Source organism: Burkholderia sp. CCA53, from assembly GCF_001685525.1.
In the GTDB taxonomy this organism is placed as follows: domain Bacteria; phylum Pseudomonadota; class Gammaproteobacteria; order Burkholderiales; family Burkholderiaceae; genus Burkholderia; species Burkholderia multivorans.
On the sequence record NZ_BDDJ01000001.1, the window covers coordinates 736025 to 851367 of the forward strand.

Genomic DNA, 115343 nt, shown 5'->3' on the forward strand with positions numbered 1-115343 from the left:
AGGCGCTGCTCGACGCGATCCTGCACGGTGTGATCCGCGAGCACGCCACACTCGTCGACGCGCTGACGCCGTCGCTGGACCGCCCGATCGACCAGCTGTCGCCGGTCGAACGCGCGGTGCTGCTGATCGCGACGTTCGAGCTCACGCACCACATCGAAACGCCGTACCGCGTGGTCATCAACGAAGCAGTCGAACTCGCGAAGACGTTCGGCGGCTCGGACGGCTACAAGTACGTGAACGGCGTGCTCGACAAGCTGGCCGCGAAGCTGCGGCCGGCCGAAACGCAAGCGCGCCGCAACGGCTGATTCCGTCGTTCCGGACGGGCGCGCAAGCGCCCGTTTTTTTGCCCATTTCCCGACGTTTTTCCGACGTCTTCCGTTTTACGCGCGTAACCGCCCCGACCGATGAACACCACCGCCGATTCGCTCGTCAAGCTCGCCGCCCGCGTCGACGCGATCCAGCCCTTCTACGTGATGGAACTGATGAAGGAGGCACAGCAGCTCGAGTCTGCCGGGCGCGACGTTATCCACATGGGCATAGGCGAGCCCGATTTCACCGCGCCGGAGCCGGTCGTCGAAGCGGCGGCGGCCGCGTTGCGCCGCGGCGTCACGCAATATACGAGCGCGCTCGGCATCGCGCCGCTGCGCGAGGCGATCGCCGCGCACTATGCGCGCGCCTACGGCCTGACGATCGCGCCGGAGCGGATCGTCGTGACGGCCGGCGCGTCGGCGGCGCTGCTGCTCGCCTGCCTCGCGCTCGTCGGCCGCGACGACGAGGTGCTGATGCCCGACCCGTCGTATCCGTGCAACCGGCACTTCGTCGCGGCCGCCGAAGGCCGGCCGGTGCTCGTGCCGAGCGGCCCGGAAGCGCGTTTCCAGCTGACCGCCGACGACGTGCGCAGGCGCTGGAACGAACGCACGCGCGGCGTGCTGCTCGCGTCGCCATCGAATCCGACCGGCACCTCGCTCGAGCCGGACGAGCTGAAACGGATCGTCGAAGCGGTCCGCGCGCGCGGCGGCTTCACGATCGTCGACGAGATCTATCAGGGGCTCAGCTACGATGCGCCGCCGGTGTCCGCGCTGTCGTTCGGCGACGACGTCGTCACCGTGAACAGCTTCTCGAAGTACTTCAGCATGACCGGCTGGCGGCTCGGCTGGCTCGTCGTGCCGCCGGCGCTCGTCGGCACGTTCGAGAAGCTGTCGCAGAACCTGTTCATCTGCCCGTCCGCGCTCGCGCAGCACGCGGCGCTCGCGTGCTTCGAGCCGGCATCGCTGGACATCTACGAGGCGCGCCGCCTCGAATTCAAGCGTCGCCGCGATTTCATCGCGCCGGCGCTCGAGCGGCTCGGCTTCACCGTGCCCGTGATGCCGGACGGCGCGTTCTATGTCTACGCGCACTGCGGCGGCGTCGCCCATCCGGCCGCCGGCGACAGCGCGGCGCTCACGCACGCGATGCTGCACGACGCGGGCGTCGTGCTGGTGCCGGGGATGGATTTCGGCGTTCATGCGCCGCACGACTATATCCGGCTGTCCTATGCGACCGCTTACTCGCGTCTCGAGGAAGCGGTCGACCGGCTCGCCGCGCTGTTCGGGCGGCGCTGAGTCGCCGCGGCGCGATCGCGCCGCTGCTGCGCCCCTCCAAACGAAAAAAGACACCCGAGGGTGTCTTTTTCCATTTCGGCGCGGAGTAAATCCGACCTTACGCGCCGAGATCCGAGTGATCGTCGCGCGCCTGCTTCGACGTATCGACGCTCGCGTCGGCCTGCTGCGGCGCCTTCGGTGGCGCCGTCTTCGCGGCGAGCGGCTGCGCGCCGTCGAGCGTCACGTGCACGCGCTTCGCTCCGCCGGCCGCTGCGGTCGTGACCGCTGCGGTGACGATCGGCTTGGCGGGCGCCTGCGGCGCATTGATCGGCACGCTGCGGCCGCGGGCGACGTCGCGCAGGCGACCGCGCTCGGCCATCACCTTCTGACCGTAGCCGTTGTCGTCAGGATTCGTCGAGCCGTTGTACAGGCGCAGCCCGTTCGCCAGCGAGCCGCCGCGCGCGATGCAGTCCTTCAGCACCAGCGCGCCGACCTGCAGATTCGCGATCGGCTGCAGCGCGGTGTCGGTGCCGCCGAAATATTCGAACTTGTCGGAATGGACCTTCGACATGACCTGCATCAGGCCCTGCGCGCCGACGCCGCTTTCCGCATACGGATTGAAGCCCGATTCGATCGCCATCACGGCGAGCAGCAGCAGCGGATCGAGGCCGACGTCGCGGCCGGTTTCGAACGCGGCCTTCACGAGCCGGCCGAGCGGTTCCTGCGCGACGTGATAGCGACGCGACAGATACGTCGCGACGAGCGCCTGTTCGCGGTTCGAGGCCAGCGCACGATCGTCGCGCGCATCGGCCGGCACGCGCTGCGTCGGGATCAGCTTCGCGAGCGCCACCGGCGACGGGCCGCTGCGGGCCACGTCCGATGCGTCGTTCTGCGCGGCGGCCGTGGCTTCCGCCGCGACATCGAGATCGGCGGCGAGCGCATCGGTCTCCGGACCGTCGTCTTGCGGTTGCGGCTGTGCGCCGGCCGGCGCGAAATTCGGCAGCGGATGGCCGGACAGCAGACGCGCCGGACCGGCCTCGACGGCCGCCGACACGATCGGCATCAGCTTTGCGGCCAGCGTGCCGCGCACGGTCGGCAGCAGCCAGAGCGCAAGCGCGATGGCGACGGCGAAACAGCCGACGACGCTGAACAGATGGTGGCTGACACGCGTCCCGCGACGCAGCATGTCGCGCACGAATTGCGCATGCCGCTCGTTAGGACGCCACGATAACCAAGCGTTCATTCAGATCATCTCCCATGAACATGACTCGTGCGGCTCGCCCGGCTCGCTGGCGAGACAGAAAACGCGCCGCTGAATCACGACGCCGCACGCCTTGGTTGGGACGTACAGGCATCGGGGAAACGGTATAAGTACCGTTTGAGGCCACGGTGTAGAACTGGGCCGGCGCCTTCGCACAGTGGGCGAGGCGGGCATACGCGGTGGCACCCACGCAAAAAACCAGCGTCAGGAGGCGCTGGTCGAGACTACGACTCAAGACCGTCGAACACGCCGTGCAGGTTTCGGCGGACGGTGACGCGCTGCGTCAAGGATCGGTGATTGGCGGCTCGAAGCCTTTACCCTGCAACCAATGTGAGCGGATTCTAGCAGGGTTTTATAGATCGTCAACACTACAAAACCTTCAAATTATAACAAAAAGTAATTTACCGTGACCCTTCAGAACGGGATCGCCCTGCCGTAGGGGGTTTGCGCGCGATCGACTTTTTTCGAGACCGGACGCGCGGACGGCGGGCCGGGTAAAATCGGCGCTCGATTCGGGGCCGCAGCCGGACGCTGCGCCCGCCCACCGTCGCCCGCGCTGCGAGCGGCCCGGACCTTGTTCATGAAATACAAAGACTTACGCGATTTCATCCAGCGCCTCGAGGCGCTCGGCGAACTGCGGCGCGTCACGCAGCCCGTGTCGCCCGTGCTCGAAATGACCGAACTGTGCGATCGCGTGCTGCGGGCCGGCGGCCCGGCCTTGCTGTTCGAGGCGCCGCCCGGCTATGCGTTCCCGGTGCTCGGCAACCTGTTCGGCACGCCGCGGCGCGTCGCGCTCGGCATGGGCGTCGACGCAGGCGACGACGCCGCGCTCGATTCGCTGCGCGATCTCGGCCGGCTGCTGTCCGCGCTGAAGGAACCCGATCCGCCCAGGAGCCTGAAGGACGCCGGCAAGCTGCTGTCGCTCGCGAAGGCCGTCTGGGACATGGCGCCGAAGACGGTTTCGTCGCCGCCGTGCCAGGAAATCGTGTGGGAAGGCGCCGACGTCGATCTGCACAAGCTGCCGATCCAGACCTGCTGGCCCGGCGACGCGGGGCCGCTCGTCACGTGGGGGCTGACCGTCACGCGCGGGCCGAACAAGCCGCGCCAGAACCTCGGCATCTACCGGCAGCAGCTGATCGGCCGCAACAAGCTGATCATGCGCTGGCTCGCGCATCGCGGCGGCGCGCTCGATTTCCGCGAATTCGCGCTGAAGAACCCGGGCAAGCCGTATCCGGTCGCGGTCGTGCTCGGCGCCGATCCGGCGACGACGCTCGGCGCCGTCACGCCCGTGCCCGATTCGTTGTCCGAATACCAGTTCGCCGGGCTGCTGCGCGGCAGCCGCACCGAGCTCGCGAAATGCCTGACGCCGGGCGTCGATACGCTGCAGGTACCCGCGCGCGCGGAGATCGTGCTCGAAGGCTTCATTTATCCGCAGGACGGCACGCCGGCCCCGGCGCCGGCCGGCGCACCGCCGCGCCCGGCCGGCCAGGCAGCCGCCGCGTACGAGCATGCGCTCGAAGGCCCGTACGGCGATCACACCGGCTATTACAACGAGCAGGAGTGGTTTCCCGTGTTCACGGTCGAGCGGATCACGATGCGTCGCGACGCGATCTACCACTCGACGTACACCGGCAAACCGCCCGACGAGCCCGCGATCCTCGGCGTCGCGCTGAACGAGGTGTTCGTGCCGCTGCTGCAGAAGCAGTTCGCGGAGATCACCGACTTCTATCTGCCGCCCGAGGGCTGCAGCTACCGGATGGCGATCGTCCAGATGAAGAAGAGCTACGCGGGCCACGCGAAACGCGTGATGTTCGGCGTCTGGAGCTTCCTGCGGCAGTTCATGTATACGAAGTTCATCGTCGTCGTCGACGAGGACGTGAATATCCGCGACTGGAAGGAAGTGATCTGGGCGATCACGACGCGCGTCGATCCGGTGCGCGACACCGTGATGGTCGACAACACGCCGATCGATTACCTCGACTTCGCGTCGCCGGTCGCCGGTCTCGGCTCGAAGATGGGGCTCGACGCGACCAACAAGTGGCCCGGCGAGACGAACCGCGAATGGGGCCGCCCGATCGAGATGGACGCCGCGGTGAAGGCGCGCGTCGATCGGCTGTGGCAGGACATCGGGCTGTGAGCGCAGCCGCCGCACTGGAACGACGATGAATTTCGCCCCCGCTTCGATGCTGTCCGACGGATTTTTCCTGTCGCTGTCGCTGTGTCTCGATATCGGCCTCGTCAACGTCGCGATGCTGTCGCTGACGCTCTCGCACGGGTTCCGGCCGGGCTTCTGGCTCGGCCTCGGCTCGTGCGTCGGCGATCTCGTCTATGCGGCGCTCGCGCTCGCCGGGATGGCCGTGCTGCTGCAGTTCGAGCCGGTGCGCTGGGTCGTCTGGATCGGCGGCGGCGCGGTGCTGCTGTTTCTCACCTGGAAGATGGCGCGCGAAGCGCTGTCGCCGGCCGCGGCGCCCGACCGCGATGCCGACGTCGCGCCGCCCCGAGCCAGCGCGCGGCGCAGCTTCGTGCGCGGGATGCTGCTCGCGATGTCGTCGCCGAGCGCGATCCTCTGGTTCGCGGCGGTCGGCGGCGCGCTGATCGCGAAGGCCGGCGCGACCAGCGCGGCGACTGCTTCCGTCTTTCTGTCGGGCTTCTTCCTCGGCGGGCTCGCGTGGACGCTCTTCATGTGCACGCTCGCGAGCCACGGCCGCAAACGTGCCGGCGCGCGGCTGATGCGCGCTTGCCACGTCGCCTCCGCGCTGCTGTTCGCCTACTTCTCTTATAGCGTGATCGTCGGCGGCTACCGCGATCTGATCGTGCACGCGGCCTGAACGCCGGCCAACACCAACGACGCGCGAAGCGCGATCAACCTGTCGGCTGTTGGCCGTTCGGCCTCACGGCAATCCGCGTCCCTGCCGCCGACCCGCGCCGCCCAATGAAAAACGGCGCATCGCCCCTTGCCGGAGCGGTGCGCCGTTTTGCATCGCGCGGCATCGCCGCGCGCGCATCGGTCAGCGACGCCAGTAGCCGTGATGGCCCCAGCCGCGGTGCCAGTACGGACGGCCGTAGTAGCCGCCGACGACCACGGCCGGCGGTGCGTAATACGCGGGCGCCGGCGCATAGACGACCGGCGGAGGCGGCGGTGCGTAGTACACCGGCGGCGGCGGTGCGTACACCGGATAAGCGGGAGCGACCGGGACACCGATGCCGACCCCGATCGACACGTGAGCCTGCGCGGCGCTCGCGACACCCAGGCCAAGCGCGGCGGCGGCAATGAACGGAATGAGCTTTTTCACTTCGATTCTCCTGCTGGAGCGGTAATTTATGCGCTCCGGTCGGCAACGGCGGACATGCGCGTCGCATGGAAGCAATGTAGCGAAAACCCGCGCCGCGCGTATCGCCCATTTGTTGCAAATTGCAATTCGATGCGCCGCGCACGGCCGCGCCGCGCGGCGCCCGGCCGCCGCCGCACGCCTTGCGCACCGCGCAATTCCGCCCGGCAGGCCGACCCGCACAGCGACGATCGGTCAGTCTTACCGCGTCGCGAACGGCGTCATCGCGCGCATTCGTAATGAACGATTACAAATTTGAGACGAAATGCCGACGATTCAAGAGGCGCGTGGCCGAATCGATTTGGGGCCGATTCACTGCGCGCTCGCGTGTCAGCGGTTCGCGAACGTTCAGCGCGTCTTCGTCAGCCGAATCAACCGATCACCGCCGTACGCACACGCTGTCTCGCCCGCGCCTCCCGCACGCCGCGGTCGCCGCCCTATTCCTGCGATACTGGCGGCTGTCCCGTTTTGACGTACCGCTTTCGCCATGCCCCTTCCCGACACGCCCCGCCTCGGCTTCATCGGCGCCGGCCGCCTCGCGCACTGCGTCGCACGGCGCTTCGCGGACGCCGGCTTTCCGGTCGTCGCGATCGCGAGCCGCAGGCCCGAATCGGCCCGCACGCTGGCCGCGCGGATCGACGGATGCCGCGCGCTCGATACGCCGCAAGATGTCGTCGACGCCGCCGACCTGATCTTCCTGACCGTGCCGGACGACCATCTCGCCTCGACCGCCGCCGCACTGCGCTTCGACGCGTCACGCGCCGCGCAGCAGGCGATCGTCCATTGCAGCGGCGCGTCGGCGATCGAGGTGCTCGATCCGGCCAAACGTCAGCACGTCGCGACGGGCGGCTTCCATCCGTTGTACCTGTTCGGCGGCACCGACGCCGATCTCGCGCGCATCGACGGCTGCTCGGTCACGATCGAAGCCGACGGCGCACTGCACGCGACGCTGCTGCGTCTCGTCGCGGCGCTCGGCTGTCATCCGCTGTCGATTCCGGCCGGCGGCCGCATGCTGTACCACGCGGCCGCGCACTACGCGGCCAGCTTCGCGCTGTGCGGGCTCGCGGAAGCCGTCGAGCTGTGGCGCGGCCTCGGCTTCGACGAGGAAGCCGCGCTGCGCGCGCTGCTGCCGATGCTGGCCGGCACGATCGAGACCGCGCGCGACAAGGGGCTCGCGAACGCGCTTGCCGGGCCCGTATCGCGCGGCGACACGGGAATCGTCGAACGTCAGCTCGCGCTGCTCGATGCACGCGGCGGCGACCACGCGACGCTGTATGCGCTGATGACGCGCCGCGCGATCGCGCTGGCCGCGAAGCGCGCCGCGCCGCCTGCGTCGCTGCCGGCGCTCGCCGAGGTCGTCGAGACCGCGCTCGCGCGCGCGGCAGATCGCCCCTCGCCGCCGCAACACGAGGCGTGATAAGGTGTCGGCCGATGCGCCGCCATCCGGCGTTGGCGGCCGCACGCTACTCGACTGTATAAAAAGGATGCCAACGATGTTCGGCGAGATCGCCCGTTTTCTACTCAATACGCTGTTTACGCTGTTCGGCGCCGCGCTGATCCTGCGCGTGTGGATGCAGGCGGTTCGCGTGCCGCCGTACAACCCCGTCACGCAGGCGGTGCTGCAGGCGACCAACTGGCTCGTGCTGCCGCTGCGCCGTGCGATTCCCGGCGTACGCGGGATCGACTGGGCCAGCGTCGTCGCCGCGCTGCTCACCGCGCTCGTCTACGTCGTGCTGATGGTCGCGATGGCCGGCTTCGATCCGGCCGCGGTGATTCCGACCGTCGTCGCCGTCGCGCTGCTCACCGTCGTCAAGTGGGCGCTCAACCTCGTGATCTGGATGACGATCCTGATGGCGCTGCTGTCGTGGCTGAACCCGCGCTCGCCGGCGATGCCGATCCTCTACCAGCTCACCGCGCCGTTTCTGAACCCGCTGCGCCGCGTGATCCCGAACCTCGGCGGTATCGACCTGTCGCCGATCCTGCTGTTCGTGATCGTCCAGGTGCTGATGATGATCGTCACGCGCGCGGCCGTATCGCTGACGATGTTCGGTATCTGAGCGCGCACGCTACGCCGCCTGGCCCGGCGCCGGCGGCGTAGCGAGCGTGTCGATCACGCCGAAGCGCGCCGGAATCACCGCGTAGCACACGCGCAGCTTCTCGCGCGACAGCCGTTCGAGCAGCCGCTGCGCCTCCTCCTCGGTGACGATGAACTCCACCTCGATCGCGAGCGAGCCCTGCAGTTCGAAGAAGCGATCCTCGTGCAGCACGCGATGCCGGCCGAAACCGGCCATCGCGCGAAACGCGGAGCCGCCCGCGACGCCCATCCGGTTCGCCTCCTCGAGCAGCCATTCCCATAGCGGCTTCCAGTGCAGCCGATGCTGCTCGTGCACGTAAAAGCGCAAGAACACCCTGTCCATCGCTCCCTCCGTCGCCGGCGCGCTCACGTCGCCGCAAGCCACGCACGCGCGGTCCACATTCCGAGCGCGGTCAGCACGAACGATCCAGTCAAGTGTAGGGCAGCCACCGCAAACGCCCATCCCGATTCGCCCTGCAACGCGTGCGTCATCACTTCGGCCGAAAACGTCGAGAATGTCGTCAGGCCGCCGAGGAAACCCGTGATCACGAACAGCCGCCATTCCGGCGGCAAGCCGACACGCGCCGTGAACACGACGGCCGCAACGCCGATCGCGTAGCCGCCGATCAGGTTCGCAGCCAGCGTGCCGAGCGGCACCGCGGGAAACAGCGCATTGAGCGCGAGGCTCAGGAACCAGCGCAGCAGCGCGCCGAGCCCGGCACCGACGAAGATCGCGACGATCGAATAAAACACGGACGCTCCCGTTCGATGAAGCGGCCGGCGGGCCGCCGCCCCGCGATGGCGAGGCATGCCGGCACGGATCCGCGCGGCGCGCGCATCCGCGGCATTGCCAGCAATGTAGGCGGATTCGCCGCGTGCCGGCAACCGGCAATCGCGGCTATGCGTGTTGCCAGGCCGCGTCGAGCGCGTTCAGCGTCGCAAGCGCGCCGCCTTTCAGGCCGATCACGTCCGCACGCCGTGCATGCGCTTCGCGCGCGTTGATGCGGATCACGTCGGCGCCGAGCTGCTCGCTCAGCATGCGCACCGTCGGAATCGCGGTGCCCGCGCCGATCTCGACGACCGCGACGCGCCCCGCCTGCGCGATCCATTGCTGCAGCGCACGCTCCTGCTCGGCGTAGCGCGCGCCGAGCCAGCCCGCGTCGCCGAACATCAGGATGTTCGGCCGCGCGAGGCCGCCGCAGTGCGGACAGCGCGGCGGCTCGCCGATGAGCCGGCATGCGGCCTCGTCGACGGTCGGGATGAAAGGCGCGGCATCCCACGTGTCGTCCGAACACGGCCGCAGACACTGCAGCGCATGGATCGACCCGTGAATCTCGACGATGCGCGCCGGATCGAAACCGGCTTTCTGAAACTGTCCGTCGACGTTGCTCGTCAGCACGAAGCCGCCGTTCGGCATCGCGTCGATCCAGCGGCGCAGGATCGCGAAGCCCGCGTGCGGGACCGTCGACCGGTACAGCGCGAGGCGATGGCCATAGAAGCCCCAAGCCAGCTGCGGCCGCGCGCAGAACGCCTGCGGCGACGCGATTTCGTGGAATTCGAAACGCTCGTGGCGCAGCGCCGGATACGCGCGCCAGAAGCCGTCGGTGCCGCGAAAGTCGGGCAGCCCCGAGTCGACGCCGATGCCGGCGCCGGCCGTCACGAGCAATGCGTCGGCGCGCGACAGCGCCGCGACCGCGGACGCGACGAGATCGGCAGACAGCGGCGCGGCGCCGGGCCCGGCGGAATAAAACGAATCGGAAGCGGACATGATGATGAAGCGGCGGACGGATGACGGACGTTGCGCGAGCGCGCGTCGCGATCATACGCCGGTTCGGACGCCGCGACGCACGATGACGCGCATGACGAATCGATGTCAGCATCCCGACAGCCGCCGCTTGCTAACATGACCGCCCCGCGAACCGCCCGATTCCGTCGAACCGATGCCGCCGCCCCCTTCATCTTCTTCCGCCGAGCCTGACGATCGCGCACCGCGTCCCGGCGTCGCCGCGCTGTTTGTCGCGTTCGCCCAGATCGGCCTGACGAGCTTCGGCGGCGGCTTGAGCGGCCGCATCATGCGCGACTTCGTGCACGAACGGCGCTGGCTCGACGAAGAAGCGTTCCTCAACGGTCTTGCACTGTCGCAGGCGCTGCCGGGCGTGAACGTGAAGAACCTCGCGATCTGGATCGGCTACCGGCTTGCCGGATGGCGCGGCGCACTGGCCGGCTTTATCGGAATCATCGTGCCGCCCGCCGTGCTGATCGTGCTGTTCGGCGTCGCGTTCTCGACGCTGACGCGCTTTCCGCTCACGCACGTCGCGCTTGCCGGCGCGGCGGCCGCCGCGATCGGGCTGTCCGTGTCGATGGCGATCACCGCGGTGCGCCGCCTGCCGCGCGGCGTGCTGCCGCTCGCGGTGGCGGCAGCCACCTTCGTGTCGGTCGCCGTGCTGCACTGGCCGCTCGTGTGGACCGTGCTGATCGGCGGTGCGCTCAGCGTCGCATTCGAATACCGCCGCGCAGGCGCGCGCGCGCAAGGAAGCGGCGACCGATGACGGCCGCGTCGCGCTACGCCGCGCTGTTCGGCGTGTTCGCGCCGCTGTCGATCGCGACGATCGGCGGCGGGCAGGCGATCATCGCCGACATTCAGCGGCAGGTCGTCGACGTGCATCACTGGATGACGGCCGCGCAATTCGTCAACGACTTCGCAATCGCGCGAATGGCGCCCGGCCCCGGCTCGCTGCTCGCGACGCTGATCGGCTGGCAGGTCGCCGGCTTCTGGGGCGCGGTGATCGCGACGCTCGCGTTATTCGGGCCGACCGCGTTTCTGATCTACGGCATCGCGCGACTATGGCGGCGACATCAGGGCGCGCGCTGGCAGATCGCACTCGAAGCGGGGCTGCGGCCGGTGGCGGCGGGGATGATCGCCGCTTCGGTGTGGGTGCTGCTGCAGGCGCTCGACGGCGGCTGGCCGGCACGTGCGATTGCGGTCGCGTCGACGCTGTGCGTGATGTATACGCGTGTGCATGCGCTGCTGCTGATTGCGGCGGGAGCGGCGGCGCTGGTCGGGTTGCGGTTGGTCGGCGTGTGACGACGACGGCAATGACGAGCGCATCGTTTCAGTTTCGCAGCAATCGATCGCTTTCGAACACGCGATACGGCGACGGCCCCAGATGCAGATGCTCGGGAACGGGCAGTCCGTTTCCGCAGAAATCGATCTCGACGTAACTCAAATGCCCCGAATCGTCGGCGAACAATACGATTTCGATCGAGCGCGATTCGGCCGGCGAATTCCGATCGATGAAGTCGGCTTCGAACACGCTGCCGTAGCCGTGCCCGGGCTCCGCAATCGCCGGTACTTGCTCGGGCGACGCGCGAGCGACAGCAAGATCGGCGGCCGCAGGTACGTGCTGACGTTCGAAACCGTGTCGCGGTTCGACTACAACCACGACGCGGCGAACGACGGCCTCATTCTTTCCTGCAGCGTGACGATCGCCGACGGAGCGATCGAATTCGCCTGCAATCCGTGGGATCAGCCGCCCGGTCCGTTCGTGCGCGAAGTCGTTCGGATACCGGGTGGTGGATGCGGATCATGCGCGCTTGCCTTCCGGCGGCGGTTCCCTGTAGAATCGCCAGTTCTGCGGGCGTCGTATAATGGCCATTACCTCAGCTTCCCAAGCTGATGACGTGGGTTCGATTCCCATCGCCCGCTCCACTTTCCGGCTGCACTGCAGCCAGCGCGCAAGCCGCCTCGTCGAAGGCGGCTTTTTTGTACCATGTGCCGGTTCCGCCGGTCACCGCGCCCGAGCCCTCGCTCGCAACCGAGCCAATCTCTGTCACCGATGATGCACGACGATCCGAACGAAGCCGGCCTGCCGCCGCACGACGACGCCCTGTCCGACGAAGCCGCCGACGGCACCGAAGTCAATCCGCTGCACCGCCGCCGTATCCGCAGCTTCGTCACGCGCGCCGGCCGCGTGTCCACCGGCCAGCGCCGCGCGCTCGACGAGCTCGGCCCGCGCTTCGTCGTCCCGTACGCACCGGAAACGCCCGACTGGAATGCAATCTTCGGCCGCAGCGCGCCGCGCATTCTCGAAATCGGCTTCGGGATGGGCGCGTCGACGGCCGAAATCGCCGCGAATCGCCCGGGCGACGATTTCCTCGGCGTCGAAGTGCACGAACCGGGCGTCGGCGCGCTGCTGAAGCTGATCGGCGAACAGGATCTGTCGAACATCCGCATCATCCAGCACGACGCGGTCGAAGTGCTCGAACACATGCTCAGGCCCGAAAGCCTCGACGGCGTGCATATCTTCTTCCCCGATCCGTGGCACAAGGCGCGGCACCACAAGCGCCGCCTGATTCAGCCGCCGCTCGTCGCGCAACTGGCATCGCGCCTGAAACCGGGCGCGTACCTGCATTGCGCGACCGACTGGCAGAACTACGCGGAACAGATGCTCGAGGTGCTGAGCGCCGAGCCGACGCTCGAAAACACGGCCGACGGTTACGCGCCGCGCCCCGACTATCGGCCCGTCACGAAGTTCGAACGACGCGGGCTGCGGCTCGGTCACGGCGTGTGGGATCTCGTGTTCCGCAAGCGCGCGGGCTGAGCGATCGGCGCACGCGCTCGCCGACGGCCGACGCATACGTCGCGCCGGTGGCATCGACGGCAATGCGGCCACACCGGCAAACGCCCGTGTGGCCGTTTTCACGTCTTCCGCCGATACGCTTGCCGCGTCGCACGGAGTTCAGGGGCCGGTTGTCATAGCCGACCGGTAGTGCCGACCCGCCGAACCCATTAAGTAAAGCACGTGCCGGCCTTTCACAATCCGCCTAACGGCTGAGCTTGTGCCCCCGAGATACCATGCATATTTGCCTGCACACCGGTTCCCGGGCAGCCGGACACGCATGACGGGCTCGCCACACCCGTGCGCAGCCCCTGCCCCGAAAACATCAACGATTTATTGACGATCGCGGGCACCTTATGAATCAGCAAGGCGCAACGGTCGGAATCAAGACATCTCAATTCGAATAGCTTACCCCAGTCGAATATCTATCAGGAAATTCAGACGGCCTTCCAGTAAAGACATTAGGATTCGAAATACGCAACATATCAATATTGCTTGCCAAGATAGACACGAATGCGCGTATATCGAGCCTCGGCGCTTCTGCTACCACGTTCAACGCGCGCGAATCCCCCATCACTGCTGCCAACGCATATCCTGCATAGACGCCTTCCGGACTACCTCCGTCTCTTCCTGCTTTAGCCGCCAGAATGTATCCGGTGAACGCCGAACCGCTAGCCATCACTGCATTTTGCGCGGCAACGATTCTTCTAGACCATTCACTGCCATCTCCGGACTTATTCATTTTATCGAGAATTTCACCGCTATCCTTGCTGTAAACTTCCCGCATCAAATAAAAATAACTAGCCTTCACGTTACCTTGTTCGACCAATTTCCCGAGCTCATCGATACTCATCTTATATCCAGTAACGACCTCTTCTGGCATCGGATAGCCGCTCTTCATCAGCCACTCGTACTGCTCTCGGCTATTAAACGCGATCGCATTTTGTCGGAAATTCTTGTAGAATTCGTCCATCACAAGCCTATCCGATCCGGGAAATGAACCCCTGAGCTCTTCGTCGTTACCAAAATCTTTCGACACATGCACATTAGGAAATTGGTATTTTTTTGGAGCTTCATCCTCTGACGGCCTGCGCTCAACTGCGACGGAATTGAATGAATCGACCGAGGCGGACTTTGTTTGATGCCCCATAGCGGAGTTCTCGGTATTTTTATTTGGCGAATCAGGGCCGGCGCGAAGCCCGAAATAGAACACGCTCGCGATCACACACAGCACCAGAAAGATCCAAAACTTTTTCATAACTTCCCTCTACTCAATATTGCACAGACTTGCACCAGTGTACTTGCTCACCACACCGCGGAGAAATCCAAATAGCGCGCAATACCACTGATCGACCGCCTCCTGATATGGTTTATCTCCAAATTTACGGACAGCATCTGCGTACTTCTCTGCTATTTCGCCACACAAGCCAGAACCGTTGCAAATTTGCTTCATATCCCGCTCGAATAAATTGTCACATAGCGCCTTGCTGAGCTTGCTTCCATAACAAACGTCATGGTTGTTACATGCGTTGGTAAAATCGTACCCGAGCGGCGCATTAGGTATAACGTACTTCATCCAACCGCTCGCAGGACCACAACCGTTTTGCAAGACACCTGCGTTTGGGACAAAAGAAATGCCGGACGTGAAGGGTTGGTTTCTCGGAATAAAACTGTGAAGGCGGAAAACGCCGATATTAGGTGGATTTGAAAAGTCACAATTTTTCAAATCTCGTCTTAGCATCTGCGTGTATTGACACTGAAGCCTCGGACTATTAGGCACATTGGCCAATGCCCAGCTCGTAGGACCTTTTGATGGCGGCCCGATGTCCCCGGCAAAATCCATCACCGATCCATATGGCCTTGATCCGGTAACGTTAATAGCAGGCAGTACGCCTTGCGCCATTGCAGTCTCTGACAATGCAAGCGGAGATACAAATAGCAAAGTTGCGATTTTCCCCATTTGTGCGTCCATTGAAATTATGTTCACGCAATCCGACTGAAGCGTTCAGTCGTCTCCTCCCCTGCCCCGGACAGCTGTCTGGGGACGTAATCGCTCGTCTAGCCCTATTTACAAAACAACGCGGCAAAGCGAAACAGGAGTGGCTTTGGGATGCTAATGCGAATGAGAATCATTCGCAAGTAGACTGTGAGGCTTCCCCGACCTTGCCGTGGCAAGGGTACGTACGTAGAGCACGGTGCACTACCGGTGCGGGTCATCCTTGTCCGGCGTGCCGACGTACCAGAACCGATGTCGGCCAATCGGCACTGGTTGACGACTGTAGCAACGTAGGTCTCCCAATCTGCAGGCCGTACGCGACCTCAGCTGACTGCCCGGCGCTGCGATCGGCTCCGAAACGAGACCACCAGCCATTACCGCTCCATGCACAACCCGCTTTTGTCCGCATCAAAAACAAAACGGCCCGACCGGCATCTGCCGATCGGGCCGTTTTCACATCCGCGCCCTACTCCCCCGAACGCCGATCACGCCCAGTTCAACCACCCGCTATAACCGACGAGCAGCACGAACAACCCGAACACGATCCGATACCACGCGAACACCGTGAAGTCGTGCGTCGCGACGTAGCGCAGCAGCCAGCGCACGCAGACGAACGCACTGACGAAGGCCGACACGAGCCCGAGCACGAACAACCCGAGCGCGTCGACGGTGAACGCGTGCCAGTCCTTCACGGTTTCATAGAGCGTCGCGCCGAAGATGATCGGAATCGCGAGGAAGAACGAAAACTCGGTCGCGACGCGACGCTCGAGGCCGAACAGCATCCCGCCGATGATCGTCGAGCCCGAGCGCGACATGCCGGGAATCAGCGCAAAGCACTGCGCGACACCGACTTTCAACGCATCCAGCGGCGTCAACTCGTCGATCGACTGCACGCGCGGCGGCTCGCGGCGCTCGCGCTGCCGCGCTTCGGCCCACAGAATGATCGCGCCGCCCACGACGAGCGCGAACGCGACCGGCACCGGCGAGAACAGCACGGCCTTGATCTTCTTCTCGAGCAGCAGCCCGAGCGCAATCGCCGGAATCGTTGCGATGACGACGTTCAGCGCGAAACGCCGCGCGTCGGGCCGGCTCGGCAGCCCGGTCACCACCGACGCGATCCGCTGCCGATACTCCCAGCACACGGCGAGAATCGCGCCGAACTGAATCACGACGTCGAACGTTTTCGCATGCGCGTCGTTGAAATTGAGGAAACTGCCGGCGACGATCAGGTGGCCGGTGCTCGATACCGGCAGGAATTCCGTCAGCCCCTCGACGACGCCGAGGATCAATGCCTTGCAGATCAGGATCCAGTCCATCCGTGGCCCAACTCCGAAGTGATCGAAAGAAAGGGCCACGCAGTCGTCGCGGCCCGCCCGGCCGCGCGATGCGACGTCACTTCTCGACGATCGCCACGCGTATGCCGTTTGTAAGAATCGTAATTGTACCGGGTTCGTAATTTACGCCGCCAAATTGCAGTTGCTCGGGCTTGAACGTGTAGATCGGATAGTTCGTGAGCAGCTGCGTCGCGAGCAGGCCGGCGGCCGCGCCGACCTGTTGCGTGTACATCTGCGCGTCGCCGTCGAGCACGAGGTTGTCGACGGCCGGCGCCCTGAGCACGACCGAGCGGCTCGGCGCATCGTACGCGAGTTGCCCCGACACCGTGAAGCGGCCGCTGACGGGCATGTGCAGGAACGGACTCTCGAAATGCGCGTCGAGCTGCACGGCGATGCGATTCTGATCGGGCAGCAGGCTGACGGCCGGATTCGCGAGCGAGACGTCGACGACCTGCGCGACGGTCTTCTGATACGGAAACTTGCGCGCGACGGCCTTTTGCACGTCGCCGCGCGAGAACGTGTAGTGATCGGGGATGAACGGGAACGTCGACGCGCACGCGACGAGCGACACCGACACGCCTACGGCGGCGGCACACGCAGCAAGAAAACGGCGCCGGCCGGGCGCGCGGGATGCGGTCATGCTGAAGCTCTCCTGTTCCTGTAACGGACGAATCCGGCGCTGCACTCGGCACACTCCGATGCGCACGACGCCGACGCGAATTAGTGCAGCAGCACCGCACGCGGGTTCCACGCGCCGGACCGCCGCAGTCCCACGCCGCCAACGCAGCGCCGACGCCTAACCGCGCACGCTAGCGCCGCACGCTGCCACCGGGACAAGCGGCCACAGGCTGCGTCGCGGCTTCGAGCTGCGTGAGCCATGCGAGCGCCTCATCGCGCGATGCGCCGCACATCTCGGCCGACGGCTGCAGCCCCGAACAGCACGCGGGTCGCTCCGGGCTGCCGAAGATCCGGCAACGCAGATCGGCGCCGAGCTGCACGCAGCGCACGCCGGCCGGCTTGCCGTCCGGCATGCCCGGAATCGAGCTGGAAATCGACGGCGCGATGCAGCAGGCGCCGCATCCCTCGCGACAGGCGTGCGGCGGTAAAACATCGGCGGGCGCCGGGCGAACGGCAGTTTCGGCAGGCACTCGGCTCTCCGGCAAGCAACAAAAAAAATCGGTGCGGCAACCGGACGCGTCGTCCGATCGTGCAGCCCGCATTGTGCCACTGCCGCTGCGACGTTATTACACAATGCAGCCCAATCGCGCATTTATATACTCGAAAGCATCTAAAAAGCGCGAGACCGCCATGACTTCCGGTTCTGCCGACACGCTGTTCCGTCCCGACCTGCTCGCGAAATACGGCGCGAACGGGCCGCGCTACACGTCCTACCCCACCGCGCTGCAGTTCCGCGACGACTTCCCGCATAGCGAGTTTGTGTGCGTCAAGTTGTGCAAAAGGGTTGATCAGGTATTCGGTTGATTCCGGGTTGCCGTGGTCGGCGCGCGGGGCGTAGCCCGGAGCGCCGACCACGGCGGCAGCCATCAGGCGGCCAGTCTCAACTGCTCCTTCTTTTGCTCGGCCAGCAGGGCCATGTTCAGGTAACGGTTGTCTTCGAGCCACGTCTCGTGGGTTTCGACGCACAGCGCCCGAATCAGTCGCAGGCACGACTCAGTGTTCGGAAAGATCCTTACCACGCGCGTGCGCCGCTTGATCTCCTCGTTGAGGCGCTCGAGCATGTTGGTGCTCTTCAAGTGCTTGTGGTGCGCTCGGGGCAGCCGGTAGAAGCTCAAGGTCTCGCCGATGTTGCTCTCGACCCAGTCGACGAGTTTCGGGTACTTGCCCTGCCACTTGGTGATCCATGCCGCCAGGTCACGACTGGCTTCCTGCAAGTCGCGCCGGTCGTAGATCCAGCGCAACTCCTGTAGGCAATCGTCGTCGGCCTTCCTGGGCAGGTAGTCGAGCGCGTTGCGCAGGAAATGCACATAGCAGCGCTGCCAGGCCGCTTCGCACAACACCTCGCTGATCGCCTTCTTCAGGCCCGCGTGGTCGTCTGAAACCACGAACTCCACGCCAGTGAGCCCACGCGCCTTGAGCCGCAGCAGGAAGTCCTTCCAGCTGCTTTGACTCTCCCGGTTGGCCGTCTCGACCGCCAGCACTTGACGCTGACCCTCCCAGTTGATGCCGATGGCGATCTGCACCGCCATTGAGCGGATCACCCCATCCTCACGCACCTTCTCGTAGCGCGCATCGAGAATGACGTACGGATACGCCTCTTCCAGTTGCCGGCTGGCAAAGCGCTCGAGTGCCTCGTCCAGGCTCTTGTTGATTGCCGAGATGGCCGAGGCGGAGAAGCTGTGCCCGCACAGCTCTTCAGTAATCGCCTTGACCTTGCGGGTCGACACGCCCTGCACGTACATCTCGGCCAACGCCGCCACCAGCGCTTTCTCGCTGCGCGCGTAGCGCTCAAAGAGCGCCGTCGAGAATTCGCCGCTGCGCTCGCGCGGAACCCGCAACTCTAGCTTGCCGATCCGGGTCACCAGCCCCCGGTGGTAGTAGCCCGCCCGGTAACCGCTGCGCGTCTGGCTACGCTCGCTCGGCGCCGCGCCAAGAAACTCCGTCATCTCCGCTTCGAGCATTTCCTGCAGCGCTTCCTTCATCAGCGACTTCATCAAGTCACGGTCGCCCAACACCCACTCTTTCGCCGACAACGACACCGTATTACTCTTGCTCGTGGTCATGGTTTGTCCTCTTCAAAGGTCAAGGTCGATATTCACAATCAACCTCTTACCATGACCACCCCTCTCTACAAGCCGCTCCGGGCTTTTGCACACTAATCAGAACACTACCCATAGCGACTACGTGCGCGCGGCGAGCGATCCGGGCGCGTCGTCGAGCGAGCTGTCGCTGTACTTCCACATCCCGTTCTGCAACACGGCCTGCTTCTACTGCGGCTGCAACCGGATCGCGACGAACAACCATCGGCGCGCGCGCCCGTATCTCGATCAACTGAAACGCGAAATCGCGCTACAAGCGACGCTGTTCGATCGGTCGCGCCCGGTCACGCAACTGCATTGGGGCGGCGGCACGCCGACGTTCCTGTCCGACGACGAAACGGCCGAGCTGATGGCCGCGACGCGCGAGCACTTCCTGCTCGCGCCCGACGCGGATGCCGAATACTCGATCGAAATCGACCCGCGCACGGTCACGCCGGCCACGCTCGTCCATCTGCGCACGATCGGCTTCAACCGGCTGAGCCTCGGCGTGCAGGATTTCGATCCGGACGTGCAGCGCGCGATCAACCGGATCCAGCCGCTCGCGATGACGGCCGACGTGATGGCCGCCGCGCGCGCGACGGGCTTCCATTCGATCAGCGTCGACCTGATCTACGGGCTGCCGCACCAGACGGTCGCCGCGTTCGCGCGCACGCTCGAGACGATCATCGAGCTCGCCCCGGACCGGCTGTCGGTGTTCGGCTACGCGCACATGCCGCATCTGTTCAAGATGCAGCGCCGGATCGACGACGCGACGCTGCCGCCGCCCGAAACGCGCATCGCGCTGCTCGGTCTCGCGATCGACATGCTGACGTCGGCCGGCTACGTCTACATCGGGATGGACCACTTCGCACGACCCTCCGACGAACTCGTGCGCGCGCAGCGCAACGGCACGCTGCAGCGCAATTTCCAGGGCTACAGTACGCGCGCCGATACGGACCTGATCGGGATCGGCGTGTCGTCGATCGGCAAGGTCGGCGACGTCTACGCGCAGAACGCCAAGGATCTGCCGGCCTACGGCGCGGCGCTCGAGGCGGGACGCCTGCCGATCGCGCGCGGCGTGCGGCTGACCGCCGACGACCGCCTGCGCCGCGACGTGATCGCTCAGCTGATGTGCAATCTCGAGCTGCCGTTCTCGCCGATCGAAGCCGCGCACGGAATCCGCTTCGCCGATCGTTTCGCGCGCGAGCTCGACGCGCTGCGCCCGTTCGAGCGCGACGGGCTGCTGACAATCGCCGCCGACCGGCTGACGATCCACCCGCCGGGCCGGATGGTCGTGCGCAACATCGCGATGGCGTTCGACGCGTATCTCGGCCGCACGCCGGCGCAGCGCTACTCGCGCACGGTCTGAGCCGCCGCGCGGCGCAGGCGGCCGGCGCGCGGGCGGCGGGTTTGATAAAGTACGGAGCTTACGCCCCGCCACACGCCCACGATGCGCACCACCAAAGCGACCCACGCGGTCGAACGCCTGAAAGCCCGCTCCGGCAATCCGCAGTACGCGGCCGTCGCGATGCCGGGCGGCCTGTTCTATCTCGTCGACCGCTCGGGCGGCACCGCCAAGAAGCGCTGCGACCCGCTGCCGCTCGACGAATTCGTCAAGTTCGTCGATGAACTTGGCCCCAAAAAACCGCGCAAGGTCAGCAAGCTGGACCTCGCGTTCGAGGCGCAGATCAACAAGCGGAAAGGATAAGGTTCGTTGCAGGGCGCCTGAAGGCTTGCCGGGCGCCCTGTTTGGTACAATCACGAAGTTTTTCTATCCTCGCTGATAGCCGCCAGGCTGCATGACCACACCATGAATATCGAAAAAGCGCGTTTCAACATGATCGAACAGCAGATCCGGCCGTGGGACGTGCTGGATCTGGATGTCCTGGGCCTGCTGTCGATCGTCAAGCGTGAGAATTTCGTTCCGGCCGAATACCGCGATCTCGCGTTCGCCGATCTCGAACTGCCGCTGCCCGGCGGCCGCAAGATGCTGTTCCCGCGCGTCGAAGCGCGCGTGCTGCAGGAACTGGCCGTCAAGAAACACGAGAACGTGCTCGTGATCGGCGCGGGCTCCGGCTACCTGACCGCACTGATCGCGCACCGCGCGCTGCACGTGACGGCCGTCGAGATCGACCCGACGATCGCGAAGTTCGCGGCCGACAACCTGCGCGAGAACGCCGTGACGAACGCGGAAGTCGTGCTCGGCGACGGTTCGCTCGGCTGGCCCGACAAAGCGCCGTACGACGTGATCTGCGTCGCGGGCGGCCTGCCGGTCGTGCCGCAGCAGATGCTCGAACAGCTGAAGATCGGCGGCCGCCTGTCGGCGTTCGTCGGCGGCCGTCCGGTGATGAAGGCGCAGGTGATCACGCGCATCGACGAGAAGCAGTATCGCGTCGCGGACGTGTTCGAAACCTACGTCGACCACCTCGTCAACGCGATGGAACCGTCGCGCTTCAAGTTCTGAGCGGCGGAGCCACCATGCAGATCCTGACGCCCGCGATGCTCGCGGAATGGCTTCGCGATCCGGCGCGCCCCGCGCCGGTCGTCCTCGACGTGCGCGAGCCGTGGGAAGTCGCGACCGCGCAGATCGACGGCAGCGTGTCGATTCCGATGCAGCAGATCCCCGCCCGCAGCGAAGAGCTCGACGACGAAGCGGAAATCGTCTGCGTCTGCCATCACGGGATGCGCAGCGCGCAGGTCGCGATGTTCCTCGAATCGCGCGGCTTCACGAAGCTGTACAACCTGCAGGGCGGAATCGACGCGTGGTCGCGCGACGTCGATCCGTCGGTGCCGCGCTACTGATCGCCCGCTACCGATCGCACGCCGGGCACGCGCCTCGCGTGCCCGCGCTTCTCTCCTTCGCTAGTCCGTTTCCTTCAGCGCTTCCGCGACGATCGCGAACAGCTCCGCGATCTGTGCCTCCTCGACGATCAGCGGCGGCGAAAACGCGAGGATGTCGCCCGTATAGCGAATCATCGCGCCCTTCCTGTAACACCTGACGAACACGTCGTACGCGCGCGTGCCGGGCTTGCCGTCGCGCGGTTTCAGCTCGATGCCGCCGACAAGCCCGAGATTGCGCACGTCGATCACGTGCCGCGCGTCGCGCAGCTTGTGGATCTCGCGTTCGAACACGGGCGCCATGCGCGCCGCGCGGTCGAACAGCTGCTCGTGTTCGTAGACGTCGAGCGTCGCGCACGCGGCGGCCGCGGCGAGCGGATGCCCCGAATACGTATAGCCGTGGAACAGCTCGATGCCGGCCGGCGCGCCGTCGACGATCGTGTCGTGGATCATGTCGCTCGCGGCGACCGCGCCCATCGGCACCGCCGCGTTCGTCGTGCCTTTCGCCATCGTCAGCAGATCGGGCGTCACGCCGAAGAACTGCGCGGCGAACGGCGCGCCGAGACGCCCCCAGCCCGTGATCACCTCGTCGAAGATCAGCAGGATTCCGTAGCGGTCGCATAGCGCGCGCAGCCGCTCGAGATAGCCCTGCGGCGGAATCAGCACGCCGGCCGAGCCGGCGACCGGTTCGACGATCACCGCGGCGATCGTCGATGCGTCGTGCAGCGCGACGATTCGCTCGAGTTCGTCGGCGAGATGTGCGCCCCACGCAGGCTGCCCTTTCGAAAACGCGGCTTCGGCGATGTTCAGCGTATGCGGCAGATGGTCGACCGCCGGCAGCAGCGCGCCCGAATACGCCTTGCGGTTCGGCGCGATGCCGCCGACTGAGATGCCGCCGAAGCCGACGCCGTGATAGCCGCGCTCGCGGCCGACGAAGCGCGTACGCTGCGCTTCGCCGCGCGCGCGGTGATACGCGAGCGCGATCTTCAGCGCGGTATCGACCGCTTCGGAGCCGGAGTTCGTGAAGAACACGTGCTTCAGATTGCCCGGCGTATGACGCGCGATGCGCGTCGCGGCCTCGAACGCCTTCGGGTGCCCCATCTGGAACGTCGGCGCGAAATCCATCTCGGCCGCCTGCGCGCCGATCGCCGCGACGATCTCGCCGCGGCAATGACCGGCGTTCACGCACCAGAGCCCGGCGGTGCCGTCGAGAATGCGTCGGCCGTCGTCCGACGTGTAGTACATCCCCTTCGCCGATACCAGCAGGCGCGGCGCGTCCTTGAACTGACGGTTCGCGGTAAACGGCATCCAGAACGCGGACAGATCGGGCGTATTCGAGGGCGATTCGGTCATGACGTCTCCTTGGCGGTATCGGGCGCGGCCGTTCGCTGCGCCGGCGTGGTGCGCCGACGCCCGTTCGATGCGGATCGAACATCGAGTGTAGGCACCGAAACGGTGAAGCACAACCGTGCACCATCTGCGCCCGCGCGCCTGCACCGCGACGGCGCGGCCGATGCCACACGATGCGTCATCGAATCCCGCCGAACAGCCGCTCGGGCCCGCCCCGCGCGGCTTCGCGCGACTGGCACATGCCTTGCGTGAGTGGATCGGCCGGCGCCGCGCGGCGCATGCGCATCCAACACGTCAAGGGGATACCGATGAAACGTCGCAGTCTGTTGAAGTTCGGTTCGATGGCCGGTGCGCTCGCGCTGGCAGGCAGGAGCCCGTTCGCGCACGCAGCCGATGCGGGCACCGGCCCGATCAAGGTCGGCATCCTGCATTCGCTGTCGGGCACGATGGCGATTTCCGAAACGTCGCTGAAGGACACGGCGCTGATGACGATCGCCGACATCAACAAGAACGGCGGCGTGATGGGCCGCAAGATCGAGCCGGTCGTCGTCGATCCGGCGTCGAACTGGCCGCTGTTCGCGGAGAAGGCGCGCCAGCTCCTGACGCAGGACAAGGTCGCATGCGTGTTTGGCTGCTGGACGTCGGTGTCGCGCAAGTCGGTGCTGCCGGTGTTCGAAGAGCTGAACGGGCTGCTCTACTACCCGGTGCAGTACGAAGGCGAGGAAATGTCGCGCAACGTCTTCTATACGGGCGCCGCGCCGAACCAGCAGGCGATTCCGGCCGTCGAGTATCTGATGAGCGCCGAAGGCGGCGGCGCGAAGCGCTTCTTCCTGCTCGGCACCGACTATGTGTATCCGCGCACGACGAACAAGATCCTGCGCGCGTTCCTCAAATCGAAAGGCGTGAAGGAAGCCGACATCCAGGAGGTCTACACGCCGTTCGGCCACAGCGACTATCAGACGATCGTCGCGAACATCAAGACCTTCGCGCAAGGCGGCAAGACCACCGTCATCTCGACGATCAACGGCGATTCGAACGTGCCGTTCTACAAGGAGCTCGGCAACCAGGGCATCAAGGCGACCGACGTGCCGGTCGTCGCGTTCTCGGTCGGCGAGGAAGAGCTGCGCGGGATCGACACGAAGCCGCTCGTCGGCCACCTCGCCGCATGGAACTACTTCATGTCGGTGAAGAACCCGACCAACACGAAGTTCAAGGACCAGTTCGCCGCGTGGGTGAAGGCGAACAATCTGCCGGGCGGCGCGAAGCGCGTGACGAACGATCCGATGGAGGCGACCTACGTCGGCATCCATATGTGGAAGCAGGCGGTCGAGAAAGCGAAGAGCACCGACGTCGACAAGGTGCGTGTCGCGATGATCGGCCAGACCGTTGCCGCGCCGTCGGGCTTCACGCTGTCGATGGACGGCAACCATCATCTGCACAAGCCGGTGATGATCGGCGAGATCCGCGGCGACGGGCAGTTCAACGTCGTATGGAAGACGAAGACCGCGGTACGGGCGCAACCGTGGAGCCCGTTCATCGCCGGCAACCAGGGCAAGCCGGACGTCGTCAGCTCGATTCCGGCATTCCTGCGGCGGCAGCGCGCGGCGCTGGCCTGATGCGATGCGGGACGTTGCTTGCATGCGCAACGTTCCGCACCTGAGCGGTTCAGCGCGATGACGGCGCGGTACGGCGGCTGCGTCGTTGTATGCCGCATCGCGAGGCCGCCGCGGCCGCCGAAACGCGCGGCCCCGCCGCTCCACCGCACGTCACCGCTTCTCTACGCCTGACAGGATTTCCGATGCCACTACGCTTTCGCCGGGCCGTCGCCGTCGCGGCCCTCGTCTGTGCCGCTGTCGCGGGCGCGCTGCCGCACGCGGCATACGCGCTGACGGCCGCCGACACCGCCGCGCTCGCAGGCGACGACTTCGACGCGAAGACGGCCGCGATCGAACGGCTCTCCACCGACACCGATCCGCGCGCGCTCGCGCTGCTCAATGCACTGTCGAGCGGCGACGCGCTCGCGACCGGCGACGCGCACGTGCTGATCCAGACCGGCGACACCACGCACGACGCGCTCACGCAAGCCGCGACGCCGGCGGGCGACGCGCAGCCCGTGATGCTGAACAACCTGCTGCGCACGAAGATCGCCGCTGCGCTGTCGGGCCTCGCGCTGGCATCGCCCGACGTCGCCGCGCGGCGCGACGCGATCGATGCGCTGCTGAAGTCGCCCGATCCTGCACTGAAGCCGATGATCGAGCGCGCCCGCGCGAAGGAGACCGATCCCGCGCTGAAACGCCGCCTCGACGCGCTGTGGGCGATCGCGGCGCTGCACGATGCCGATCCGGCGAAACGCCTCGAAGCCGTGCGCGTGGTGGCCGCGCGCAGCGATGTCGACATGATCGAGCAGTTGCGTCCGCTCGTCGCGAAGAACGCGGACGGCAGCTTTGCCGAACCCGACGCGCACGTGCGCGACGCGGCCCAGCACGGGCTCGACGCGCTGCATGCGCTGCAGCGCCGCGCCGAGATCGTCGGCACCGTGTTCGCGGGCCTGTCGCTCGGCAGTGTGCTGCTGCTCGCGGCGCTCGGCCTCGCGATCACGTACGGGCTGATCGGCGTGATCAACATGGCGCACGGCGAATTCCTGATGATCGGTGCGTACGCAACCTATGTCGTGCAGACGCTGATCCAGCGCCACGCGCCGGCCGCGTTCGACTGGTATCCGCTCGTCGCGGTGCCGGCGTCGTTCGCGGCGGCCGCACTCGTCGGCATCGTGCTCGAACGGCTCGTGCTGCGACATCTGTACGGCCGCCCGCTCGAGACGCTGCTCGCCACGTTCGGCGTGAGCCTGATCCTGATCCAGGCGACGCGGATGCTGTTCGGCGCGCAGAACGTGCAGGTCGTGAATCCGTCGTGGATGAGCGGCGGCGTCACCGTGATGCAGAACCTGATCCTGCCGTACAACCGGCTCGCGATCCTCGCGTTCGCGCTCGCGGTAGTGGGCGTCGCATGGGCCGTGCTGACGAAGACGCGGCTCGGCCTGTTCGTGCGCGCCGTCACGCAGAACCGCCGGATGGCCGCATGCGTCGGCGTGAAGACCGCGCGCGTCGACGCCTATGCATTCGCGTTCGGCGCCGGCATCGCGGGGCTCGGCGGCTGCGCGCTGTCGCAGATCGGCAATGTCGGCCCGGACCTCGGGCAGAACTACATCATCGATTCGTTCATGGCGGTCGTGCTCGGCGGCGTCGGCCAGATTGCCGGCACCGTGCTCGGCAGCTTCGGCCTCGGCCTCGTCGGCAAGGCGATCGAACCGTTCTGGGGCGCGGTGCTGGCGAAGATCGCCGTGCTCGTGATGATCGTGCTGTTCATCCAGAAGCGTCCCCAGGGCATGTTTGCCGCGAAGGGCCGCAGCGCGGAGGCTTGACGTGACTTCCCTCACCGATTCGTTGTCGAACGCGGCCGCCGATGCGCAGCCGCACGCGCCCGCCGCGCGCACGCACGGCGGCTTCGCACTGGGCCTGCCGCCGCGCCCGGCGCTGCTGTCGCGCCGCGCATGGCTCGCGCTCGTCGCGCTGTGCCTCGCGGTCGGCATCGGCGTGCCGCTCGCGGCGCTCGTCGCGCCCGAGTCGAGCGCGTTCCATCTGTCCGCCTATGCGATGACGCTCGCCGGCAAGCTGATGTGCTATGCGATCGCCGCGCTCGCGCTCGATCTCGTCTGGGGCTACTGCGGCATCCTGAGCCTCGGCCACGGGCTGTTCTTCGCGCTCGGCGGCTATGCGATCGGCATGTACCTGATGCGCGAGATCGGCCGCGACGGCCAGTACGGCAGCGACCTGCCCGACTTCATGGTGTTTCTCGACTGGCACCAATTGCCGTGGTACTGGGCCGGCACGCAGCACCTCGCGTGGGCGCTGCTGCTCGTCGTGCTCGTGCCGGCCGTGCTCGCATGGGTATTCGGCTTTTTCGCGTTCCGCTCGCGCGTGAAGGGCGTCTATCTGTCGATCATCACGCAAGCGCTGACGTTCGCCGCGATGCTGCTGTTCTATCGGAACGAGACGGGCTTCGGCGGCAACAACGGCTTCACCGATTTCAAGCGGATCGCCGGCTTCCCGATCACGTCGCCCGGCACGCGTACCGTGCTGCTGCTGCTCACGTTCGCGACGCTCGTGCTCGCGTTCGTCGCCGCGCGCGCGATCGTCACGAGCAAGCTCGGCCGCGTCGTGACCGCGGTGCGCGACGGCGAGACGCGGCTGATGTTCCTCGGCTACAGCCCGCTCGCCTACAAGCTGTTCGTGTGGACCGTCTCGGCCGTGCTGTGCGGCATCGCGGGCGCGCTGTACGTGCCGCAGGTCGGCATCGTGAACCCCGGCGAGATGTCGCCCGGCAATTCGATCGAGATGGCGATCTGGGTCGCGGTCGGCGGACGCGGCACGCTGATCGGCCCGATCGTCGGCGCGTTCGCGGTGAACGGCGCGAAGAGCGTGTTTACCGCCTACTTCGCCGAATACTGGCTGTTCTTTCTCGGCCTGATCTTCGTGCTCGTGCCGCTGCTGCTGCCGCGCGGGATCATGGGCGTCGTCGAACGCGTGCTTGCGAAAGGGGAAAGCCGATGAACGGAACGGCGCTTTATCAGTTCATTCCGCCGCCGGAAGACGACCAGCTTGCGGTGAGCGGCACCGCGTCGATGGGCCGCGTCGCGCCCACGGGCATCGACACGTCGCACGGCACGATCCTCTATCTCGAGGACATCGACGTGAGCTTCGACGGCTTTCGCGCGCTGAACAAGCTGTCGCTCGCGATCGACGTGGGCGAGCTGCGCTGCGTGATCGGACCGAACGGCGCGGGCAAGACGACGATGATGGACGTGATCACCGGCAAGACGCGCCCCGATGCGGGCAAGGTCTTCCTCGGCCAGACGCTCGACCTCGCGCGGATGAACGAGCCCGAGATCGCGCGCGCGGGGATCGGCCGCAAGTTCCAGAAGCCGACCGTGTTCGAACAGCATCCGGTGTGGGAAAACCTCGAGCTCGCGATGCAGACCGACAAGGGCTGGCTCGCGTCGCTGCGCGCGCGGCTCGACCGCGACGCGCAGGCGAAGATCGAGGAAACGCTCGCGCTGATCGGCCTCGAAAGCCACGCGTTTCGCGCGGCGGGCGAGCTGTCGCACGGCCAGAAACAGCGGCTCGAGATCGGCATGCTGCTGATGCAGCGCCCCGCGCTGCTGCTGCTCGACGAACCGGCGGCCGGGATGACCGATCACGAGACGATGGAACTCGCGGAACTGCTGAACACGTTGCGCGGCACGTGCTCGATGATGGTCGTCGAGCACGACATGGAATTCGTCGCGGCGCTCGCCGGCGACGCGGGCCGCGTGACGGTCATGGCAGAAGGCGCGGTGCTCGCGCAAGGCACGCTCGATCAGGTCAAGCGCAACGACGCCGTGATCGAGTCTTACCTCGGACGATGATGCGATGCTGAAGATCGAAGCGCTCAACCAGTACTACGGCGGCAGCCATATCCTGCGCAACGCGACGCTCGATGCTGAAGACGGCAAGCTCACCGTGCTGCTCGGCCGCAACGGCGTCGGCAAGACGACGCTGCTGCGCTGCGTGATGGGCGTCGTCGCCGCGAAAAGCGGCACCGTGTCGTGGCGCGGCGCGTCGCTCGGCACGTTGCGACCGGAGGCACGCGTGGCCGCCGGACTCGCCTACGTGCCGCAGGGCCGCGACATCTTTCCTCGATTGACCGTCGAAGAGAACCTGCTCGTCGGCGCGGCCAGCCGCAGCGCGCGCTCGAAAGTGCCCGAGCGCATCTATGCGCTGTTCCCCGTGCTGAAGGACATGCGCGCGCGGCGCGGCGGCGACCTGTCGGGCGGCCAGCAGCAGCAGCTCGCGATCGGCCGCGCGCTGATGAGCGAGCCGCAGTTGCTGATCCTCGACGAGCCGACCGAAGGCATCCAGCCGTCGATCATCCAGGACATCGGGCGCACGCTGCGTCAGCTCGTCGACGAAACGAAGATGACCGTCCTGCTCGTCGAACAGTATTACGATTTCGCGCGCTCGATCGCGGACCGCTACTGGGTGATGAGCCGCGGCGAGATCGTCGCGGGCGGCGACGCGCGCGACATGGATGCGAACGGCGTGCGCGAACTCATCGCGGTGTAGCGCGCCGCGCGACCTTCATCGTCGGCACTTCCGCGAAAGCGGCATCGGCATTATTGTTCCGGTAGCATCCGCATTCGCGCTGCCGGTTGCGCGCCGATCCGCTCCCTTCGTTTTCCTTTCGCACCGATGTCCGCCTCCGATTCCCACGCGCCGCTGTCGCGCCCCGCCGTCGCCAAGTCGTGGCGCGGCCGCCTCGAACTCGGCTTCGAACGGCAGCACACGCGCACGGCACTCGTGCATCGCTTGCACGACGGCCCGTTGCGCGTGCAGCGCCCGCTGTATCCGGAAGGCGACGCGATCTGCCATGCGGTGATCGTGCATCCGCCGGGCGGCGTCGCGGGCGGCGACCGGCTCGACATCGACATCGCACTCGGCGAGGACACGCACGCCGTCCTCACCACACCGGGCGCGACGAAGTGGTACAAGTCGAACGGGCTCGACGCCACGCAGCGCATCGCGATCGTGCTCGGCGAACGCGCGAAGCTCGACTGGCTGCCGCAGAACAATTTGTTTTTCGATCACGCGCACGCGTCGCTCGATTTCTCGCTGACGCTCGGCGCAGGCGCGAGCGCGATCGGCTGGGACGCGACGCAGCTCGGCCGTCAGGCGGCCGGCGAAACCTGGGCGGCCGGGCGCGTCGCGTCGACGTCGACGCTCGTCGATGCGCACGGCCGGCCGCTCTGGACCGAACGCGCGCTGCTCGATGCGCGCGACCCGCTGCGCGCGGCACCGCAGGGCCTCGCGGGCTTCCCCGCGTACGGCACGCTGTGGGCGGCCGGCGCCGCGTGCGACGCCGCACTCGCCGAATCGCTCGCCGAACGCATGTCGTTCGACGACACGCTGCGCGCGGGCGCGACCTGCGTGACGCCGGGCGTCGTGCTCGTGCGCGCGCTCGCCGCGTCGATGGAAACGCTGCAGCGTCACCTCACCGACTGCTGGCTGCATCTGCGGCCGATCGTGCACGGCGCCGAGGCGCGACCGTTGCGCCTCTGGCAGACCTGAGCACGCGCACCAGTTCGGCGCGCGCCGATGCACGGCGTTCGGGCAGCACGCACGACGAATGTGCATGGAATCGCGCGCGACGTGCATGGCACGCCCCTTGCTGCTTACCGATCCGCTACGTCGCGCACGCCGAACGACGCGGTGCTACGATGAGCCGCGTTCCCGCACGGGTGCCGTGTGCCGTCGAACATTACGCTTTCCTGAACGTCCGCCTTCATGAAACTGACTCCCCGAGAAAAAGACAAGCTGCTGATCTTCACGGCGGCACTGCTGGCCGAACGTCGCCGCGCACGCGGGCTCAAGCTGAACTATCCGGAGGCGGTCGCGTTCATCACGGCCGCGCTGATGGAAGCCGCGCGCGACGGCAAGACCGTCGCCGAAGTCATGCACTACGGCACGACGCTGCTCACGCGCGACGACGTCATGGACGGCGTGCCGGAGATGATTCCCGACATTCAGGTCGAAGCGACCTTCCCCGACGGCACGAAGCTCGTCACCGTCCATCACCCGATTCCGTAAGGCACCACATGATTCCCGGCGAAATCCTCACCGACGACGGCGAACACGAACTGAACGCGGGACGCGCGACGATCGCGCTCGTCGTCGCGAACACCGGCGATCGGCCGGTCCAGGTCGGCTCGCACTATCACTTCTACGAAGTGAACGACGCGCTTGCGTTCGACCGCGAAGCCGCGCGCGGCTTCCGGCTGAACATCGCGGCCGGCACCGCCGTACGCTTCGAGCCGGGCCAGACGCGCACCGTCGAGCTCGTCGCGCTCGCGGGCGACCGCGTCGTCTACGGTTTTCAGGGCAAGGTGATGGGGCCGCTCTGAGCGACGCCCGCGCTTCTCATCAGGAACAGCACGACATGACACTACGCTTGAGCCGCCGCGCGTACGCGGAAATGTTCGGGCCGACGACGGGCGACCGCGTCCGCCTCGCCGACACCGAACTGCTGATCGAGATCGAACGCGACTTCACGATCTACGGCGAGGAAGTGAAGTTCGGCGGCGGCAAGGTGATCCGCGACGGGATGGGCCAGTCGCAGCGCGTCTCGGCCGAGGTGCCGGACACGGTGATCACGAACGCGGTGATCCTCGATCACTGGGGCATCGTGAAGGCCGACATCGCGATCAAGCACGGCCGCATCGCCGCGATCGGCAAGGCCGGCAACCCCGACATCCAGCCCGGCGTGACGATTGCGATCGGTGCGGGTACCGAAGTGATCGCCGGCGAAGGGCTGATCGTGACCGCGGGCGGCATCGATACGCACATCCACTTCATCAGCCCGCAGCAGATCGACGAAGCGCTCGCGTCCGGCGTCACGACGATGCTCGGCGGCGGCACGGGGCCGGCGACCGGCACCAACGCGACGACCTGCACGCCGGGGCCGTGGCACATGGAACGGATGCTGCAGGCGGCCGACGGCTGGCCGATCAATCTCGGCTTTCTCGGCAAGGGCAATGCGAGCCGGCCGGAGCCGCTCGTCGAACAGATCGCGGCCGGCGCGATCGGGTTGAAGCTGCACGAGGACTGGGGCACGACGCCTGCCGCGATCGATACCTGCCTGTCGGTCGCCGACGATACCGACACGCAGGTCGCGATCCATACCGACACGCTGAACGAAGCCGGCTTCGTCGAATCGACGGTCGCCGCGTTCAAGGGCCGCACGATCCACACGTATCACACCGAAGGCGCGGGCGGCGGCCATGCGCCCGACATCCTGAAGGTGTGCGGCGAAGCGAACGTGCTGCCGTCGTCGACGAATCCGACGCGCCCCTACACGATCAACACGCTCGAAGAGCATCTCGACATGCTGATGGTGTGTCATCACCTCGATCCGTCGATCGCGGAGGATCTCGCGTTCGCCGAATCGCGCATCCGCCGCGAGACGATCGCGGCCGAGGACATCCTGCACGATCTCGGCGCGCTGTCGATGCTGTCGTCCGATTCGCAGGCGATGGGCCGCGTCGGCGAAGTGATCATCCGCACCTGGCAGACCGCGCACAAGATGAAGGTGCAGCGCGGCGCGCTGCCGGAAGACAGCGCGCGCAACGACAACTTCCGCGCGAAGCGCTACGTCGCGAAGTACACGATCAATCCGGCGATCACGCACGGTATCGCGCACCACGTCGGCTCGATCGAACCGGGCAAGTGGGCGGATCTCGTGCTGTGGGAACCGGCGTTCTTCGGGATCAAGCCGACGATGATCCTCAAGGGCGGGATGATCGCGCTCGCGCAGATGGGCGACCCCAACGCGTCGATTCCGACGCCGCAGCCCGTTCACTATCGCGAGATGTTCGCGACGCGCGGCGGCGCGCTGGCCCGCACGTCGCTGACCTTCGTGTCGCAGCTGGCGGCCGACGCAGGCATCGCCGAGCGCTACGGGCTCGCGAAGCCGATCGTGCCGGTGCGCAATTGCCGCCAGGTCACGAAGGCCGACATGATCCACAACGCGTGGCGCCCCGCGATCAGCGTCGATCCGGAGACCTACGACGTGATCGCCGACGGCCAGCTGCTGACCTGCGAACCCGCATCCGTGCTGCCGATGGCGCAGCGCTATTTCCTGTTCTGACCGACCGTTCCCGTTTCATGCGCACGCTCGACAAACGCATTGCTCCCAACGTCCGGCTCGCCGCGTCGCTCGTCGCACGCGCACCGTCGCTCACGCTGACCTACGACGCCCGCTGCAAGAGCCGGCTCGCCGCGACGCTCGACACCGGCGAAGACGTCGCCGTGCTGCTGCCGCGCGGCACCGTGCTGCGCGACGGCGACGTGCTCGTCGCCGACGACGGCGCACTCGTGCGCATCGCGGCGGCCGCCGAAACCGTGCTGCTCGTGCGCGCGGCCGATCCGCTGACGTTGATGCGCGCCGCCTATCACCTCGGCAACCGGCACACGCCGGTCGAGATCGGCGACGGCTATCTGAAGCTTGAAGCCGACCCGGTGCTCGCCGACATGCTGCGCCGGCTCGGCACGCAGGTCGAGCAAACGAGCGCGCCGTTCCAGCCGGAAGCCGGCGCATACGGCGGCGGCCACAAGCACGGACACGATGCGACGTTCGCCGAAGACTATGCGCTCGCGCAGCAGGCGTTCGGCGAACACCACGGCCACTCGCACTCGCACTCGCACTCGCACTCGCACGATCACGGTCACGATCACGATCACGATCACGATCATCAGCATGGTCCCGGTTGCACGCACGGCCACGGCCATGAACACCACTGAACTCGTCGCGCTGCTGCATCTCGCGTCGCCGGCATTGCCGATCGGCGCGTTCAGCTATTCGCAGGGGCTCGAAGCGGCGCTCGACGCCAACCTGGTCCACGACGCGGACAGCGCGCGCGACTGGATCGCCAGCGGCCTGACCGACGTGCTCGCGCACGGCGAACTGCCGTTCCTCGCACACCAGCTCGCGCGCTGGCATGCGCACGACGCGCCCGCGCTCGCCGCCGAAAACGCATGGTTCGTCGCGAGCCGCGAATCGTCGGAACTGCGTCGCGAGACCGAGCAGATGGGCTGGTCGCTCGCGCAGCTTTGTGCGTCGCTCGAATGGGGCGATGCCGCGCGGCGCGCGACGCTCGCGTCGCTGCAGCCGATCGCGCTGCCGACCGCGTTCGCCTATGCGGCCGCCGCGCACGATGCCGGCGCCGATGCGGTGCTCGCCGCCTATGCATTCGGCTGGGTCGAGAACCAGACGGCCGCCGCGCTGAAAGCCGTGCCGCTCGGCCAGCTCGCCGGCCAGCGCATCATCGTCGCACTGCGCGATGCGATCGACGCGGCCGTGCGCCGCGCGCTCGCGACGCCGGCCGATGCCGTCAACACGTTCGCGCCGCAGCTCGGCATCCTGTCCGCACGGCACGAAACGCAGTATTCGCGGTTGTTCCGCTCCTGACCTACGACCCACACTACGCCATGAACGCACCCGCTCCCTCCGTCTCCCGCCGCACCAAGAAACTGCCGCCGCTGCGCGTCGGCATCGGCGGCCCGGTCGGCTCAGGCAAGACCACGCTGCTCGAAATGCTGTGCAAGACGATGCGCGACCGGTACGACCTCGTCGCGATCACCAACGACATCTATACGAAGGAAGATCAGCGCCTGCTGACGGTCGCCGGCGCGCTGCCCGAGGAACGCATCATGGGCGTCGAGACGGGCGGCTGCCCGCACACGGCGATCCGCGAGGATGCGTCGATCAATCTCGAGGCCGTCGACCGGATGCTGTCGCGCTTTCCCGATGCCGACATCGTGTTCATCGAATCGGGCGGCGACAATCTCGCGGCAACGTTCAGCCCCGAGCTGTCGGACCTGACGATCTACGTGATCGACGTCGCGGGCGGCGAGAAGATTCCGCGCAAGGGCGGCCCCGGCATCACGAAGTCCGACCTGCTCGTGATCAACAAGACCGATCTCGCGCCGCTGGTCGGCGCGAACCTCGACGTGATGGCGTCCGACACGAAGAAGATGCGCGGCGAGCGGCCTTACGTGATGACGAACCTGAAGGCGCTCGAAGGCGTCGCGGAAGTCGTCGCGTTCATCGAGAAGAAGGGATTGTTGACGGTCTGAGCGAACGGCCGGCCCACGCACGACCGGGAGATGGCCTCGGGGCCGGCGGCGATCTGAAATAGGCGGCGGCAGCGCGGCGCCGGCGCTGCGCAATCGCGTCGCGCCGGCTCGCCGTCAGTCGTCCTGCGTGACGGACGTGTCGCGCTCGACCGGCGGCAGCAGGGCCGCCAGCACGTCCACCGTGCGCGCGGTCGCGCCGCGATGGCGTGCCGCAAACGCCGCGGCGGCGGCGCCCATCGCGATGCGCCGCGGGTTGTCGGCGAACAGCGCGTCGAGCACGTGCGCGAGATCGAGCGGATCCGCGACCTGCAGCGCCGCGCCGGCCGCGACCGCGTCGGCCGTCGCCTGCGTGAAGTTGAACACGTGCGGCCCGATCACGACCGGCACGCCGACCGCGCATGCCTCGATCAGGTTCTGGCCGCCGAGCGGCAGCAGGCTGCCGCCGATGAACGCGACGTCGGCCGCCGCGTAGTACGCGCCAAGCTCGCCCATCGAATCGCCGAGCAGCACCTGCACGTCGTTCGGCAGCGCATCCGCGGCCGGGCGACCTGCCGCGAGCGCGGCCGCATCGGCCGCCCATGCGGAGCGCCGTACGCATTTGAGCCCTTCGCGCGCGACCAGCGACTCGACTTCCGCAAAGCGCTGCGGATGGCGCGGCACGAGCATCAGCAGCGCGCCGGGCGTGCGCATCGCCGCGAACGCCTGCAACACGAGCGCTTCCTCGTTCTCGCGCGTGCTCGCCGCGACCCACACCGGACGCTTGCCGATCGCGTCACGCCATGCATGGCCGCGCGCCGCGAGTTCGGGCGGCGTCGTCATGTCGAACTTCAGGTTGCCGAGCACCGCGACGTTGCGTGCACCGAGCGACGTCAGCCGCTCGGCATCGGCCGGGCTCTGCGCGAGCACGCGCGAGAAGCCGCCGAACACTTCCTGCGTCGCCGCACCGAACTTCGCCGCGCGCCGGCACGAACGCGCCGACATCCGCGCATTCGTCAGCACGAGCGGCACGTCCGCGCGACGGCACTCGTCGATCAGCGTCGGCCACACTTCCGTTTCCATCACGAGGCCGAGCGTCGGCCGCCATGCGCGCAGAAAGCGCCGTACGGCGCCCGGCATGTCGTAGGGCAGATAGCAGCGCAGCACGCGATCGCCGAACAGCTGCTCGCCCGTCGCGCGGCCGCTCGGCGTCATGTGCGTGAGCAGGATCCGCGCGTCGGGCCGCGCGCGCATCAGCGCGTCGATCAGCGGCTGCGCGGCGCGCGTCTCGCCGACCGACACCGCATGCACCCAGATCAGCGGCGCGCGATCGTCGGGCGCGCGGCCCGCGCCGTAGCCGAAGCGCTCGCCGATATGTTCGCGATAGCCGTACTCCTTGCGCGAGCGTACGTACAGCCGCACGACGGCGAGCGGCGCGACGAGCCACCACAGCGCGCGATAGATCGTCCTCAGCATGCGTGTGCCCGGCGGTCGTGTCGAAGAATATGCGCGCTCAAACCAGCGCCCTGCCCGTGAGCCGCTCGAGGATGCCGAGCGGCGCGCACTCGCGGCGCACCATCGCGTCGACCGGCAGGAAGAAGGTCTGCTCGAGCATGAACTGTCCGGACATCACAGCGTGCGAAGTCTGATCGGAGAAGCATATCCACACGCTGCCCGGCGGAAACGGCATCGTCTGCTGCGGGCAAGTCTTCTGATAGTCGAGATCGGCCTTCATCCCGTCGTGCAGATTCAGCATCAGATGGTCGTAGGCGCTGCGCCGCGACTTCGTCACGTGCAGCAGATTCAGCAGCCACGCGGAGCCCGGCAGCTGCGGACGGATCTTCGGCAGAAAGCGCTTCGCGACGTCCTCGAACGGCTCGCCGACGCGCCAGACGCGCGGCACGCCCGCCGGGTTCACGTTCGTGAACACGCGCAGGATCCGCTCGCCGTAGTTCGGCCGCGACGGGAACGCGTCGACGTGCAGCCGGCTGTCGTCCTTGCGCCACGACGTCTGGCGCGTCTCGACCTGCATCAGCCGCAGGCTCGTCGGCGCGACACGCAGCTTGCCGCGGTATTCGGGAAACAGGCCGTCGACGAGCGTGCCGGCCTGCTGCTGAAAGCGCGCGACGAGCGCGCGCACGGCAGACTGCGTGACTTCGTCGCCGAGCACGCCGACGAGCGCGCCGCCGTTCGGCGCAAGACTGATGTTCTTGCGTTTCGGATCGGCGAGCGCCGGATCGAGCAGCGCTTCCTCGCCGCCTTCGATCGCGAAGCGCAGGTGCGGAAAATACAGCACCTTGCCTTCCTCGACTGCCGCCAGCAACTGCTCGCGCGGCACCGACAGCTGATGTCCGCTCCAGTCGGCGGACGAGACTTCGATGATCTGGGATTCGCTCATGATCGGTTCGCCACGAATGCGTGCGTTACAGGAGACCGAAGCCCGCGAGCGCCGACTTCACCTGCGCGATCGACGGGGGCTGCCCCGCCGTGCCGAGATTGACGACGTTCGGCGACCAGTAGCCGCCGGTTCGCCAGGCCGTCGCGAAATTGTACAGTTCGACGGTCGGGCGCTTCAGCGCGGCCGCGATGTGAACCAGACCTGTATCAACCCCGACCGTCGCCGCCGCGCCGTCGATCAGGCCGACCACGGCCGGCAGCGACAGCTTCGGCGGCACGATCGCGGCCTCGCCGAACTCCTTCGCGAGCCGCTCGCTCGTCGCGCGCTCCGCGTCGTTGCCCCACGGCAGCACGAGCGATGCGCCGCGCCGTACCAGCGCCTGGCCGAGCTCGATCCATGCGGCGTCGGGCCATTGTTTGTCCGCGCGCGAAGTCGCGTGGACGAACACCACGTAGGGCACCGGCAGGTTCAGCCCGACCGAGGCGATCGCACGCGACGCATCGCGCGTGTCGAGGCCGAAATCGACGGGATCGGCCGGCGTCGGCGCCGGATCGCCGAGCGCGGCCGCGACGAGCTGCCGCGAACGCTCGACGACGTGCGTGCGCGGCGCAATCGGCACGCGCTTGCGATAGAAGAAGCGCACCGGCCATTCGTAACCGGCGCCGTCGGTCCGGTTGCCGAGGCCGACGAGCGGCCCGCGCGCCCAGCTCGCGACCCACGCCGTCTTGATCAAGCCCTGGCAGTCAATCACGAGATCGTAGTGCTCGGCCGCGAGCTGCTTGCGAAACGCGCGGATCTCGCGCCACGTCGCGCCGGAGAACGGCTGCTTGCGCCAGCGGCGCAGCGAGAACGGCAGCACGTTGCGCACGCCGTCGACGAGCTTCACGAGATCGACGAAGCTTTCTTCGACGAGCCAGTCGATCTGCGCATCGGGATGGCGACGCCGGATATCGGCGATCACCGGCATGTTGTGCACGACGTCGCCCAGCGACGACACGCGCACGATCAGGATCTTTTGCACGCTGAAAAAACGCCGGCAGACGGCCGGCGACAGGCATAAAGACGCGATTTTATCGCGCCCGGCGCCGCAGATTGACAAAAAGCGGCGCACGCGTCACGCGCACGCCGCTTTTCGGGGAGAAGGCGACCGGTCAGGGCCACCGATGCGGCCGCCCGATGCCCAGGTCAGAACGGCAGCTTCACGTCCGGCTTCGCGGCCGTCAGCACACGGCGGAAGTCGTCCTGAATGCGCTTCAGGCCGTCCTGCGTCTCCGCCTCGAAGCGCAGCACGACGACCGGCGTCGTGTTCGACGAACGCGCGAGCCCGAAGCCGTCCGGATACTCGACACGCAGGCCGTCGATCGTCACGACTTCGTCCGCGCCGTCGAACTTCGCTTCCTTCTGCAGCTTCTCGATCAGGCTGAAGTTCTCGCCCTCTTCCAGCTTCAGCTGCAGTTCCGGCGTGCTCATCGCATCCGGCAGCGCGTTCAGCACGGCGCTCGGGTCGGCCGTCTTCGCGAGGATCTCGAGCAGGCGCGCGCCCGTGTAGAGGCCGTCGTCGAAGCCGTACCAGCGATCCTTGAAGAACACGTGGCCGCTCATCTCGCCCGCGAGCGGCGCGCCCGTCTCGCGCAGCTTCGCCTTCACGAGCGAGTGGCCCGTCTTCCACATCAGCGGCTCGCCGCCCTTCGACTTCACCCATTGCGCGAGGTGGCGCGTGCACTTCACGTCGTAGATGATCTGCGCGCCCGGGTTGCGCGACAGCACTTCCTCGGCGAACAGCATCAGCTGGCGATCCGGATAGATGATCTGGCCGTCCTTCGTGACGACGCCGAGACGGTCGCCGTCGCCGTCGAACGCGAAGCCGAGCTCGGCGTCCGTGTCCTTCAGCGCCTGGATCACGTCCTGCAGGTTTTCCGGGTGGGCCGGATCGGGGTGATGGTTCGGGAACGTGCCGTCGATGTCGGTGAAGCGCTCGACCAGCGTGCAGCCGAGCGCCTTGAACAGGCGCGTCGCAAGCGGACCGGCAACGCCGTTGCCCGCGTCGACGACGAGCTTCAGCGGGCGCGCGAGCTTCACGTCGCCGACGATGCGGTCGATGTACGCGTCGGCCACGTCGTGCTCTTCGTACGTGCCGCTGCCGCTCTCGAAGCGCTCGTCGACGATGCGGCGATACAGCGCCTGGATCTGCTCGCCGTAGATCGCCGCGCCGCGCAGCACCATCTTGAAACCGTTGTAGTCGGGCGGGTTGTGGCTGCCGGTGACGACGATGCACGAATCGACGCGGCGCTCGCCGCCCTTCAGCGCGAGCGGTACGCTCGCCGCGAAATAGCCGACCGGCGTCGGGACCATGCCGATGTCGACGACGTCGACGCCTGCCGCACGCAGCCCGTCGGCGAGCGCGCCGACGAGCTCGGGCCCGGACAGGCGGCCGTCGCGCGCGACGACGACCGCGTCGCCGCCCTGCGCGCGCACTTCGCTGCCGAACGCGCGGCCGATGCTGCGCGCCGTGTCGGCGTCGAGCGTCTTGCCGACCACGCCGCGGATGTCATATGCCTTGAAGATGGATTGGGAGATCATCGATTCTCTCTCGGTTGCGTGCATGGAAAATAGTCTGGCCGCCTCTCGCCGGTGCCGGCGCATGCTACACGCAGGCCCCGCGCGGAACAACGGACGGGACGGCTGGAGCGGCCCCGATCCCACTTATAATCGCGGGTTTCGATGACGTGCATACCGCCCATTTTAATGCGTAGTCGCTCCGCCGCCTTCCTGCCGCCAGCCGGCGCCCTGCCGGCCGCCCCGCGCGCGTGCGGCCGCCTAGCCGCCGCATGCTGAAGCGATTCGGCAACCCGGACGTCGCGAAAGCCGTCGCGAACCTCGTCTGGCTGGGGCTCGAACGGCTGACGCAGATCGGCGTCGCGATCGCGATCAGCGGGCTGCTGGCCCGTTATTTCGGGCCGGACGTGTTCGGCAAATGGCAGTATGCGAATACGCTGCTCCTCGTGCTGGCGCCGCTGACCTGGGTGTGCGGCGCGGAAATTCTGGTGCCGACCATCGTGCAGCGCCCGCCGGCCCAGCTCGGCGCCGTGCTCGGCAGCGCGTTCGCGCTGCGCATCGGCGTGTCGATCGCCGCGCTCGTCGCGACCTGGATCGCGATCGCCGCCGGCGCGTTCGATCCGCTCGTCGGCGCGATGCTGGCCGGCCTTGCCGTCACGATGGTGTTCCGCGAGCCGTTCGTCGGCGTCATCAACGCGTGGCTGCAGAGCATGACGTACAGCAAGCCGCAGCTCGTGACTAGCATGTTCACCGCGCTCGCGAAGGCGCTGCTCGTCTGGCTGCTGGTGCGCGCCGCCGCCGCGCCCGCCCGCTTCGCGTGGCTGTGGGCGCTCGAGGCGGCCGCGATCGGTTTCGTGCTGCTGCTGTACTACCGTCATCGTAACGGCGGCTCGCTCGGCTGGACGTTCGACAAACCGCTGTTCCGGCATTTCGCGACGGCCGGCACCGTGTTCTGGCTCGGGCTGATCTGCATGTACCTGTTCCTGAAGCTCGACCGGCTGATGCTCGAACGCCACGTGTCGTTCGCCGACCTCGGCCGGTACGCTGCCGCACAACAGCTCAACGAGAACTGGATCACGCTCGCGCTGATGCTCGCGCAAACCATCGCGCCCGCGTTCGTCTACCGCGTGCAGGACGTCGCGCGATTGCGCCGCAACATCGTCCGGCTCATCGCGATGACCGCCGCGCTGATGACGGCCGGCGCGCTCGTGCTCGATGCCGCCGCGCCGCTGATCGTCGGCAAGGTGTTCGGACGCGGCTACGAGGCGTCAGTCGACATCTTCCGTTGGGCCGTCTGGCTGTCCGTGCCTGCCGGGATCGAGGCGATAGGCAATCTTATCGTGCTCAAATATCAAGCAAAATTCGTGTTGCTCGCGAAATGGGCGCTCGCGCTCGCGATCGCCGCGCTCGCGAACTGGCTCGCGATCCCGCGGCTCGGGCTGTACGGCGCGCTCGTCGGGCTCGCTGCCGGCTATGCGGCCGCCGCGGCCGTCAATTTTTATTACATTCGTTTCAAACTGCCTTCATGACGTCTCCCGCTTCCGCGCCGCCGCTCGACGACGTCGCCGTGCTGATGCCGGCCTACAACGGGCACGACGACGTCGTGCGCACGCTCGCGTCGTTCCGCGAGGACACGCCCGTGCACGTGCTGATCGTCGACGACGGCAGCAAGCCGCCGATCGTCGCGCCCGCGATCGCGGGCCTCGCGATCGAAGTGCTGCGCATGCCGCATAACGTCGGCATCGAGCGCGCGCTCGAAGCCGGCATCGAGGCGCTCGCGCAGCGCGGCTTCCGCTATGCCGCGCGCATCGACGCCGGCGATCTCGCCGCGCCGCAGCGCCTCGCGAAGCAGCGCGCATTTCTCGACGCGCACCCGCAAGTCGCCTGCGTCGGGATGTGGACGCAGGTCGTGTCGCGCGCCGGCGAGCCGCGCTTCATGCTGACGCCGCCCGCCGATCCGCGCACGCTGCGCCGCACGCGCTTCCTGCGCTCGCCGCTCGTGCATCCGTCGGTGATGCTGCGCATCGACGCCGTGCGCGAGGTCGGCAACTACCGCGCGAAGTACCGCGCGGCCGAGGATCTCGATCTTTTTTTACGGTTAATGCAACGCTACGATTGCGCGAACCTGCCCGAGCTCGGCCTCTATTACGAGCTCAACGAGGGCGGAATCAGCGCGACGAAGCGCCGCCGCCAGCTGATGTCGACGCTCGCGCTGCTGCTGCGCCACTTCAACGCGCTGAATCCGTACGACTGGGCCGGCCTCGCGAAGAACCTGCTGCACTTCGTGACGCCGTATCGGACGCTGCAACGCATCAAGCAGACGCTGTTCGCCGCGCGGCCGTCCGCCTAGCGCGCAGGGCATTTTCGACGCTTTATTTTTTCTTTTTTTCATGTCCGCCACTTCCCCGCTGCGCATTGCGCTCGTCTGCAACACGGCTTGGGCGATCTACACGTATCGGCACGGGTTGATCCGTGCGCTCGTCGCGCACGGCGCCGACGTGATCGTGATCGCGCCGCACGACCGGACCGTGCCGCTGCTCGAGCAGATGGGCTGCCGCTACGTGGCGCTCGCGATCGCGTCGAAAGGCACGAGCCCGCGCGAGGATCTCGGCACGCTCGCCGCGCTGGTTCGCCACTACCGTGCGCTGCAGCCCCATCTCGTGTTCCATTACACGATCAAGCCGAACATCTACGGCTCGGTCGCGGCGTGGCTCGCGCGCGTGCCGTCGATCGCGGTGACGACCGGGCTCGGCTACGTGTTCATCCAGAAAAGCCGCGCGGCGAGCATCGCCAAGCGGCTGTATCGGTTCGCGTTCCGCTTTCCGCGTGAAGTGTGGTTCTTGAACCGCGACGATCTCGCGACCTTCACCGACGAACGGTTGCTCGCGCATCCGGAGCGCGCGCGGCTGCTGCACGGCGAAGGCGTCGATCTCGATCAGTTCGCGCCGGTGCCGCTGCCGGGCGGCGACGCACCGGTATTCATCCTGATCGGCCGACTGCTGTGGGATAAAGGCGTGCGTGAGTACGTCGAGGCTGCGCGCATCGTGCGAGCGCGCCATCCGAATGCGCGCTTTCAGCTGCTCGGGCCGCTCGGTGTCGACAACCCGAGTGCGATCGGCCGCGCTGACGTCGATGCGTGGGTCGCCGAAGGCATCGTCGAGTATCTCGGCGAAGCGCACGACGTGCGTCCGCACATCGCGGCCGCCGACTGCGTCGTGCTGCCGTCGTATCGCGAGGGCGTGCCGCGCACGCTGATGGAGGCGTCCGCGATGGGGCGCCCGATCGTCGCGACCGACGTGCCGGGCTGCCGCGACGTCGTCGCCGACGGCGAAACGGGCTTCCTGTGCCGCGTGCGCGATAGCGCGAGCCTCGCCGAGCAATTGATGCGCATGATCGACATCGGAACGGCCGGACGCGAGGCGATGGGCGAGCGCGGCCGGCGCAAGGTCGCAGCCGAGTTCGACGAGCAGCAGGTCGTCGAACGCTATCGGCGTACTATTCACACGTTGACAGGTATTACATTTTGAAGGAGCACATGAGCAATGAGCGCTAAAGGCACCATCCTCGTTACGGGCGGCGCGGGGTATATCGGCTCGCACACGGCTGTCGAGCTGCTCGATAACGGCTACGACGTCGTGATCGTCGACAACCTCGTCAACAGCAAGGCCGAATCGGTGCGGCGCATCGAACGCATCACCGGCAAGCAGCCCGCATTCCATCAGGTCGACGTCTGCGACGAAGCCGCGCTCGCGAAAGTGTTCGACGCGCATCCGATCACCGGCACGATTCACTTCGCGGCGCTGAAGGCCGTCGGCGAATCGGTTGCGAAGCCGCTCGAGTACTACCAGAACAATCTTGGCGGGCTGCTGACCGTGCTGAACGTCATGCGCGCGCGCAACGTGAAGCAGTTCGTGTTCAGCTCGTCGGCGACCGTGTACGGTGTGCCCGAGCGCTCGCCGATCGACGAATCGTTCCCGCTCTCCGCGACGAATCCGTACGGCCAGTCGAAGCTGATCGCCGAGCAGATCCTGCGCGATCTCGAAGTGTCCGATCCGTCGTGGCGGATCGCGACACTGCGCTATTTCAACCCGGTCGGTGCGCATGCGAGCGGGCTGATCGGCGAGGATCCGGCCGGCATTCCGAACAACCTGATGCCTTATGTCGCGCAGGTCGCCGTCGGCAAGCTCGAGAAGCTGCGCGTGTTCGGCTCCGACTATCCGACGCCCGACGGCACCGGCGTGCGCGACTACATCCACGTCGTCGATCTCGCGAAGGGGCACATCGCCGCGCTCGATGCGCTCGTGAAGCGCGACGCGAGCTTCGTCGTGAACCTCGGCACCGGCCAGGGCTACAGCGTGCTTGATGTCGTACGCGCGTTCGAGAAGGCGTCGGGCCGCCCGGTGCCGTACGAGATCGTCGCGCGCCGCCCGGGCGACGTCGCCGAGTGCTATGCGAACCCGCAGGCGGCCGCCGACATCATCGGCTGGCGTGCGACGCTCGGCCTCGACGACATGTGTGCGGACCACTGGCGATGGCAGGAGGCGAACCCGCGCGGTTTTGTATAATCCGCTGTCCATTTTTCGAGCGATCCCATGCTCAGCTTCGCGTCCGGCTTCATCGTTTCCCTGCTCGTTACGCTGTTCATCGTGCGCTATGCGCATCTACACGAGAAATTCTCGATCGACAGCGATCTGGCCGGCGTGCAGAAATTCCACGTGCGGCCCGTGCCGCGCGTGGGGGGCATCGGGATCCTGGCCGGCGTCGTCATTGCCGCGCTGGTGCTGTCGCGGCGCTATCCGACGATTTCCGGCAGCATTCTCGGGATTGTCGCGTGCGGGCTGCCGGCGTTCCTGTCGGGGCTCGTCGAGGATCTGACCAAGCGCGTGTCGCCGCGCGCGCGGCTGCTGTGCACGATGGCCGCGGCGGCACTCGCGTTCTGGCTGCTCGGGATCGCGGTGAAGCGCATCAGCGTGCCGCCGCTCGATTTCCTGCTCAGCTACGTGGCCATCTCGGCGTTCATCACGGTGCTCGCGGTGGCCGCGCTCGCGAATGCGATCAACATCATCGACGGCTTCAACGGGCTCGCGTCGATGGTCAGCTTCATGATGTTCGCGTCGCTCGCGTATGTCGCGTTCCACGTCAACGATCCGGTCGTGATGTCGGCGTCGATCATCATGATGGGCGCAGTGCTCGGGTTCTTTCTGTGGAATTTTCCGGCCGGGCTGATCTTTCTCGGGGACGGCGGCGCGTACTTCATCGGCTTCATGCTCGCGGAACTCGCGATCCTGCTCGTGATGCGCAATCGCGAAGTGTCTGCGTGGTATCCGGTGCTGCTGTTCATGTACCCGATCTTCGAGACGTGCTTCTCGATCTATCGGAAGAAATTCATCCGCGGGATGTCGCCGGGGATTCCGGATGGCGTGCACCTGCATATGCTCGTGTACAAGCGGCTGATGCGGTGGGCCGTGGGGACGAAGCACGCGCATGATCTGACGCGAAGGAATTCGCTGACTTCACCTTATCTGTGGCTGCTGTGTCTCGTGGCCGTGATTCCGGCTACGCTGTTCTGGCGGCATACGGTGCATCTGTTTGTGTTTGTCGTGCTGTTTGCCTGCACGTATGTGTGGCTTTATTTGAGCATCGTGCGGTTCAGGGTGCCTAGGTGGATGGTGGTCAGAAAGGAAAGGCGCGGACATTGAACGCTGAAGTACGGGCCGAAACGAGCGGCTATAAGTTAGCTGGGTAAAAAACTCAACATCATGCGAGTGCCGTACGGCACCCGCTTCCCATAGAAGGTAGATTTTTCATGTGCGGCATTGTCGGCGCAGTTGCGCAGCGTAATATCGTTCCGGTGCTGATCGAAGGATTGCGGCGCCTCGAATACCGTGGCTACGATTCGTGCGGCGTCGCCGTGCTCGAAGCGGATGCGCCCAAGCGCGCGCGCAGCGTCGCGCGCGTCGCCGATCTCGACGCGCAGGTTCGCGACTCGCACCTCGAAGGCACGACCGGTATCGCGCATACGCGCTGGGCGACGCACGGCGCGCCCGTCACGCACAACGCCCATCCGATCTTCTCGTCCGGCGCGCTCGCGCTCGTGCACAACGGCATCATCGAAAACTTCGAGCCGCTGCGCGACGCGCTGCGCGCGAAGGGCTACGAGTTCGTGTCGCAAACCGACACCGAAGTGATCGCGCACCTCGTGCATAGCCTCTATCGCGGCGATCTGTTCGACGCCGTGCGCGAAGCGGTGCAGCAACTGAATGGCGCATATGCGATCGCGGTGATCCACAAGGATCAGCCGCATACGGTCGTCGGCGCGCGTCAGGGCTCGCCGCTCGTGGTCGGCCACGGCGACGGCGAGAACTTCGTCGCGTCGGACGCGCTCGCGCTCGCCGGCAGCACCGACCGCTTCACGTTCCTCGAGGAAGGCGACGTCTGCGAGCTGTCGCTCGACGGCGTGAAGATCGTCGATCGCCACGGCGCGCTCGCGCAGCGCGAGATCCGCGTGGTCAGCGCCTACGGCGGCGCGGTCGAACTCGGCCCGTATCGCCACTTCATGCAGAAGGAAATCTTCGAGCAGCCGCGCGCGATCGGCGACACGGTGCCGCAGACGGACGCGTTCGACGCGACGCTGTTCGGCGACGCCGCGCCCGCCGCGTTCGCGCAGATCGACAGCCTGCTGATCCTCGCGTGCGGCACGAGCTACTACTCGGGGCTGACGGCGAAATACTGGCTCGAGTCGATCGCGAAGATCCCGACGCAGGTCGAGATCGCGAGCGAATACCGCTATCGCGACTCGGTGCCGAACCCGCGTCAGCTCGTGCTGGTGATCTCGCAGTCGGGCGAAACGGCCGACACGCTCGCCGCGCTCAAGCACGCGCAAGCGCTCGGCCACACGCACACGCTCGCGATCTGCAACGTCGCGACGAGCGCGATGGTGCGCCTGACCGGCATGCAGTTCCTCACGCACGCGGGCACCGAGATCGGCGTCGCGTCGACGAAGGCGTTCACGACGCAGCTCGTCGCGCTGTTCGTGCTTGCTGCGACGCTCGGCAAGCTGCGCGGGCACGTCGACGCCGCGCAGGAAACGGAATATCTGAAGCAGCTGCGCCATCTGCCGGCCGCACTGAACAGCGTGCTCGCGCTCGAGCCGCAGATCATCGCGTGGGCCGACGAATTCGCGCGCAAGGAAAACGCGCTGTTCCTCGGCCGCGGGCTGCACTACCCGATCGCGCTCGAAGGCGCGCTGAAGCTGAAGGAAATCTCGTATATCCACGCGGAGGCGTACCCGGCCGGCGAGCTGAAGCACGGCCCGCTCGCGCTCGTCACCGAAGCGATGCCGGTGATTACCGTTGCGCCGAACGACACGCTGCTCGAGAAGCTGAAGTCGAACATGCAGGAAGTGCGCGCGCGCGGCGGCGAGCTCTACGTGTTCGCCGATGCGGACACGCAGATCGTCAACGGCGACGGCCTGCACGTGATCCGGATGCCCGAGCACTACGGGCAGTTGTCCCCGGTTCTGCACGTGGTGCCGCTGCAGCTGCTCGCGTATCACACGGCATGCGCGCGCGGCACCGATGTTGACAAGCCGCGCAATCTTGCGAAATCGGTGACGGTCGAATAATTCTGGTGAATAACGGGACGGTTGCGTCGCACCGTCCCGGTAGGTATAGAGTCGCGCAGCTGGAAACTGGCGGGGTGGCGCGACATCTCGAGACATGCGCTGGCTAAACCGCTAACGGTTTTGCAGGCCCCGGCTACCGCTCGTGCTCGCCGCTAGCCCTCAGCGTATCTGAACCACCGTTAACCGTCTGGCGCCGCACGTACTGCCATCGGGACGCTTTGCAACATAGGCGTCGATGCTGTCTGATATTCCGGCACCCAGCGCCGCAGATCGCGCCGCACCTCGTCGTCGGTCAGCACGCGATGCTGCATCAGCCACGGCAACAGTTCGTCGAGCAGGTTGTCGGGCACTTCGCGGGCGCGTGCGATCCGCAGCTTCGGATGCGGCGTGCGCGTCGTCGTCTCGTCGTCTGCAAGCAGTTCCTCGTAGAGCTTTTCGCCGGGCCGCAAGCCGGTGAATTCGATGCGAATCTGCTCCTCCGAAAATCCGTAAAGACGGATCAGGTCGCGCGCCAGATCGACGATCTTGACCGGCTCGCCCATGTCGAGAATGAAGATCTCGCCGCCGCGTCCCATGCTCGATGCCTGCAGCACGAGCTGCGATGCCTCCGGGATCGTCATGAAGAATCGCGTGATTTCCGGGTGCGTGACCGTCACCGGGCCACCCTTCGCGATCTGCTGCTGGAACTTCGGAATCACGCTGCCTGCGCTACCGAGCACGTTGCCGAAGCGAACGGTCTCGAACTGCGTGCGGCCGCTCGTCTGCTGCAGCGCCTGGCATGCCATTTCGGCGAGCCGCTTGCTCGCGCCCATCACGTTGGTCGGATTGACGGCCTTGTCCGTCGAGATCAGCACGAAGTGGCGCACCTCATGGCGGATCGCCGCACGCGCCACGCGGTACGTGCCAAGCACGTTGTTGCGCAGCGCCTGCCATGCGTTGTGCTCCTCCATCAGCGGCACGTGCTTGTAGGCGGCCGCGTGGAATACGATGTGCGGCGCATAGCGCGACATCACCTGGTCGAGCAGCAGCGAATCCTTCGCGTCGCCGATGATCGGCACGACCGGCTGATCGGGGAAACGCTCGCGCAATTCCTCGGTGAGGCGGTACATCGCGTATTCGGACAGGTCGAATGCGACGAGTTGCGCCGGCGCGAAGCGCAGGATCTGCCGGCACAGCTCGGAGCCGATCGAGCCGCCGGCGCCCGTGACCATCACGACGCGGCCGCGCAGCAGCGCTTCGACGTGCGGCGTGTCGATCGTTACCGCCTCGCGACCGAGCAGGTCTTCAAGATCGATGTTGCGCACCTGGGACAGGAAGCCCTGCCCCGGCATCAGCGCCGTGAGCGACGGCAACACCATCGCTTTCACGCCGGCGCGCACGCAGAGCGTCGCGACACGTCGCTGCGTTTCGACGGAAGCAGACGGAATCGCGATGATCGCGTATTCGACCTTCATCGCGTCGGTCCAGTGCTTCAGGTCGTTGAACGAGCCGAGCACCTTGTAGCCGTAGATTTCGCGGCCCTGCTTCGTGACGTCGTCGTCGAGCAGACCGACGAGCCGCCATTCGCCGGAACGGGACAGCTCGCGCGCGAGATTCGCGCCGGCCGTGCCGGCGCCGAGGACGAGCACGGGCTTGCCCTGGCCGACGAGGCCGCCGTACAGGTAGAACTCCTTCGTCGCGCGATAGAGGGCGCGGGCGCCGCCCATTGCCAGGAACAGCATTAGCGGCGAGACGAGCAGCACCGAGCGCGGGATAATAGGCGTCGGTTGGAACATCACGGCGCCGATCATTACGATCACGGCGCCGCCGACGACTGCCTTCGAAATGCGCATCAGATCCGGGAGGCTCGCGAACACCCATAGGCCGCGATAGAGGCCGAACATATGGAACATCAGGGCGTAGACGGGCAGTGCCCATCCCATTGCGGTCAGCGCGCCGCTCAGGAAGTCAGGCGGGATATTTCCGTTGAAGCGCACCAGATATGCGCAGAGCCATGCGGCGACAACCGCCGTCAGGTCGAAAAGGAAAGCACTCAGCGACAGCCATGATGCTTTGGATCGCAACATCGGCGGGAAACCTCACGAATTGTTTTTGGCGGCCGTCTGAAGCCGGCGCCAACGCATGTCGATCACCACTCCGATACATGCCAGGACGCCGTACCACGCGAAGAACCACAGCCATTGCTGCGGCTCCGGGCGGCCCTTTGCCCACAAGGCGACGATTATGCCTGCGAGCATGATGAGGTACCAATAAAGAGCGGTGCGGCCATGACCGATGCCCGACCGAACCATCCTTTGATAATAATGCTCCCGGTGTGCTTGCCAGAACTGTTCTCCGCGTAACATTCGTCTCAAAAGTGTTACAGACGCGTCGGCAATAAAGGGGGCGAACACGAGTGCCGGAAACCAGATCGGCCAGACGGCGGTACGCCACCCCCAGTAGCCGAGCGCACCGGCAAGGAAGCCCAGCGGAATCGAGCCGGCATCGCCCAGGAACAGCCGCGCCGGGTGGAAATTCAGGAGAAGAAAACCGAACGCGGCGCCGGCTACCGCCGCGCCTGCAACCGCGAGGCCTTGCGATGGATTCACACCGCTCAACGCCGCGACCGCATACGCGCCGAAGCCGAACAACGCCATCCCGCCCGCGAGACCGTCGGCTCCGTCCATGAAGTTGTACAGGTTCGTCAGCCATACCATCATGAACCCGACGCCGGCCAACAGCCACCAAGGCGCCGCAGCGGGATAAACGGCAATCAATGCCACCACCGCCGCGAGGTGCGCCGAGAACCGGACGCGAGCGGGAAGTCCACGGCGGTCGTCGATCTGGGATATCGCGGCGAGCGCCGCTGCGCCGACGGCAATCAACCATAAGCGCGGCGCACATGCCAGCAGCACGACGAGACAAACGGGGACAACGCCCCACCCGCCGACACGCGGCGTCGGCAGTGTGTGAAGCGAACGATCGTTCGGAATATCGGTTGCAAGGCGCCACGCGAGGCCGGTTGCGAGCAGAACGCGCAAGATCGCCGTCGACGCGACGGCAGCAACCAGGGCCACCGCGGTCGCGGCAAGCCAGGCGGGTATCGGGAGATGCATGTCGGCTATTGTCGTGTATCGCGCGAACGATACCATGCGGCGGTGGCTTCGAGGCCCTGGCGCGTCGTGTAAGGCGGGTGCCAGCCGAGGACGCGCTTGATCCGGCCCGTGTCGAGCTGAAGGCTACCGGTGAGGCGGTCGATTGCCGCTTGGCGGCCGGTCAGCGTACCGAGCGCCCGCAGCACAGCGGACGGAACCCGGATCAGGCGGGCTGGCTTCCCGAGTGCGTCGCCGACCAGTCGTAACAGATCAGTGACCGACGGCGCATCGTCGTCGGCAACGTGGAAACATTCGCCTGCGGCACGCGGATCCACCGCGCAGTGCAGCAGTGCGTCGGCGAGGTTGTCGACATAGACGATGCTGCGGCGTGCCGCGATGGAACCGAGCGGTAGCGGCATCCCGCGCGCGACCGCGTCCATCATGCGCAGGAAGTTGGCGCGAACGCCCGGACCGTAGACGAGTGGCGGACGCACGATCACGACATCGAGCCCGTTGGCTGTACCGAACCACGCAAGCTCTCGCTCCGCGCGTAGCTTGGAGCGCCCGTAGGCGTCCTCTGGGTCCGGTGATGCCCGTTCCGACAGCGGCGTTCCACCGTCACCCTCACCTACCGCTTTGATGCTGCTCGCGAACACGATTCGGCGCACGCCATGTTTGCGGGCGGCCTCGGCAAGACGCAGGGTGCCTGCGACGTTGGTCACGTCGAACGCGACGTCAGGATCGGGGGATTCGTCGCGCATCACATGCACACGTGCGGCGAGATGGATCACGCAGTCGGCGCCCAAATCGACCGGCCACGCAGCATCGAGGCCATCAAAATCGACCTCGGCGTGCACCCATTCGCCCACGCCCCCGACGCATTCCCCTGGCCGCCGCACAAGCGCGGTCACGGTGTGCCCCGCCGCCAGCGCGCGGCGACACACCGCGCGGCCGACGAAGCCGTTTGCGCCCGTTACGACGATATGGGTCACGAAAACCTCCAGCCGAAACGGTTGTAAAACTTAAACGCCGATGCGGCAAACATGCGGATGTGCGCGAAGCCCTTGCGGGATGCACCACCGCCGTGGTGGATCACGCGGACAGAGGGTACGTAGGCGACGCGCGCGACATCGTGCGTGCGCAGGCTTAGGTCGTAATCTTCGAAGTACAGGAAGTAGCGCGGGTCGAATCCGCCCAACTTTTTCAGAACGCTGGTACGGAATAGCATGAAGCATCCGCTGACGATGGGGGGATCCCATACGATGTCTAGATCGTTAATGACATCGCGCATTTCGTAGCGTGCAAGGCGGTTCGCGAAAGGCTGCCGAAAACGCAGGGGTAGGAAGCCGCGCACAAGCAGATCGATGATCGACGGGTAGCGGCGGCAAAGGTATTGAAGTCCGCCGGACTCATCGCCGATACGGGGCGCGAGCGCACCTGCGTCGGAATGCGAGTCGAAGAACTTGCGCGCTACAACCAGAGCCTGCGTGTCCAGATCGATATCGGGATTCAAGATCAGGTGGAGCGGACGCGTCGATAGGTCGATCGCGAGATTGTGCCCTCTTCCATAGCCGACATTGCCGTGCCCGGTCAGGACACGGCATGTAATGCCCTGGGCGTTGAGCCGATGTGTCACGGCACTGACATCGCCCAGCCCGCCATTGTCAATCAAATAGAGGTCGATCGGACACTCGGGCGATTCTGTGTGCAGTTGCATGCAGGCCGCGCCCAAGCTGACGAGCGTTTGCTCGAGTTGAGCGGCATCGGGACGATATACGACGATGGAAACCGACAAGCCGTCGGCGTCTAGAGACGGGGCGCTTATTGCATTCATCCGTGGTTTGACAACGCGCTCTCATGATGAAGCGCCGGTTGGACAGGCTAGCAGAGCTCGACCGACCGCAAGTACCGCGCCTATCTGCCGCCCTGCACGAGCATGCCCTCCGTTCCTTACGCGGCGCTGCCCCCTAGGATTTTAGCGCGGACCGGTAGCGGGCACCAAAAAAGTTGCGCCGTAATCGCAAGTAGGATGCCGCCCCAGCCAGACGCTGAATTCGCTAGATCTGCGGTCGCGGAAAGCGTTGAGTCAGTTCCTCAATGGCATGTCCGCCAGCGCATTCCTAACGGCTCGCGCCAGCAGAAGTGCGCCTAACAGGTAAGCCATAGATAGAAACGTGCGCTCCGGCCATGGCATTAGGAGGTCCATAACCGGAATTGCCCAACCGATAGCGCGCCAGCGTGAAAGCCAACCGCTGGCCGATTCCGTCTACTCCACCGTAGTCGCACTTCGCGCGTACGACGCAATGCTATTTCCATCAGACTACGCCCTCAACCCGGGTTCCGCGACGATCCTTTTCTCGCCGGGAACTCGACGGCCACTAGGCACGCAGGCGCCTACGCGCGCGCCACGCCGTTTGCATCGCATACCGCACGAGAGTAATCGCCCACGGCGCCTTAATCCTAAGGTACTCCACAATCTTCAGCGTCGCAAAAATGGCTCTGCTGTTCCGATAGAACGCAAGCTCGCCCTGCAACGCATCAAGCTCGTCCTGCGACGGACCGGGCACCACATGCGCGTCCTGTCCACCCTCCAGCACATACAGTGGGAGTTTCACGTGTCCCGTCTCGACTGCCTTGCCCGTCAACAGCGCATGATATAGCGCACGATGACGCGCGAAACGCTCCGGCGTGTGATACATCGAGTTCGCACGGCGCCGATAGAAGAAATGTATGCCATTCGTTGCAATGAAACGCTTGCCGGCAGCCACTGCCCGGGTATAGAGATCCCAATCCTCATATGCTTCGAGTTCTTCGCGATACTTCAGCTCGCGCAACACGCTAGCACGCGCCATGCAGGTCGCAGTGGAAAAGCGGTTTTCGTACAGGCCGAGCGCCCGCGCCTCGCCATAGAAGACGGCGTAATCCGCAAAGGCGGCCTGTCGACCGATCTGCCCTTCCTCACGATCGAGGAAAAAACCAGTTTGGGGCACAACGAAATCGAATGCAGGATTGCGTCGCAACGCATTGACCGCCAACTCGATAAATTGCGGACCTATGAGATCGTCGGCGTCAAGCGTGAGTACGAACTCACCGCGCACGTGCTGAAGCGCAACATTTCGCGTCGCTGCCAGTCCGAGGTTCATTGGGTTCCGAATGATGCGTATGCGGCCTTCCAATGTCTGAATGCGTTCGATCGTGAGACAGCTCAACGGGTCAGTTGAACAGTCGTCAACCACGACGATTTCGACGTTCTCGTAGGTTGATGCCAAGACCGAATCCAGCGTGCGCGGAAGGTACTCGCCAAGGTTGAAATGCGGCACGACCACTGACACGAGCGGGCGGTTTGCGACCGACGTCGGACCGGGCGATACCCGCAACACATCCCACGGCGACGGATCACAGGGCGTTTTCACGACTTCCGCCACGCCCCGCGTGTACGCAATCGCAAGCGCGGCGGCAAGGCCCTCGGCGGAACCGTCGAATTTGCAACAGTTCGTCCCGTCACGCCACGGTGAAGTATCGCCGAAAGCCGGATTGTTGCCATTCAATACACAAATTGCACCGGCAAGCGAAGCCTCGTACGCCGACAAACAGAATGACTCGAACTGCGAGGCTGTCACGCTAATCGACCGGGACAGCAAATGTGCGCGCTCGACGGGGCTGGCGTTGTCGAGAAAGACAAAGCGCTCTTTCAGATCCGGCGGAACCATCCTCTGCAGCCGCGCCATAGCGTCCGGCGACGAATGTGCGGCGAAAACGACATTTCCCCGATATTCCGAATGGGCGCGCAAAAATCCGCACGCACCACGCAGAAAAAGATCCGGCCGCTTCAGATGCTGGATCTTCGATGGAAATACGATCGGCGTATGCGCAGAGGCCTTGATCGGCTCTCGTGCAACGCCGCCAAAATCCAGCGTCACGGGTGGCGCGTGGACGTGCATCCGCGGCAACCATTCTTCATCCGAAAAGCCGAAGAAAGCCTTGATCGCATGTCCCACTTCCGGAATCTGAGCGATAACATAATCGCAATCAGCCAGCGACTTGCGTTCGAGGTCGTAGGTTGCAAGCGCGTGCTTGCCCACGGGCCGACTGTCGACGTCGGCAAGCAAGCTGTCCACCGTGTGCAAGCGGACCGCGATGACACTATCGCCGAACTCCCGGCCCAGGAGCTTCTCCTGCGTTGTCGCGAAACCGAGCCCTCCCCAGTCGGGAAATTCAATGTAGTCAAGCGTACCGACTTCACTTGCGAGCTTGCGAAGTCCCTGAAGAGCACGCACCGATCGCCAGTGCCACTCCGTATCCGTGAACGCCCATTCCGGTGGATAAGAGACGCCGCTCGCATCGACAAGCTCGTAATTCAGCTTCGATGCAACTATAAGCTTAATATGCGGATATACGGATGCGAATCGATTCGAATCGAGATCGTCACCAACCCAAACGATAGCCGTCCGCGCCGCAAGAGCGGGATCGGCCGAGGACAACATGTTGGCAATAGCACGCCCAATGCCCCCGTGCGTGAAAGGAAACAGCTCGGTGGTTACGAAAACTCTCATTGGTCCCTCGTTCTCAAATTGCCAGGAATTCGGCATAGCGTTGCGCCGACAGCTCATGAAGCTGGCGCTTGTAGTCGTCCATCAGGTCGACGAGTTCCCTCTCCCCCGTGTCTAGCACTTGCGCGATACAACGCGCGACATCTTCGACACTCATCGGATTATCGATGGCAGTGAGACGCACGTACGGGTGATTTTCAAGACCATCAAGAAACAGCGGTCCACGTACACAAGGCGTGCCCACTGACATGGCCTCAAGATCGACCATTGGATGGCAATCGATAGTCGTCACGTTCAATACGATGTCCATCGTCGCCATCAGTTCGAGCATGCTTGCGTGATCGCGATATCCCACCTTTTTCACTTTTGTAGAGATCCACTTCGGCAGCTCAAAGTCCTTTGCAACTACATAGATCGAATCCACCGATTTCACTGTGTGCGCAGCGAGAACATTCGTTGCTAGGTTCTTCCGCAAATCATTCCATGACGGCGCGAGCGCGCTATAACTCCCTGAGCGCGGCGGCCGCCGCCGCACCTGACCATTGTCGACCTTGGGCGGCATGTTGACCAGTTGCGGCGCGAAATTGCGCTCACCGACGATCGGTCCAAGGCCGCGACGAATTGCACTGAAGCGTTTGACTCGGCCCTCCCGCGCCATACGAATCGCCATCTGCGCATAACGCCGCTCATCCTCCCACACCCATTGCGCAGTCGTACCGTGCCAGACGAGGTACTGCTCATCGAATCCGTTGTCTGCAAGTGCACGCGTCAATGCATACATAGAATCGGAAATCCCGTGCAGGACGATCTTCTCGATCGCGTGATCGTGCAGTCGTTGCATGATGACTTCAATCTCATGCACGGGAATCCCCGTTGATGATGGAATCGCAAGCTTGTAGCCGGGCAGCGCACCAACAGCCGAACGGATACCCATCCAGTCGTTATGAAAGATGTGACATACACGATCGAATCTCGTGTCTGAGTTTGCGTACATCGTGTCCCGTGTGGCCTGCCATTCCGCAATTCGCACATCCGGGAACGTGTTTGCAAAATTGATCCGCGAGTCGTCGTTCGTAGCAACCGGCACTACGTGAATCGGAGCGGTTTCGCGGTGCGCGTCGATCATGACGCGATGCAGACGTTTGCGTAGGTCCTGCACCTCTCGCAGATCAGCGCATTCCTTGCGCAACCGTGTGATCTCGATCTGCTTGCTTTCCAGCTCGCGTTCCAGTCTGTCGATGAGTCGCTGCTGGTTTTCCGCCGTTTCGGCAAAGTCGTGAAGCTGTCCTTCAAGCGCAGCAATATCGCCCTGCTCCAATTCACTAGCCAGTCCTTGAAGAGCGACCTTCAGTCTCGGCAGGCTTATTTTAATTCGTTCGCACTCGTCAAGGGGGCGGACCTCACCATCGGACCGCACGATCGAAACGGACCGGCCATGCGCGCCGACAGGCTCGATCTTGTAGACGTCGTGACTTTGGATGACATCGTGGAAAACCTGCACATTGCTGTCGGCGGCCAAATCACCAACATAATCATGTACCCAGCAGCCGCCATGCCAATTGTTCTCTCGAAGATCAAACGGCACGAGTTGATTCTCGATCAGCAACAGATAACCTTCTGGTCGCAGTAGGCTACGCATTTCCATCAATAGACGCGCGGCATCGTCGCGCGCGTTATGAATCAGCACCGACACCGTGAAGACCACGTCGAACGTGGTCCCGGCAAACGCCTCCGTCACACTCGGCGCAACACGAATTCGACTATCTGCATCCGTCAACGTCGCAGGCGGCTCGTCGAGCAACTGCCTGATCATCGTCTCCGAAAAATCGTAGCCGTGGTAGTCCACGAACGGGTACGCCGCGAGAACGCGTGTCATCCGCCCAAAACCACAGCCAAAGTCAAGTACACGCACTGGCCTACCGAGTTGCTCACTGCGATCGCGCAGATGGTCGATTAACCAGGCCTCTTGTGCTCGATACGCCGCACGCCCTTGCTCTGCGCGCCAGTTCTGCTGACGCTCGTAATCCGCCCCTGACTGATGCAGCCAGTAGTTCTGATTTGCCTTTTCCATTGATGACCTCACCTACCTGTCAGCGCGTACGCCAACGATGTGTTCACGTCTTACCTTTCTTGAAGGCAACATCCAGTACGCCATCCGTTTCAAACCTGCTCGCATCCAATGCGGAAGCCGATTCAGACGAACCTGCAATGCCAGCGCTGCGGTAACGACAGCGCTTCCTTCATACGCATCGAGCTTCGCACGCATTGCCTCGACGGACTCTCCATGGACCATGCCGCTAATCCCCTCGAGTACATACATCGGCAGTGCCGTCCTCCCGAACATGATCCGTTTCTTGCGCAGAATGTCGTGGTAGTACATTCCGATCCGGCGCGTCGCCGCGTCGGAATGTATCATCGACTGTGCACGCCGACGGTAATAAAAATGAACAGCATTCGTGACAACAAAACGACTACGGGCCATCACTGCCCGCATGTATAAATCCCAATCCTCGTAGGCGCTCAGTGATTCGTCGTATCCCAGTGACCGCAACACATCCGCCCGGCCCATCATGGTCGCCGTCGAAAACCGGTTCTGGCACAAGCCAGAGGATCTCGCCTCGCCCACGAAGGTGATGCACTGGCTCCATACGTCCGCAGCCGGGTCCGCGTCGTGCCGATCGTCGAAATATGCCGTTTGCGGAACGACGAATGACACATCTGGGTTAAGCGTGAGGGTGTCCACGCCGATCGATACAAACTGGCTGTCAATTAAGTCATCGGCGTCAAGCGTCAACACAAATTCGCCACGTGCGTATGAAAGCGCAAGATTGCGCGTGGCGGCTAGCCCGCGATTCTGCGTCGACCAGATCACCCGGACGCGGTCGTCGTTTCTGGCCTGCAACCGAAGCAGTGCATCACGGCTTGCGGGGTCGGTCGATGCATCATCAACGATAATCACCTCGATATTCGAATACGCGGAGCCCAGTACACTATCGACCGTTTCCTCAACGTAGCCGCCGAGGTTATAGTGCGGAATCAGAACGCTGACGAGCGCAGCGCCGGACGCCCGCTCACGCGAGCGGGCGCGCTTCGGCAATGTCCATGGCCTCGGCCCGGTCTGAATGATAATGGGGTGAAGCGCTCGCGGTGCGGCAAATAGCATCGACAACGCGCGAGCCAAGCCGGCCGGCGATCCGTCGAACTTAGTGCAGTTAATACCGTCCTGCCATGGCGAATCATGCCCGAACGCAGGATTCGACTCCGCCAGGACGCACAAGGCGCCTGAGAGTGATGCTTCGTATGCCGCGAGACAGAATGACTCAAACGTTCCCGGAAACACACATACAGACTCGCTGATGATGCGATGACGTTCAGCACTATCGGCATCGGTAACAAAGTGAAATCGATCGAGCAAATCGTCTGGGATGAGGCGACGCACTTCTGCCAGATAGTCCCCATCCGTCGCCATCGCGATCAGGCCAATGTGTCCGCAATAGCGCGGATTGAGTCGGAGAAAATCACAGCATCCCCGCACAAAAATATCGGGACGTTTGATGCGTTGTATCTTCGACGAAAAGACGATCGGCGTGTCCCACGTGACCGCGATCGACCTCTGCACCGGCATGCTGTAATCCAACACGACGGGCGGTGCGTCGATATGTAATCGCGGCAGCCATTCCGAATCGTCGAAATCGAAAATCTGCTGCATGGCGGCCGCCGATCCCGAGACCTGGCCGATGATCAAATCGCAATCGGCCAGCGCCTTGCGCTCCAGATCGAACAGGGAAAGCGCAGCCCGGTCGACGGGGCGCGCCTCCATCGCGTTCAGCACGCTGTCCGACGTGTGGAGACGTACAGCGATCGTTGCGCTTTGAAAAGCAAGACCCAGGTGCTTTTCCTGCACTGTCGCGAACGCGGCCGCGCCCCAGTCGGGGAACTCGATGTAGTCCAGCGGACCATGTTCGCGTTCGAGCCGCCTGAGCGCTTGCATTGCCCTCACAGATGCGGCGTGCAACGGGTGCGTCGTGTAAAGATCAGGAGGAACGTAGCGAAAACCGGTATCGCTGTCGCGTTGGGCATACGTTCGCGGCGTCGCGTCTACAAACAACACGCCTGGAAAACGTGCGTTGAACCGAACCTCGTCAAACGACTCGCCCGTGAAAACTACCGCGACTGCCGGCTTATCTTGGCGATCGCCCGTACTCGAAAGCTCTGGCAGGCCAAGTAGGTTGGCAATGACGCGACCAATTCCACCATGCGTAAATGGAAACAGCTCACTTGTAACGAAGACCTTTAGTAGCGACATGTGTTCCTCGCGCGCGCGTGCCTCCGTGCAGCTGCCGCAAGTCGCGCGGACCCCGCCACGCTGTCTCGGTCAGCAGTAGAACGTCCGCAAACGCCTGCGCGCGACGCCGCCTCACACACAACGCGTCGCTGAAATGCGATGGCGGCGCGAACCAGATTTACAGGATGCATGCCAGTGAATTCAAACCCGCCGAACTTCCTTGACCGCCCCCGCCTCCATCTCGACGATCACATTGCAAAGATCGTCGATGATGTTCCAGTTGTGCGACGCAAGCACGAGAATGTCGGCCTTGCCGACGAAATCCATCATGTGCTTCTCCGCCTTCTTCACGAAGTCGGCGTCACCTACACTGAGCCACTCGTCCATCAATAGCACATCGGCGTGCACGCTCGTCACGATCGCGAACGCCAATCGCAGCACCATACCGCTCGAGTAGGTCCGCACCGGCATATTGAGGTAATCGCCCAGCTCCGAGAATTCTGCAATCTGCGGCGTGAGGCGCTGCATTTCCGCCTTCGATGACCCAAGAATCAGCCCGCGTAGCACGATGTTCTCGTATCCAGTCGCCTCATAGTCGAGGCCAAGCGTCAGGTCAAGCAGACTGGTCACGCGCCCCTGACTACGGAATACGCCTGAAGTTGGCTCGTAAATGCCGGCAAGCAAACGCAATAGCGTAGTCTTGCCGGCGCCGTTATGACCGATCAGGCCAACGCGATCACCGGCACGAATATCGAGAGACACGCCGCGCAACGCTTCCACTACCGTGAGTTTGTGGCTATCCGACGCGATTCGGCCGCCGGTCACGGACGACAGCATCATTTGCTTCAGCGAGCGGTTGCTTGCGCCATAGACAGGCAAGTTGAGGCTGCAATTGTCGAGATTAAGAAATGCCATGACTCAGATCCAGAACGCGATACGGGAACGAAAGCGGATGAACAGCGGAATCGCAAGCGCGAACAGGACCGCCGTCGTGATCCCGGCGCCCACGTAAACCGAAGCGTCCGGCACCGCGCCGTACAGCGGTCCGCGAACAAGTTCGAGAAACATGTAAAGCGGGTTGTAGTGCGCAACGTATGCGCGATGACCGAGCGCACTGGGCTTCCAGAAGATCGGCGTCAGAAAGAACGCAAGTTGGACAACGCTGCCGACGATGGGCTGCATGTCGCGGAATCGTGCGCAGAAAATGCCGAGCAGGATCGATAGCGGCACGGCAGCGACGACGATAATCAACAGGCCCGGGATGACCATCAACCACTGCAGTGTCGGCACAATTTTCACGTACAGCATCACCGGTACGAACGCGAGAATGTTGTGCGCGAAAAACAGCAGATTTCGATAGACAGACCGGAATATGTGCAGCGAGAGCGGAAGCCGTACCGAACGCACGATGCTGTCCGAGCCGATGAATGCGTTGCATGCATCGAGGATGAGCGTCGAAATCAGCCCCCACGTGATGATGCCGAGCGCGAGATATGGAACGAACTCTTCCGTCTTGATGTTGAGCAATGCGCCGTAGAGCGGCCCCATGCCGGCGATCGTGACGACCATCGTAAGCGTAATCCAGAACGGCCCCAGCACCGAACGCCGATAGCGCTGGCGAATGTCCTGCCAGGCGAGTGTCGTCCAGATCGGGTACGCCTTAATCCCGTCTACCACGTCTCGCATCGCAAGCGTCGCTCTGCTTTCGCCGCCTCGTACTGCAGATAACTGTTGCATGTTTTGTGTGACCCTTTTATCTCAAAAGTAACAACCCACTCGCGCTGGCGTGCGTATATCCGTTCGCATCGTCGACATAACCGCTCCCTCATCGCACGCCATGAAAGCAGACTGCATCGCAGGTTATCGCCCCATGTCGTGGCGACGTCCCTACCCTCCCGGTTTCGAGGCCGTATTGTAATGGCCCCAACCCCTAAGTTCCATCCCGTGCCGCTCAGCACACCGGATATATCCCTGAATTGATTGACTTTTTTCCGTTCCAGGCCGACGCCCTGCTCTCGACCGGCACCACCGCGCGGTCCGGCGTAGGCACATGCCTCCGCTATAATCGATCGCCTCATACAGTGGCCACATGTCTGCATGGTCGCTGTTTGTCCTACAAGTCGAACTTTCACGATCATGCAAACTCCCAGCGATTCGCCCAACGCCGACCGTGAGGCCGCATCCCGAAGCTCAGTCTCTATGGGAGGCTGGCAAGCGGATGCGCGCATCGCCGAACTCGAAACGCGGGTCGCCGAACTGCAGCGAAAGCTTGCCGACGCGGAAACCCGCGTGCAGTCGAGTACGAACGCACAATCGATCATCGAACAGCTCTCGGCTGATCTTGCCGCCGTTCACGCGTCGGCATCGTGGCGCATCACTGCGCCGTTGCGGGCCTGCGTCCACGCAACGCGTCGCGCCGTGCACGCGGCCGAGTCCCTCACGGCCCACCTGCGCGCGCGCGGCGGCGTCATCAACGCACTTCGCCACTACTACGCGATCTGGCACAAAGAGGGCATGCAAGGTGTTCGCCGTCGCGCCACGCGGATTCTCGCGCGCGATACGTTCGAGGACAGTCCCGAAGCGTATGCCCGCTGGATCGCACAGTACGACACCATTGACGACGCTAAACGCGCCACGTTGCGGACCGCTGTCGCGGGATTTGCGCGCCGCCCGCTGATCTCGATCGTTGTGCCCACTTATAACAGCGACATCGCGCTGCTGCACGAGATGATCGAATCGGTGCGGGCGCAGATCTACCCGCAATGGGAGCTGTGCATTGCTGACGATGCGTCCACGATCGAGGCAGTACGAACCACGCTCGCCGATTACGCGTCCCGCGACGCACGAATCAAAGTGGTGCTCCGCGATCGAAACGGCCATATCGCTGAAGCCAGCAATAGCGCGCTCGCGTGCGCATCCGGGGAATACGTCGCGCTGCTCGATCATGACGACATCCTCCCTGAGCACGCGCTCTACATGGTAGTCAAGGCGATCAACGAGCATCCCGGCGCTCGCCTCTTTTACAGTGACGAAGACAAGCTGACGCCGGACGGCCGACGCATTGCCCCATACTTCAAGAGTGACTGGAACCCGGAGCTGTTCCTCACACAAAACCTGTTCTCCCATCTCGGCGTCTATGAAACAGCGCTCGTTCGCGAGGTCGGGGGCTTCCGGAAGGGCTTCGAGGGAAGCCAAGATCACGACCTCGCCTTGCGCTGCATCGAGAAAGCCGGACACAGCGCGGTTCACCACATACCTCATATCCTCTACCATTGGCGCGTCGTTCCCGGTAGCACCGCGGCATCCGGCGCAGAAAAGCCCTACGCGCTAACCGCCGGCATTCGCGCTGTCGAAGAACACTTGCAGCGAATTGGTGTCGAGGCGACTGTCTCGCAAGCCGCCAGCGATATTGGCCTAATTCGCGTGCGCTATGCAATGCCGGCACCCGCGCCGCTCGTCTCGATCGTGATTCCGACACGCGACGGGGTCGAACTGCTTCGGCAATGCGTCGAGAGCATCTTCACCCGCAGCACGTACCCGAACTTCGAGATCATCATCGTCGACAATGGCAGCGTGAAGCCCGAAACGCTCGCGTACTTCGATTCGTTGAATACACGTCCGAACGTCCGCGTGCTGCGCGACGATCGTCCATTCAACTTTTCGGCGCTCAATAACGCCGCCGTCAGCCAGTCGCATGGCGAATACATCTGCCTGCTCAATAACGACATCGAGGTCATCACGCCCGAGTGGCTCGAGGAGATGGTGTCTCTCGCTGCGCGGCCTGGCAATGGTGCCATCGGCGCCTGCCTCTGGTACCCAAACGACACACTTCAGCATGGTGGCGTGATGCTGGGTCTCGGCGGCGTGGCGGGCCACATCCACGCCCGGCTGCCACGCGGCGCATTCGGTTACTTCGGCAGAGCCGTGTCCACCCAGAACCTCTCCGTAGTCACCGCTGCCTGCCTGCTCATTCGCAGGTCAATCTACGATGAAGTGCATGGCCTCGACGAAGAGCTCGCTGTCGCCTTCAATGACGTCGATTTCTGCATCCGTGTCCGCAATGCTGGTTATCGGAATGTCTGGACGCCCTACGCCGAGCTATACCATCACGAATCCGCCACGCGCGGCTCCGATCTCTCGCCCGAGAAGGCACGACGTTTCGCGCGAGAAATCCGCTTCATGGAACAACGCTGGGGCGCGGCACTCTTCAACGACCCTGCCTACAACCCCAACCTCACGCTCGATGCGTCGAAGCACGCCTTCGCACTTGCCGACGAGCCTCGCATTGGCCAATTCGATTGATGCTCATCCCCGTCGTTCGGCATTCTCACAATTCGTTACAGCATTCCCATCCGGCCGGCCCAGCCGTGTCGGATGCCACGCAGCGCCATTGTCAGATGCGCGCGCGCGTCCGGCGCATACAACGCATAGATGACTAGCCGCACGGGAAGCTTGACCAACTCCGTCGACTTCCAAGTCCACGGAACATAGCTACGCTTCAACAACGCCACGGCGTTGCGAAACAGATAGTAGTGACGCACAGGGCTGTGCATCGGATAACTACGCCCCAGCGCACGAATCGGCTCTTCGCCCAGCTCGTGCTGCATTTTGATCCACGGTATGCCGACCACGCGATAACCGCGTGACCGCGCACGTATGCACCACTCGGTGTCGACGAAATCGATGAATAGCGAATCGTCCATGGGTCCGACGTCACTCCAGCATCCGAGATTCACACACGAGCCTGACGTGATCAGGAAGTCCACGTCGATCGGCACATCGCCAAGCGGCGCGATTCTCTTCAGACGGAAATACCCAAATCGCACGAACGGCGCCACTCCCCGCAGCCGCGTATCTTCATAGGCTGGCCCCACCACGGCAACCAGCTCGCCCCGCGCAATACATTCGCTCATCGCGCGCACTAGTTCGGATACCAATGCTTCAGTTGGCTCGCTGTCCTGATCAAACAGCAACGCGTATTTGCGGCCCTCCGCAATTAAGCGCTCTAGCCCCTGATTCAGCGCGGTCGCAATACCGACGTTGCGCGCATTCGCCAGATAACCGATGCGCGCATCAAGCGCGCGTTCGACGTCTGGCGAATGCGCATCCGCCGGCGTATTGTCGACGACGATGCAGCGACACAGATTCGCGATTCGATTGGCGCGCTCGATGCATGCCCGGTCGGGGTTGTAGAAAACGACGACTGCACCGACGTCCTCGGGGAGGATACCGTTCAACATGCGCCACCCAGGCACAGATCCAGTGCATCGCGCCAGTCCAGTGGTCTAATGCCGAACACCTCGGTCAGCTTCGATGTATCCAATCGTGAATTCATGGGACGCCTCGCCGGCAATGGATAATCGGTCGCGGGAATGGGTACGACACGCGGCGCCGATGTCAGAGCCGCACGCTGAAAGATCGCCTCCGCGAATCCGGCCCACGACGTGCTGCCGCTAGCTGTCAGGTGGTACACGCCGCTTCGCGGCGCCGCCCATTCATGCAATTCGCCTAATGCGCCGACACCCTGCGCCAATACATGCGAGGTCAAGGTCGCAACGGTCGCCGACCAGGTCGGCGCTCCGATCTGGTCGGCGACCACACGGAGCTCGGCCCGCTGCTCCGCGAGGCGCAGCATCGTCAGCAGGAAGTTCTTGCCCCGGCGACCATACACCCAACTGGTGCGAAAGATGAAATACGCGCAATCCGCCGCCGCGATCGCCCGCTCACCTTCAAGCTTAGTGACGCCATATACACTCTGTGGCACGGTCGCATCGTCCTCGACATACGGGCCGGTTTTGTTGCCGTCGAACACGTAATCGGTCGAGTAATAGACAAACACGGCATTCAGACGCTTCGCCTCTTCGGCTAGGACGGCGGGCGCTTCGACATTGATCTGCCGCGCCGTCACAACGTCCGTCTCCGCCTGGTCGACCGCAGTATACGCGGCCGGGTTCACGATGATCGACGGACGTGCTTCGCGCACAAGCGTCCGGATCGCGTCGGGACGTCGTAGATCGAGCGCGGCTCGATCGAGCGCAATCACGCGACCGATCCCCTGCAACGTCCGCAGCAATTCGAACCCGACTTGGCCACTGATTCCCGTGACGAGAATTGTGTGGTTACTGTTTGGGGCAATCATCATTTGCCTCTCTGCATCGCGTCACGCGAATACGTCGGCATCGGCCAAGCACTTGCCCGCTGCGTCCTTCGCCGCCAATAGCGGCTCGAAATCGATCGGCCACTCGATGGCGATATCCAGATCGTTCCACACGATGCTGCGCTCGTGCTCGGGGTACCAGTAATCGGTCGTCTTGTAGAGGAACTGCGCCGCCTCCGACAGCACGACGAAGCCGTGCGCGAATCCGGGCGGCACCCAAAGCTGCCGATGGTTGTCCGCCGACAGCGTCACGCCGACCCACTTGCCGAAGTTCGGCGAACTGCGGCGAATGTCCACGGCCACGTCGAACACTTCCCCTTCGACCACGCGCACAAGCTTGCCCTGCGCATGCTGGATTTGATAATGCAGCCCGCGCAGCACACCCTTCGCCGAGCGCGAATGGTTGTCCTGCACGAACTCGACGCCCGGCTCGACCTGCTCCGCGAACTCGCGCCCGTTGAAGCTTTCGTAGAAGTAGCCGCGCGCATCGCCGAATACCTTCGGCTCGATGATTTTGACTTCGGGCAGTGCCGTAGCAGTTACCGTGATGGCCATGCAACCTGATCCGTAAGAATGTTCAGCAGATATTTGCCGTAGCCGTTCTTCGCCAGCGGCTGCGCCAATTTCTGCACTTGTTCCGCGTCGATCCAGTGGCGGCGGTATGCGATTTCCTCGGGGCACGCGACCACCAGCCCTTGCCGCTTCTGCAGCGTCGCGATGAAGCTCGCCGCTTCGATCAACGAATCGTGTGTGCCGGTGTCGAGCCAGGCGTAGCCGCGGCCCATGATCTCGACGTTGAGCGTGCCATCGGCGAGGTAGCGCGAATTGACGTCGGTGATTTCCAGTTCGCCGCGCGCGGACGGCTTGATGTCGGCCGCGATGTCGCACACGCGGTTGTCGTAGAAGTACAGGCCCGTGACCGCATAGTGCGAACGCGGCTTCGCCGGCTTCTCTTCGATCGACAGCGCACGAAAGTCCTTGTCGAACTCGACCACGCCATACCGCTCGGGATCGTGCACGTGATAGGCGAACACGGTCGCACCGTGTGCCTGCGCGTTGGCGTGCTCGAGCTGCTTGGCGAGATCGTGGCCGTAGAAGATGTTGTCGCCGAGAATCAGCGCCGACGGATCGTTGCCGACGAAGCCCTTGCCGATGATGAACGCCTGCGCGAGACCGTCGGGCGACGGCTGCACCGCATACTGAATGTTCATCCCCCACTGACTGCCGTCGCCGAGCATCGATTCGAAGCGCGGCGTGTCCTGCGGTGTCGAGATGATCAGGACGTCGCGAATGCCCGCGATCATCAGCGTCGACAGCGGATAGTAGATCATCGGCTTGTCGTACACGGGCAGCAGTTGCTTCGATACGGCCTGTGTGATCGGATAGAGCCGCGTGCCGGAACCGCCCGCGAGAATGATGCCTTTGCGTGCCATGTCTGCCACCCTTACGCGCGCTGCGCGTAGTTGGTCTCGACCCACTTGCGGTACTCGCCCGATGCGACTTCGTCGACCCACTGCTGGTTGTCGAGATACCAGTCGACCGTCTTCGCGAGACCGGTTTCGAACGTCTCCGCCGGCTTCCAGCCGAGCTCGCGCTCCAGCTTGCGCGCGTCGATCGCATAGCGGCGATCGTGGCCCGGGCGATCGGTCACGTACGTGATCTGATCGCGATACGAGCCCGTTGCCTTCGGCCGCTTCGCGTCGAGCAGGTCGCACAGCGTATGCACGACCTCGAGGTTCTTCTTCTCGTTCCAGCCGCCGACGTTGTACGTCTCGCCCGGCACGCCGCGCGCGAGTACCTCGCGGATCGCGCTGCAGTGGTCGCCTACATACAGCCAGTCGCGCACGTTCTGGCCGTCGCCGTACACGGGCAGCGGCTTGCCGGCAAGCGCGTTGGCGATCATCAGCGGAATGAGTTTTTCCGGGAACTGGTACGGGCCGTAGTTGTTCGAGCAGTTCGTCGTCAGCGTCGGCAGGCCGTAGGTGTGATGGTACGCACGAACGAGGTGATCGGAGCCGGCCTTGGTCGCCGAGTACGGGCTGTTCGGCGCGTACGGTGTCGTCTCCGAGAATTGCGGGTCCGTGGCGGACAGCGAGCCGAATACTTCGTCCGTCGAGACGTGCAGGAAGCGGAACGCGGCCTTGTCGGCTTCGCGCAGCGCGTTCCAGTATTGACGCGTGGCTTCGAGCAGCGTGAAGGTGCCGACCACATTGGTCTGCACGAAATCGGCCGGGCCGTGAATCGAGCGGTCGACGTGGCTTTCCGCCGCGAAGTGCAGCACCGCACGCGGCTTGTGCTCGGCGAACAGTGCGTCGAGCGCAGCGCGGTCGCAGATATCGACACGCGCAAACACGTGCTTCGGATTGCCCTCCAGCGACTGCAGCGTACGAAGGTTGCCCGCGTAGGTCAGTTTGTCGACGTTGAGCACGGCTTCGTCGGATGCGCGCAGCCAGTCGAGTACAAAGTTGGCGCCGATAAAGCCAGCACCGCCCGTAACCAGAATCATGGGGCTCCCTCTAGTAATGCCCGGTAGCGCCAGCCGGCCCTACCGCATCGGATTCGCACGCGGCGTCATCGTCACGCGAAACCGAGAATTTTACCCGCCCACCATGGCAGTCAAAGTCATGAAATGCTAATTTTGTTCGGGAAAACGACAATTATAGGGACCCGTCGACCGCAAAATCCACGCCGCTAACAACTTGATACAGCGCTCGGGACCCCTGCGTCGAATAAAATTTCCTGTCGAATCAATGACATTTCGGGGAACGTCGGTTGCAAAATGGCGTCTCGTACCAACGAATCTTCTTTCCGCGCGGAAATCAATAGCACTGCCGCTCTCATGACCCCGACTCCCATCGCCATCGGCGACATCCAAGGCTGTCATTCAGCTTTCGATTCGCTGCTGAAAAAACTCTCCGCCCCCGCCGATACGCCGCTCTGGATCGCCGGCGACATCGTGAACCGCGGCCCCGGCTCCCTCGCCGCGCTGCGTTCGCTGATCGACCTCGGCCCGCGCGTCACGGCCGTCCTGGGCAACCACGACCTGCACCTGCTCGCCGTGTCGGCCGGCATCCGCACCGAGCGCCGCGGCGACACGATCGGCGAGATCCTCGATGCGCCCGACGCCGACGCCCTGCTCGACTGGGTCCGCCACCGCCCGTTCGCGCATTTCGAAGACGGCAAACTGCTCGTCCACGCGGGCGTGCTGCCGCAATGGGACGTGACGCTCGCCCTCGAACTCGCGGACGAACTCCAGCAGGCACTGCGCGCGCCCGACTGGCGCGAGACGCTGCAAAAGCTGTACGGCAACGAGCCGAACCAGTGGAATCCGAACCTGAAAAAGCGCGACCGGATGCGCGTCGCGTTCAACGCCTTCACACGCCTGCGGTTCTGCACCGCGGACGGGGCGATGGAATTCAAGGCGAACGGCGGCCCCGAGAGCGCGCCGCCCGGCTATCTGCCGTGGTTCGACGCCCCGGACCGCCACACCGAAGACGTGACGGTCGTGTTCGGACATTGGGCCGCGCTCGGCCTGATGCTGCGCGACAACGTCGTCGCGCTCGATTCGGGATGCGTATGGGGCAATCAGCTGTCGGCCGTGCGCCTGACGGCCGATCCGGCACAGCGCACGGTCACGCAAGTGCAATGCGAAGCATGCCGCACACCGGGCGGCGAATGACCGCAATGTAACGGCCGCGGCCCGCGCCAACGGGCCGCGGCACGATCAGCCTTCGCGCCCCGGCACCGGCTCTTCGGCGGCACCGTCGCGGGCCGCGTCAGAGCCGACTTCCGCGACCGGATAGGCATGCTTCGCGAGCTCGGCCAGCGCCTCGGCCGACGGCTTGCCGACCGTCGCCTGCATCGCTTCAAGCGCGGCCGCGATCGCGTCGCGCGCGGCGGCCGACATCGCACGCCGGTCGCCGCCCGGCGGGATCGGATCGCACACGTACAGATGCGCGACGAGCGGCCCGCCGCGCAGCACCATGTCGAGCGACATGCCGAGCGACAACTCGCCCGTATAGGCCGGCGCGACCGACTGCCGCCCCTGCGCATCCTCGTACATCAGGCAGATCGGCTGCACCGCGCAGCCGGCCGACACCGCGGCCTGGAACAGATTCGCATGGAACGGAAGCAGCCCCTGCCCGTCGGATGTCGTGCCTTCCGGAAACACGCACATCACGCCGCCGCTGCGCAGCCGGTCGGCCATCTCGTGCATGACCCGCATCGCCTCGGTGCGCTTCTCGCGCTGCAGGAACACGGTGTCGAGCTTCTCGGCCAGCCAGCCGACCACCGGCCACTGCCGCACCTCGGCCTTCGACACGAACGGCGTCGGCCGCCACGCGTTGACGGTGTAGATGTCGAGCCACGACACGTGATTGCCGACGACAAGCGCGCCCGCGTCAAGACGCGCGCCGTCGTTGTGGACGACGAGGCGCAGCCCGCAGATGCGCAGCAGCTTGAGCGACCAGCGGCGCGTGAGCTCGAGGCGCCGCGCGGGCGTCACGTGCGAAAAGCGCAGCGCGACGATCGCCATGCCGCGCAACAGGTGAAAGACGAGGCGCAGCTTGCGGATAGCGTTCATGACGAAAGCCCGGCGTGGTTCAGTTGCGCTCGAACGCGACCTGCCCGGCGACGAGCGTCGCGCGCACGCATGCGGGCAGCTCGTAGCCGAGGAACGGCGAGTTGTGGCCCTGGCTCTTCAGCGCGCGCGGCTCGACGCGCCAGTGCGCGCGCGGGTCGAACACGCAGAGATCGGCCGCACTGCCTTCGGTCAGACGGCCGGCAGGCAGATTCAGCACGTCCGCAGGCGCCGACGTGATGCGGCGCAGCGCCTGCGCGAGCGGCGTGCGCGTCTCGTCGGCCCACTTCACGGTTAGCGACAGCAGCAGTTCGAGGCCGGTCGCGCCGGGCGTCGCTTCGCCGAACGGCAGCAGCTTCTCGTCGTCGTCGACCGGCGTGTGATCGGAGCAGATCGCGTCGATGGTGCCGTCCGCGAGCGCCGCACGGATCGCCTCGCGATCGCGCTCGCTGCGCAGCGGCGGATCTAGCCGGAACTGCGAATCGAAATAGCCGATGTCGACGTCGATCAGGTGCAGATGATTCACGCCGACATCGCACGTGACGGGCAGCCCTTCGGCCTTCGCCGCGCGCACGAGCGCTAGGCCCGCCGCCGACGACAGCCGCGCGAGGTGCACGCGCGCGCCGGTCACGCGCATCAGTTCGAAAATCGTATGCAGCGCGATCGTCTCGGCCGCGACCGGCACGCCCGACAGCCCGAGCCGCGACGCAACGGGCCCGCTCGCCGCGACGCCGCCCTTGCCGATGAACGCGTCGAGCGGGCGCAGCCAGGTGGTGTAGCCGTAGGTGCTCGCGTACTGCAGTGCGCGCAGCAGCACCTGCGTGTCGCGCAGCGGCACGTTCGCATGCGTGAAGCCGACGCAGCCGGACTCGGTCAGCGCGACCATCTCGGTGATCACTTCGCCCTTCAGCCCGACGGTCAGCGCGCCGAGCGGATGCACGTTGGCCTGATGCAGATTGCGCGCGCGGAACTTCAGCATCTCGACGAGGCCCGGCTCGTCGAGCACGGGATCGGTGTCCGGCGGACACACGAGCGTCGTCACGCCGCCGGCGACGGCCGCCGCCATCTCGGACGCGAGCGTCGCCTTGTGCTCGTAGCCGGGCTCGCGCAGCCGCGCGCACAGGTCGACGAGGCCGGGCGCGACGATCTGGCCCGTCGCGTCGATCGTCTTGTCGGCGGCGAAGCCGGCCGGCGCGTGGCCGGCTTCGGCGATCGCGTCGATCTTGCCGCCCGAGATGAATACGTCGGCTTGCCGTTCGCTGCCGGCGACCGGATCGATCAGCGTGCCGCCTTTGATATGAATCTTCATGCGCTGTCTGTGAATGCGTTGAATGCGTTGAATGCCTGGATAAGGAGGCGCGAAGCGGCTCAGTCGTTGTTGCCGGCGACGATGCCCATCACGGCCATCCGCACGGCGATGCCGAACGTGACCTGGTTGAGGATCACCGATTGCGGGCCGTCGGCGACCTGCGAGTCGATCTCGACGCCGCGGTTCATCGGGCCCGGGTGCATCACGATCGCGTCGGGCGCGGCGAGCGCGAGGCGCTCGGGCGTGAGCCCCCACGTCTTGAAATACTCCTGCGCGGACGGCAGCAGCGCGCCGCTCATCCGCTCGTTCTGCAGGCGCAGCATGATGATGACGTCGACGCCCTTCAGCCCTTCGTCGAGGTTGTGGAACACCTTTACGCCCATCTGCTCGAGGCCGCCCGGCAGCAGCGTGCGCGGGCCGATCGCGCGCACTTCGGGCACGCCGAGCGTGGTCAGCGCGTGGATGTCCGAGCGCGCGACGCGCGAATGGAGGATGTCGCCGACGATCGCCACGCGCAGCTTCGTGAAGTCGCGCTTGTAGTGGCGGATCGTGTACATGTCGAGCAGGCCCTGCGTCGGGTGCGCGTGGCGGCCGTCGCCGGCGTTGATCACGTGCACGTGCGGCGCGCAGTGCTCGGCGATCAGGTACGGCGCGCCGCTCGATGCATGACGCACGACGAACAGGTCCGCATGCATCGCCGACAGGTTGTTGATCGTGTCGAGCAGCGATTCGCCCTTGCTCGTCGAGGAAGCATTGATGTTCAGGTTCAGCACGTCGGCCGACAGGCGCGTCGCGGCGATCTCGAACGTCGTGCGCGTGCGCGTCGAGTTCTCGAAGAACAGGTTGAACACGGACTTGCCGCGCAGCAGCGGCACCTTCTTCACTTCGCGGTCCGTCACGCTGACGAACTGCTCGGCCGTATCGAGGATGTGGTTGACGATCGAGCGCGGCAGGCCCTCGATCGACAGCAGATGCTTGAGCTCGCCGTTTTTCGTGAGCTGCGGGTTGCCCTTCAGGAAACCGTAGCGGAACCGCTCGGGGCTCGCGGCCGCCGCGGGATTGCCGGTGCGGCCAGTGGTGTCGGTGGTCATGGTGTGCGTGATTCCAACTATGCAAACGGGCCGCGGCGCGAACCGGCGGCCCGGGATACGGTTTCGCGGTCGTTCAGGCGGCTTGCGCCTCGACGTTCAGCGTGAACTGCGAATCGTCGCGCGCGAGCACGAGCGTCGCGCCGGCCGGCACGTCGAGCGTGCCGCCGGCAAAGCGCGCGGCGACCGGCAGCTCGCGTCCGCCGCGATCGGCGAGCACGGCGAGTTCGACGGCAGCCGGACGGCCGTAGTCGAACAGTTCGTTCAGCGCGGCGCGCACGGTGCGGCCGGTGTACAGCACGTCGTCGACGAGCACGATGCGCGCGCCGTCGACGTCGAACGGCAGCGACGTCGGGCTCGCCTGGCTGTGCAGCCCCTTCTTCGCGTAGTCGTCGCGATGCAGCGCGACGTTGACGACGCCGAACGCCGGCGCGCCGAGATCGCGCGCGAGGCGCTCGGCAAGCCAGGCGCCGCCGCTGTAGATGCCGGCGAGCCGCGGGCCGCCCGATTCGGCGAACGCGGTGCCGTACGCGGCACGGATCTGGTCGAGCAGGGCGCGGTACAGCGCCTCGGCGTCAATGGGGCTCATGGTCGGACAATTGATCGAGATACTGTTGAAGGATCACGCGCGCGGCTTCGGCATCGAGCATGTCGGCGCGTGCGCGGCCGCGCACGTTGCGCTCGCGCATCCCGGCCTCGGCTTCGACCGACGAATAGCGTTCGTCGACCCACGTGACGGGCAGCCCGAAGCGGCCGTTCAGCTGGTTGCCGAAGCGCTTCGCCTGCTGCGTCATGTCGTGCGGCGTGCCGTCGGGATGCATCGGCAGCCCGACGACGAGCGCATCGGGCCGCCATTCGGCGAGCAGTTCGCCGACGGCCTTGAAGCGGTGTTCACGGTTCAGGTTGGGGATCACGACGAGCGCGCGCGCGGAGCGCGTCAGCGCATTGCCGATCGCGACACCGATTCGCTTCTCGCCGTAGTCGAACGCCAGGAGCGTCGCATCGCGCGCGCTCGTGCCGCTCATGCGTGCCCTGCTTCGCCGGACAGCGTCGACGAACTGACGCCGAGCAGACCGAGCGCGGCTTCGAAGCGCTCTTCGGCCGGCGTGTCGAACACGATGCGCGGATCGGCGGCCACCGTGAGCCAGCCGTTGCGGGAAATCTCTTCCTCGAGCTGCCCGGCGCCCCAGCCTGCATGGCCGAGCGTCAACAGGAAGCGTTTCGGGCCGGTGCCCGTTGCGACCGCCTCGAGCACGTCCTTCGACGTCGTCATCTCGAGCCCGCCCTCCACCGACATCGACGAGCTGTAGTTCGCACCCTCGACCGGCTCGTGCAGCACGAAGCCGCGCTCGGTCTGCACGGGGCCGCCGAAGTACACGGGGATGTGCAGCAGCGGCTCGATCTCGAGCTTCAGGTCGATCCGGTTGAACAGCGATTCGAGATCGATATCGGTAGGACGATTGATGACGAGGCCGAGCGCACCGCGCTCGCTGTGATCGCAAAGATAGACCACCGTTCCCGAGAACGTCGGATCGGCCATGTTGGGCATGGCGATCAGGAACTGGTTGGTGAGATTGATGCGATCGGAAGGCTTTGACATGGTTTGAATTTTAGCAAAGACGCTGCGGCCTGACCGGGCCGCGATCAACGAGCAACATCGCGACGCGCTGGCAATGACGCGCGCGATTACACGGCACTCTAACACGCGCGCGGGCGCTGTCGGGAGCGCGTTGCAGCGGCGCCGGGCATGGCCGCCGCGCCATGCCGGCCGGCGTTCCGCTCAGGGCCGGCCGAGCGCCGTACCGAGCGCTTCGGACCCCGCCGTGAGGTCCGGCGGCGCGACGCCGGCCGCAATCTTCAGCAGTGCGGCGCGCAGCATGTCGGCCGCGCGCGCATGCGCGTCGCGTGCGCTGCCGGCGAGCGGCAGCCCGTGCGCGGCGCGGCGCCATGCGAGGCCTAGCGTATCGGCGAGCAGCGCTGCGTGGCCGAGCCCGAGCGCGCAAGCGGCCGCGCCAACGCGGTACGCGGCGGCGGACGCGCGCCATGCCGCGCCGGCATCCGCGGCCGCGGGATGGGCCGACAGGTCGGACATCGACGCATCGGCGGTCTGCAGGAAATCCTCATACGCATGTGCGTTGACGGTCACGACACCGAGCGTGCGCGTCGGTGCGGCGGCGAGCGCGTCATGCTCGGCGCGTGCCGCATCGGCTTCCCACAGCGCTTCGGAGCCGGGCGTGCCGGCCACGTGCCAGTCGACCGTGAGCCCATAGTCGTGCAGCACGTCGACGAGCGCGGCGTCTTCGGCCGCCGCGCCGAACAGCGCGAAATCGCGCCACAACAGAGCAACCGTTTCGCGCACGAGATCGGGCGGTGCGTATGGCCGCCCGTTCGCGTGTTCGGCAAGCAGCAAGTTCGTGCGCGCCAGAAAGCGTTTCAGATCGGGCGCCCCGCTCGCACGCAGCGCGCGCATGCACGCTGCGGCGAGGCGCCAGAAGTCGTACGGCGTATCGTCGGCGAGCGCGGCGGCGATCGCGTCGAGTTCGTCGAGTGCGGGGCCGGATGCCGGATTCTCCGCACGCAGCGCGCCGAGCAGCGCTTGTTCATAACGGGCGCGCACGCGGGCCGCGAATCCGTCCGGCAGCGCACGCAGCGACGCGGCCGGCACCGCGCGGCCGACGAGGGCCAGCGCGTCGAGCGGAACGGCCGCGGGCACACCGCCGCCCGTCAGCGCGCGCAGCGTACGGAAATGGGCAAACAGGACCGGCGAGCACGCGAGTTCGCGCAGATTGTGCCGGCCGACGGCCGCACGGAAATCGCGCAGCGCGGCGCGCCACGCGGCGACGTCCGCTTCGCCTGCCGTCGCCGCGAACGGCGCGCCGGCAGCCAGCTGGCCCGCGAATCTTGCGGCCGGCAGCCAGCCGGCTTCGGCCAGCACGGCCGCCGCTTCGGCGAGCGGCGCCGCGGCATCGGCGTGCCGTTCGGCTGCATGGGCTGCATCGGCCGCGGCGGCGAGCGCCGCGTCGGCCGCGCGCACGGCGCCGCCGCGCGGATTGGGCAATGCATCAGGAGGGGGAACGGTCGCCGGTTCGGACGTCATGGACACGCGCGCGTGGGGTCGTCAAGCCGCTCGCGCGGGCCGCGGCGCGCGAGCGCCGGACCCGCGCGAGGCCAAAGCGGAGTGTCCGTGCGGCAAAGGTCCGATCAGATCTGGACCATTTCGAAGTCTTCCTTGCGGGCGCCGCATTCAGGACACGTCCAGTTGATCGGAACGTCTTCCCAGCGCGTGCCCGGGGCAATGCCCTCGTCCGGCAGCCCGGCTTCTTCGTCGTAAATCCAGCCACAAATCAGGCACATCCAGCTCTTGTATTCCATCTTAAGCCGCGTCGGGAAAGTCGGTAAATTCGGGAGCCATGATGGTACCGTGTCGGGGCCGGACTGCCTAGCAATCGCGCTGGAGTGCAGCGACTACGTTGTGCTGCGCTAAAAAATCCGTCGTATCGGCCGGATTCCACCGCATAATGGGCGCACAGTGCGGCCTGCCGGGCAACACGGGGCCCGACGGCCCGTCGCCTGCTGCCGCCGCACCTCCGTCGCTTCCCCGTATTTTTCTTGCCCTTTTTTCCATGTCCAGCAACGCCCCTCCGATCGTCCTCACCTTCGGCCTGTCCGATCCCACCGGCGGCTCCGGCCTCCAAGCCGATCTGATGACCCTGGCGAGCATGGGCTGCCACGGCGTGTCCGTCCTCACCGGCTATACCGTGCGCGACTCGGCTGCCTGCGATGAAGTGACCGGCCTCGATCCCGACATCGTCGCCGCGCAGGCGCGCATGCTGCTCGAGGACATGCCGGTCGCCGCGTTCAAGATCGGCGCCGCGACGCGCGCGGAAGTCGTCAGCGCGATCGCCGAAGTGGTCGCCGACTATGACGGCGTACCGCTGGTGCTCGCGCCGGACTTCACGCTCGACGACGAGCACGTGCTCGCCGCCGACGATCTGCGCGAGTCGATCGCCGATCTGCTCGCACCGCAGACGACATTGCTCGTCGCCGATCACGCGACGCTGATCGCGCTCGCGCAGCCGGACGGCGATGCGGAAGCGCCGAATCTCGATGCGGCCGTGTCGCATCTGCTGTCGCAGGGCTGCGAATACATCCTGTCGTCGGAAACGGGCTCGCACCGGCTCGTGAACACGCTGTACGGCGAGGAAGGCCAGCTGCGCGAAGACATGTGGGACCGCTCGCCGCACCGGCTGATGGGCATCACCGATACGCTCGGCGCGGCGATCGCGGCGCTGCTCGCGAACGGCCAGGAGCCGCCCGAGGCCGTGCGCGAAGCGCAGGAATATCTGTATCAGGCGGTACGCGACGCGTTCCGGCCCGGGATGGGTGCGTATCTGCCTGACCGCTTCTTCTGGGCGCGCAGCAACGAGGACGCCGATGCGCCGCCGGCCGCCGCGGTCGAACCGCTGCCGCGGACGTCGCATCGGCATTGAATCCGCGCGCGGCCCTTCGCGGATCGCGCTGATTCGGCCGCCGCCGGCCGTCCCCTTCGCGCCGCGCACAGATAAAAAAAGACCCGCATCGCTGCGGGTCTTTTTATTGGTTCATCGCAGGAAACCGTGGAGGGTTTGAGAGCGATTGCGTAACCTGACGCCTGACTTTAAGGACGTCAGGAGAGGCAATTGCTCGATCGCAAAGCACTTGAGGCACTGGGCTGCTGGACGGGTTACCGGCTGGAGCGTGTGGAATGGCCGGAAGGCGAAGGCCGTACGCTGTCGCTGTATTTAAAGCCGGTCGGCAAGATCATGTACTGCGAGCAATGTGGGGCACGCTGCCAGCGGATCCACGAGACGACGGTTCGTCGGGTGCGTGACTTGCCGCTATTCGAATACCGAGTGGTGTTGCATGTGCCTCGTCGCCGGGTCTGGTGCGAACGCTGCGGCGGCCCGCGACTGGAGAAGCTGGCGTGGCTGGGCCGTTACCAGAGAGTGACGGAGCGCTTCGCCAAGGCTTGCGAGAAACTGCTGCAAGCGGCCAGCGTGCAGGCGGTGGCGGCCTTCTACGATCTGGGCTGGCACACGGTCAAATCGATCGACAAGATGCGCCTGCGGGCGCGCGTGAGCGAGCCCGATTGGTCAACGATCCGCTATCTGGCGATGGACGAGTTCGCGCTGCATAAAGGTCATCGCTACGCCACGGTGGTGGTCGACCCGATCAGCCGGCAAGTACTCTGGATCGGACCGGGACGCTCGCGTGAGACGGCCCGGGCCTTCTTCGAACAGCTTCCCGAAGGCGCGGCCAAGCGTATCGAAGCGGTCGCGATCGACATGACCACGGCCTATGAACTCGAAATCAGGGAACAGTGTCCGCAGGCGGAAATCGTCTTCGACCTGTACCACGTCGTGGCCAAGTACGGCCGCGAAGTGATCGATCGGGTGCGGGTCGATCAGGCCAATCAACTCCGACATGACAAGCCAGCCCGCAAGGTTCTGAAGTCCAGCCGCTGGCTGTTGCTGCGCAACCGCCACAACCTCAAGCCGGATCAGGCCGTGCACCTGAAGGAATTGCTGGCGGCCAATCAGGCGCTGTTATGCGTCTACGTGTTACGTGACGAGCTCAAGCGGCTCTGGTTCTACCGAAAGCCGGCCTGGGCGCAAAAGGCTTGGGAACAATGGTTCGAGCAGGCTCAGCAAAGTGGGATCGCGGCCCTGCAAAAGTTCGCCGAGCGTCTGCAGGGCTACTGGCACGGCATCGTGACTCGCTGCCGCCATCCGCTCAATACCAGCATCGTTGAAGGCATCAACAACACCATCAAGGTCATCAAGCGTCGAGCTTACGGGTACCGCGACGACGAATACTTCTTCCTCAAGATTCGCGCCGCGTTCCCCGGTAATCCTCGATGAACCTTTTTATTTGGCTGGAGCACGCATCGCTGCGCGCTCCGGACTTCATCGACCGAAGTCGATTACATGTCCATGCCCATGCCGCCCATGCCGCCCGGCATGCCGCCCGGCATCGGTGCATCTTCCTTCGGCAGTTCTGCGACGGCTGCGTCCGTCGTCAGCAGCAGGCCGGCAACCGAAGCTGCGTTCTGCAGTGCGGTGCGCGTGACCTTGGTCGGGTCGACGACGCCGGCTTCAACCATGTCGACGTACTCGCCCGTCGCTGCGTTGTAGCCGTAGTTGCCCTTGCCTGCAGCAACGGCCGCCACGACGACGCTCGCTTCTTCGCCACCGTTCGTGACGATCTGACGCAGCGGCTCTTCCATTGCGCGCAGCACGATCTTGATGCCGGCGTTCTGGTCAGCGTTCGCGCCCGTCAGCGATGCGATCGCGGTGCGTGCACGGATCAGCGCAACGCCGCCGCCCGGGACGATGCCTTCTTCAACGGCAGCGCGGGTTGCGTGCAGCGCGTCTTCGACACGTGCCTTCTTTTCCTTCATTTCGACTTCGGTCGCAGCACCGACCTTGATCACTGCCACGCCGCCGGCCAGCTTCGCCACGCGCTCTTGCAGCTTCTCGCGGTCGTAGTCCGACGTCGCTTCTTCGATCTGCGTGCGGATTTGCTTGACGCGCGCTTCGATGTTCGCCGCTTCGCCTGCACCGTCGATGATCGTCGTGTTTTCCTTGCCCACTTCGATGCGCTTCGCCTGGCCCAGTTCTGCCAGCGTTGCCTTCTCGAGCGTCAGGCCGGTTTCTTCCGCGATGACCTGGCCGCCGGTCAGGATCGCGATGTCTTCCAGCATCGCCTTGCGACGATCGCCGAAGCCCGGCGCCTTGACCGCAACGGTCTTCAGGATGCCGCGGATGTTGTTGACGACCAGCGTAGCGAGCGCTTCGCCTTCGACGTCTTCAGCGATGATCAGCAGCGGACGGCCTGCCTTCGCGACTTGTTCGAGCACCGGCAGCAGATCGCGGATGTTCGAGACCTTCTTGTCGTGCAGCAGCACGAACGGGTTCTCGAGGACGGCGACTTGCTTGTCCGGGTTGTTGATGAAGTACGGCGACAGGTAGCCGCGGTCGAACTGCATGCCTTCGACGACGTCGAGCTCGTCGGCAAGCGACTTGCCGTCTTCGACGGTGATCACGCCTTCCTTGCCGACCTTGTCCATCGCTTCAGCGATGCGATCGCCGATCGACGAGTCGCTGTTCGCCGAGATCGCGCCGACTTGCGCGATTTCCTTGTTCGTCGTGCACGGCTTGCTGATCTTCTTCAGCTCTTCGACGGCAGCTGCAACGGCCTTGTCGATACCGCGCTTCAGGTCCATCGGGTTCATGCCCGATGCGACGTACTTCATGCCTTCGCGGACGATCGATTGCGCGAGGACGGTTGCCGTCGTCGTGCCGTCGCCTGCGTTGTCGCTGGTCTTGGAAGCAACTTCCTTGACCATTTGCGCGCCCATGTTCTGGAGCTTGTCCTTCAGCTCGATTTCCTTCGCGACCGACACACCGTCCTTCGTGACCGTCGGGCCGCCGAAGCTGCGCTCGAGCACGACGTTGCGGCCCTTCGGACCCAGCGTGACCTTCACTGCGTTGGCGAGAATGTTCACGCCTTCGACCATCTTCGCACGGGCCGAATCGCCGAATACGACGTCTTTAGCTGCCATCTTCTAACTCCTTGAATTCTTGGGAATATGTACCGTTGTGGACGCTTACTTCGCGTTGACCACGGCCATGATGTCTTCTTCGCGCATGACCAGCAGCTCCTGGCCGTCGACCTTGACGGTCTGGCCCGCGTACTTGCCGAACAGCACGCGATCGCCGACCTTCACGTCGAGTGCGATCGGGGCGCCCTTGTCGTCGCGCTTGCCCGGGCCGACGGCCAGGACTTCGCCTTGATCCGGCTTCTCAGCAGCTGCGTCGGGGATCACGATGCCCGAGGCAGTCTTGGTTTCCTGATCCAGGCGCTTGACGATCACGCGATCGTGCAAAGGACGAAGGTTCATATTCACTCCTCTCTTGACTGAGATTGAAGAACGCTTAGGGAACCTGCCCGGCCAGAGGCCCGGCAGAGAATTGTTAGCACTCTCGTGCAGCGAGTGCTAATTATATGGACGGGTTTTGACAAATTCAAGAAGAGATACCGGGGCTTTTTTTGCGCCGCGTCGGGCGCGCGGGAAGGCAGGAAAATGCAGAAAAATCCTTTTGAAACAACGGGATGGAGATTCGATGCGAAACCGGCGGCGGCCCGTGTTAGGGGATTCCCCGATCATCGTTCCCCGATTGGACAGCAGGACCGCGGCGAGTTCCGCACTATTTCGCGTACGTTGAAAAAAGTGCGTCGGCCCTGCCGGCGGGACGCGACCGGCTGGCGTCGGCGTCACGCTTCCGGGCAGCCCTCGAGCGGCCGGAACGTCCGGCCGTCGGTCTCGACCGTCGCGCCCAGCAGCCGCGCGAGGCCTTTCGCGCCGTCGCGCATCACGACATCGTGATTCCATGTGAACAGCGGCCGCGCGATCGGTTCCAGCCACTTCATCCAGCGCGCGTGCGTGCGGATGTGCCAGTCGTAGCGGACGACCGTGCGCGCGCCGTCGGCGACGAACGACCAGCGGCCGTCGCCTTCGATGGCACCGCTCGCGCGGCCTTCGAGCACGTGCGGCGGCTCGACGCGCCGCACGCGCATGTCGAACGTCAGCCGGTACGGCAGCGCGCCTTTCCATGTATAGCGGTGCAGCGCCCCGACGCCGCGCGCGTCGCCGGCCTCCAGTTCGACGGTCCGCACGGCGCCCTTCCACCAGTCGGGCCAGCGGTCGACCTGGTAGATCGCATCCCAGACGGCCATCAGCGGCGCGTCCACGTGCCACGTCGTCGAAAACCGGTATTCCGCCATGCAGCCTCCGGCGCGCCGTTGCGCAGCGTCGAATCAGGATCAGGGCGCGAAAAAACGCTCGGGGAACGCGACGTCGAGCTCGATGTCGTCGAGCGTCACCGTTTCGAGCGGCTCGCCGTCGTCGTCCGCGAAGCTGACGACCTTGCGCGGAAATCCGTCCTCGGTATCCAGCCACAATCGGTAGCGATGCACGCCGTCCACCGCCTGCGCCGGCGCGCCCGTCACCGATACGCGCAACGTCGTGCGCCCGCCGACCGTCTCCTCGCCTTCGCTCACCGTCGCCCCGCCCTGCTGCAGCGCGTGCACGTTGCGAAGCAGCTGGCCGATGTCCGACCGGTCGACGCGATGGCCGCTGCGGTCGCGCACCATCGGATTGTCGGGCGCCAGCGTCAGCGCCGGCGGCATATGCACGCCGAACGGACGCAGCCGAACCTTGCCGTCGTCAGGATCGTACGCGAGCACCGCGCCGTGGTGCGGCGACACGAAGTCCATCCGGACGAAGCCCGGTTTCAGATAGGCATAGCGGATTTCGGTGTGCTCGCCGCTTCTCGCGGTCGAACGGATCGTCGCGCGGTACGAGTGCACGTGGTCGAACTGCGACTGCGCAACGGTCACGGGATCGGCTGTCATGCTCGCTCCTATCAGGCTCGCGGCCAGCAACGCGGCGATCACGGCGCCGCCTCGACGTCCAGTACGCCTTCCATGCCGCGCGCGCGATGGCTGCCGAACAACGGCAACCGGTGCGTGCAATAGTAGGCAAAGCGGCCCGGTTGCGTCGGCGTGAAGCGGAAGGTGCGCGGCGTCGTGGCGAGTTCCGTGCGCACGTCGATGCCGGCCTGCGGCGCATCGATCCGGAAACTGTGCGGCACGATCCCCGGCTCCGCCGACACCGTCAGCTCGACGGGCGCCCGCGCCGTCACGATCACGTGGTTCGGCCGGAAGAAATAACTGCCGCCGACGATCGTCACGCGCTGTACGCCGTCCGGATCGACCGGCACGCGCACCGGGGCATCGTCGTCCGCGTGGGCAAATCCGGTGCCTGCTGCGAGCACAACCAGCCCTGCCCATACCGCCGCCATCGCTTTCATCGTTCGCTCCGTGCGAGCGCGCGTCAGCCGCTCCACGCGCCGACCGGTCCGCCGAGTGCGCCGCACGCCTCGATCGCGAGTTCGCGAACGCGCCGCTCGTCGCCACCGCCCGACAGCGCATAACCCATGCCGCGATCCGACCAGAAATACGTGTAGCGACCTTCGGCCGACAACGGCTGCGGCGCCACGCGCCGCGCGTCGTAGGCGGTCATGTAGAGCGTCACGCGGTCGCCGTCCGCGCGCTGGTACATCAGTTGTGCGGCCGGCCCTGCATCGCCGGGCAGCAGACGGCCGCCGAGCAGCGCGTAACCGTATTCGCCGAGCGACGGCGCACGCACCGGCCGCCCGAGCCGCGCGGACAGCCACACGGCCAGACGGTCCGGGTCGCGCGCATCGACTTCCACCGGATGATCGCGGTCTGCCGCATAGACAGCGTACGCCGCATCGGCGCGCGTAGCGAATTCCGGAGCGGTACGCAGTGCGGTCCAGCCCGCGTGCAGCGCGATGCCGATCAGCAGCCCTGCCGCGAGCCCCGCGAGCGCGTAGACGAATCTGGGCCGGCGCGATGCGCGGCGCTGCACGAACAGCGCCGACGTGGCGGGCGGCAGCGGAAACAACGCGTGCAGTGCGTCGCGCTGGGCGCGGTAATGCGCGAACCGGTCCGCTTCGCGCGGATCCGACTGCAGACGTTCGAGTATCTCGCGGCGTTCGTGCGCGGACAGCTCGCCGTCGAGCAGCGCCGACAACAGCTGCGCCGACGCTTCGTCGTCCCGACCGTCCGAAGGTGTACGCGACTCGTCCATCATGTCTTCCCGATCACCCGTAACGCGGCCGTGCCATGCGTGGCCGGTTCGCCGGACAGCAGCGCCCGCATCTGCTCTCTCGCGCGCGACAGCCGCGACATCACCGTGCCGACCGGCACGCCGAGCACCCGCGCGGCATCGCGGTAGCTCAGCTCTTCGAGTGCGACCAGCAGCAGCACCTCGCGCTGCTCGACCGGCAGCCGGTACAGTGCGCGCTGCACGTCGCGCAGCATCAGGCCGCCCACGTCGCCGGGCGGCGCGGCGAGCGTCTGCCATGGCGCCGTCGCGTCGTCGACGGCCACTTCATGCCGCGCGCGCAACTGATCGATGAAGCGGTGACGCAGCAGCGTCAGCAGCCACGCGCGCAGATTGCCGGCATCGCGCGGCGGCCGGTTCAGCGCGCGCTCGAGCGTATCCTGCACGAGATCGTCCGCCCAGGCCCGATCGCCCGTCAGCGCGCGTGCATACCGCGTCAGATGCGGCAGCCACACCAGCAGGTCCGATTCGTAGCTCATGCGCCGATCCCGCGCGCGGCACGGCCGTCAGGGATGCGCGACGTGCCAGACGCCGCCGATGCCGTCGCCGCCCGCATCGCCGGCCTTGCGATCCATCTTCCAGCGATACAGCGGACGACCGTTGTACGCCCATTGCATCTTGCCGTCGTCGCGCGCGACGACGCTCAGTGCGCCCGACGGCTTGTCGTACGCATCGGCGAGCGCCGGCGGCCAGTTGGCCGCGCACGTGCCCGTGCACGCGCTCTTGCCCGGTGCGTCGCGGTCGAACACGTAGAGCGTCATGTGCTCGTCGTCGACCAGCTTCCCGTCGCCGACCTGCGGCGGTTCCGCGGCCGCCGGCCGCGCGATCGCAGCCGTCAGCGCGACGGCGAACAACATCGTTTTCATTCCCGTTCTCCTTGGCGTCGCGATGCGACATCGCATACGTTCACGGGACGCCGACTGCATCGCGATCATGATGCGCCGCGCGAGCGAGTCGCGTCCCGGTACGTAAACGAACGGGCCTGGCAGGTTATTCCATGCGGTCTTGCAATCTTCCATCGCGCAATCTCGCGATCGTGCCGATGCTCGATGTGACTGCGATGGGTCGACGCACGAACGCGCGACACCAAACAAAACGCGGCATGACGTTACCGTCATGCCGCGTCCTACGACCGGATGCGCGGCGGGCAATGCCGCCGCGCGTACTGCTCCGGCGTTACTTCGACAACCCGCCGGTCAGCGACTGGATCAGCGACGACACCGGTGCCAGCGGATTGTTCGCCGCGCTCGTGCCGTTCGAGTGCGTCGAGACCGACAGGCCCGGCGCCGCGCCCAGCGTCGTGCCGACCGCGTTGACGACCGTGGCGGCCGCGTTACCGCCGGCCGTCAGCAGTCCACCGACTGCACCGGTCGTGCTGCCTGCCGCACTCGCGCCCGAGCCGAGCACGCTGCCGCCGGCAGCGGCACCGGAGCCGAGCAGGCTGCCACCCGCCGCCGCGCCCGAACCGGCCACGCCCGACAGTGCGCTACCCGCCTGGCCGATCGCCGACGAACCGCTCGCGGCTGCACCGGTCAGCGTGCCCACCGTCTGCGACAGCGATGCGCCGGCGTTGCCGAGCACGCCCGTCACCGAACCGAGCGCACCGGTCACTGCACCGCCCGCGTTGCCGCCGCCCGTCAGGCCGCTCACGAGATTCGTGATCGGCGCGATCGGGCTGTTGCCGCCGCCTGCTGCGCCGGACAGCGTCCCGACGACCTGGTTGACGACGCCCTGCACCGGAGCGAGCGGACCTGCGCCGCCGCCGAGGTTGCCCAGTGCGCCCGTTACCGAGCTCACTGCGCCGCCGAGCGCGCCCGTGGCCGAGCTCAGCGCGCCGCTGAGCGCGCCGGTCGGGTTGGCATTGCCGAGCGTGCCGACGACCTGCGTGACGACGCCCTGCACCGGCGCGAGCGGGTTCGTGCCGCCCAGATTGCCGAGTGCGCCCGTCACCGAGCCCAGTGCACCGGTCACTGCGCCGGCCGGGTTGCCGCCGCCCGTCAGACCGCTCACGAGATTCGTGATCGGCGTGATCGGGCTGCCGCCGCCCGCCGCACCGGACAACGTGCCGACGACCTGATTGACGACACCCTGCACCGGCGCGAGCGGGCCCGCACCGCCGCCGAGGTTACCCAGCGTGCCGGTGAGCGTGTTCACCGCATTGCCGAGCACTGCAGCCGGATCGCTGCCGCCGAGCGTGCCGGCGAGCTGCGTCACCGCGCCCTGCACCGGCGCAAGCGGACCGGAACCGCCACTCAGGTTGCCAAGGCCGGCCGTGATCGTGTTCACGGCGTTGCTCAGCGCGCCGGTCGGGTTGCCGCTGCCGAGCGTGCTCGTGACAGCGCCGACGGCGCCTTGGGCCGTGTTGACGACGCCGGTCAGTGCGCCGGTCGGGTTTGTGCCGCCGAGTGCGCCGGTGACCGAGTTCACCGCGCCCTGTGCCGTGGTCACGACACCGTTCAGCGCGCCGGTCGGGTTGTTGCCGCCCAGTGCGCCGGTCACCGTGCCGATCACGCCGTTCAGTGCACCCGTCGGGTTGCTGCCGCCCAGTGCGCCGGTCACGGAGTTCACCGCGCCCTGCGCCGTGGTGACGACACCGTTCAGGGCGCCCGTCGGATTGTTGCCGCCCAGTGCGCCGGTCACCGTGCCGATCACGCCGTTCAGTGCACCCGTCGGGTTGCTGCCGCCCAGTGCGCCCGTCACCGAGTTCACCGCACCTTGCGCCGTGGTCACGACACCGTTCAGGGCGCCGGTCGGATTGTTGCCGCCCAATGCGCCGGTCACCGTGCCGATGACGCCGTTCAGTGCGCCAGTCGGGTTGCTGCCGCCCAGTGCGCCCGTGACCGAGTTCACCGCACCTTGCGCCGTGGTCACGACACCGTTCAGGGCGCCGGTCGGGTTCGTGCCGCCCAGCGCGCCGGTCACGGAGTTCACCGCACCCTGTGCCGTCGTCACGACGCCGTTCAGCGCGCCAGTCGCGTTCGTGCCGCCCAGTGCGCCGGTCACCTTATCGACCACGCCGCTCAGCGCGCCGTTGGGATTCGTGCCGCCCAGTGCTCCCGTGACCGAATTCACTGCGCCTTGTGCCATCGTGACGACGCCGTTCAGTGCGCCAGTCGGATTGGCTCCGCCCAGCGCGCCCGTCACCTTGTCGACCACACCACTCAGCGCTCCGCCCGGATTCGTGCCACCCAGTGCTCCCGTGACCGAATTCACTGCGCCTTGTGCCGTCGTGACAACGCCGTTCAACGCGCCCGTCGGGCCATTGCCACCCAGCGCGCCGGTGACCGTGCTCACCACGCCGTTCAACGCACCGGTCGGATTCGTACCGCCCAGTGCGCCGGTCACCTTATCGACCACGCCGCTTAGAGCACCGCCCGGATTCGTGCCGCCGAGCGCCCCCGTCACCGAATTCACTGCGCCTTGTGCCGTCGTGACGACGCCGTTCAGTGCGCCAGTCGGGCCATTGCCACCCAGCGCGCCGGTGACCGTGCTCACCACGCCGTTCAACGTACCGGTCGGGTTCGTACCGCCCAGTGCGCCGGTCACCTTATCGACCACGCCGCTTAGAGCACCGCCCGGATTCGTGCCGCCGAGCGCCCCCGTCACCGAATTCACTGCGCCTTGTGCCGTAGTGACGACACCGTTCAGTGCGCCAGTCGGATTGGCTCCGCCCAGCGCGCCCGTGACGGAATTCACCGCGCCTTGCGCCGTGGTCACGATGCCGTTCAATGCGCCGGTCGGGCCATTGCCGCCGAGCGCGCCGGTGACCGTGCTCACCACGCCGTTCAACGCACCCGTCGGGTTGCTGCCGCCCAGTGCCCCGGTCACCTTATCGACCACACCGCCCAGCGCACCACCCGGATTCGTGCCGCCCAGTGCGCCCGTGACCGAATTCACCGCGCCTTGTGCCGTCGTCACGACACCGTTCAATGCGCCGGTCGGGCCATTGCCGCCGAGCGCGCCGGTGACCGTGCTCACCACACCGTTCAGCGCGCCAGTCGGATTGTTGCCGCCAAGAGCGCCCGTGACCGTGTTGACGACACCGCTCAACGCGCCGGTCGGATTGCTGCCGCCCAGCGCACCGGTGACCGAGTTCACCGTGCCCTGCACCGTGCCGACGGCACCGTTCAGCCCGTTGCTCGCCAGATCGAGCACCGCTTGATCCAGCGCGCCGTGCGCAGCGACGATCGTGTTGACTGTATTGGTTGCGGTGTTCACGACACCGTTCAGTGCACCGGTCGGGTTATTGCCGCCCAATGCGCCCGTGACCGTACTCACCACACCGTTCAGCGCTCCGCCGGGATTCGCGCCGCCCAGCGCGCCGGTCACCGAGTTGACCGCGCCTTGCGCCGTCGTCACGACGCCGTTCAATGCGCTCGTCGGACCATTGCCACCGAGGGCGCCCGTAACCGTACCGACCACGCCATTCAATGCACCCGCCGGATCGTTACCGCCCAACGCGCCCGTCACCGTGCTGACCACGCCGTTCAGCGCACCGGTCGGATTGTTCGCGCCACCCAGCGCACCCGTGACCGTACCCACCACACCGTTCAATGCGCCCGTCGGATCGTTACCGCCCAGCGCACCCGTCACCGTGCTGACCACACCGTTCAGTGCACCGGTCGGATTGTTCGCGCCGCCAAGGGCGCCGGTAACCGTACCGACCACACCGTTCAATGCACCCGTCGGATTGTTCGCACCGCCAAGTGCCCCCGTGACCGTGCCGACCACGCCATTCAACGCGCCCGTCGGATCGTTGCCGCCCAACGCACCCGTCACCGTGCCCACCACACCGTTCAGTGCACCGGTCGGATTGTTCGCACCGCCCAGCGCACCCGTCACCGTACCAACCACGCCATTCAACGCACCCGTCGGATCGCTTCCGCCGAGCGCGCCCGTCGCCGTCCCGATCGCGCCGCTCAACGCCCCGCTCGCCGTATTGAGCGCACCCGTCAGCGCGCCAGCCGGATTGTTCGCACCACCCAGTGCGCCCGTGACGGCACCGACGGCACCGCCCACTGCACCGCTCACCGCGCCACCAACCGCACCGCCCGCATTGCCGCCGCCGAGCGCGCCGACCACCTGCCCGACTGCGCCCTGCACCTGCCCGAGCGGATCGACCGTGCCGCCCCCGGCGCCGCCGAGCACACCGGTCACCGTATGCGCGACACCGTTCAGCACGCTGCCCGGATTGCCGATCGACGTGCTGATCGAGCCCGACCCGGATGCGGTCACGTTAACCGAGCCCAGCGGCGTCGTGCCCGTCGCCGTGAGGCTCGCCGATACGCCTTGCGACGGCGGATTGACGATCACCTGCGGAATCGAGAGTCCATCGAGCGGACCGGCCGCGGCAACCGCCGACCCCGAAGCCAGCACCCCGAACGCGGCCGCTACGGCCAGCGCCCCACCCGTCAATTTAAAGTTATTTCCCATCGTGACCTCATCTCGGTTGGCACTTCATTGATAAAGCACGGGGACAGGTTGCATGAAGTGTGCCATCGCGAAATTCACGCGGAATTTCACGATTTATTGCGATGCAATAACCGAGAAAAGCCCGACTCCATTAAGAAATAACGAAATACGACGGGTCAATCTTCATACGAGAAAACGGCGCCGCGCAGAAACGTAACGTAACGTTTGCGAGCCGCAAGGTAACGTGTTCCGGTACATTTGCGAACGATCGTTTCGACAGCATCGCGGACGCCCAATCGGATCGCTATAGATATTCCTTTTCACGAATATGAAAATGCACGGATAAATCGCGAATTTACTGGTTTTATGATTTCGCGATATCTTTCCGACGCCTTACGGGGTTCATCAGCGAATCGTCGTTTCAACTCGATTCGGATAGCAAAACGAAAAATTGTTAACGCCGAGATTTTGCGTCGATTCACCGGCGTCAATTGTTAACGGCAAATACGCACGCATGTGCGCATCGCCGAAAACTCAACCGAATCGCTCGGGCCGATACGGATGCGGATCGATGTAGGTCGGCGTGCCGGTCATCATCTCCGCGAGCAGACGCCCGGTCGCGGGCCCGAGCGTCAGCCCGTGGTGGCAGTGGCCGAACGCGAACCACAGCCCGCGATGCCGCGGCGCCGGCCCGATCACCGGACGCATGTCCGGCGTGCACGGCCGCAGCCCGAGCCACGGATCGGCATCGAGCCGTTCGCCGAGACCGAATGCCTCGCGCGCAAGCGGCTCCGCGCGCTCGAGCTGCACGCCGGTCGGCGGCGCATCGGGTAGCGCGATCTCGACACCGGTCGTCAGCCGCAGGCGGCCGCCGTCCATCGGCGCGACGACGAACCCTTGTTCGGTGTCGCACACGGGCACGCGCAGCGGCGCGCGCGTCGGCCGGTAATGCATGTGATAGCCGCGCTTCGCGCGCAGCGGAATCCGGTATCCGAGCGGCCCGAACACGCGCTCGGACCAGGGCCCGAGCGCGACGACGACGGAGCGCGCCGACATCGTCCCGTGCGCCGTGGCGACCTGCCAGCCGTCGCGTATCTGCGCGAGCGTCGCCGCGTCGCCGTGCACGAACGTGCCGCCGTCGCGCTCGAACAATCGCGCGTACGCCTTCGTGAGCCCGCCGGGGCTCGACACCGTCTTCGGATCCTGCCAGTGGAACGCGCCGCAGAACGCCTCGCCGATGCCGGGCTCGCGTGCGCGCAACGCGCGCGCATCGAGCACCGTCATCCGCAAGCCGTGCGCATGAGCGATGCGCTGCTGCGCGCGCGCTTCTTCATCGAACAGTACGGGCGAGCGAAACGCCTCGATCCATCCGCCGTCGTGTACGAGCGGCTGCGCGTCGGTGCGCGCAAGCAATACATCGTGCTCGACGACGCTCGCCGCGACGAGCGGCAGCATGTCGCGCGCGGCCGCCGCGAGGCGTTTCGGCGACGACTCGCGCCAGAACCGAGCGAGCCAGCCCGCATACGCAGGCAGCGCACGGTAGTCCCAGTAGAGATCGACCGAACGATTGCGCGCATAGCGCAGCAACGTGCCGAGCCGGCGCGGAAACGCATACGGCACGACCGACGAACGCTCGATGAGCCCCGCGTTGCCGTGGCTCGTTTCCTCGCCGGGATCGCGCCGGTCGACGAGCGCGACGCGCAGCCCGCGATCCTGCAGGTGCAGCGCCGACGACACGCCGACGATGCCGGCCCCCAGAACGATCACGTCGAAATCCATGCTTGCCCGTCCAGCGTAGAAGGTCGATGCGGCACGCGCCGGCACCGCGGCCGGCGCACGCTCGCGCTTACTTCGCGATGATGTCGCGCTTGAAGTACTTCTGCGACAGCGCGCTCAACGTGCCGTCCTTCTTCAGCGCATCGAGCGCGCCGACGACCTTCGCCTGCAGCGCCTTGTCGCCCTTGCGCAGCCCGAAGCCGGTGCCTTCGCCGAGCGTCGCCGGATCCTTGAGCGGCTCGCCGACGATCTGGTAGTCGCGGCCGGCCGGCTTGTCGAGGAAGCCCTCCTGCGCGGTCTGCGCTTCCTGCACAGCGGCGTCGAGCCGCCCGGCGACGAGATCCGCATAGATCTGGTCCTGATCCTGATACGACACGACCGACACGCCCGCATTGGCCCAGTGCGCCTTCAGGAAATCTTCCTGCGACGAGCCCTGCAGCACGCCGACGTGCTTGCCGCGCACGCTCGCGACCTCGGGCCGCAACGGCGAGCCGCGCTTCGCGATCATCACGATCGGCACCACGTAGATCGGCGGCGTGAAATCGATGCTCTGCTTGCGCTTCGCTGTGATGTTCATCGCCGAATTGATCACGTCGAACTTGCGCGCCTGCAGCGCGGGAATCAGGCCGTCGAACGCGTTCTCGACCCACACGCACTTCATGTTCAGCTTCGCGCACACGGCGTTGCCGATGTCGACGTCGAAGCCCTGCAACTGGCCGGCCGGCGTCTTGCTCTCGAACGGCGGATAGGCGGCTTCGATCCCGAAACGCAACGTGGTCGGTTCCGCGTGGACGGTGACGGCCGCGCAGGCGAGCGCCGCGGCGGCGCAAAGGGAAAGCTTCCAGTTCATGACGGGTCCTTCAGGGTTCAGCGATGAAAATCGGACGCGCGACGCGATCGCGCAGGGCGACGAAGCGGCGGCCGGTGCGGCGGGCCCGCGTGTGCGGACACGCTGCCGGGCATTCGAAATATAGACTCAAAGTCTACTATAGACTATAGGGGATACGATAATGCGAGGCCGCCGCGCCGCGTATCGGACGCCGCATACGACCCTTATCTCCTTGATTCTCCACTGCTATTCCAACAGGCAACGATTCCGGAAGCGTAGAAAAAGAAACGCTCGCCACATCCACATTGTCTATATTAGACTTTTCGTCCACAACGAACCCAGCCGGACATCGCATTGCGAGACTGTCCTGTCCGGCCCCGACCGGAGATGTCCGATGAACCCGACCGCCCCGACCCTGCCGCTGACCGTCGACGACGCGATGGTCCGCGCGGCGCTGCCGTCGCTCGACGTGCTCGGCACGCTGCGCCGCATGTTCGCGTCGCTCGCGTCCGCGCGCGCCGTGCAGCCGCCGCAAACGCTCACGCTGTTCCCCGAACAGACCGGCGACTTCATCACGTACCTCGGCGCGCTCGCCGACGAACAGGTGTTCGGCGCGAAGCTGTCGCCGTACATCGTCGGCGGCGGACCGGACGGCAAACCGGTCGTCACCGCCTGGACCGCGCTGATGTCGATGCGCACGGGCCAGCCGTTGATGTGGTGCGACGCCGGACAGCTGACGGTCGAACGCACGGCCGGCACGACGGCGCTCGCGGTCGACTGCCTGGCGCCGCGCGACGCGCGCCGTCTCGCGATCGTCGGCGCCGGCGCGGTCGGCCTCGCGCATCTGCGGCATGCGGCAGCGCTGCGCGAGTGGGACACGATCTCGGTGTACTCGCCGACGCTCGCCGACGATCGCGCGCTGCAGGCCGCCGTCGCCGGCACCGATCCGCGCGCACGGCCGGCAGCCGACATCGCCGCGTGCGTGCGCGACGCCGATGTCGTGATGCTCTGCACGTCGTCGGGCACGCCGGTGCTCGGCGACGGAATGCTGACGCGGCCGGCGCTCGTCACGTCGATCAGCACCAACGTCGCGCAGGCGCACGAGATTCCGCCTGCATGGCTGCCCGACATGGACGTCTACTGCGACTACCGGCACACGACGCCGGCCAGTGCCGGCGAGATGCGGCTCGCGGCAGCCGAGCACGGCTGGACGCCGGAGCGCATCGTCGGCGATCTGCCCGCGCTCGTCGCCGGCACGTGCGCGGCGCCGTCGCGCACGCGTCACGCGTTCTTCCGGTCGATCGGCCTCGGCCTCGAGGACATCGCGATCGCCTACGCGCTGTATACGCATCTGACGCGCGCATGAGCATCGTGCGCACGCGACGCCGATACAATGGCGCAACCGCGACAGCCGCACGCGGGCGCACGGGCACGTCGACTGCCGGTGCGCCGGCCGATCGGCCGGACCCGCGGCCTGCGTCCCGCTCACCCGATATCGCGATTCCGATGCGCAAGAAGCCGTCCCCCGTCAAAGACCTGCTGCTCACCCGCTACGCGCCGATCGCGGACGGGATCGCAGCGCTGTTCTTCCCGTACGCGGAAGTGGTCATCCACGATCTGCACGACCAGACCGTGCTGTATCTGGCGAACAACCTGTCGAAGCGGGAGGTCGGCGACGATTCCGCGCTCGAGGAAATCGACCACTCGGCGCGCGAGCGCGTGATCGGTCCGTACGAGAAGCTGAACTGGGACGGCCGGCGCATGCGTTGCGTCAGCAACGTCCTCTTCGACGACGGCGGCCGGCCCGCCGGGATGATGTGCATCAACTTCAACATCGCGGTGTTCGACGAGGTGCGCACGACGCTCGATCTGTTCATCAAGGGCGCGGGCGTCGTCGCGCAGCCGGACGAACTGTTCCGCGACGACTGGCAGGAGCGCATCAACACGTTCCTGCACGGCTGGCTGCGCGAGCGGCAGATCGGGCTGAACGGCCTCACGCGCGAACACCGGCGCGAACTCGTCGAGGCGCTGCATGCGCAAGGCGCGTTTCGCGGCAAGAGCGCGGCGAACTACGTCGCGAACGTGCTCGGCATGGGGCGCGCGACCGTCTACAAGCATCTGAAACATCTGAAGGACACGCAGGGCGACGCATGAGCGCACGCGCGGCGGCGTCGCCGCGTGCATCGCGCGCTCGCGACGGCGCTCGCGCCTGCGCGCAAATGCTATAGTTTCAGTTACATTTTTTCGAATGCCTGTTGCCATGCCGATCGCTCCCGCTCCGACCGCCCGCCCGACGCTGACCGTCGAAATCTGGTCCGACCTGATCTGCCCGTGGTGCTGGATCGGCAAGCGCCGTTTCGACGAGGCGCTTGCCGCCTTCGCGCATGCGGACCGCGTCGACGTCGCGCTGCGCGCGTACCGGCTGATGCCCGGCCAGCCCGTCGAACCGGTCGAAGCGATGCTGGCCGGCAAATACCGGATGTCGGCGGCGCAGGTCGACCAGATGCTGCGCCAGGTGACGGACGCCGCCGCGAGCGTCGGACTGCGCTACGACCTGCCCGGCACGCTGGTCGGCGACACGCTGGATGCGCACCGGCTCGTGAAGCTCGCGGAAGCGACCGGCCGTGCGCACGCGCTGACCGAGCGGCTGTACCGCGCGTACTTCTGCGAGCACGGCTCGCTGTTCGATCGCACGGCGCTCGCCGATTTCGCGGTCGAAGCCGGGCTCGAGCGCGCGGCGGTCGAAGCGGCGCTGCGCGGCGACGCGTACCGCGACGAAGTCGAAGCCGACGGCGCGCGCGCCGCGCAGATCGGCGGACGCGGCGTGCCGCTGTTCGTGTTCGGCGGCCGCTATGCGGTGTCGGGCGCGCAGCCGGCCGACGTGTTCGCGCAGGCGCTCGAGCAAGCGTGGCGCGACGGCGTCGTCGAACCGGGCGGCGATGCGGCAGCCGCATGCGGCCCGGACGGCTGTGCGCTGCCGCCGCGCGAATAAACATCCGGACCTTCGATCGCCGCGGCCCGCGATCGCATAACGGCACGTCGCGGCTGCATCCGCGCGCGTGCCGGCACGGCGCCGACGCCCACACGCGCGCGCGCTCACGCCGTTCGGCGACTACGCAACGCTGCTGCCACAAACCGGCAGCAGACGCGTACGAATGCCGTCTACAATCCAGCCTTTCAAATCCCTATCGGAAGGCTGCGAGCCCATGACACACGGCATCCACGGCGAAAAGCGCTGGTACGCACTGATCGTCCTCTGCCTCGGCGTGCTGATGATCGTGCTCGACAGCACGATCGTGAACGTCGCGCTGCCGTCGATCGGCACCGATCTGCACTTCACCGAAACGGCGCTCGTCTGGGTCGTCAACGCCTATCTGCTGACGTTCGGCGGCTGCCTGCTGCTCGGCGGCCGGCTCGGCGACCTGTACGGACAGCGACGCATGTTCCTCGCCGGGCTCGTCGTGTTCACGCTCGCCTCGCTCGCATGCGGGCTCGCGCAGTCGCAGACGATGCTGATCGCCGCGCGCGCCGTGCAGGGGCTCGGCGGCGCGGTCGTATCGGCCGTGTCGCTGTCGCTGATCATGAATCTGTTTACCGAGCCCGGCGAACGGGCGCGCGCGATGGGCGTGTACGGCTTCGTGTGCGCGGGCGGCGGCAGCATCGGCGTGCTGCTCGGCGGGCTGCTGACGAGCGCGCTGTCCTGGCACTGGATCTTCCTCGTGAATCTGCCGATCGGCATCGCCGTCTACGCGCTGTGCGCGGCACTGCTGCCGCGTACGCGCGTACCGGCCGGCGCCGGGCGGCTCGACGTCGCGGGCGCGATCACGGTCACCGCGTCGCTGATGCTCGCGGTCTACGGCATCGTCGGCGGCAACGAGGCCGGCTGGCTGTCGCCGCAGACCGTTGCGCTGATCGGCGCGGCCGTCGTGCTGCTTGCGCTGTTCGTCGCGATCGAGATGCGCGTCGCGCATCCGCTGATGCCGCTCACGCTGTTCGCCGGGCGCAACGTCGCGCTCGCGAACGTCATCAGCGTGCTGTGGGCGGCTGCGATGTTCGCGTGGTTCTTCCTGTCCGCGCTGTACCTGCAGCGCGTGCTCGGCTACCGGCCGCTGCAGGTCGGCCTCGCGTTCCTGCCCGCGAACCTGATCATGGCCGCGTTCTCGCTCGGGCTGTCCGCGCGGATCGTCATGCGTTTCGGGATTCGCGGCCCGATCGCGGCCGGCCTGCTGATCGCCGCGTGCGGGCTCGCGCTGTTCGCGCGCGCGCCCGTCGACGGCGGCTTCGTCTGGCACGTGCTGCCCGGCATGACGCTGCTCGGTATCGGCGCCGGCATCGCGTTCAACCCGGTGCTGCTTGCCGCGATGAGCGACGTCGATCCGGCCGATTCGGGCCTCGCATCCGGCATCGTGAACACCGCGTTCATGATGGGCGGCGCGCTCGGCCTCGCAGTGCTTGCGAGCGTCGCGGCGGCGCGCACCGACGCGCTGGCAGCCGCGCAGATCGCGCCGCTCGGCGCGCTGAACGGCGGCTACCACGCGGCCTTCGCGTTCGGCGCGGCGTTCGCGGCGCTCGCCGCCGCGATCGGCGTCGCGCTGCGCGTGCGTCCGCCGGCGCCGGCCGACAGCGGCGTCGGCGCTTCCCTGCACTGACGCGCGACCGGCGGGCCGGCGCGCCGGCGGGCCGCCCGCAGCCGGTACGCCTGCGCACACGCGCCGCACGCCGCCGCGCGCAAGCGCTCTTCGAACGCCCGTTTCACCGCCCCACCCCATCGGCCGGCGGCCGCGCGCCGGCCGATTTTTAACGCAGTCGTACACCGACGCGTCACTTTTGCGACAATGTCGGACTTTGATCCGCGCCGCCGCAGCCGCGCGCCGCCGCCGAACGCCCCATAACCGCCTGCTTCCGATGTCGCTTCCCCATATCGATCTGCTGTACTCCCTGTCCGGCCTGTTCGTCGGCATCCTCGTCGGCCTGACGGGCGTCGGCGGCGGCTCGCTGATGACGCCGATCCTCGTGCTGCTGTTCGGCGTGCATCCCGCGACGGCGGTCGGCACCGATCTGCTGTATGCAGCGGCGACGAAGGCCACCGGCACGCTGGTCCACGGGCTGAAAGGCTCGATCGACTGGCGCATCACCGGCCGGCTCGCGGCCGGCAGCGTGCCGGCGGCCGCGGTCACGCTGTGGGTGCTGCATTCGCACGGGGTGAACGCGCCGGGCACCGCACGGCTGATCCAGCTCGTGCTCGGCATCGCGCTGCTGCTCACGTCGGTCGCGCTGATCTTCCGCCCGCAGCTCGCCGCGTTCGCCGCGCGCAATCCGCTCGCGCCGAGCCCCGCGCGCACGCTGTGGTCGACCGTGCTGACGGGCGCGGTGCTCGGCGTGCTCGTGTCGATGACCTCGGTCGGCGCGGGCGCGATCGGCGTGACCGTGCTCCTGCTGCTCTATCCGGCGCTCGCGACGACACGCATCGTCGGCTCCGACATCGCGCACGCGGTGCCGCTCACGCTCGTCGCCGGCATGGGGCACTGGCTGCTCGGCTCGGTCGACTGGTCGATGCTGCTCTCGCTGCTGCTCGGCTCGCTGCCGGGCATCGTGATCGGCAGCCTGCTGTCGGCGCGCGCGCCGGAGCGGCTGCTCCGCAATCTGCTCGCGGCGACGCTGGTCGCGGTCGGCGTGCGGCTCGTGCTCGCCTGAAACCTGCGCCATGCGGCGCGGTGCGCCGCGGCCGTCCTGGTTGCGGGCCATGTTCGCGGCCGCGGCCGTGGTCGTAATCGCGGTTGCGGTCACGGCTGCAGTCGAGCGTGTCGCGCCCCCGACGGCCGCATCGCGCTTCCCGCTTCTCCGGCCGCTCGGCGGCCGAAGCCGCTCCGCCCGATTCCCCCTTCAAAACGAAAAAGCCGGACAATCATCGTCCGGCTTCGCAGCAAGCGCGCGTGCGCTCAGAGCGGTACGTCGATCGTGCCGGCCGCCGCCGAAATCGCGTTCGCGCCCGGCGCACTGGCGATCGGCGGCAGGTTCGCCGTCGTCAGCGCGGGCGCCGCACCGGGCGTGCCGCCGCGCGGCACGGTGCGGATCACCTGCGACGGCGGCAGCGGCGTACCCTTCTTCAGGTGCTGCCACATCAGGTTCAGCGCCTGCAGATCGTAGTAGTGGACCGGCACGAAGCGCGTGTCGTAGCCGGGCACCGGCAGGAACGCATCGAAGTGCTGACCGTTCGTCACCTCGTAGAACACGAGCCCGCTACGGCTGCCCTCGGTGAGGCTGTTCTGCGCGACGTACGCGCGCGACGCGTGATTGACCGGCACGAGCGCGTCGCTGCGCCCCTGCACGATGATCGCGGGCTTGCCGTGCAGGTTCGCGTTCACGCGGACCGCCTCGACGTTCGCCGGCATCCCGAGCATCGCGTTCGTCCACAGCTGGCGCAGGCATAGCGCGCCGGCGAAGCTCGCATCGGGCGTCGCGAGCCGGTGATCGACGCCGGCGCCCGTATTGAACACGAGATCGATGCCGGCCGTCGGCGGTATGCCGTTGCCGGCGCCGAACACGGCCGGCATCGGCGATGCCGCGGGCGGTGCGACCGCGCCGGTCCCCGCTTGCGTCGTCGCGAAGCTGAAATTGCAGAGGTTGTCGGTCACGCGCGAGCGCGTATACGCGTTCGCATAGGTGACGGCGATCGCGGGGATCGCTTGCGAATCCCACATCGACGCGTGCAGCAGATCGGAATCGGCGAGATAACCGGCCGCATGCAGTTGCGCAAGCGCGTCGGCGGCCTGGCTCTGCGTGTCGGCGCCCGACACGAGGCCCGCGGCGGCGAGCGTCGCGCAGCGCTGCGTGCGGATCGACTGCGTGGTCGCGAGCGGCAGCGCGCTGATGTACGGCTCGCCGGCCAGCGACGCCGAGGCGGCCGCGCACGGCTGCAGCAGATTCGCGAGCGTCGCATAGTCGGCGAGCGGCCGGCCGAACGACGGCACCGGCTGGCCGCCGGTCCGCACCACCGCATTCGGCGCCAGCCGCACGTTGATCTGCGGCTCGCCGACTACGACCGCGGTAATCCAGCCGCGATCGTCCTGCTCGGCGGCCGCGAGCGACGCGCCGCCGCCGTTGCTGACCGACGCGGCGATCGTCGTGATGTCGCCCGCGCGATAGCGCACGCCGCGATGCGAGCCGTCGACGAGCGGCGCGAACTGCTCGTTCAGCGCCCAGTACGCGAACTCGACCGCCTGCAGCGTTGAGCGCCCCCAGTCCTGCTCGGGATTCTGCTGCGAATGCGCGTGCTTGAACGCATAGCGGTTCGGAAAGCGGCTGTTGAACGCGGCGAGATCGCCGCTCGTCAGGTTCGCGGTGAACAGGCTCGCGTTGCCGGCGAGCACCGCGTTCGCGAGCGTGCCGTCGATCAGCGTGACGGTGTCGCTGCCGAGTTCGTGCGCGCCGTTGCCGCCGCCCTTGTCGTTGTACGCGACCGCGCAGCCGCGCTTGAGCCCCCACTCGCCGGCGGCCGAGATCGCGCCGTAGACGCCGCGCGAGCCCGACGACGTCGCCGTCACGATGCACGGCTGTGCGGGATCGAAGCTCGCCGGCACCTGCACGAGGAGCGTCACGTTCTTGCGGCCGCTGCCGTCGTCGGAATAGGCGAGATACTCGGTGCCGGCGATCTTGCCCTCGCCGAGCGTGGCGTTGCCGTCGACATCGACGTTCGGCCCCCAGAAGCGGCCGTAGCCGCCGTTCGCGCTCATGTCGACGAGCGCGCGGTAGTTCGACCAGATCGCAAGACGGCGCAGCTCGGCGCTCGTCGGCCGCGACGGATTCGCGAAGCTCGGCGCGGTCGCGCTCGCGAGGCCCGTCTTGCCGAGCCCGGCCGTCAGCAGATCGTCGCTCGTGCCGTCGTACGCGGTCGTGCGCACGTTGCCCGACACGAAGCCGGGTAACCGGTTGCGCTCGCCCGTCTCGTCGCCGTTGCAGGCGCCGAGCAGCGCCGCGGTGCCGGCCAGTGCCGTGCCGACAAGCATCCACCTGCCCCATCCGTGCATCGTCATTGCCGCCCCCTCTCGATATGCTTATCGGGCCGCCGCCGTGTCGTGCAGCGCGTGCGGCCGCTGAAACGCAAACGGGCCCCGGCATGCCGGGGCCCGCACGACCCGCGTGTGCGCGGGCCCGGACGACGCTTGCGCGTCGTCGCCCGGCATCATTGCTGCTGGACCGTCAGCTTGTTCGTGACCGACGTGACGCCCTTCACGCCCTTCGCCGCTTCTCCCGCCTTGTCGATCTGAGCCTGGTCGGGCACCGTGCCCTCCAGCGTGATCGCGCCGCCCTTCGAGCGCACGACGAGGTTCGACACGTCGATCCCGCCTGCCTTCGTGATCGCCTTGCGCACCGCGTAGCCGAGCTTGCGGTTCGCGTGCTTCGCCGTCTTCGCGGCCGACTTCGACTGCGTCGCGGCGGCCGGCGCTTCGGCCGCGGCCGGCTCGCTCGACTGCGCATACGCGCTGCCCGACAGACAGGCCGCCACGGCGGCAATACCCAACGCTCTCAACACGATCGACTTCATGCTATCTCCTTGTAACTTCGGAACGGCCGCGCACAGTACGGCCGGATACCCCCAAAGGCAGCCGGCCCGCGCGCGAACGGGCGGGTCGGCCGATGATTTCCACGGCGATGCGAGAGAGGCGAGACGGGCCGGCAGCCGGCGCACGCGAAGCGGCCGGCCGGACCGGGCAGCCGCCGGGCCGGACGCGCCCGGTCTCGTCGGGTGCCGGGTCGCGCGAGTCGGGCGCGGCTGCGTCGCACAATGTAATCCAGCGCCCGCGGAAGCGCAAAGCTTTTGACTCGGCATCGCGCCGCCGCGCGCCGACGGCCGCCACGCGGCACTCGCGCGGGCGCGCCCAAACCGGTTACCATCGCCGCCAGAGCGCGCAGCGTCGCCCGTCGCGGCACTGCGCAGCGCCCGCGTCATCGATCGATCTCATGAAGCCAACCCGCCCGCAGCGGCCGCCGCCGCGCATCCTCGCCCGTTTCGTCGCGGTGTCGTGGCGCGACCTCGCGCTGTCGATCGGCCCGACCGTGCTGCTCGCGGCCGCCGCCGTGTGGCTCGCGATCCGGATGATCCAGCCCGCGCCGCCCTCGACGCTCGTGATCTCGGCCGGCCCGCCCGGCAGCACGTATTGGAACGCCGCCCAGAAATACAAGGCGATCCTCGCGAAGAACGGCGTCACGCTCGACGTCGAATCGTCGGAAGGATCCGCGCAGAACCTCGCGCGGCTGCAGAACCCGAACGCCACGGTCGACGTCGGTTTCGTGCAGAGCGGAATCGGGCCGAAGGAACGCGACGATCACCTCGCGTCGCTCGGCAGCATCGGCTACGTGCCGCTCGCGATCATGTACCGCGGGCCGGTGGTCGCGCGCCTGTCCGATTTCAACGGCAAGCGGCTCGCGATCGGTGCCGAAGGCAGCGGCGCGCGCGAGCTGAGCCTCGCGCTGCTGAAGATGAACGGGATCGAGCCGGGCGGCACGACGCGGCTGCTGCCGACGAGCGGCGAAGACGCGGCGGCCGCGCTGCTCGACGGCAAGATCGACGCGGCGTTCCTGTCCGGCGACTCGACGCAGATCCCCGTGATGGCGAAGCTGTTCCGCACGCCGGGCGTGCACATGTATTCGTTTACGCAGGCGGAAGCCTACGCGCGGCGCTTTCCGTACCTGACCGCGATCACGCTGCCGATGGGCGTCTACGATCTCGGCCGCAACCTGCCGCCCGAGGATCTGCATACGGTTGCGCCGACGATCGAACTCGTCGCGCGCGACACGCTGCACCCGGCGCTGTCGGACCTGCTGATCGAGGCCGCTCGCGAAGTGCACGGCCACGCGACGATCCTGCAGCACGCGGGCGAATTCCCGTCGCCGGTCACGCGCGGCTTCCCGCTGTCCGACGACGCGGCGCGCTACTACAAGTCCGGCAAGACGTTCCTGTATCGACGGCTGCCGTTCTGGGTCGCGAGCCTCGTCGATCGGCTGCTGGTCGTCGTCGTGCCGCTGATCGTCGTGCTGATTCCGGGCCTGCGGCTCGTGCCGTCGCTGTACGGCTGGCGCGTGCGCTCGCGGATCTACCGCTGGTACGGCGCGCTGATCGCGATCGAACGCCGCGCGCTCGGCGAGCATACGGCCGAGGAGCGCGTCGCGCTGCTCGACGAGCTCGACGACATCGAGGAAGCCGTGAACCGCATGAAGATGCCGCTCGCGTACGCCGGGCAGTTCTACGTGCTGCGCGAGCACATCGGCTTCGTGCGCGAACGGCTCGCCGCGCACGATGCCGATGCGCCCGCCGGCGCCGCGCCTCGCGCGGCCGATGCCGCGCCGCGAGTGGCCGACGTCCCTCGGGCGACTCCCGGTTCCGCATGAACGGACGATCCGCGATCATTGCTGCATGCGCGTACGGCCCGTAACATGGAGGCCCGCCGCACGCCCCACCCTCTGGAGATCGTCATGACAACCGGCCTCGACACCGCCCAACCCGCGTGGTTCTTCGACTTCGTGTCGCCGTTCTCCTATCTGCTGCTCGAACAGCACGACAAATGGCCGGCGATGCCGTTCGAACCCGTCGCGGTGTCGCTGAACGAGTTGCAGCGGCACTGGGGGCAGCGGCCGAGCGCCGACGTGCCGGCCAAGCGCATCTTCACGTACCGGCACGCGCTGTTTCGCGCGGAGCAGCTCGGCATCCGCTTCAAGATGCCGCCCGTGCATCCGTTCGATTCCGACAAGGCGCTGCGCCTCGCGATCGCGACGCGCGCCGACATCGCGACCGTGCTCGAAATGTTCCGCTTCATCTGGCGCGAAGGCAACGACCCGTCGACGCCGGCCGGCTTCGCGGCGCTCTGCGAGCGCGTCGGCGTGAGCCATGGCGACGCGCTGATCGAATTCGAAGAGACGAGCGCGCAGCTGCGCCGCAATACCGACGATGCGATCGCGCTCGGCGTGTTCGGCGTGCCGACCTTCTGGATGAACCGCCAGCTGTTCTGGGGCGAGGATGCGCTGCCGATGGTGCTGTACTGCGCGCGCACGCCGAACTGGCTCGAATCGCAGGAAGTGAAGCGGATCAGCACGCTGCCGAAGGGCCGCGCGTGATGGCGGGTATCACGCACGCGCGCGCACGGCTGCGGTAAGGTTACGCTTCGCCCGAATTGCCCCGCATCGATGGAAGACGACGACCGTACCGCCTCGCTCGATATCTGGCTCGTGCGCGTGCTGCGCACGCTGCTGCTCGAGCGCAGCGTCACGCAGACCGCGCTGCGGCTCAACCAGACGCAGCCCGCGATCAGCACCGCGCTGCGCAAGCTGCGCGAAACGCTGAACGACCCGATCCTCGTGCGCGGCAAGTCGGGCATGGTGCCGACCGAATACGGCGCGTCGCTGCTCGGCGCCGCGACGCGCGCGCTGCGCGAGGTCGACTTCATCTCGACGCCGCACGGCGATTTCGATCCGTCGTCCGCGCGGCGTACGTTCCGCATCGCCGCGCCCGACTATCTGAACGATTTCTTCATGCCGACGCTGATCGAGCGCTTTCGCGATGCCGCGCCGCACGCGCATCTGGAAATCGATTCGCTGAATCCCGCGCTCGACCACGCAGGCGCGCTCGAATCGGGCGCGCTCGATCTCGTGATCGGCAACTGGCCGAAGCCCGATCCGCAGTTCGCGCGGCAGGACCTGTTCTCGGACACGATCGTGTGCCTGATGCGCGATGCGCATCCGCTCGCACGCGAGCCGCTCACGCGCGAAGCGTACGCGGCCGCCGCGCACGTCGCGCCGACGCCGTATACCGGCGACAAGCGCAACGCGATCGAGATCGGCCTCGCGCGCGCGGGCCTCGCGCGGCGTGTCGTGACGACGCTGCCGTACTTCGGGATCGTCCCGCAGGTGCTGCTGCAGACCGATCTGATCTTCACGACGACGCGTCGCTTCGCCACGCACTATGCGCAGCTGCTGCCGCTCGTCGTCGTCGCGCCGCCGGTGCCGTTTCCGCGCATCAAGAGCTATCTGCTCACGCATCCGCAGCCGGATCGGCCGACCGACATCGCGTGGCTGTGCGCGCTGATGCAGAGCGTGTCCGACGAACTGACCGCCGCACGCGCGCGCAAGCGCTGAGCCCGCGCGCGCGGCACGCGCCTCACGCCGCGCAGAACGTTTCCTGCAGATGCGTCCAGCGCACCGCGCCCGCGGCGTCGCGTGCGAACACCGCGGTCGAACGGCGCGCCGGCAACTCGCCGGACGCCGCGTGCTGCGCTTCGACGTACGCAACGACGGCGTGCGACGCGTCGGCCGCAAGCACGCGTACATCCGACAGCGTAATGCGCAGCCCCGGCTTCGCGCCGCCGAGCGTCGCGAACAGCGCCCGCAGGCCGTCGCGATCGACTGCGCGGCCGTCGGTCATGATCATCGTGAAGTCGGCGGAGAAATGCGCGAGCAGCGCGTCGAGCGCGGCCGGCGCCGTATCGACGCCGGACAGCCAGCGCTCGATGGCGACGATGCTCGCGTCGAGCACGTCGAGATAGAGGCGGGAATCGGACATGGTGCGTACACGAAAAGGCGCGGCCGGACGCCGCGCATGCCGTGCAGTGTAGGGAAAAACGCGCCGCCGTGCGTCGACGCGATGTCGTGCGGCGCCCCCGAGCGCGTCCGGTGCGCGCCGGCGCCGATCATCGTGGCGCGCGCGCGCGGCGCGCCGCGCGCCGTGTGCGACTCAGCGCAGGCAGCACGCGTCGTCGCGCGCGGCGGCAGCGGCGGCTGCCTTCGCGCCGGCGACCGGCATCCCGGCGCGCACCTGCAGCAGTTCCGCGCACACGGCGACCGCGATCGAGCCGGGCGCCTTGTCCACGATGCCGGCCACGCCGATCGGACACACCATCTCGACGAGCCTTGCCGGATCGACGCCGCGCGCGGCAAGCCGTCGTTCGAACTTCACGCGCTTCGTGCGCGAGCCGATCATCCCGAAGTACGCGAAATCGCGCCGCCGCATGATCTGCTCGGCGAGCGCGAAATCGAGCGCGTGGTTGTGCGTCATCACGAGGAAGTAGGTGCCGGGCGGCGCGGCATCGACGATCGCCTCCGGCGTGTCGGTCGGCTCGGGCTGCACGTTCGGCGGACACTCGTCGGGGAACAGTTCGTCACGCGTGTCGACCCACTGCACCGTGCACGGCAACGCGCCGAGCAGCGCGACGAGCGCATGACCGACGTGCCCCGCGCCGAACAGCACGACGTGCATCGGCGGCGGCGCGTCTGTCGCGCGGTTGCGGGTGCCGGTGCCGCGCGCGAACGCGGCCGCGTCGGGTGCGACCGCGCGTGCAGGCGAATGCGGCGAACGGGCCGGCGCACGCATGTCAGGCTGCCCGCGCCGCGCGTACGGCCTGCACCGCACGCAGGATCGACTCGCCGGTCGCCGGTGCGTCGAGCGGCGGATTCACGCGATAGTCGCCGACCGCCGCGATCGCGTCGCGCACGGCGAAGAACACCGAGAACGGCAGCAGCAGCGGCGGCTCGCCGACGGCCTTCGAGCGGTGAATGCTGTCCTCGACGTTGCGGTTCTTGAACAGCCGCACGTTGAATTCGGGCGGTGTGTCGTTGACGGTCGGAATCTTGTACGTCGAGGGCGCATGCGTCATCAGCTTGCCGCCCGCGTTCCACCACAGCTCCTCGGTCGTCAGCCAGCCCATCCCCTGGATGAACGCGCCTTCGACCTGGCCGATGTCGAGCGCCGGGTTCAGCGATGCGCCGACGTCGTGCAGCGCGTCGACGCGCAGCGTGCGCATCTCGCCCGTCAGCGTGTCGATCACGACTTCCGACACGGCCGCGCCGTACGAGTAGTAGTAGAACGGCCGCCCCTGCAGCTTCGACTGGTCCCAGTGCAGCTTCGGCGTCGCATAAAAGCCGTCGGACCAGAGCTGCACGCGCGCGAGATACGCCTTCGCGATCACGTCGCCGAACGGCACGGCCGTCGTGCCGATCCACACGCAGTCGTTCGCGAATTTCACGTCGGCCGCCTCGACCCGGCCGTCGCCGTACTGCTTCGCCGCGAACACGGCGAGCCGCTCGCGCAGCTGGCGCGCGGCGTCCTGCGCGGCCTTGCCGTTCAGATCCGAACCGGTCGACGCGGCCGTCGCCGACGTGTTCGCGACCTTGCTCGTATCGGTCGCGGTTACGCGGATGCGGCCGAAACGGATCCCGAGCTCGTGCGCGACGACCTGCGCGACCTTCGTGTTCAGCCCCTGCCCCATCTCCGTGCCGCCGTGGTTCACGAGCACCGAGCCGTCCGTATAGATATGCACGAGCGCGCCGGCCTGGTTGAAGTGCGTGACGTTGAACGCGATCCCGAACTTCACCGGCGTCAGCGCGATGCCCTTCTTCAGCACCGCGTTGCGGGCGTTGAACGCGCGCACCCCGTCGCGCCGCGCGCGATAGTCGCTCGTCGCCTCGAGTTCGGCGAGCAGTTCGTGCAGCACGTTGTCCTCGACGGTCTGACCGTACGGCGTGACGTTGCGCTCGGTCTTGCCGTACAGGTTCGCGTAGCGGACGTCGAGCGGATCGCGGCCGAGCGTGCGCGCGATGTCGTCGAGGATGTACTCGATCGCGAACGCCCCCTGCGGGCCGCCGAACCCGCGAAACGCGGTGTTCGACTGCGTGTTGGTCTTGCCGCAGTAGCCGGCGATCGCGACGTCGGACAGCCAGTATGCGTTGTCGAAGTGGCAGACCGCGCGCGTCATCACGGGGCCCGACAAATCGGCCGAGAACCCGCAGCGCGAGGTCATGTCGAGCGACACGCCGTCGATGCGGCCGTCGTCGTCATAGCCGACGTCGAAGCGGTAATGGAAGTCGTGCCGCTTGCCGGTGATCATCATGTCGTCGTCGCGGTCCGGACGCAGCTTCACCGGGCACAGCAGCTTCCAGGCGGCGAGCGCCGCGCAGCAGGCGAACAGCCCCGACTGCGATTCCTTGCCGCCGAACCCGCCGCCCATCCGGCGGCACTCGACGAGCACGTTGTGCGATGCGACGCCGAGCACGTGCGCGACCAGATGCTGCATCTCGCTCGGGTGCTGCGTCGAGCAGTACACGTGCATGCCGTCGTCGTCCTTCGGCACCGCGTACGCGATCTGCCCTTCCAGATAAAACTGCTCCTGGCCGCCGAGCAGCATCTCGCCCGACTCGCGATGCGGCGCGGCGGCGATGCGTGCCGCCGCGTCGCCGCGCGCGAGCTTCAGCGGCGGAATCACGTACGACTCGGCCTTGCGCGCTTCCTGCGCGGTCAGGATCGCCGGCAGCTCCTCGTATTCGACCTGCGCGCGCCGCGCGGCGAGCCGCGCGACATCGTGCGACGTCGCGACGACGATGAACATCGGCTGGCCGACGTACTGCACGACGCCCTGCGCAAGCACGGGATCGTCGTGCACGATCGGGCCGCAGTCGTTGACGCCCGGAATGTCGTCGGCGGTGAACACCGCGACCACGCCCGGCGTCGCGCGCACCGCGTCGAAGTTCATCGACACGATCCGCGCGTGCGGCTTCGCGGACAACCCGAGCGCCGCGTGCAGCGTGCCCGCGACGAGCGGGATGTCGTCGGTGTAGGTCGCGCGCCCGCTCACGTGCAGATGCGCGGACTCGTGCGCACGCGACACGTGCACCTGCGCGGCATCGGCTTGCGGATCGAGGGTGCTGAGGAACGGTTCTGCTTGCTGGTTCATGTTCGGTGTTCTCCGTCGTCAGACACGCGCCGCTTCCGCGGGCACTTCGCGCACGTTCAGGGCTTGCGGCGGCAGCGGATCGTGCGGACGCGTCTCCAGCCAGAATCGGTACATCAGGTTCTTCGCGGTATCGAGCCGGTATGTGCTCGTCGCGCGCATGTCGGTGAGCGGCTGGTAATCGCGTTCGAGCGCCTGCATCGCGGCCTGCGCGGTGGCCTCGTGCCACTGCGCGCCGTCGAGCACCGCTTCGGTGTGCGCCGCACGCTTCGGCGTCGCGGCCATGCCGCCGAACGCGACGCGCGGCTCGCGGATCGTGTCGCCGTCCGCGATGAACGCGAACGCCGCGCAGACGGCCGAAATGTCGGAATCGAACCGCTTCGACAGCTTGTAGGTGCGGAATCGCAGGTTCGCGCGCGCGCCGCTGCGCGTCGGCACCTTCACGCCGACGACGAATTCGTGCGGCGCCATGTCCTTCTGCTGGTAATCCGTATAGAGCGCTTCGAGCGGCAGCTCCCGCACCGTGTCGCCGCCGCGCAGCACAACGCGCGCGCCCAGTGCGATCAGGCCCGGCATCGAGTCGCCGATCGGCGAGCCGTTCGCGACGTTGCCGCCGAGCGTGCCCGCGTTGCGGATCGGCAGCGACGCGAAGCGCTTCCACATCTCGGTCAGTTCGGGATACGTCTCCGCGAGCGCCGCATAGGCGTTCTCGACCGTGACGCCCGCGCCGATCTCGATCCAGTCCTCGCCGTGCACGATGCGCTGCAGTTCGGCGATCTGGCCGACGTAGATCAGGTCGTCGAGCCGGCGCATCTGTTTCGTCACCCACAGCCCGATGTCGGTGCTGCCCGCGAGAATCCGCGCGTCCGGACGCTCGGCCTTGAGCGCGGCGAGCGCGTCGAGCGTGCGCGGGGCAGCGAAGCGCGCGCCGCCGATCGTGTAGTCGAAGGTCGTGTCGCGCCGCAGCGATGCGAGCGTGCGCGCGAGCGCGGCCGGGTCGACGGGCGCGGTGTTCTGTTCGGGGGTGGAGCCTTCGCCGGTTGCGCCTTCGCCCGTCGCACCCACGCCGGCCGCACCTTCGCCGGCCGCACCTACGCCGGCCGCACCTTCGCCGGCCCCGTCAAACATCCTCACCGCCGCGTCGACGATCGGACGATAGCCGGTGCAGCGGCACAGGTTGCCGGTCAGCGCATCGGCGATCTCGGTGCGCGTCGGCACGTGCTTCGCCTTCTCGCAGGCACCGCCGCAGCGTTCATGGCCGTGCTTCTCGTAGAGCGCCCACATCGACATCACGAAGCCCGGCGTGCAGAAACCGCACTGCGATCCATGACAGTCGACCATCGCCTGCTGAACCGGATGCAGCGAGCCGTCCGGGCGGCGCAGGTCCTCGATGGTCAGCAGCGCCTTGCCGTCGAGCGTCGGCAGGAACTGGATGCACGCGTTGACGGCCTTGAACGCGACCGTGCCCGCGTCGGTCAGCTCGCCGACGACGACCGTGCAAGCGCCGCAGTCGCCTTCCGCGCAGCCTTCCTTGGTGCCGGTGCAGTGCGCGTCCTCGCGCAGGTACTGCAGCACGGTGCGGGTGACGTCCGCGCCGCTGACTTCGCGTACGGCGTGACGATGGTAGAAGCGGATCGGCTCACTCATGTCTCTGTCGTTCTTCAAGTGGGGGCAAAGGCGGCCTGCGCGGGGCGCTCGGCCGACGTTTCTCTGACAGTTTGCACGCTATCACCGTCAAATTCCGCAACCCATAGCCCAATACGCATGCGGCCCATATAACTGCGGCGATATGCGCGGCCGCCCGTGCCGGCGGCCCGCCGCGGCCGGTGCATGGCCGCCGCATGGCCAGCCGCGGTGCGCGAAGGCGCCGGTTCGGCGTCGTCCGAAAAAGGGGGCGACGTTAACTAAACGGTACCTGCGTGAAAACCGGTTCCATGGGAAAATCCCGATTCCGTTTTTCGCCACGATCCGTTCCGTTCGCTCATCTGTTCCGACCCCATGTCAACCGATTCTGCCTCCACGCCGCGCAGCGGGCTCGCCGTCACGCTGCAAATCGTGTCCGTCGTCTGCTTCACGTTCATCTGCTACCTGACCATCGGCCTGCCGCTCGCGGTGCTGCCGGGCTTCGTCCACGACGAGCTCGGCTTTTCCGCGATCGTCGCGGGTGCCGCGATCAGCGTCCAGTATTTCGCGACGCTCGCGTCGCGCCCGCTCGCCGGGCGCCTCGCCGATACGCTCGGCCCGAAGCAGACCGTGCTGCGCGGGCTGCTCGGCTGCGGCGCGTCGGGCGTGCTGCTGCTCGTCGCGCTGCTGCTCGCGCGCTGGCCGGCCGCGAGCCTCGTGCTGCTCGTCGCGAGCCGGCTCGTGCTCGGCGTCGGCGAGAGCCTGTGCGGCACCGGTGCGATTCTCTGGGGCATCGGCCGCGTCGGCGTCGCGTACAACGCGAAGGTGATCTCGTGGAACGGTATCGCGACGTACGGCGCGCTCGCGCTCGGCGCGCCAGTCGGCGTCGCGATCGCGCATTCGCTGAACCCGGCGCTGATCGGCGTGCTCGTGATCGCGCTCGCGGCACTCGGCTATGCGCTGGCGCGGCTGATCGATGCGGTGCCGCTCGTGCACGGCGAACGGATGTCGTATGCGAGCGTGTTCACGCGCGTGCTGCCGCACGGCATCGGCCTCGCGCTCGGCTCGGCCGGCTTCGGCTCGATCGCGACGTTCGTCACGCTCTACTACGCGGCGCGCCACTGGCCGAACGCCGCGCTGTCGCTGACCGTATTCGGCACGCTGTTCATCGGCGCGCGTCTGCTGTTCGCGAACACGATCAAGACGCACGGCGGCTTCCGCGTCGCGATCGTGTCGTTCGCGTTCGAATGCGCGGGCCTCGTGCTGCTGTGGCTCGCGCCGGTGCCGCACGTCGCGCTCGTCGGCGCCGCGCTGACGGGCTTCGGCTTCGCGCTGATCTTCCCGGCGCTCGGCGTCGAGGCGGTCGCGCTGGTGCCGGCCGCCAGCCGCGGCGCGGCGCTGTCCGCGTACTCGGTGTTCCTCGACCTGTCGCTCGGCATCACCGGGCCGCTCGCCGGCTACGTCGCGGGCGCGTTTGGCTATCCGCAGGTGTTCCTGTTCGCGGCGCTCGCCGCGGCGGCAGGCGTCGCGCTGTCGGTCGTGCTGTATCAGCGGCAGGCGCGCGTCGCGGGAAGCGGCGCGGCGGCCTAGCCCGCTTGCCGCAAGACGGCAAGCCGAACGCGGATGTCCGCGCGCCGCCGGAAGGAAAATGCCCGCTTCGTGCGGGCATTTTGTTGTCGGTATGCCATAGCGACGGCCGCTTCGGTCACGCTGTCCGCGGCGCCAACCGCCGCACAAGTTCGAACGCAACCAGATTCCCGGCCAGCACCAGCAGCAGCCCGATCACCGCGAGCGGCGACCATCGATACCCTTCGAACACCGTCGACACGGCCAGCGCGACGATCGGAAACAGCACCGTGCAGTACGCGGCGCGCTCCGGCCCGATCCGGCCGACGAGCGTCAGATAAGCGGTAAAGCCGATCACCGAGCCCGGCACGGCCAGATAGAGCAGCGCGCCGAGATAGCGCGGCTCCATTTCGAGCGAAAACGGCAGCCCGGCCGCCACGCTGCCGACGGTCAGAATCGCCGCGCCGATCAGCATCGCCCAGCCGTTGGTCGCGAGCGGATGCAGGCCCATCGACTGCATGCGGCTCGACAGCAGGTTGCCGGCCGAGAAGCACATCGTCCCCGCGAACGCGATCGCGAGCCCGATCCACGTCGCGCGATCGTCGAGATGGCCGGCCATCTGCTGCCAGAACAGGCAGGCGATGCCGGTCAGGCCGAGCAGCGCGCCCGCAATCGCCGACGCGCGCAGCGGCCGCCCCATGAACAGCCGCCCGTTGATCGAATTGAGCAGCGGCGCGGTCGAGAAAATCACCGCGACGAGCCCGCTCGGCACGACGCGCTCCGCGTAGTAGAAGCACAGGAAATTCAGGCAGAACAGCGCAACGCCCTGCGCGGCGAGATAACGCCACGCGGCGCGCGGCGGCCGCGCGGGGCGACGCATCGCGCGCAGCAGCGCGAACATCACGGCGGCCGCGAGCCAGAAGCGCCACGCGATCGACACGGGCGGCGGCACGCTGCCGAGCTGCCATTTGATCGCGATCCAGGTGGTTCCCCAGATCAGCACGGTAACGATATAGAGCGACAGGTTCATGGCGACGGCGACGAGACTTCGAACGAAACGGGAATCCGACTATGCCGTCGCACGACGCGTGCCGATTGTCCCGAATTGCGGTCTTTTTCGCCGGCGCCCGCGCGCCGGCATGCGCGCGCTTATACTCGGACCTCATGAACGCGTCCCTGTCCGCCCCGCCCGTCGATCGCGCTGCCGCTCTGTCCGGCGGCGATCTGCCGTTCGGCCTGCAGTCGGTGTGCCGCACGCTCGCCGACGCGAACGCGACGCTCGAGCGCTTCGCCTGGCTCGGCGACCACCTCGCGATCGCCGAGTGGACGCGGATCACCGACGAGAGCGAGACCGTCTACGCGCAGCCCGGCCATCACACGCTGTCGTGCTACCTCGACGGCGGCTACCGGACCGAGCGCGAACGCGTGCCGCGCTACGGCGCGCCGAGCCTGCTGTGCGCGCTGCCGGGCGACCACGAATCGCGCTGGTGGGTGCGCGGCGAGATGCACTTCGTCCACCTGTACTTCCTGCCCGAGCACTTCACGCAACGCGCGATCCGCGAGCTCGATCGCGAACCGCGCGAACTGAAGCTCGCCGATCGGACCTATTTCGAGGAAGCGCGCGTCGCGTCGCTGCTGCGCTCGGTCGCGCTCGAGCGCTGGGACGATGCGGACGGCCGCCTGCGCGTGAACGAAACGGCGCACGACGTGCTGAGCCTGCTGCTGCGCGAACAGAGCGCGACGCGCACCGACACGCCGTTTCGCGGCGGCCTCGCGCCGGCCGTGCGGCGCCGCGTGCGCGACTACATCGACGCGCATCTGTCGCAGCCGCTGACGCTCGGCGAGCTCGCGGAGGTCGCCGCGCTGTCCGAATACCACTTCTCGCGGATGTTCCGGCTGTCGTTCGGCCGCGCGCCGCATGCATGGGTCGCCGAGCAGCGGCTCGCCCGCGCGCGCCTGCTGCTGCGCACGACGTCGTTGCCGCTCGCGCAGATCGCGGCCGACTGCGGCTATGCGAACGCCGCGCATTTCAGCCACCGCTTTCGCGACGCGCACGGCGCGGCACCGAACGCGTACCGGCGCGCGATCCAGGGCCGCTGAGCGGCCGCGCCGCGCGCGCTACGCGCCGCGCCGCGACAGTTCCTGCTCGAGCGCCGCCACCCCGGCCGGCAGATCCACGGCCACCTTCAGGTCGACCATCGTGCGGCCGAACGCATGCACGGTGCGGAACAGGTTGTGTTCGCGGCACTGCTCGCCCATCTGGCCGATCCGCACGATCGGCAAGCCGAACGAGCCCGAGATCTCGACCTGATACTGTTTCGAGATATGGCCGCAGATCAGGCCCGGCGTAAGGCCTTCCGGCGTCTCGATCCCGACGACCGAATTGAGCCGGCACGCCTTCGGCGCATACAGCTTCAGTCCCATCGCCTCGACGGCCGCCTGCAGCGCGAGCGAACAGCGCAGATGGCGCGCGAAGCGGCTTTCGAGCGTCTCCGCGCACACGAGCCGCAGCGCCTCGTGCAGCGCGAGCACGCCCGACACGGGCGCGGTGTAGTGATAGCCCGCGTTGTGCCAGAAGTTCTCGGCGAGCGCCATGTCGAGGCACCAGTGCGCGTTCGGCTCCGGGCGATGTTTCATCCGTTCCCAGGCGGCGTCGGAGAACGCGATCAGCGACACGCCGGGAATCGACGACAGCCCCTTCTGACCGCCGGTGATCACCGCGTCGATGCCCCACGCGTCCATCTCGAGCGGCATCGTCGACAGCGTGCAGACCGCGTCGACGACGACCAGCGCGCCGGCCGCCTTCGCGAGCGCCGCGATGTCGCGCAGATCGCGATTCCATACCGTATTCGACGTCTCGCCCTGCACGATCGTGACGATCTCGGGCCGCTCGCGCGCGATGGCCTCCGCGACTTCGTCGAGGCTCGCGACCGCGCGATCGGCGACTTCGAGCGTCGCGACTTCCGCGCCGACGCGCGTGGCCATCTCGGCCATCCGTGCGCTGAAGAAACCATTGCGGATCGACAGCACGCGCGTGCCGCGCCATGCGAGGTTCGAGATCGCCATCTCCATCGCGGCCGAGCCCGGACCGGCGACGCCGAGCACCCACTTCGTCCGCGTCTGGAACACGTAGCGCGCCATTTCCTTCACCTGCTCGATGATCTTCGCCATCGTCGCGCCGAGGTGGTTGATCACGATCGTGTTCGCCTTCGCGACGGCAGCCGGGATCGGGACCGGGCCGGCCCCCATCATCAGCAGCGGTTCTTCGGGCAGGATCGCGTCGAGCGGCACGACGACGGGACAGGGAATCGGCGAATGGTCGATGGACATGGCTGGAACGAAGTGAAGGAAGAAAACGCACGGAACGCGTGCCGCGCGACACGGCAAGCGACCGATCATTCCGCGTTCCGCGGCGTTGCGCAAGAGGCACGCGCGGGCGGACAGCACGAAGGTGGCCCGGCGCGCCGGCCGGGCCAGCGCACCGCGCGCGCCGCGCATCGCTTGCGCGCGAATTGCGGGCGCGATTCGTAGCCCGGAGAAAGGAGACCGATCGCGCGCGATTTTGCGTGGCCATATCGCGACGCGCTCGATACCGTCGCTTTCGGCGCCGTCTGCCTGTCAAACGGCAAAAAGCACCGCACGCCGCAAAATCGGCATACGCGATTCGGCACGCATATTCGGCACACGCAGAAAAACCTGTGTTATCCCGATCGCTAATGCCGTCGCCTGCCGAAATTACCGCCCGGATTCCGGGCCTACCGCCCAATTCATTGATTTACCAATGAATTAACGCGGCGGCGACGATATCCAGGCGAAAAGACACGCAATCGCGACAAGCGTATGACCGACATCGATCGGTTTTCCGATACGCGCGATTTCGATTTTCCGCAACCCGCCCCTTTTCTCAGGTTGACGGACACGCTTTTCTTATTGAACAATCGTCTGCAGATTCCGAAAACGCTTTAACCGATACGAGCGGGAATCACGCGCCGCGCAATGTTTTTTCCGCGCTGCACGATGAAAAATCACAACCATAATCAGTCAACCGGGCCAAAAATACGCAAGCCATGAACCAGATTCAGACCATGCGTGTCTTCGTCTGCGTCGCCGAGCATCAGAGCTTCCGGCGTGCGGCGCATCATCTCGGCGTGTCCAACGCACTCGTCACGCGCTCGATCGCGATGCTCGAGGGCCATCTCAATACACGGCTGATCCACCGCACCACGCGCAACCTGTCGCTGACCGAAGCCGGCGTGCGCTATCTCGACGGCTGCCGCGCGCTGCTCGAGGAATTCGATCATCTCGAGGCGTCGGTCGCGCAGGCCACGCACGAGCCGGGCGGCACGCTACGCGTGGTCGCGTCGGGGCTGCTGTCGCCGGGCGCGCTGACGCCGCTGCTCGGCCGGTTCCGGCATCGCTATCCGGAGTTGCGCGTGCAGATGACGATCGCCGAAGCGCCGCTCGACGTGCTCGATGCCGGCTACGACGTCGGCATCGTCACCGGCGACCGCTTCGACGGCAACCCGGCGCTGATCGCGCAGGCGCTCGCGCCGAATCCGTTCGTCGCATGCGCATCGCCCGCGTATCTCGAACGGCGCGGCGAGCCGCGCACACCCGACGATCTGCCGCGCCACGACTGGGTCGCGCTCGCGCCGCATCAGCATCCGGGCGCATGGCGGCTGGTCGGCCCCGACGCGCGCGTGCATACGGTCACCGTGCGGCCCGCATGCACGGTCAATCAGCTCGCGCTCGTCCATGCGGCGGCGGTCGCGGGCTCGGGCATCGCGATGCTGCCCGAGCACTGCGTCGCCGACGCCATCGACAGCGGCACGCTCGTGCGGCTGCTGCCCGGCTACCGGATCGACGATCCGCATACGCAGCTCTCGCTCGTCTATCCGAACCGGCAGTTCGTGCCGGCGCGCACGCGCAGCTTCGTCGAACATGCGGTCGAGCACTTCAGCACGCTCGCGCAGCCCGAGCGGGCGGGCTACGGTTTCCTGCGGGCGGCGCACGCGTCCGCGCATGCCGACGGCGTGCCGGGGCTGCAGTAAACTGCGGGCGGCGACGCTCCCCCGGAGAAACAGCGTGCGCGTGATCCTGTTCAGCAGCCGACAGTACGACGACGATTCGTTCACCGCCGCCAACCGCCGGTTCGGCTACCGGCTGCACTTCCAGCCGTCGCATCTCGATGCGGAAACGGCGATCCTCGCGC

General features: G+C 66.4%; 104 protein-coding genes, 1 tRNA gene and 2 pseudogenes (2 of these 107 running past the window's edge). 49 read left to right on the plus strand and 58 right to left on the minus strand.

Going from position 1 to position 115343, the window contains the following annotated elements; genetic code table 11:
• Together nusB and BCR55_RS03435 are read left to right on the plus strand one after the other, a co-directional pair.
• A protein-coding gene (nusB, locus tag BCR55_RS03430; protein WP_006400827.1) for a transcription antitermination factor NusB crosses the window boundary here: on the plus strand, positions 1–305 show its 3' portion. It extends 133 nt beyond the left edge of the window; only the last 305 of its 438 coding nucleotides appear in the window; its start codon lies beyond the left edge, outside the window; its stop codon occupies positions 303–305.
• A gap of 99 nt (positions 306–404) precedes the next feature.
• The gene (locus BCR55_RS03435; RefSeq protein ID WP_065494166.1) at positions 405–1601 is read left to right on the plus strand and encodes a pyridoxal phosphate-dependent aminotransferase; all 1197 of its coding nucleotides are present in this window, start codon (positions 405–407) and stop codon (positions 1599–1601) included.
• Between the two features lie 97 nt (positions 1602–1698).
• Here BCR55_RS03435 and BCR55_RS03440 read toward each other — a convergent pair whose 3' ends face one another.
• Positions 1699–2823, minus strand: coding sequence for a transglycosylase SLT domain-containing protein (locus tag BCR55_RS03440; protein WP_006410520.1), 1125 nt, complete (start codon positions 2821–2823; stop codon positions 1699–1701).
• A gap of 598 nt (positions 2824–3421) precedes the next feature.
• On the opposite strand from BCR55_RS03440, the gene BCR55_RS03445 reads away from it, so the two are divergent.
• Complete coding sequence (locus tag BCR55_RS03445; RefSeq protein WP_035949600.1) at positions 3422–4978, plus strand: UbiD family decarboxylase; 1557 nt, start codon at positions 3422–3424, stop codon at positions 4976–4978.
• 25 nt (positions 4979–5003) lie between these two features.
• The gene (locus BCR55_RS03450; RefSeq protein ID WP_006400831.1) at positions 5004–5669 is read left to right on the plus strand and encodes a LysE family translocator; all 666 of its coding nucleotides are present in this window, start codon (positions 5004–5006) and stop codon (positions 5667–5669) included.
• Between the two features lie 180 nt (positions 5670–5849).
• Here BCR55_RS03450 and BCR55_RS03455 read toward each other — a convergent pair whose 3' ends face one another.
• Positions 5850–6134 carry a hypothetical protein gene (locus tag BCR55_RS03455; RefSeq protein WP_006400832.1) on the minus strand — a complete coding sequence of 95 codons (285 nt, stop codon included), beginning with the start codon at positions 6132–6134 and terminating at the stop codon, positions 5850–5852.
• A 523-nt stretch (positions 6135–6657) separates the two neighbouring features.
• Here BCR55_RS03455 and BCR55_RS03460 point away from each other — a divergent pair.
• Both BCR55_RS03460 and BCR55_RS03465 read left to right on the plus strand, forming a co-directional pair.
• Positions 6658–7587, plus strand: a complete 930-nt coding sequence (locus BCR55_RS03460; protein WP_048994399.1) for a Rossmann-like and DUF2520 domain-containing protein — start codon at positions 6658–6660, stop codon at positions 7585–7587.
• Positions 7588–7663: 76 nt separating this feature from the next.
• Positions 7664–8227: a YggT family protein gene (locus tag BCR55_RS03465; RefSeq protein WP_006400835.1), complete on the plus strand. Its 564-nt coding sequence runs from the start codon at positions 7664–7666 to the stop codon at positions 8225–8227.
• Positions 8228–8236: 9 nt separating this feature from the next.
• Here the strand turns inward: BCR55_RS03465 and BCR55_RS03470 are convergent, their stop codons facing one another.
• From BCR55_RS03470 to BCR55_RS03480, 3 genes are all read right to left on the minus strand, one after another.
• Complete coding sequence (locus tag BCR55_RS03470; protein WP_006400836.1) at positions 8237–8587, minus strand: DUF190 domain-containing protein; 351 nt, start codon at positions 8585–8587, stop codon at positions 8237–8239.
• A 23-nt stretch (positions 8588–8610) separates the two neighbouring features.
• Positions 8611–8997 (minus strand): fluoride efflux transporter CrcB, encoded by a 387-nt coding sequence (crcB, locus tag BCR55_RS03475; protein ID WP_065494167.1) that lies wholly within the window; start codon positions 8995–8997, stop codon positions 8611–8613.
• A gap of 145 nt (positions 8998–9142) precedes the next feature.
• Complete coding sequence (locus tag BCR55_RS03480) at positions 9143–10012, minus strand: Sir2 family NAD-dependent protein deacetylase (RefSeq protein WP_065494168.1); 870 nt, start codon at positions 10010–10012, stop codon at positions 9143–9145.
• Positions 10013–10184: 172 nt separating this feature from the next.
• Here BCR55_RS03480 and BCR55_RS03485 point away from each other — a divergent pair, with 172 nt between their 5' ends.
• Both BCR55_RS03485 and BCR55_RS03490 read left to right on the plus strand, forming a co-directional pair.
• Positions 10185–10793, plus strand: coding sequence for a chromate transporter (locus tag BCR55_RS03485; protein ID WP_006406293.1), 609 nt, complete (start codon positions 10185–10187; stop codon positions 10791–10793).
• Positions 10790–11329 (plus strand): chromate transporter, encoded by a 540-nt coding sequence (locus tag BCR55_RS03490; RefSeq protein ID WP_053297534.1) that lies wholly within the window; start codon positions 10790–10792, stop codon positions 11327–11329. The genes BCR55_RS03485 and BCR55_RS03490 overlap by 4 nt, the downstream gene beginning before the upstream one ends.
• A 28-nt stretch (positions 11330–11357) precedes the next feature.
• On the opposite strand, the gene BCR55_RS03495 is transcribed toward BCR55_RS03490, so the two are convergent.
• Positions 11358–11558, minus strand: a complete 201-nt coding sequence (locus BCR55_RS03495; protein ID WP_065494169.1) for a hypothetical protein — start codon at positions 11556–11558, stop codon at positions 11358–11360.
• Between the two features lie 320 nt (positions 11559–11878).
• Between BCR55_RS03495 and BCR55_RS03500 the strand changes: the two genes are divergently transcribed.
• A tRNA-Gly gene (locus BCR55_RS03500) sits at positions 11879–11953 on the plus strand.
• A gap of 127 nt (positions 11954–12080) precedes the next feature.
• A complete protein-coding gene (trmB, locus tag BCR55_RS03505) occupies positions 12081–12845 on the plus strand; it encodes a tRNA (guanosine(46)-N7)-methyltransferase TrmB (RefSeq protein ID WP_065494170.1) in 765 nt (254 codons plus the stop codon).
• A 412-nt stretch (positions 12846–13257) separates the two neighbouring features.
• Here trmB and BCR55_RS30085 read toward each other — a convergent pair whose 3' ends face one another.
• The 5 genes from BCR55_RS30085 to BCR55_RS03520 form a co-directional block, all read right to left on the minus strand.
• On the minus strand, positions 13258–14121 hold the full coding sequence (locus BCR55_RS30085; RefSeq protein ID WP_006406297.1) for a hypothetical protein: 864 nt from the start codon (positions 14119–14121) through the stop codon (positions 13258–13260).
• A gap of 9 nt (positions 14122–14130) precedes the next feature.
• A complete protein-coding gene (locus BCR55_RS32190) occupies positions 14131–14823 on the minus strand; it encodes a phospholipase A2 (RefSeq protein WP_157160138.1) in 693 nt (230 codons plus the stop codon).
• A 521-nt stretch (positions 14824–15344) separates the two neighbouring features.
• Positions 15345–16175 carry an undecaprenyl-diphosphate phosphatase gene (locus tag BCR55_RS03510; RefSeq protein ID WP_006400907.1) on the minus strand — a complete coding sequence of 277 codons (831 nt, stop codon included), beginning with the start codon at positions 16173–16175 and terminating at the stop codon, positions 15345–15347.
• 76 nt (positions 16176–16251) lie between these two features.
• Positions 16252–16833 carry a DUF1439 domain-containing protein gene (locus BCR55_RS03515; protein WP_065494171.1) on the minus strand — a complete coding sequence of 194 codons (582 nt, stop codon included), beginning with the start codon at positions 16831–16833 and terminating at the stop codon, positions 16252–16254.
• 169 nt (positions 16834–17002) lie between these two features.
• Positions 17003–17341, minus strand: coding sequence for a YkgJ family cysteine cluster protein (locus BCR55_RS03520; RefSeq protein ID WP_065494172.1), 339 nt, complete (start codon positions 17339–17341; stop codon positions 17003–17005).
• On the opposite strand from BCR55_RS03520, the pseudogene BCR55_RS33335 reads away from it, so the two are divergent.
• Positions 17256–17633, plus strand: a pseudogene (locus BCR55_RS33335) (coproporphyrinogen III oxidase); the annotation flags it as partial. The gene BCR55_RS03520 and the pseudogene BCR55_RS33335 overlap by 86 nt on opposite strands.
• A gap of 104 nt (positions 17634–17737) precedes the next feature.
• Here the strand turns inward: BCR55_RS33335 and BCR55_RS03525 are convergent.
• Positions 17738–18934: an IS256 family transposase gene (locus BCR55_RS03525; RefSeq protein WP_065494173.1), complete on the minus strand. Its 1197-nt coding sequence runs from the start codon at positions 18932–18934 to the stop codon at positions 17738–17740.
• A gap of 79 nt (positions 18935–19013) precedes the next feature.
• Here BCR55_RS03525 and hemN point away from each other — a divergent pair.
• The 4 genes and pseudogenes from hemN to BCR55_RS03545 all read left to right on the plus strand — a co-directional run.
• Positions 19014–20318, plus strand: a pseudogene (gene hemN / locus BCR55_RS03530) (oxygen-independent coproporphyrinogen III oxidase); the annotation flags it as partial.
• Positions 20319–20399: 81 nt separating this feature from the next.
• A complete protein-coding gene (locus BCR55_RS03535; protein WP_065494174.1) occupies positions 20400–20657 on the plus strand; it encodes a hypothetical protein in 258 nt (85 codons plus the stop codon).
• Positions 20658–20759: 102 nt separating this feature from the next.
• A complete protein-coding gene (locus BCR55_RS03540) occupies positions 20760–21413 on the plus strand; it encodes a protein-L-isoaspartate O-methyltransferase (protein ID WP_006412081.1) in 654 nt (217 codons plus the stop codon).
• A gap of 14 nt (positions 21414–21427) precedes the next feature.
• On the plus strand, positions 21428–21751 hold the full coding sequence (locus tag BCR55_RS03545; protein ID WP_006400913.1) for a rhodanese-like domain-containing protein: 324 nt from the start codon (positions 21428–21430) through the stop codon (positions 21749–21751).
• Positions 21752–21811: 60 nt separating this feature from the next.
• On the opposite strand, the gene BCR55_RS03550 is transcribed toward BCR55_RS03545, so the two are convergent.
• A complete protein-coding gene (locus tag BCR55_RS03550; protein ID WP_065494175.1) occupies positions 21812–23140 on the minus strand; it encodes an aspartate aminotransferase family protein in 1329 nt (442 codons plus the stop codon).
• Between the two features lie 305 nt (positions 23141–23445).
• Between BCR55_RS03550 and urtA the strand changes: the two genes are divergently transcribed.
• The 12 genes from urtA to ureG all read left to right on the plus strand — a co-directional run bounded on the left by urtA (position 23446) and on the right by ureG (position 34863).
• Positions 23446–24753, plus strand: coding sequence for an urea ABC transporter substrate-binding protein (gene urtA / locus BCR55_RS03555; RefSeq protein ID WP_006406303.1), 1308 nt, complete (start codon positions 23446–23448; stop codon positions 24751–24753).
• Between the two features lie 182 nt (positions 24754–24935).
• Positions 24936–26558 carry an urea ABC transporter permease subunit UrtB gene (gene urtB / locus BCR55_RS03560; RefSeq protein WP_065494176.1) on the plus strand — a complete coding sequence of 541 codons (1623 nt, stop codon included), beginning with the start codon at positions 24936–24938 and terminating at the stop codon, positions 26556–26558.
• A gap of 1 nt (position 26559) precedes the next feature.
• On the plus strand, positions 26560–27747 hold the full coding sequence (gene urtC, locus BCR55_RS03565) for an urea ABC transporter permease subunit UrtC (RefSeq protein WP_006400917.1): 1188 nt from the start codon (positions 26560–26562) through the stop codon (positions 27745–27747).
• Positions 27744–28601 (plus strand): urea ABC transporter ATP-binding protein UrtD, encoded by an 858-nt coding sequence (gene urtD / locus BCR55_RS03570; RefSeq protein ID WP_006406305.1) that lies wholly within the window; start codon positions 27744–27746, stop codon positions 28599–28601. Before urtC ends, urtD begins: the two co-directional genes overlap by 4 nt.
• Before the next feature lie 4 nt (positions 28602–28605).
• Positions 28606–29298, plus strand: a complete 693-nt coding sequence (urtE, locus tag BCR55_RS03575; protein ID WP_006400919.1) for an urea ABC transporter ATP-binding subunit UrtE — start codon at positions 28606–28608, stop codon at positions 29296–29298.
• Between the two features lie 126 nt (positions 29299–29424).
• Positions 29425–30300 (plus strand): urease accessory protein UreD, encoded by an 876-nt coding sequence (locus BCR55_RS03580; RefSeq protein ID WP_053297541.1) that lies wholly within the window; start codon positions 29425–29427, stop codon positions 30298–30300.
• Between the two features lie 216 nt (positions 30301–30516).
• Positions 30517–30819 carry an urease subunit gamma gene (gene ureA, locus BCR55_RS03585; RefSeq protein ID WP_006406310.1) on the plus strand — a complete coding sequence of 101 codons (303 nt, stop codon included), beginning with the start codon at positions 30517–30519 and terminating at the stop codon, positions 30817–30819.
• A gap of 8 nt (positions 30820–30827) precedes the next feature.
• On the plus strand, positions 30828–31133 hold the full coding sequence (locus BCR55_RS03590) for an urease subunit beta (protein WP_006406311.1): 306 nt from the start codon (positions 30828–30830) through the stop codon (positions 31131–31133).
• 35 nt (positions 31134–31168) lie between these two features.
• Complete coding sequence (gene ureC / locus BCR55_RS03595; RefSeq protein WP_065494177.1) at positions 31169–32875, plus strand: urease subunit alpha; 1707 nt, start codon at positions 31169–31171, stop codon at positions 32873–32875.
• 17 nt (positions 32876–32892) lie between these two features.
• Entirely contained in the window at positions 32893–33528 is a 636-nt protein-coding gene (gene ureE / locus BCR55_RS03600) for an urease accessory protein UreE (RefSeq protein ID WP_065494178.1), read from the plus strand.
• The gene (locus BCR55_RS03605) at positions 33515–34195 is read left to right on the plus strand and encodes an urease accessory protein UreF (RefSeq protein ID WP_065494179.1); all 681 of its coding nucleotides are present in this window, start codon (positions 33515–33517) and stop codon (positions 34193–34195) included. Before ureE ends, BCR55_RS03605 begins: the two co-directional genes overlap by 14 nt.
• A gap of 20 nt (positions 34196–34215) precedes the next feature.
• A complete protein-coding gene (ureG, locus tag BCR55_RS03610) occupies positions 34216–34863 on the plus strand; it encodes an urease accessory protein UreG (protein ID WP_006406315.1) in 648 nt (215 codons plus the stop codon).
• A gap of 114 nt (positions 34864–34977) precedes the next feature.
• On the opposite strand, the gene waaA is transcribed toward ureG, so the two are convergent.
• The 4 genes from waaA to BCR55_RS03630 all read right to left on the minus strand — a co-directional run bounded on the left by waaA (position 34978) and on the right by BCR55_RS03630 (position 39817).
• The gene (waaA, locus tag BCR55_RS03615) at positions 34978–36315 is read right to left on the minus strand and encodes a lipid IV(A) 3-deoxy-D-manno-octulosonic acid transferase (protein ID WP_006408834.1); all 1338 of its coding nucleotides are present in this window, start codon (positions 36313–36315) and stop codon (positions 34978–34980) included.
• A 37-nt stretch (positions 36316–36352) separates the two neighbouring features.
• Positions 36353–37237 (minus strand): Kdo hydroxylase family protein, encoded by an 885-nt coding sequence (locus BCR55_RS03620; protein WP_006406317.1) that lies wholly within the window; start codon positions 37235–37237, stop codon positions 36353–36355.
• A 25-nt stretch (positions 37238–37262) separates the two neighbouring features.
• Complete coding sequence (gene waaC, locus BCR55_RS03625; protein ID WP_370685775.1) at positions 37263–38330, minus strand: lipopolysaccharide heptosyltransferase I; 1068 nt, start codon at positions 38328–38330, stop codon at positions 37263–37265.
• Positions 38331–38422: 92 nt separating this feature from the next.
• On the minus strand, positions 38423–39817 hold the full coding sequence (locus BCR55_RS03630) for a phosphomannomutase/phosphoglucomutase (RefSeq protein ID WP_006400938.1): 1395 nt from the start codon (positions 39815–39817) through the stop codon (positions 38423–38425).
• 248 nt (positions 39818–40065) lie between these two features.
• Here BCR55_RS03630 and BCR55_RS03635 point away from each other — a divergent pair, with 248 nt between their 5' ends.
• From BCR55_RS03635 to glmS, 6 genes are all read left to right on the plus strand, one after another.
• Positions 40066–41322 carry an oligosaccharide flippase family protein gene (locus BCR55_RS03635; RefSeq protein ID WP_065494180.1) on the plus strand — a complete coding sequence of 419 codons (1257 nt, stop codon included), beginning with the start codon at positions 40066–40068 and terminating at the stop codon, positions 41320–41322.
• The gene (locus tag BCR55_RS03640; protein ID WP_065494181.1) at positions 41319–42143 is read left to right on the plus strand and encodes a glycosyltransferase; all 825 of its coding nucleotides are present in this window, start codon (positions 41319–41321) and stop codon (positions 42141–42143) included. The genes BCR55_RS03635 and BCR55_RS03640 overlap by 4 nt, the downstream gene beginning before the upstream one ends.
• Before the next feature lie 40 nt (positions 42144–42183).
• Positions 42184–43320 (plus strand): glycosyltransferase family 4 protein, encoded by a 1137-nt coding sequence (locus BCR55_RS03645; RefSeq protein ID WP_065494182.1) that lies wholly within the window; start codon positions 42184–42186, stop codon positions 43318–43320.
• Between the two features lie 15 nt (positions 43321–43335).
• Positions 43336–44358, plus strand: a complete 1023-nt coding sequence (gene galE / locus BCR55_RS03650; RefSeq protein WP_065494183.1) for a UDP-glucose 4-epimerase GalE — start codon at positions 43336–43338, stop codon at positions 44356–44358.
• 27 nt (positions 44359–44385) lie between these two features.
• A complete protein-coding gene (locus BCR55_RS03655; RefSeq protein WP_039225028.1) occupies positions 44386–45492 on the plus strand; it encodes a glycosyltransferase in 1107 nt (368 codons plus the stop codon).
• 107 nt (positions 45493–45599) lie between these two features.
• The gene (gene glmS / locus BCR55_RS03660) at positions 45600–47417 is read left to right on the plus strand and encodes a glutamine--fructose-6-phosphate transaminase (isomerizing) (protein ID WP_065494184.1); all 1818 of its coding nucleotides are present in this window, start codon (positions 45600–45602) and stop codon (positions 47415–47417) included.
• Between the two features lie 179 nt (positions 47418–47596).
• Here glmS and BCR55_RS03665 read toward each other — a convergent pair whose 3' ends face one another.
• The 9 genes from BCR55_RS03665 to BCR55_RS03705 form a co-directional block, all read right to left on the minus strand.
• Positions 47597–49483, minus strand: coding sequence for a nucleoside-diphosphate sugar epimerase/dehydratase (locus BCR55_RS03665; protein ID WP_065494185.1), 1887 nt, complete (start codon positions 49481–49483; stop codon positions 47597–47599).
• Positions 49484–49495: 12 nt separating this feature from the next.
• Entirely contained in the window at positions 49496–50512 is a 1017-nt protein-coding gene (locus BCR55_RS03670; protein WP_065494186.1) for a glycosyltransferase family 4 protein, read from the minus strand.
• A 5-nt stretch (positions 50513–50517) separates the two neighbouring features.
• Positions 50518–51483 carry an SDR family oxidoreductase gene (locus BCR55_RS03675; RefSeq protein ID WP_065494187.1) on the minus strand — a complete coding sequence of 322 codons (966 nt, stop codon included), beginning with the start codon at positions 51481–51483 and terminating at the stop codon, positions 50518–50520.
• The gene (locus BCR55_RS03680; protein WP_065494188.1) at positions 51480–52325 is read right to left on the minus strand and encodes a glycosyltransferase; all 846 of its coding nucleotides are present in this window, start codon (positions 52323–52325) and stop codon (positions 51480–51482) included. The genes BCR55_RS03675 and BCR55_RS03680 overlap by 4 nt, the downstream gene beginning before the upstream one ends.
• Before the next feature lie 544 nt (positions 52326–52869).
• On the minus strand, positions 52870–55044 hold the full coding sequence (locus BCR55_RS03685; RefSeq protein ID WP_065494189.1) for a glycosyltransferase: 2175 nt from the start codon (positions 55042–55044) through the stop codon (positions 52870–52872).
• 13 nt (positions 55045–55057) lie between these two features.
• The gene (locus tag BCR55_RS03690) at positions 55058–57112 is read right to left on the minus strand and encodes a bifunctional 2-polyprenyl-6-hydroxyphenol methylase/3-demethylubiquinol 3-O-methyltransferase UbiG (protein WP_083211765.1); all 2055 of its coding nucleotides are present in this window, start codon (positions 57110–57112) and stop codon (positions 55058–55060) included.
• 12 nt (positions 57113–57124) lie between these two features.
• Positions 57125–59347, minus strand: coding sequence for a glycosyltransferase (locus BCR55_RS03695; RefSeq protein WP_065494191.1), 2223 nt, complete (start codon positions 59345–59347; stop codon positions 57125–57127).
• A 180-nt stretch (positions 59348–59527) separates the two neighbouring features.
• Positions 59528–60241, minus strand: a complete 714-nt coding sequence (locus BCR55_RS03700) for an ABC transporter ATP-binding protein (protein ID WP_065494192.1) — start codon at positions 60239–60241, stop codon at positions 59528–59530.
• Positions 60242–60244: 3 nt separating this feature from the next.
• A complete protein-coding gene (locus BCR55_RS03705) occupies positions 60245–61063 on the minus strand; it encodes an ABC transporter permease (RefSeq protein WP_065494193.1) in 819 nt (272 codons plus the stop codon).
• Positions 61064–61462: 399 nt separating this feature from the next.
• Between BCR55_RS03705 and BCR55_RS03710 the strand changes: the two genes are divergently transcribed.
• Positions 61463–63628 carry a glycosyltransferase gene (locus BCR55_RS03710; RefSeq protein ID WP_254661817.1) on the plus strand — a complete coding sequence of 722 codons (2166 nt, stop codon included), beginning with the start codon at positions 61463–61465 and terminating at the stop codon, positions 63626–63628.
• Between the two features lie 35 nt (positions 63629–63663).
• Here BCR55_RS03710 and BCR55_RS03715 read toward each other — a convergent pair whose 3' ends face one another.
• Genes BCR55_RS03715 through rfbB form a run of 5 tightly spaced genes read right to left on the minus strand, consistent with a single transcriptional unit; the run spans position 63664 to position 67989 of the window.
• Complete coding sequence (locus BCR55_RS03715; RefSeq protein ID WP_065494194.1) at positions 63664–64566, minus strand: glycosyltransferase family 2 protein; 903 nt, start codon at positions 64564–64566, stop codon at positions 63664–63666.
• Positions 64560–65465, minus strand: coding sequence for a dTDP-4-dehydrorhamnose reductase (rfbD, locus tag BCR55_RS03720; RefSeq protein WP_065494904.1), 906 nt, complete (start codon positions 65463–65465; stop codon positions 64560–64562). Before rfbD ends, BCR55_RS03715 begins: the two co-directional genes overlap by 7 nt.
• 21 nt (positions 65466–65486) lie before the next feature.
• Positions 65487–66038, minus strand: a complete 552-nt coding sequence (rfbC, locus tag BCR55_RS03725) for a dTDP-4-dehydrorhamnose 3,5-epimerase (RefSeq protein ID WP_065494195.1) — start codon at positions 66036–66038, stop codon at positions 65487–65489.
• On the minus strand, positions 66023–66916 hold the full coding sequence (rfbA, locus tag BCR55_RS03730; protein WP_065494196.1) for a glucose-1-phosphate thymidylyltransferase RfbA: 894 nt from the start codon (positions 66914–66916) through the stop codon (positions 66023–66025). Before rfbA ends, rfbC begins: the two co-directional genes overlap by 16 nt.
• Positions 66917–66927: 11 nt before the next feature.
• A complete protein-coding gene (gene rfbB / locus BCR55_RS03735; protein WP_065494197.1) occupies positions 66928–67989 on the minus strand; it encodes a dTDP-glucose 4,6-dehydratase in 1062 nt (353 codons plus the stop codon).
• A gap of 333 nt (positions 67990–68322) precedes the next feature.
• Here rfbB and BCR55_RS03740 point away from each other — a divergent pair, with 333 nt between their 5' ends.
• A complete protein-coding gene (locus BCR55_RS03740) occupies positions 68323–69162 on the plus strand; it encodes a symmetrical bis(5'-nucleosyl)-tetraphosphatase (protein ID WP_065494198.1) in 840 nt (279 codons plus the stop codon).
• A gap of 45 nt (positions 69163–69207) precedes the next feature.
• On the opposite strand, the gene BCR55_RS03745 is transcribed toward BCR55_RS03740, so the two are convergent.
• From BCR55_RS03745 to BCR55_RS03780, 8 genes are all read right to left on the minus strand, one after another.
• Positions 69208–70065, minus strand: a complete 858-nt coding sequence (locus BCR55_RS03745) for a 1-acyl-sn-glycerol-3-phosphate acyltransferase (RefSeq protein WP_065494199.1) — start codon at positions 70063–70065, stop codon at positions 69208–69210.
• 19 nt (positions 70066–70084) lie between these two features.
• Entirely contained in the window at positions 70085–71371 is a 1287-nt protein-coding gene (locus tag BCR55_RS03750; protein ID WP_065494200.1) for a dihydroorotase, read from the minus strand.
• Between the two features lie 59 nt (positions 71372–71430).
• Complete coding sequence (locus BCR55_RS03755; RefSeq protein WP_006400966.1) at positions 71431–72462, minus strand: aspartate carbamoyltransferase catalytic subunit; 1032 nt, start codon at positions 72460–72462, stop codon at positions 71431–71433.
• Between the two features lie 73 nt (positions 72463–72535).
• Entirely contained in the window at positions 72536–73048 is a 513-nt protein-coding gene (pyrR, locus tag BCR55_RS03760; RefSeq protein WP_059875438.1) for a bifunctional pyr operon transcriptional regulator/uracil phosphoribosyltransferase PyrR, read from the minus strand.
• Entirely contained in the window at positions 73035–73484 is a 450-nt protein-coding gene (gene ruvX / locus BCR55_RS03765) for a Holliday junction resolvase RuvX (protein ID WP_006400968.1), read from the minus strand. Before ruvX ends, pyrR begins: the two co-directional genes overlap by 14 nt.
• Positions 73481–74059 (minus strand): YqgE/AlgH family protein, encoded by a 579-nt coding sequence (locus BCR55_RS03770; protein WP_006400969.1) that lies wholly within the window; start codon positions 74057–74059, stop codon positions 73481–73483. Before BCR55_RS03770 ends, ruvX begins: the two co-directional genes overlap by 4 nt.
• A 180-nt stretch (positions 74060–74239) precedes the next feature.
• A complete protein-coding gene (locus BCR55_RS03775; RefSeq protein ID WP_065494201.1) occupies positions 74240–75556 on the minus strand; it encodes a hypothetical protein in 1317 nt (438 codons plus the stop codon).
• Positions 75557–75660: 104 nt separating this feature from the next.
• The gene (locus BCR55_RS03780) at positions 75661–75831 is read right to left on the minus strand and encodes a rubredoxin (protein WP_006400971.1); all 171 of its coding nucleotides are present in this window, start codon (positions 75829–75831) and stop codon (positions 75661–75663) included.
• A gap of 251 nt (positions 75832–76082) precedes the next feature.
• On the opposite strand from BCR55_RS03780, the gene BCR55_RS03785 reads away from it, so the two are divergent.
• Positions 76083–76949, plus strand: coding sequence for a hydroxymethylpyrimidine/phosphomethylpyrimidine kinase (locus BCR55_RS03785; protein WP_012467504.1), 867 nt, complete (start codon positions 76083–76085; stop codon positions 76947–76949).
• Positions 76950–77138: 189 nt separating this feature from the next.
• Positions 77139–78359: an ISL3 family transposase gene (locus BCR55_RS03790; protein WP_006397282.1), complete on the plus strand. Its 1221-nt coding sequence runs from the start codon at positions 77139–77141 to the stop codon at positions 78357–78359.
• Between the two features lie 62 nt (positions 78360–78421).
• On the opposite strand, the gene groL is transcribed toward BCR55_RS03790, so the two are convergent.
• The 11 genes from groL to BCR55_RS03845 form a co-directional block, all read right to left on the minus strand.
• Positions 78422–80062, minus strand: coding sequence for a chaperonin GroEL (gene groL, locus BCR55_RS03795; RefSeq protein WP_006400973.1), 1641 nt, complete (start codon positions 80060–80062; stop codon positions 78422–78424).
• A 45-nt stretch (positions 80063–80107) separates the two neighbouring features.
• The gene (gene groES, locus BCR55_RS03800) at positions 80108–80401 is read right to left on the minus strand and encodes a co-chaperone GroES (protein ID WP_006400974.1); all 294 of its coding nucleotides are present in this window, start codon (positions 80399–80401) and stop codon (positions 80108–80110) included.
• A 374-nt stretch (positions 80402–80775) separates the two neighbouring features.
• Positions 80776–81285, minus strand: a complete 510-nt coding sequence (locus tag BCR55_RS03805; protein ID WP_006406354.1) for an SRPBCC family protein — start codon at positions 81283–81285, stop codon at positions 80776–80778.
• A 39-nt stretch (positions 81286–81324) separates the two neighbouring features.
• Positions 81325–81915, minus strand: a complete 591-nt coding sequence (locus BCR55_RS03810) for a DUF1571 domain-containing protein (protein ID WP_083211768.1) — start codon at positions 81913–81915, stop codon at positions 81325–81327.
• Between the two features lie 38 nt (positions 81916–81953).
• On the minus strand, positions 81954–82373 hold the full coding sequence (locus tag BCR55_RS03815; protein ID WP_065494906.1) for a quinol oxidase: 420 nt from the start codon (positions 82371–82373) through the stop codon (positions 81954–81956).
• A 23-nt stretch (positions 82374–82396) separates the two neighbouring features.
• Positions 82397–83176: an anti-sigma factor gene (locus tag BCR55_RS03820; protein ID WP_083211769.1), complete on the minus strand. Its 780-nt coding sequence runs from the start codon at positions 83174–83176 to the stop codon at positions 82397–82399.
• The gene (locus BCR55_RS03825; RefSeq protein WP_048995272.1) at positions 83176–83691 is read right to left on the minus strand and encodes a sigma-70 family RNA polymerase sigma factor; all 516 of its coding nucleotides are present in this window, start codon (positions 83689–83691) and stop codon (positions 83176–83178) included. Before BCR55_RS03825 ends, BCR55_RS03820 begins: the two co-directional genes overlap by 1 nt.
• Positions 83692–83718: 27 nt before the next feature.
• A complete protein-coding gene (locus tag BCR55_RS03830) occupies positions 83719–84078 on the minus strand; it encodes a hypothetical protein (protein WP_065494204.1) in 360 nt (119 codons plus the stop codon).
• Between the two features lie 310 nt (positions 84079–84388).
• Entirely contained in the window at positions 84389–88645 is a 4257-nt protein-coding gene (locus BCR55_RS03835) for a hypothetical protein (protein WP_065494205.1), read from the minus strand.
• A 513-nt stretch (positions 88646–89158) separates the two neighbouring features.
• The gene (locus tag BCR55_RS03840) at positions 89159–90403 is read right to left on the minus strand and encodes an FAD-binding oxidoreductase (RefSeq protein WP_065494206.1); all 1245 of its coding nucleotides are present in this window, start codon (positions 90401–90403) and stop codon (positions 89159–89161) included.
• 67 nt (positions 90404–90470) lie between these two features.
• Entirely contained in the window at positions 90471–91250 is a 780-nt protein-coding gene (locus BCR55_RS03845) for an ABC transporter substrate-binding protein (RefSeq protein WP_065494207.1), read from the minus strand.
• 373 nt (positions 91251–91623) lie between these two features.
• Between BCR55_RS03845 and BCR55_RS03850 the strand changes: the two genes are divergently transcribed.
• The 5 genes from BCR55_RS03850 (at position 91624) to BCR55_RS03870 (ending at position 96923) form a co-directional block, all read left to right on the plus strand.
• On the plus strand, positions 91624–92595 hold the full coding sequence (locus tag BCR55_RS03850; protein ID WP_065494208.1) for an ornithine cyclodeaminase family protein: 972 nt from the start codon (positions 91624–91626) through the stop codon (positions 92593–92595).
• Positions 92592–93383, plus strand: a complete 792-nt coding sequence (locus BCR55_RS03855) for a transcriptional regulator (protein ID WP_053297573.1) — start codon at positions 92592–92594, stop codon at positions 93381–93383. Before BCR55_RS03850 ends, BCR55_RS03855 begins: the two co-directional genes overlap by 4 nt.
• Before the next feature lie 106 nt (positions 93384–93489).
• Positions 93490–94221, plus strand: coding sequence for a DsbA family oxidoreductase (locus BCR55_RS03860; protein ID WP_006410766.1), 732 nt, complete (start codon positions 93490–93492; stop codon positions 94219–94221).
• Positions 94222–94435: 214 nt separating this feature from the next.
• The gene (locus BCR55_RS03865) at positions 94436–95878 is read left to right on the plus strand and encodes a DHA2 family efflux MFS transporter permease subunit (protein WP_065494209.1); all 1443 of its coding nucleotides are present in this window, start codon (positions 94436–94438) and stop codon (positions 95876–95878) included.
• A 256-nt stretch (positions 95879–96134) separates the two neighbouring features.
• Positions 96135–96923, plus strand: a complete 789-nt coding sequence (locus tag BCR55_RS03870; RefSeq protein WP_006406370.1) for a sulfite exporter TauE/SafE family protein — start codon at positions 96135–96137, stop codon at positions 96921–96923.
• Positions 96924–97168: 245 nt separating this feature from the next.
• Here the strand turns inward: BCR55_RS03870 and BCR55_RS03875 are convergent, their stop codons facing one another.
• Together BCR55_RS03875 and BCR55_RS03880 are read right to left on the minus strand one after the other, a co-directional pair.
• Positions 97169–99262 carry a D-(-)-3-hydroxybutyrate oligomer hydrolase gene (locus BCR55_RS03875; RefSeq protein WP_065494210.1) on the minus strand — a complete coding sequence of 698 codons (2094 nt, stop codon included), beginning with the start codon at positions 99260–99262 and terminating at the stop codon, positions 97169–97171.
• A 149-nt stretch (positions 99263–99411) separates the two neighbouring features.
• On the minus strand, positions 99412–99774 hold the full coding sequence (locus tag BCR55_RS03880) for a BON domain-containing protein (RefSeq protein ID WP_006401521.1): 363 nt from the start codon (positions 99772–99774) through the stop codon (positions 99412–99414).
• A gap of 416 nt (positions 99775–100190) precedes the next feature.
• Here BCR55_RS03880 and BCR55_RS03885 point away from each other — a divergent pair, with 416 nt between their 5' ends.
• The 3 genes from BCR55_RS03885 (at position 100191) to BCR55_RS03895 (ending at position 103358) form a co-directional block, all read left to right on the plus strand.
• A complete protein-coding gene (locus BCR55_RS03885; protein ID WP_065494211.1) occupies positions 100191–101618 on the plus strand; it encodes a TAXI family TRAP transporter solute-binding subunit in 1428 nt (475 codons plus the stop codon).
• 84 nt (positions 101619–101702) lie between these two features.
• Positions 101703–102341 carry a 2-hydroxychromene-2-carboxylate isomerase gene (locus BCR55_RS03890; protein WP_006401523.1) on the plus strand — a complete coding sequence of 213 codons (639 nt, stop codon included), beginning with the start codon at positions 101703–101705 and terminating at the stop codon, positions 102339–102341.
• Positions 102342–102410: 69 nt separating this feature from the next.
• Positions 102411–103358: a LysR family transcriptional regulator gene (locus BCR55_RS03895; RefSeq protein ID WP_006406373.1), complete on the plus strand. Its 948-nt coding sequence runs from the start codon at positions 102411–102413 to the stop codon at positions 103356–103358.
• Positions 103359–103380: 22 nt separating this feature from the next.
• Here the strand turns inward: BCR55_RS03895 and BCR55_RS03900 are convergent, their stop codons facing one another.
• The 4 genes from BCR55_RS03900 to xdhA form a co-directional block, all read right to left on the minus strand.
• Positions 103381–103782, minus strand: a complete 402-nt coding sequence (locus BCR55_RS03900; protein WP_006401525.1) for a nuclear transport factor 2 family protein — start codon at positions 103780–103782, stop codon at positions 103381–103383.
• A 171-nt stretch (positions 103783–103953) separates the two neighbouring features.
• Complete coding sequence (gene xdhC / locus BCR55_RS03905) at positions 103954–104589, minus strand: xanthine dehydrogenase accessory protein XdhC (RefSeq protein WP_065494212.1); 636 nt, start codon at positions 104587–104589, stop codon at positions 103954–103956.
• Between the two features lies 1 nt (position 104590).
• On the minus strand, positions 104591–106945 hold the full coding sequence (xdhB, locus tag BCR55_RS03910) for a xanthine dehydrogenase molybdopterin binding subunit (RefSeq protein WP_006401527.1): 2355 nt from the start codon (positions 106943–106945) through the stop codon (positions 104591–104593).
• 18 nt (positions 106946–106963) lie between these two features.
• The gene (gene xdhA / locus BCR55_RS03915) at positions 106964–108589 is read right to left on the minus strand and encodes a xanthine dehydrogenase small subunit (RefSeq protein ID WP_065494213.1); all 1626 of its coding nucleotides are present in this window, start codon (positions 108587–108589) and stop codon (positions 106964–106966) included.
• Between the two features lie 351 nt (positions 108590–108940).
• On the opposite strand from xdhA, the gene BCR55_RS03920 reads away from it, so the two are divergent.
• Positions 108941–110155 carry an MFS transporter gene (locus BCR55_RS03920; RefSeq protein ID WP_065494214.1) on the plus strand — a complete coding sequence of 405 codons (1215 nt, stop codon included), beginning with the start codon at positions 108941–108943 and terminating at the stop codon, positions 110153–110155.
• A gap of 115 nt (positions 110156–110270) precedes the next feature.
• On the opposite strand, the gene BCR55_RS03925 is transcribed toward BCR55_RS03920, so the two are convergent.
• Complete coding sequence (locus BCR55_RS03925) at positions 110271–111161, minus strand: DMT family transporter (RefSeq protein WP_006401531.1); 891 nt, start codon at positions 111159–111161, stop codon at positions 110271–110273.
• 134 nt (positions 111162–111295) lie between these two features.
• Between BCR55_RS03925 and BCR55_RS03930 the strand changes: the two genes are divergently transcribed.
• Positions 111296–112231: an AraC family transcriptional regulator gene (locus tag BCR55_RS03930; RefSeq protein WP_006401532.1), complete on the plus strand. Its 936-nt coding sequence runs from the start codon at positions 111296–111298 to the stop codon at positions 112229–112231.
• 18 nt (positions 112232–112249) lie between these two features.
• Here the strand turns inward: BCR55_RS03930 and BCR55_RS03935 are convergent, their stop codons facing one another.
• On the minus strand, positions 112250–113461 hold the full coding sequence (locus BCR55_RS03935) for an alanine--glyoxylate aminotransferase family protein (protein WP_006401533.1): 1212 nt from the start codon (positions 113459–113461) through the stop codon (positions 112250–112252).
• A 737-nt stretch (positions 113462–114198) separates the two neighbouring features.
• Between BCR55_RS03935 and BCR55_RS03945 the strand changes: the two genes are divergently transcribed.
• Together BCR55_RS03945 and BCR55_RS03950 are read left to right on the plus strand one after the other, a co-directional pair.
• Positions 114199–115182, plus strand: a complete 984-nt coding sequence (locus BCR55_RS03945) for a LysR family transcriptional regulator (RefSeq protein WP_006401538.1) — start codon at positions 114199–114201, stop codon at positions 115180–115182.
• 34 nt (positions 115183–115216) lie between these two features.
• Positions 115217–115343, plus strand: the 5' portion of a protein-coding gene (locus tag BCR55_RS03950; protein ID WP_006401540.1) for a 2-hydroxyacid dehydrogenase. 872 nt of this gene lie beyond the right edge of the window; only the first 127 of its 999 coding nucleotides appear in the window; it begins with the start codon at positions 115217–115219; its stop codon lies off the right edge, out of view.

Bases quoted from the DNA above. Each gene is read 5' to 3' on its own strand.
- BCR55_RS03820 (WP_083211769.1), bottom strand. From the start codon at position 83,176: ATGGACGAGTCGCGTACACCTTCGGACGGTCGGGACGACGAAGCGTCG.
- BCR55_RS03540 (WP_006412081.1), top strand. From the start codon at position 20,760: ATGAATATCGAAAAAGCGCGTTTCAACATGATCGAACAGCAGATCCGG.
- galE (WP_065494183.1), top strand. From the start codon at position 43,336: ATGAGCGCTAAAGGCACCATCCTCGTTACGGGCGGCGCGGGGTATATC.
- BCR55_RS03525 (WP_065494173.1), bottom strand. From the start codon at position 18,934: ATGACCACGAGCAAGAGTAATACGGTGTCGTTGTCGGCGAAAGAGTGG.
- BCR55_RS03590 (WP_006406311.1), top strand. From the start codon at position 30,828: ATGATTCCCGGCGAAATCCTCACCGACGACGGCGAACACGAACTGAAC.
- BCR55_RS03805 (WP_006406354.1), bottom strand. From the start codon at position 81,285: ATGGCGGAATACCGGTTTTCGACGACGTGGCACGTGGACGCGCCGCTG.
- BCR55_RS03740 (WP_065494198.1), top strand. From the start codon at position 68,323: ATGACCCCGACTCCCATCGCCATCGGCGACATCCAAGGCTGTCATTCA.
- BCR55_RS03490 (WP_053297534.1), top strand. From the start codon at position 10,790: ATGACGGCCGCGTCGCGCTACGCCGCGCTGTTCGGCGTGTTCGCGCCG.
- BCR55_RS03645 (WP_065494182.1), top strand. From the start codon at position 42,184: ATGTCCGCCACTTCCCCGCTGCGCATTGCGCTCGTCTGCAACACGGCT.
- xdhC (WP_065494212.1), bottom strand. From the start codon at position 104,589: ATGCGTGCGCCGGCCCGTTCGCCGCATTCGCCTGCACGCGCGGTCGCA.
- BCR55_RS03825 (WP_048995272.1), bottom strand. From the start codon at position 83,691: ATGAGCTACGAATCGGACCTGCTGGTGTGGCTGCCGCATCTGACGCGG.
- BCR55_RS03665 (WP_065494185.1), bottom strand. From the start codon at position 49,483: ATGTTGCGATCCAAAGCATCATGGCTGTCGCTGAGTGCTTTCCTTTTC.
- BCR55_RS03715 (WP_065494194.1), bottom strand. From the start codon at position 64,566: ATGTTGAACGGTATCCTCCCCGAGGACGTCGGTGCAGTCGTCGTTTTC.
- BCR55_RS03635 (WP_065494180.1), top strand. From the start codon at position 40,066: ATGCTGAAGCGATTCGGCAACCCGGACGTCGCGAAAGCCGTCGCGAAC.
- BCR55_RS03945 (WP_006401538.1), top strand. From the start codon at position 114,199: ATGAACCAGATTCAGACCATGCGTGTCTTCGTCTGCGTCGCCGAGCAT.
- BCR55_RS03890 (WP_006401523.1), top strand. From the start codon at position 101,703: ATGACAACCGGCCTCGACACCGCCCAACCCGCGTGGTTCTTCGACTTC.
- BCR55_RS32190 (WP_157160138.1), bottom strand. From the start codon at position 14,823: ATGGGGAAAATCGCAACTTTGCTATTTGTATCTCCGCTTGCATTGTCA.
- BCR55_RS03835 (WP_065494205.1), bottom strand. From the start codon at position 88,645: ATGGGAAATAACTTTAAATTGACGGGTGGGGCGCTGGCCGTAGCGGCC.
- BCR55_RS03695 (WP_065494191.1), bottom strand. From the start codon at position 59,347: ATGTCGCTACTAAAGGTCTTCGTTACAAGTGAGCTGTTTCCATTTACG.
- BCR55_RS03480 (WP_065494168.1), bottom strand. From the start codon at position 10,012: ATGTCCGCTTCCGATTCGTTTTATTCCGCCGGGCCCGGCGCCGCGCCG.
- ureC (WP_065494177.1), top strand. From the start codon at position 31,169: ATGACACTACGCTTGAGCCGCCGCGCGTACGCGGAAATGTTCGGGCCG.
- BCR55_RS03705 (WP_065494193.1), bottom strand. From the start codon at position 61,063: ATGCAACAGTTATCTGCAGTACGAGGCGGCGAAAGCAGAGCGACGCTT.
- BCR55_RS03770 (WP_006400969.1), bottom strand. From the start codon at position 74,059: ATGTCAAAGCCTTCCGATCGCATCAATCTCACCAACCAGTTCCTGATC.
- BCR55_RS03875 (WP_065494210.1), bottom strand. From the start codon at position 99,262: ATGACGATGCACGGATGGGGCAGGTGGATGCTTGTCGGCACGGCACTG.
- groES (WP_006400974.1), bottom strand. From the start codon at position 80,401: ATGAACCTTCGTCCTTTGCACGATCGCGTGATCGTCAAGCGCCTGGAT.
- BCR55_RS03460 (WP_048994399.1), top strand. From the start codon at position 6,658: ATGCCCCTTCCCGACACGCCCCGCCTCGGCTTCATCGGCGCCGGCCGC.
- BCR55_RS03685 (WP_065494189.1), bottom strand. From the start codon at position 55,044: ATGAGAGTTTTCGTAACCACCGAGCTGTTTCCTTTCACGCACGGGGGC.
- BCR55_RS03690 (WP_083211765.1), bottom strand. From the start codon at position 57,112: ATGGAAAAGGCAAATCAGAACTACTGGCTGCATCAGTCAGGGGCGGAT.
- BCR55_RS03895 (WP_006406373.1), top strand. From the start codon at position 102,411: ATGGAAGACGACGACCGTACCGCCTCGCTCGATATCTGGCTCGTGCGC.
- BCR55_RS03780 (WP_006400971.1), bottom strand. From the start codon at position 75,831: ATGGAATACAAGAGCTGGATGTGCCTGATTTGTGGCTGGATTTACGAC.
- BCR55_RS03900 (WP_006401525.1), bottom strand. From the start codon at position 103,782: ATGTCCGATTCCCGCCTCTATCTCGACGTGCTCGACGCGAGCATCGTC.
- BCR55_RS03470 (WP_006400836.1), bottom strand. From the start codon at position 8,587: ATGGACAGGGTGTTCTTGCGCTTTTACGTGCACGAGCAGCATCGGCTG.
- glmS (WP_065494184.1), top strand. From the start codon at position 45,600: ATGTGCGGCATTGTCGGCGCAGTTGCGCAGCGTAATATCGTTCCGGTG.
- BCR55_RS03830 (WP_065494204.1), bottom strand. From the start codon at position 84,078: ATGAAAACGATGTTGTTCGCCGTCGCGCTGACGGCTGCGATCGCGCGG.
- BCR55_RS03630 (WP_006400938.1), bottom strand. From the start codon at position 39,817: ATGATCTCCCAATCCATCTTCAAGGCATATGACATCCGCGGCGTGGTC.
- BCR55_RS03920 (WP_065494214.1), top strand. From the start codon at position 108,941: ATGTCAACCGATTCTGCCTCCACGCCGCGCAGCGGGCTCGCCGTCACG.
- xdhA (WP_065494213.1), bottom strand. From the start codon at position 108,589: ATGAGTGAGCCGATCCGCTTCTACCATCGTCACGCCGTACGCGAAGTC.
- BCR55_RS03755 (WP_006400966.1), bottom strand. From the start codon at position 72,462: ATGACCACCGACACCACTGGCCGCACCGGCAATCCCGCGGCGGCCGCG.
- trmB (WP_065494170.1), top strand. From the start codon at position 12,081: ATGATGCACGACGATCCGAACGAAGCCGGCCTGCCGCCGCACGACGAC.
- rfbB (WP_065494197.1), bottom strand. From the start codon at position 67,989: ATGATTCTGGTTACGGGCGGTGCTGGCTTTATCGGCGCCAACTTTGTA.
- BCR55_RS03680 (WP_065494188.1), bottom strand. From the start codon at position 52,325: ATGAATGCAATAAGCGCCCCGTCTCTAGACGCCGACGGCTTGTCGGTT.
- BCR55_RS03640 (WP_065494181.1), top strand. From the start codon at position 41,319: ATGACGTCTCCCGCTTCCGCGCCGCCGCTCGACGACGTCGCCGTGCTG.
- BCR55_RS03465 (WP_006400835.1), top strand. From the start codon at position 7,664: ATGTTCGGCGAGATCGCCCGTTTTCTACTCAATACGCTGTTTACGCTG.
- BCR55_RS03880 (WP_006401521.1), bottom strand. From the start codon at position 99,774: ATGAAGTCGATCGTGTTGAGAGCGTTGGGTATTGCCGCCGTGGCGGCC.
- BCR55_RS03850 (WP_065494208.1), top strand. From the start codon at position 91,624: ATGAACCCGACCGCCCCGACCCTGCCGCTGACCGTCGACGACGCGATG.
- urtA (WP_006406303.1), top strand. From the start codon at position 23,446: ATGAAACGTCGCAGTCTGTTGAAGTTCGGTTCGATGGCCGGTGCGCTC.
- BCR55_RS03845 (WP_065494207.1), bottom strand. From the start codon at position 91,250: ATGAACTGGAAGCTTTCCCTTTGCGCCGCCGCGGCGCTCGCCTGCGCG.
- urtB (WP_065494176.1), top strand. From the start codon at position 24,936: ATGCCACTACGCTTTCGCCGGGCCGTCGCCGTCGCGGCCCTCGTCTGT.
- BCR55_RS03930 (WP_006401532.1), top strand. From the start codon at position 111,296: ATGAACGCGTCCCTGTCCGCCCCGCCCGTCGATCGCGCTGCCGCTCTG.
- BCR55_RS03775 (WP_065494201.1), bottom strand. From the start codon at position 75,556: ATGACGTCCGAACCGGCGACCGTTCCCCCTCCTGATGCATTGCCCAAT.
- BCR55_RS03860 (WP_006410766.1), top strand. From the start codon at position 93,490: ATGCCGATCGCTCCCGCTCCGACCGCCCGCCCGACGCTGACCGTCGAA.
- ruvX (WP_006400968.1), bottom strand. From the start codon at position 73,484: ATGAGCGGCACGAGCGCGCGCGATGCGACGCTCCTGGCGTTCGACTAC.
- BCR55_RS03700 (WP_065494192.1), bottom strand. From the start codon at position 60,241: ATGGCATTTCTTAATCTCGACAATTGCAGCCTCAACTTGCCTGTCTAT.
- BCR55_RS03605 (WP_065494179.1), top strand. From the start codon at position 33,515: ATGAACACCACTGAACTCGTCGCGCTGCTGCATCTCGCGTCGCCGGCA.
- BCR55_RS03710 (WP_254661817.1), top strand. From the start codon at position 61,463: ATGCAAACTCCCAGCGATTCGCCCAACGCCGACCGTGAGGCCGCATCC.
- groL (WP_006400973.1), bottom strand. From the start codon at position 80,062: ATGGCAGCTAAAGACGTCGTATTCGGCGATTCGGCCCGTGCGAAGATG.
- urtD (WP_006406305.1), top strand. From the start codon at position 27,744: ATGAACGGAACGGCGCTTTATCAGTTCATTCCGCCGCCGGAAGACGAC.
- xdhB (WP_006401527.1), bottom strand. From the start codon at position 106,945: ATGAACCAGCAAGCAGAACCGTTCCTCAGCACCCTCGATCCGCAAGCC.
- ureA (WP_006406310.1), top strand. From the start codon at position 30,517: ATGAAACTGACTCCCCGAGAAAAAGACAAGCTGCTGATCTTCACGGCG.
- BCR55_RS03810 (WP_083211768.1), bottom strand. From the start codon at position 81,915: ATGACAGCCGATCCCGTGACCGTTGCGCAGTCGCAGTTCGACCACGTG.
- rfbD (WP_065494904.1), bottom strand. From the start codon at position 65,465: ATGATTGCCCCAAACAGTAACCACACAATTCTCGTCACGGGAATCAGT.
- BCR55_RS03550 (WP_065494175.1), bottom strand. From the start codon at position 23,140: ATGACCGAATCGCCCTCGAATACGCCCGATCTGTCCGCGTTCTGGATG.
- BCR55_RS03510 (WP_006400907.1), bottom strand. From the start codon at position 16,175: ATGGACTGGATCCTGATCTGCAAGGCATTGATCCTCGGCGTCGTCGAG.
- pyrR (WP_059875438.1), bottom strand. From the start codon at position 73,048: ATGAGCCCCATTGACGCCGAGGCGCTGTACCGCGCCCTGCTCGACCAG.
- rfbA (WP_065494196.1), bottom strand. From the start codon at position 66,916: ATGGCACGCAAAGGCATCATTCTCGCGGGCGGTTCCGGCACGCGGCTC.
- waaA (WP_006408834.1), bottom strand. From the start codon at position 36,315: ATGCTGAGGACGATCTATCGCGCGCTGTGGTGGCTCGTCGCGCCGCTC.
- BCR55_RS03445 (WP_035949600.1), top strand. From the start codon at position 3,422: ATGAAATACAAAGACTTACGCGATTTCATCCAGCGCCTCGAGGCGCTC.
- BCR55_RS03655 (WP_039225028.1), top strand. From the start codon at position 44,386: ATGCTCAGCTTCGCGTCCGGCTTCATCGTTTCCCTGCTCGTTACGCTG.
- BCR55_RS03855 (WP_053297573.1), top strand. From the start codon at position 92,592: ATGAGCATCGTGCGCACGCGACGCCGATACAATGGCGCAACCGCGACA.
- BCR55_RS03935 (WP_006401533.1), bottom strand. From the start codon at position 113,461: ATGTCCATCGACCATTCGCCGATTCCCTGTCCCGTCGTCGTGCCGCTC.
- BCR55_RS03450 (WP_006400831.1), top strand. From the start codon at position 5,004: ATGAATTTCGCCCCCGCTTCGATGCTGTCCGACGGATTTTTCCTGTCG.
- ureE (WP_065494178.1), top strand. From the start codon at position 32,893: ATGCGCACGCTCGACAAACGCATTGCTCCCAACGTCCGGCTCGCCGCG.
- BCR55_RS03785 (WP_012467504.1), top strand. From the start codon at position 76,083: ATGTCCAGCAACGCCCCTCCGATCGTCCTCACCTTCGGCCTGTCCGAT.
- BCR55_RS03485 (WP_006406293.1), top strand. From the start codon at position 10,185: ATGCCGCCGCCCCCTTCATCTTCTTCCGCCGAGCCTGACGATCGCGCA.
- BCR55_RS03620 (WP_006406317.1), bottom strand. From the start codon at position 37,237: ATGAGCGAATCCCAGATCATCGAAGTCTCGTCCGCCGACTGGAGCGGA.
- BCR55_RS03545 (WP_006400913.1), top strand. From the start codon at position 21,428: ATGCAGATCCTGACGCCCGCGATGCTCGCGGAATGGCTTCGCGATCCG.
- BCR55_RS03750 (WP_065494200.1), bottom strand. From the start codon at position 71,371: ATGAAGATTCATATCAAAGGCGGCACGCTGATCGATCCGGTCGCCGGC.
- rfbC (WP_065494195.1), bottom strand. From the start codon at position 66,038: ATGGCCATCACGGTAACTGCTACGGCACTGCCCGAAGTCAAAATCATC.
- BCR55_RS03815 (WP_065494906.1), bottom strand. From the start codon at position 82,373: ATGAAAGCGATGGCGGCGGTATGGGCAGGGCTGGTTGTGCTCGCAGCA.
- BCR55_RS03870 (WP_006406370.1), top strand. From the start codon at position 96,135: ATGTCGCTTCCCCATATCGATCTGCTGTACTCCCTGTCCGGCCTGTTC.
- BCR55_RS03580 (WP_053297541.1), top strand. From the start codon at position 29,425: ATGTCCGCCTCCGATTCCCACGCGCCGCTGTCGCGCCCCGCCGTCGCC.
- BCR55_RS03745 (WP_065494199.1), bottom strand. From the start codon at position 70,065: ATGAACGCTATCCGCAAGCTGCGCCTCGTCTTTCACCTGTTGCGCGGC.
- BCR55_RS03925 (WP_006401531.1), bottom strand. From the start codon at position 111,161: ATGAACCTGTCGCTCTATATCGTTACCGTGCTGATCTGGGGAACCACC.
- BCR55_RS03435 (WP_065494166.1), top strand. From the start codon at position 405: ATGAACACCACCGCCGATTCGCTCGTCAAGCTCGCCGCCCGCGTCGAC.
- BCR55_RS03885 (WP_065494211.1), top strand. From the start codon at position 100,191: ATGAAGCCAACCCGCCCGCAGCGGCCGCCGCCGCGCATCCTCGCCCGT.
- BCR55_RS03440 (WP_006410520.1), bottom strand. From the start codon at position 2,823: ATGAACGCTTGGTTATCGTGGCGTCCTAACGAGCGGCATGCGCAATTC.
- BCR55_RS03840 (WP_065494206.1), bottom strand. From the start codon at position 90,403: ATGGATTTCGACGTGATCGTTCTGGGGGCCGGCATCGTCGGCGTGTCG.
- urtE (WP_006400919.1), top strand. From the start codon at position 28,606: ATGCTGAAGATCGAAGCGCTCAACCAGTACTACGGCGGCAGCCATATC.
- BCR55_RS03535 (WP_065494174.1), top strand. From the start codon at position 20,400: ATGCGCACCACCAAAGCGACCCACGCGGTCGAACGCCTGAAAGCCCGC.
- ureG (WP_006406315.1), top strand. From the start codon at position 34,216: ATGAACGCACCCGCTCCCTCCGTCTCCCGCCGCACCAAGAAACTGCCG.
- BCR55_RS03865 (WP_065494209.1), top strand. From the start codon at position 94,436: ATGACACACGGCATCCACGGCGAAAAGCGCTGGTACGCACTGATCGTC.
- BCR55_RS03670 (WP_065494186.1), bottom strand. From the start codon at position 50,512: ATGCATCTCCCGATACCCGCCTGGCTTGCCGCGACCGCGGTGGCCCTG.
- BCR55_RS30085 (WP_006406297.1), bottom strand. From the start codon at position 14,121: ATGAAAAAGTTTTGGATCTTTCTGGTGCTGTGTGTGATCGCGAGCGTG.
- BCR55_RS03515 (WP_065494171.1), bottom strand. From the start codon at position 16,833: ATGACCGCATCCCGCGCGCCCGGCCGGCGCCGTTTTCTTGCTGCGTGT.